This is a genomic window from Halomonas sp. LBP4, assembly GCF_003202205.1.
Lineage (GTDB): Bacteria > Pseudomonadota > Gammaproteobacteria > Pseudomonadales > Halomonadaceae > Halomonas > Halomonas flagellata.
The window spans coordinates 339,285-420,469 of sequence record NZ_PDOG01000003.1 but is presented as its reverse complement, the minus strand read 5'-3'; the positions used below and the strand labels follow the sequence as shown (position 1 = coordinate 420,469).

The window sequence follows — 81,185 nt, the reverse complement described above, 5'->3', positions numbered from 1 at the left end:
CCTCGGCGAAACGGGCCAGCTCGCCGACACGGGCCTCGCCGAGCGCGCGGGGAGTCTCACCGTCCAGGCTGAGGGTGTAGCGACCGCCCTCCCCGGCCACGACGCGCAGCGGGATGCCCCGCAGGTGATCGGCGACCTCCAGGCGGCCCAGCTCTAGCCACTCGCCGCCCCAGACAACCGAACGGCCGCGCAGAAAGCCCGGGAGGCTAAGGCCGCTCTTGAAGTCATCTGGCAAGGAGATGCTGCCGGTCATGGCATCAGGCAGGAAGCTGTCGCGCTGCATGAACCGGGGTAGCTTGATGCTGCTCGGCAGGAAATCAGCGATGTCGATACTGGCCGTGGCGAATGCTGGCCGTGGTATCTGGTGTCGTTGCACATAGCTACCCACAATCGGCAGGCTCTTGGGGACGACTACGGTATCCAGACCCACGCGATCAACGACTTGCCCAAGCACCATGCGCGACTGCAGGATCTGCACCTCCGCCGCGGTGCTGCTCTCACGATCCTCTCCCCTCATGCCGGCAGCAATGTCCTCGAGGGGATTGACCGTGGCACGACGCTCCACCTGGACCAGGGCATCGCCACGATAGATCGGGGTGGCGAGTACCGCGTAGACAGTCCCGACGACAGCAAACACAACCGTGATGAACAGGATCAACCACTTGCTGTCGACCAGAAGGCCGATGAGACGACCGAGATCGACCTCTTCGTAGCCAGGGCTCGTTATTCTGTTCATGATATGCACCGTTCATCTGAGTCTCGGGTCGCCCATGCCACTGACGCTCCCGCAGGGAGGTTCATTCCGTAACGTGACCTGCATCGGACAAGCCAAATCAGTCGCCGGCTACCGATCAACCGTTCATTTGGAAAGGACAACTGCCAATGGCCCCCTGGCAGTTCCGCCCAATGAGGTGAAGCAGATAAGCCGTTTGTTGTGGCTGTTGCTGGCCTGGTCGGTCAGTGTCTCGATCGTGCAAAGCAGTACCATGCCGACGCTCAACGACTCACGGAGGAATCAAAGGTAGAATAATGTGCGAGGGATATTCACTACTGTGATAGATCGTCTGCTCGGCGTTCATCAGCTCGTCGCTCATATCCTGCCCATTAAGCGTATTTTGATTGCCGTCCCAGAGGGGGAAGTTGCTGCTTGAAGCGAACGCGGATCTGGCACCCACATCGAAAGACATTGCTCATCGGTCGAAGACTCACCGTTATGCCTACCTCTTTGAATTATATGCCACCCTGATTATTATATTAATACGCACCAACCTTAAACGGCTGAGATAATATTGCTGGCCATAATCATAACATACCAAGCTTCATTATTTTTATTTTTCATCAAGACAAGACCCCTTATTGTATACTCCCATCACTGTCATCCCATGCCACCCTACGCATATCCTGCTTCAGATTTTCATTATTCATCACAACGGCCGCCTGCAAACATACCCAAGATCATGTTAATTTAAATTCCCCCCTTGGCAACCCTCGAGAGTAAACAAGGGTTTTCGATGTCTGATTGCATTAAAACACTACATGCGCTTGAGAATCAACGACTTGAACCCACAGACCCCCACCTTATAACCAAAAAATTCTTGTCCCACAAGAAGTCTGCTTGCCAATCTCACAAGTACACTTGGAAAATCCGCACCCGCCAGGTGCGAAAAGGGATACCCTCCACCAAACCGTGCGTTGAATTCGATCACCGTGGGTATCTGGGTCGATGACTCCACCATGATATCGATATCCAGATTACCTCGATGCCTGAGTATCGAGCCGAGCGACTCGGCCACTTGCTTCACCTCGGCATTATCCTCAGTAATGGCCATGTCGGTTTCACCGGATCGCATCGCCAGCTTTCTTTTCACCACTGATGTCAAAAAGTCTCCTGAGAGGTCATTCAGGACATCGACTCCGTACTCTTTCCCCTCGACCATCTGTTGAATGATGACAGAATTTTCGATATCAGTATTCGCCAGGATATTCAGATAGCTGCTGGTGATATTCTTTCGAGTGTAATGATAGAAGAACTCCAGTTCGGTCAAGTCATCGGCGATATGGATACCCATCGAGCCCATCCCCCAGCGGGGTTTGACGATAAGTGGAAAGACAAGTTCACCAGCCCGGAGTGCCTGCCTGACCGAATCGATGCCCAGGCAAGTCTTGGGTGTGCTGAGGCCATGCTCCAACAGAAAGCCGTGCGTCAGCCACTTGTCATTGGCTACATCGATCACCCAAGGGTCGCTGACCGCTACGGCCACACCCAGCGACTCGAACTGGCCACGATGTTTTGCCAGTACAGGTAGATCGATATCGAAGAGCGACAACATCAGGCCGATCTCTTCTTGACTGCAGATCTCCAGCAGGCGTGGTATATAGGCATCGCTATCGACCCGGGGTACGGTATATCGACGGTCCGCAGCCGCCATGCCCGATGTCTGTGGCTCACTATTGATGCCCACGACACGCCCTTGTCCCGCCAAGGCCTGCTTGAAGTACTCCACCAGATAACAGCGGCGCCCCACACTGGTCAGCAAGATATTCATCTAGCGCGCTCCAAGGCCAGCCACCCTACATAGGAACCCAAAGATGTCCTGACACTGTTCGCCGACTTCAGCACCTTGCCTTCCCTATCGACGATGGCGGGCGCGGGATGGATGAAGTCCGGTGTATAGTTGATCGAATAGGCGCCGCGGTTCTCGAACACAATGAAATCACCGACCTGCAAGTCGGCATCGAATCGCGATTCGATGACATCATGCTCCATGCACGTATTGCCCACCAGAGTATGTGCTAGGCTCCGTGAGCTGGCCTCACCTCTCCCCGATACCACACGCAGCGGAGCCTTCAGGGAGGAACGGGGCGGATTAACGCTATTGATGCTGGTATCGATAAGTGCCTGGCGACAACCGTTTCGCTCACGGACATCCACCACCCTCACCGCCAGGCACATGGTATTCGCGACCACCGAAACACCCGGTTCGATGATCAGCGTGACCTGCCGCTCGGGGTGTATGGCGGAAAAGGCCTTGCCGATGGTTTCGGTATAGGTGTCGATACTGGGTATCGGACAGGCAAACTGCTGCTGCAGGGTCTCGGGAAGCTCGCCGAAGAAACCGCCACCGATGTTGATCGAGCGCAGTCGATGGCGCCTATTCAGTCGCTTGGCAATTGCCCAGAGATACTCCAGGCGGCCGACAAAATCCTGGGGCGACTTGTCACGCGTCGCCAGGTGGCAATGCAGGGAGGCAACGTTGACCTTGCCCAGGGAGTCGATCAGCGCCAGCGCCCGATCCAGTTCTCCCTCTTCCACACTCAGGCCGAATCGACTCTGCTGGCCATCCGGCTTGATGGCAGTGACCCTCAACCCGATATCGATGGGACCGTCGTTCCATGGCAGATTAACCAACCGCCCCACTTCGCAGAGTGAGTCCAGATTCACCTGACTACCCGAACGCAAGGCGTGAATCATGTCTTCGTCACGCTTCACGGGACCATTGAAGATCAGCCGCTCCGCCGGTAGATAGCCACTGGCAACCTCGTACTCGAACCCAGAGACCACCTCTCCCATGCCATCGAGCCGCGCCAGTACTTCGCCAATGGCGGGCATATAGTTGGCCTTGAAGGCGTAGGCCACGTCTGCATTGGGGTAGTGTCGACGCAGCCCATCGCGGAATGCCAGATAGTTGTCCTTGAAACGACTCGCATCGAAGATGTAGAAAGAGCCACCCTGGGTCCGGGCCACATTACAAAGAAACTCATGAGTCAATGTCATTGCTATCAGCCCTGATTCGAATGATACAGACGCTTTTCGATGGGCCGATACCATTCATCGAGATTGACGGGAACCCTCGAGTTGTAACCAAGCACCTGTCGTGTCAGGGGAGAAAGTGTCTTTCCATACTCCTCACCCAGCATTCTCGCGTAATCCATGTGCGGCTTGATGTAGGCCCGTCCGTAGCCGACCGTCAGGGCCACACGATTACGAGGCCCCTTGATATGGGCACCCTTGTGCCACAGCGTCGAGTGGAACAGCACCACGGATCCCGCCGGTGCTACCAGGCGCTCATGGTGTCGTTCGAACTCCTCATCACTGGGCCGTTCGTGACGATAGTGAGAACCGCTGAGCATCATGGTGCCATTCTCGGCCGTGAAGTCATCGCACATGACCAGCATGTTGAGCTTCAGCGGATACCCCGGAATCAAGGTCCGCACGTCACGGTGAAGTTTATGGACATAGATATCGGCACCGGGAAAGCCGCCAATGGGGGTCAGCGAGTTGCAGATGTAGGGCTCATTGCCGAAGTAACTGCCGATATAGTCATGGAAGAGATGCATATCGATGAAACGATCGATGCTGTCTCCAGATCCCAGGCAGTGATGAGCCGTACCATCACCGGATTCATTGATACCGTTGCGGATCTGGTACTCGCTGCAGATCTCGATCCACTTCAGACAGTCTCTTCGCAAGCGAGCGATAAACTCATCATCCAGTACCTTCTCGAAGAGGAACCAGCCCTTGTCCTCTATTGTACGATCGAACTGCTCGACACTAACTGAAGCCAACATGGCGAACCCCCTATTTTCGATTCGATGAATTACGATTTCATGTGCCGTCCGGGGAGGTTTCGTTGCATCAGCAACTTGGGCCCCTCTTCACCGATGCGAAAGAATCCATGCTTGTTGTAGAGTGATACGGCGGCATGGTTGCTGGCCTGGACTTCCAGTTGTACTCGAGCAAAGCCTCGACGCGCTGACAGCCGGATGAAGGCTTCCACCAGCATGTCCCCGATTCCCTGGCCCCGGGTCTCTTCCGCCACGATCAGCAGGCTCACATAGGCCAGGCCGCTATCCGGTGCGTTGCAGTAACCGAACAGAGCACCAACCAGCCGCTCGCCTTGCAGGTGCACCAAGGTCTCCCCTAGAGCCAGTACCTTGTCCAGATAGGCATCCACGGTAACACCGTGAATCAATTCCCCCCGGGTTCGACGACTCTCGCGCCGGATCAGCTCGCTCAAGGCGTCACGCATGACGGTCGGTTTCCCCGCTGGCATTGGCTCACTCGCTAACCGCCTCGGTGACGCTGCACTTCACCACATCGGCAATCCGTTCGACGGTGGTCAGGGACAGACCGGGGTAGATCGGCAGGCAAAGAATCCGGCTCGACAGGCTGCGCGAGCGACTCGCTTCACCAGAGGCACCATAGAACCCACATTCATCGAGGGAGGGGTGGAAATAATGCCTGGGCATGATGCCCGCAGCCTCCAGGGCGATACGGCAGGCATGCTGCGACCGACTGTCGCGGAAGGCGACGGGGAAATAAGCGTAGTTGTTGCTGGCCTGGGGATGACGCTGCTGAAGGTCCACACAGCCATCCAGATGAAGGACGTAGTGACACCAGATAGCCTCTCGGCTCTCCATGATGTTCGCGATATCATCCAGCACGCACAATGCCATGGCCGCATGCAGTTCGCTGAGCTTGGCGTTGATTCCCAGCCCTCGGAGCTCACCGGTGGGACCGATACCGAAGTTGATCAGCTCGCGCGCCAGCTGCAGATCCTCCCGGTCCCGGAAGATCACGGCGCCGCCCTCCACGCTATGGAACAGCTTGGTGGCGTGCAGACTCAGCGTGGTGGCATCTCCATGCTGCAACAGGCTGGTCCCCTGATAATCGACGCCGAAGGCGTGGGCACCATCGTAGACCACCTTGGCCTGCCATCGCTCGGCCAGGCTCTGAATGCCTTCGATGTCACAGGCATTGCCGAATACATGAACGGGTACCACGCCATGGATATCGCGTCCATCGATCTCTGTCAGGCAAGCGAGATCCAGGCACCAGCTATCGGCGTCTATATCGCAGAAGTGTGGCGAGACACCTTCCCACTTCAGGGAACTGGCCGTTGCGGCGAAGCTGAAGGGTGTCGTGACGGCTCGTCTGACGGACGAGGCCTGCGGCGTCACGAGCCCGATCGCATGATAGGCGATCTGCAGCGCCAGGGTACCATTGGTCACTAACAACAGATTCCGCACACCAAGATATTCCTCGAGGCGCTCCGTCAGCAGCTGGACCAGCGGTCCGTTGTTGGTTAGCCAGCCTCGCGAATAGATACCGTCCAGATAGGCACCCAGCTTCCGGCGATCGGGAAGATAAGGACGCGTTACCGGTATCATAGTTCCCCCACAAGATCTAGCAGGTATTGTCCATAGCCATTCTTGGACAGGTCACTGCCGGCCCGTGAAAGGTCGTTCACCGTCAGCCAGCCATTATTGAAAGCAATCTCCTCCAGACATGCGACCTTGAACCCCTGACGTTTCTCTATTGTTTCGACAAACTGGGATGCTTCCAGAAGGCTTTCGTGGGTGCCAGTATCCAGCCATGCGAACCCACGACCAAGCACCTCGACTTTTAGTCGTCCCTGCGCTAGATAGGCCTGGTTGATGCTTGTGATTTCCAGTTCCCCCCGGCCCGATGGTTCAACTTTCTTGGCCATCTCTATTACGTCATTGTCATAAAAGTAAAGACCGGTGACGGCAAAGCGTGATCTCGGTTTTTCCGGCTTTTCCTCAATGGATATGGCTCTCTTATGCTCATCAAATTCCACGACTCCGAAGCGCTCGGGGTCCCTTACCAGATAACCAAACACAGTAGCACCCTCTTCACGTCCAGCAGCTTGCTTGAGCACCGGGGAGAACCCCTGCCCGTAGAAGATATTATCACCCAGTACTAGACAGACGCTGTCGTTACCGATGAAAGTTTCTCCGATAATGAATGCCTGGGCGAGCCCATCCGGGCTTGGTTGAACGGCATACATCAGGTTCAAACCGAACTGGCTTCCATCCCCCAGCAGGCGTTGGAAACAGTACTGCTCATCCGGCGTAGTGATGATCAGAATGTCCCGAATGCCGGCCAGCATCAGCACCGAGAGCGGATAGTAGATCATCGGCTTGTCATAGACTGGCAACAGCTGCTTGGATATCCCCATGGTAATCGGATAGAGGCGCGTCCCGGAGCCCCCTGCCAGAACTATGCCCTTCATGCTCATGCGACCTCCCTACCATTGGTTCCCAGGCGTTGACGTTGGTAAGAGCCATCTTGTACTCGACTGCACCAGGTGCGGTTGGCTAGGTACCATTCAACCGTCTTGCGGATGCCACTTTCAAAGCTCTCTCGAGGAGCCCAGTCCAACTCACTGTGGATCTTTCTTGCATCGATGGCATAGCGCTGATCGTGTCCTGGGCGGTCGTCCACATGGGTGATCAGATCACGGTAGTGACTGCCTGCTATCGGGGCCAACTCCTCCAGCAGATCGCACAGCGTCTGTACCACTTCGATGTTCTGCTTCTCGTTATAACCCCCAATGTTATAGGTTTCACCGGGACGACCTTGCCTCACCACGGCACACAACGCACGGGCATGATCTTCCACGTAGAGCCAGTCGCGAACCTGCAGGCCTTGCCCATAGACCGGTAGTGGTTTTCCCTCCAGGGCATTGAGAATCATCAGTGGAATCATTTTCTCAGGAAAATGGTAGGGGCCGTAATTGTTTGAACAATTCGTTATCAGCGTAGGGAGCCCATAGGTGCGTCGCCACGCACGCACCAGGTGGTCGGCACTGGCCTTGCTGGCGGCATAGGGTGAACTGGGAGCATAGCTCGTGTTCTCGGTGAACCTTTCTCCCGCGCCCTCCAGGTCACCGTAAACTTCGTCGGTAGAGACATGCAGGAATCGAAATGCGGTTCGGCGTGCCTCTGGCAGTCCTTTCCAGTAGCGGCGGGCCACTTCCAGCAAGGTATAGCTACCGACGATATTGGTTGTGATGAAGGCCTCAGGCCCGTCGATAGAGCGATCCACATGACTTTCGGCCGCCAGGTGCATCACCACATCGGGCTGATGCATTGAAAAGACCCGTTCCAGCTTAGCCATGTCACAGATATCGACCTGCTCGAACGCATAGCGCGGACTGTCCGCGACCTCCACAAGCGATTCCAGATTACCCGCGTAGGTCAATTTATCGAGGTTGATCACCTGATCATCGCTATTTTTTATGATAAAGCGGACTACAGCAGAGCCGATGAAACCCGCTCCGCCAGTAATAAGATATTTCATGATCGGGGAAGCACCAGTTATATGAACTAAACTGCGTTGGCGAGTCGGTTGACCACGCTACCGCCCTGGAGTGTTGCCATGGCATTCTCCAAAGCCGCACACTTCATCTTGGATGGCCAAGCCTTAACGCTCCAATCAGTCGGTCGACCCTGACTGATAGCTACAAAAGTAAAGGTTCCGCATACACAAGATTACATAGTGGGCCGATTTCTGCGCACCCTATTTTTCTCATGTTCTTTTTGGGAGGAAATCATGTGAGAGCTGGAGCCGGGAGCATCATCGATGCTCGGCATAGTCGGATGAAGACTGCACCGCCGGGTCTTGAGCTCGTGAATGAAAGCAGCGCCATCCATCTCAGGCGGTTACGCATAAAAAACGCCGGTCGAGGTCGACCGGCGCGGTTGAAGAACGTAATACTCGGTTGCCTAGAACACCCGATTGAGCCCGTTCTGGGCGGCCACCCGATAGGCCTCGGCCATGGTGGGATAGTTGAAGGTGGTGTTGACGAAGTACTTGAGGGAGTTGGCCTCGCCCGGCTGCTGCATGATCGCCTGGCCGATGTGAACGATCTCCGAGGCCTGGTCGCCGAAGCAGTGGATGCCGTAGATCGCCAGGCTGTCCTGATCGAAGAGGATCTTCAGCATGCCCACGGTATCGCCGGTGATCTGGGCCCGCGCGGTATCCTTGAAGAAAGCCTGGGCCACCTCGTAGGGCACCTTCGCCTCGGTGAGCTCGCGCTCGGTGCGACCGAAGGAGCTGATCTCGGGGATGGTGTAGATGCCGGTCGGAACCTCGCTGACGAAGCGGTAGTCACGCTCGAGCAGTTCGTCGCAAGCGTTGAGCCCCTGGTCGTAGGCGGCACTGGCCAGGCTCGGCCAGCCAATCACGTCACCGGCGGCATAGATGTGCGGGATGGCGGTACGGTAGTGGTCGTCGACCTGAAGCTGGCCGCGACCGTTGGCCCCCAGGCCGATGTTCTCCAGGCCCAGCTGGTCGGTGTTGCCGGTACGGCCGTTGGCCCACAGGAAGGCGTCGGCACGCAGCCGCTTGCCCGACTTGAGGTGTACGGTGACGCCGGACTCGTCACCCTCGACCCGCTCGTACTCCTCGTTGTGGCGGATCAGCACCCCGTGCTTGCGCAGGTGATAGGAGAGCGCATCGGAGATCTCGTCGTCGAGGAAGGAGAGCAGGCTGTCGCGGTTGTTGATCAGGTCGACCTTGACGCCGAGCCCCGAGAAGATCGAGGCGTACTCGCAGCCGATCACCCCGGCACCGAAGATGATCAGGGTGCGCGGCGTATGATTCAGGCTGAGAATGGTGTCTGAGCAGTAGATGCGCGGATGGCGGAAGTCGATATCCCCCGGCCGATAGGGGCGTGAGCCGGTGGCGATGATGACCTTCCGGGCGACCAGTTCCTCCATGCCCTCGTCATTGCCGCGCACTAGCAGGGTATGCTCGTCCTTGAAGCGGGCGACGCCGTTGAACAGGTCGATACGGTTGCGCGCATAGAAGTTGGTGCGCATCGCCACCTGCTGGTCGATGGTGGCACGGGATCGCTCCATCACGTGGGGAAAGGAGAACCAGCGCGGCTCGCCGATGTCGCGGAACATGCGGTTGGTGTTGAACTGCATGATCTGCTTGACCTGGTGGCGCAACGCCTTGGACGGGATGGTGCCCCAGTGGGTGCAGTTGCCCCCTACCGTCGGCTGCTTCTCGACCACCGCCACCCGCCTGCCGTGCTTGGCGGCATTGATCGCGGCACTCTCGCCCGCGGGGCCGGTCCCGATCACCACCACGTCATAGTTATGGACTGCCATGGACTCTCGCGTCTCCTTGTTCCCTTGAACGCCGTAAGCCGTAAGCCGTAAGCCGTAAGCCGTAAGCCGTAAGCCGTAAGCCGCGATGCTGCCACCGAACCAGCCAGCGGCAATGGTTTTGCTTATCGCTTACAGCTTCAAGCTTACAGCTCCGGGCGAAGCCCGGTCACCGCTTGGTGGCGTCATAGCCGAGATCGGCGCCGCGGCTCTCGTCGCTACGGCGGCGGGCACTGCCCTGGCGCTTGCGGTTCTCTTCCTCGCAGACCTCGTCCTTGCCGCCGCAGACCTCGCAGCCCTCCTTGAGGCCAAGCTGGTTGAGCCCGCCGCAGGAGCCGGCGATCGGCTTGCGGCCGAGGATCACCCCGACCGCCATGGCGGCCATGATCAGCAGCATGAAGCCCAGAACGATAAGCCAGATGGTCATGTGTGCTCTCCCTTCGGTGACTCCTCGAGGTACGCCTCGAGTGCCGTACCATGATGAATTTCAATACCTTGTGATGTTAGGACAACGATGCGCACCGCACGCTCCGCGGCCTGCGCAACCGCCTCGGGGCCGGCCGTCATCAGCTCGCGGGCCTGACGGTCGGCCTCGAGGGCCGTGGGTGCCACCACGCTGACCGCAAGAAGTCGGCTGACCGAGAGGAGCCCTCCCGGCTCACCCCCCTCGATGATCCACTGGCCCGCACCATCCCGGGCATCGAGGTGGACCAGGGCGGCGTCGCCGAGCCTGAGCCACGACGCCTCCTGCTCCGGAAGACCGGGCCGGTCGAGGGCCAGTCGCCAGGGGCGCCCGCCCGTCTGACCCCGGGTACGCACCACCCCGCCCAGCTCCAGCATGGCATGCTCGATGCCGCGGTTCTCGAGCAGCGCATCGAGCCGGTCGACCGCCAGTGCCCGGCTCATCTGCAGCAGCGAATCCGCCAGCGGGTCGTCATCGTTCGCCGCCCCGGAAAGCAGTGCTCGACGGGCCTGACGCAACGGCACCAGCAGCCGCGCCAGGTCCTGTTCGAGGTTGACCAGTTCACCTTGGATGCCGGCCACCAGACGCTCGCGAGCTCCCTCGTCCAGGTCGGCATGCAGGGTGATGTGGTAGCCGGTACCGAGGGCCGTGCCCTCGAACTGGTGAAGCGGTGACTGGCTGCGACATCCGACCAGCAGCGTCACCGGCAGCAACAGGGCCAACAGAAAGAGGGCCGGCCCGCAGGCCGGCCCCTTGTTTCGCCTCGCGGCGAGGAAGCTCATCCGCCGAAGTCGTCCAGCAGGATGTTCTCGGGCTCGACGCCCAGGTCGAGCAGCATCTTGATCACCGAGGCGTTCATCATGGGTGGCCCGCACATGTAGTACTCGCAGTCCTCGGGGGCCGGATGGTCCTTGAGGTAGTTCTCGTAGAGAACATTGTGGATGAAGCCGGTCGGGCCCTCCCAGTTATCCTCGGGCTGCGGGTCGGAGAGCGCCAAGTGCCACTCGAAGTTGTCGTACTCCTCGGCCAGCTGGTCGTACTCGTCGTTGTAGAAGGTCTCACGCCAGGAGCGCGCACCGTACCAGAACGAGATCTTGCGCTTCGTCTTGAGCCGCTTGAGCTGGTCGAAGATGTGGCTGCGCATCGGCGCCATGCCGGCACCGCCGCCGACGAAGACCATCTCGGCGTCGGTGTCCTTGGCAAAGAACTCGCCGAAGGGCCCCATCACGGTGACCTTGTCGCCCGGCTTCAGGCTGAAGACGTAGGTCGACATCAGGCCCGGCGGGTGATTGGTGTTGGGCGGCGGGGTGGCGATGCGGATGTTGAACTTGAGGATGCCCTTCTCTTCCGGGTAGTTCGCCATGGAGTAGGCGCGGATGACTTCCTCGTTGTTCTTGTGGGAGAGCTTGAACAGATCGAACTTCTCCCAGTCGCCCCGGTACTCCTCCTCGATGTCGAAGTCGGAGAACTTGATGTCGTAGGGAGGGGCCACCAGCTGCACGTAGCCGCCGGCACGGAAGGCCACTTCCTCGCCCTCGGGCAGCTTGAGGTTGAGCTCCTTGATGAAGGTGGCCACGTTGGGGTTGGCGATGACCTCGCATTCCCATTGCTTGACGCCGAAGACCTCCTCGGGCACCTCGATCTTCATGTCCTGCTTCACCGGCACCTGGCAGGAGAGCCGCCAGCCCTCCTTCTTCTCGCGCAGGGTGAAGTGGGACTCCTCGGTGGGCAGGATGGCGCCACCGCCCTCCTCCACGCGGCACTTGCACTGGGCACAGGAGCCGCCGCCGCCGCAGGCGGAGGAGAGGAAGATGCCGTTGGCGGCCAGCGTATTGAGCAGCTTGCCGCCGGCCTGGGTGGTCAGGGTATGTTCGGGATCACCGTTGACCTCGATGGTCACGTCCCCGGTACTGACGAGCTTGCTGCGGGCAGCCAGGATCACCAGAACCAGGCCGATGACGACCAGGGTGAACATGACCACACCGAGCAAGATGACTGTTGTATCAACCATGTCGGTTTCCTATTGCTTGACGTTGTCTGGTTCCCGGCGGCAAGGGTCACCGCCGGGACAGCACGACCGGCTTCAGAGCTGGATGCCCGAGAAGGACATGAAGCCCAGCGACATCAGGCCCACGGTGATGAAGGTGATGCCCAGCCCCTGCAGGGAGCCGGGAACGTCGCTGTACTTGAGCTTCTCGCGGATACCCGCCAGGGCGGTGATGGCCAGTGCCCAGCCGACCCCGGAACCGAAGCCGTAGACCACGGACTCGCCGAAGTTGTAATTGCGCTCGACCATGAACAGCACCCCCCCGAGGATGGCGCAATTCACGGTGATCAGCGGCAGGAACACGCCCAGCGCGTTGTAGAGCACCGGCACATACTTGTCGAGGAACATCTCGAGGATCTGCACCAGGGCGGCGATCACGCCAATGTAGCTGAGCAGGCCCAGAAACGAGAGGTCGATGTTCTCGGCACCGCTGATGCCAGTCCAGGTCAGGGCCCCTTCCTTCAGCAGGAAAGTCAACACCAGGTTGTTGACCGGTACGGCGATGGTCAGCACCACGATGACGGCAATGCCGAGGCCGAAGGCCGCGGAGACCTTCTTGGACACCGCCAGGAAGGTGCACATGCCCAGGAAGAACGCCAGGGCCAGGTTCTCGACGAAGACCGAGGCGACGAACAGGCTGATATAGTGTTCCATGTTACACGGCCTCCTTCGGTTCGGTGTTGTGCTTCATCTTGAACTCGCTCTCCTCGATCTGCTCCGGGTTCAGCGTGCGCAGCACCCAGATGATCAGACCGATGATGAAGAACGCCGAGGGCGGCAGCAGCAACAGGCCGTTGGGCACGTACCAGCCACCATCCTGCACGGTCTGCAGCACGGTGAAGCCGAACACGCTGCCGGAACCAAACAGTTCACGGAAGAAGCCGACGGTCATCAGGATGAAACCGTAGCCGAGACCGTTGCCGATGCCGTCCAGGAAGGACATGCCCGGGGTATTGGTCATGGCGAAGCCTTCGGCACGCCCCATGACGATACAATTGGTGATGATCAGGCCGACGAACACCGAGAGCTGCTTGGACATCTCGTAGGCATACGCCTTGAGGATCTGATCCACCACGATCACCAGCGAGGCGATGATGGTCATCTGCACGATGATGCGGATCGACGACGGGATATGGTGCCGGATCAGCGACACGAACAGGTTCGAGAAGGCCGTGACGAAGATCACCGCACAGGCCATGACCAGCGACACGCTCATGCTGGTGGTCACCGCCAGCGCGGAGCAGATGCCGAGCACCTGCAGCGCGATGGGGTTGTTCTTGAAGACTGGCGTCGTCAGGACGCCCTTGGGAGTAGCGGCTGACATGATCAGGCTCCTTCAGCTTCGAGTTCGACATCGGCGTCCCGAGCGTCTTCCTGCTCGATGCCACTGCGGAATTTCGCCAGGTACTCGCCGAAACCTTCCGGGCTCAGCCAGAACTGCAGCATGTTGGTGACGCCGTTGCTGGTCAGGGTGGCACCGGAGAGGCCATCGACCTCATGCTCGCTGCTGCCGCTGCCCTTGGCGACCCGGATGGCCGGGACCGGGTCACCCTCAGCCTCGAAGATCTGCTTGCCTTCCCACTGGGCCTGCCAGCGCGGGTTGTTGACCTCGGCTCCCAGTCCGGGCGTCTCGCTGTGCTCGTAGTAGGTGATGCCGACGATGGTGTTGCCGTCACCCTCTACGGACAGGAAGCCACGCATCAGCCCCCACAGGCCCTGGCCACGGATCGGCAGGATGATCTGCTCGGGATCCTCCTCGTCACCCACCAGATAGACGGTGGTGTAGTTCTCCACGCGGGTCAGGCCGGCGGGATCGCGCTCCCCGGACAGGGTACGCGAGGCGGCCGGGTCACGGCGTGCCTCGAAGCCGTCGTAGGTGGCCGCGTCGAACTCGTCGGTGTACTCGCCGGTGCGCATGTCCACCACCCGCGGGATGACGGCCGACTCGAACACCGCATTCACGTCCATGCCCGGCTCGTAGAGGTTGGCCACGCTGAGGATGTTGGTCTTGCGGTCGAGCTCCTGGTTGAGCTGCTGCAGGGGGCGCAGCGCCACCGCCGCGGTGGAGACGATGACCGAACACACGATGCAGAGTGCGAACGCCACCCCCAGGATCTTCTTGATGGAGTTATTGCTCTGTGCCATCAGGCAGTCTCCTCGGCCGGCACACCGGTGCGCTGCATGCGGCGCTTGATGTTGGCCTGTACAAAGAAGTGGTCGATGAGCGGGGCGAACAGGTTGGCGAACAGGATCGCCAGCATGATGCCTTCGGGGAATGCCGGGTTGACCACACGGATCAGCACGGTCATCACGCCGATCACCACACCGAAGATCAGGCGGCCCGGGTTGGTCATCGAGGCGGACACCGGGTCGGTGGCCATGAACACCATGCCGAAGGCGAAGCCGCCGATTACCAGGTGCCAGTACCAGGGCATGGCGAACATCGGATTGCTGTCGGAGCCGACCAGGTTGAACAGCGCACTGGTCGCCACCATGCCGAGGAAGGTCCCCAACATGATTCGCCAGGAGGCGATCTTGGTCCACAGCAGCACCGCCGCACCGATCAGGATGGCGAGCGTCGACACCTCGCCCATCGAGCCGGGAATGAAGCCGATGAAGGCGTCCCACCAGCTGTACTGGCTGGTCAGGGCGGCCATGTTCTCCTGGAAGGCGATGGAGAGCGGCGTCGCGCCGGTGAAGCCGTCGGCCGCCACCCACACTGCGTCACCGGAGATCTGGGCCGGGTAGGCGAAGTAGAGGAAGGCACGACCGGTCAGCGCCGGGTTGAGGAAGTTCTTGCCGGTGCCGCCGAAGATCTCCTTGCCGATCACCACACCGAAGGTGATACCGAGCGCCACCTGCCACAGCGGGATGGTGGCCGGCAGGATCAGGGCATAGAGCACGGAGGTGACGAAGAAGCCCTCGTTGACCTCATGGCCGCGCTTGACGGCGAACAGCACCTCCCAGAAACCACCCACCACGAAGGTCACCAGGTAGATGGGCAGGAAGTAGGTCGCGCCGAGCACGAAGTTGGCCCACAGGCTGTCGGGGTCGTGGCCGCTGGCGAGGATCATCATGATCGCCTCGCGCCAGCCGTCCATGGAGGCGTAGCCGTCGGCGATGGCCATGTTGGACTGCCAGCCGGCGGCCCACATGCCGAACAGCATGGCCGGGAAGGTGCACAGCCACACGGTGATCATGATGCGCTTGAGGTCGATGCCATCACGCACGTGGGCGGTGGTCTTGGCCACGTTGGGCGGCGAGTAGAAGATGGTGTCTACCGCCTCGAAGAGCGGGTAGAACTTCTCGTACTTGCCGCCCTTGTGGAAGTGCGGCTCGAGATTGTCGAGTGTCTGTCGGATCGCCATCATCAGGCCTCTTTCTCGATCATGGTGAGATTGTCGCGCAGGATGGGACCGTATTCGTACTTGCCGGGGCACACATAGGTGCACAGGGCCAGGTCCTCTTCATCCAGTTCCAGACACCCGAGTTGCATGGCCGTCTCGATGTCACCGACGATCAGCGAGCGCAGCAGCTGGGTGGGCAGGATGTCCAGCGGCATCACCTCCTCGTAGGTCCCCACCGGCACCATGGCCCGCTCGGAACCGTTGGTCGAGGTGGTCGGCGCATAGTGCTTGAGGCCGGTGAACTTCGACAGGTAGATCCCCAGGACCGAGTGGCGGTGGGCGCCAAGCGACATCCAGCCCATGAAGACGCGCTTGTTGCCCTCTTCCAGCAGGCTGAACTGGCTGTGGAAGCGCCCCAGGTAGCGCAGGCTGCCCTCGCAGGTAAAGCCCGAGAAGACCGAGCCGGAGATGACGCGGGTGCCATCGGGGTCGATCACCTCACCGGCCAGCAGTTCTTCGGTGCTGGCGCCGATGCGGGTACGCAGCAGGCGTGGCTTTTCGGCGCGCGGCCCCCCCACGGCGACGACCCGGTTCATGTCCAGCTTGCCTTCGGCGAAGAGCTTGCCGAAGGCGATCACGTCCTGATAGCCGATATGCCAGACACGCTTGTGCAGCGCGACCGGCGAGAGGTAGTGGATATGGGTGCCCACCAGACCGGCCGGATGCACACCGCCGAAGGTCTCGACCTGGACCCCCTTGACGTCGCCGCCCGGAATGCGGGCACCGGGAGCGGTGCACAGATAGACCTTGCCCTCGGTCAAGCGGGCCAGGACCTTGAGGCCGTCCTCGAAGGCCTGCGGCTGCTCGTTGATGATCTCGGCCGGGTCGGCGCACAGTGGATGGGTGTCGACGGCGGTGACGAAGATGTCCGCCGGCACGCCGTCGAGGGCCGGGGTGCGCGAGTACGGACGGGTGCGCAGCGCGGTCCACAGGCCGGACTCAACCAGCTGGTCGACCACGGCCTGGCGCTCCAGGCCCTCGAGCTTGTCACGGCCATGGGCGGCGAACTCGACCGCCTCCTCGTTCTCGTCGACCTTGATCACCACCGACAGCAGCTTGCGCTTCTCGCCACGGTTGATTGCCACGATCTCGCCAGCGGCAGGCGCGGTGAAGCGCACGCCTTCGATCTTCTTGTCGGTGAAGAGCAGCTGGCCCAGCTTGACTCTATCCCCCTCCCGGACCTCCATGGTCGGCTTCATGCCGACGTAGTCGGTACCCAGGATCGCCACGTGACGTACCGGGCGCGCATCCTCGATGCGCTGCTCGGGCGCCCCCGTGATGGGGAGATCCAGGCCTTTCTTGACTTCGATCATAGTCTCGCCCAGTTGATGGATCGGATATACGAAGGAAAGGGGTTCGAATGGAATCGAATTCTTGTGGTGTCAGTACGTTACCAGTCAGGCCCGAGGCAAGCTCGGACCACCCCGAAAAATCCTCGGTATTATAAAGACAAGGCTGGGTGATGACCACCTGCCTGAAGGTCGCAGACGATGCCCGGAGGCAAGTGAAAAATTGTCGCAGACTGTGGAATTTTCGTTGAAATCGACGACGAACAGGCGGTTCGGCGGGAGGCAGGAGCGCCCGAGACAGCACGCCGCCCCTTCGCTCGAGGGGGCGGCGCGGTCAGGACTTACGACCGGGAGCGGGGCAGCTTGAGGAATTTCACGTTGGAGACGTGCTGCAGGATGCGCACGACCTGGCAGCTGTAGCCGAACTCGTTGTCGTACCAGACGTAGAGCACGGCATGCTTGCCGTTGGCGATGGTAGCCTTGGCATCGACGATGCCGGCATGGCGGTTGCCGACGAAGTCCGAGGAGACCACCTCGGGCGAGTCGACGTAGTCGATCTGCTTCTGGTAGGCCGAATCGATCGACATGCGACGCAGGTAGTCGTTGAGCGCCTCGGCGTCGGTCTCCTTCTCCAGGGTCAGGTTGAGGATCGCCATGGAGACGTTGGGCGTCGGCACGCGAATGGCGTTGCCGGTCAACTTGCCGGAGAGCTCCGGCAACGCCTTGGCTACGGCCTTGGCGGCGCCGGTCTCGGTGAGCACCATGTTGAGCGGCGCGCTGCGGCCGCGGCGATCGCCCTTGTGATAGTTGTCGATCAAGTTCTGGTCGTTGGTGTAGGCGTGCACCGTCTCCACATGGCCGTTGGCGATGCCGTACTCGTCGTTGAGCGCCTTGAGCACTGGCACGATGGCGTTGGTGGTACAGGACGCCGCCGACAGGATGCGATCGTCCTGGCTGATGTCGCCATCGTTGATGCCGAAGACGATGTTCTTGACATCGCCCTTGCCCGGGGCGGTCAGCAGCGCCTTGGCGACGCCCTTGCACTGCAGGTGCTGGCCCAGGCCCGCCTCGTCGCGCCAGATACCGGTGTTGTCCACCACCACGGCGTTGTCGATACCATAGGCGGTGTAGTCCACGTCGGTCGGCGAATCGGCGTAGATCACCTGGATGACGTTGCCGTTGGCGGTGATGGTGCGCGCCTCGGGGTCGACCTGGATGGTGCCGTCGAAGGGGCCGTGCACGGAGTCGCGGCGCAGCAGGCTCGCCCGCTTCTCGAGGTCCTTGGCGATGTCGCCGCGGCCCCGCACGACGATGGCCCTCAGGCGCAGCAGGTTGCCGCCACCGGCCTTCTCGACCAGCACCCGGGCCAGGATGCGCCCGATGCGGCCGAAGCCGTAGAGCACCACGTCCTTGGGCTCGCCGTTGCTGCCGTTGGGGTCGTGGGCATCGACGATCTCGGCGAGTTCCTCGCGCAGGAAGGCCAGGGCGTCACCGCCGCCGCGCTTCTTGAAGGCCACGCCCAGCTTGCCCACGTCGACGTGGGCCGGGCCCAGGTTGAGCTGGGTCATCGCCTGGACCAGCGGGAAGGTGTCCTGCACGGAGAGTTCGGTCCCCTCGATCTTCCGCACATAGCGATGGTCCTTCAGGATGCGGATCACCGAGCGGTTGAACAACGAGCGCCCGTAGAGGGTCGTGACTACGTTGTTGCGACGGTAGAGGCTGCCGATCAGCGGGATCATCTGCTCGGCGGTCGCCTGGTTGTCATGCCATGCCTGGAAGACGGTATCGAGGGGTTGCTGACTCACGGGAAGCCTCTCTGATGGTGTAAGGGGGTCGCCATCATTATCGGGGGGCCGTCCGCCCGGGGCAATCGCAGTATGGTCGCAGCCGCTGTAGGGGGATTACAGGAAACGGCGTTTGACTACAAGCGCGCGTCATGGGGCTGGTATGATGGTCCCGGAATCCAGCTGAAACCACTGCGGGAGGGGTTCGTGCCTCACCGCCACCCAGCCGAAGAGACCATGCCGACCTTCTCGCCGCTCGACCCCCCGAGGCCACAGGGCCTGCGCGACACCCTCTACTGGCAGACGCCCCCCGGCAGCGCCAGCGCCCTCGCCCTGGCCCGACTGGCCAGCGATGCGCCGCTGCTGGTGATCACCGCCGACACCGCCCAGGCCCAGCGCCTGGAGAACGACCTGCGCTTCTACGCCCGGCTGCCGGTACTGCCCTTTCCCGACTGGGAGACCCTGCCCTACGACAGCTTCTCGCCCCACCAGGACATCGTCTCGGCCCGGTTGCGGACCCTGCGCCTGCTGCAGGACGGCGAGCACGGCATCGTGCTGGTGCCGATCAACACCCTGATGCAGCGGCTGCCGCCGGTGGAGTACATCGCCGGGCGGGTGCTGACCCTGGAGGTGGGCATGCACCTCGACCGGGAAGGCTTTCGCGAGAGCCTGTCCCGGGCCGGCTACCGCGCCGTGGAGACCGTCTTCGAACCCGGCGAATACGCCCTGCGTGGCGCCCTGATCGATCTCTTCCCCATGGGCAGCGAGACCCCGCTGCGCATCGACCTGTTCGACGACGAGGTCGACACCCTGCGTCGCTTCGACCCGGACAGCCAGCGCAGCCAGGACAAGGTCGAGCGCGTCGAGCTGCTGCCGGCCCACGAGTACTCGCTGTCGCGCTCGGCCATCGCCTGCTTCCGCGAGGGCTTCGAGACCCTGTTCGACGTCGACCCGCGCCAGTGCCCGCTCTACGTGGACGCCCTCAAGGGCATCCCCTCCCCCGGCCTGGAGCAGTACCTGCCGCTGTTCTTCGAACGGACGGCGACCCTGTTCGAGCACCTGGCCGAGGGCACCCGGGTGGCCCTGCTGCCCGGCGTTCGCGAGGCCGCCGAACACCACTGGGCGTCCATCGAGAGCCGTTTCGAGAACCTCGGCGTCGACCCCACCCGACCGCTACTGCCCCCCCATCGCGCCTTCGTCCCGGTGGCCGAGGTGTTCGGCGCCATCAAGCGCCACCCGCGGGTGGCGCTGACCGACGACGCCGACCATCGCCATGCCCACCTGCCCCGGGCGAAGGCGGCGCCCACTGTGGCGGTCGACGCCCGGGCCAGGCAGCCGCTCGCCGCCCTCGAGACCTTCCTCGCCGAGCATGGCGACAGCCGGGTGCTGTTCGTCGCCGAGTCACGCGGGCGACGCGAGGCGATGGAGGAGACCCTGGCCCCGCTGCACCTGGCCCTGCCCCATGTAGAGGGCTTCGACGCCTTCCTCGCGGGCGAGACGCGCCTGGCGATCACCGAGGGCGAGATCGACGCCGGCCTGTGGCTGACCGCGCCGGATCTTGCCGTGATCAGCGAGACCGAGCTGTTCGGCGAGGTGGTGCGCCAGAGCCGCCGGCGCGAGAAGGCCACCGACGACAACGAACTGGCGATCCGCCACCTCTCCGAGCTGCGCCCGGGCGCCCCGGTGGTGCACCAGGCCCACGGGGTGGGGCGCTACCAGGGACTCGAGACCCTCCAGGCCGGCGGCCAGGCCGCCGAGTTCGTCTCCCTGGAGTATGCCGACGGCGCCCGCCTCTACGTGCCCGTCGACAGCCTGCACCTGATCTCCCGCTACGCCGGGGTCGACGACGAGCTGGCCCCGCTGCACCGGCTCGGCTCCGACCAGTGGGACAAGGCGCGGCGCCGCGCCGCCGAGAAGATCCGCGACACCGCCGCCGAGCTGCTCGATATCTACGCCCGCCGCGAGGCCCGCGAGGGCTTCGCCTGTGCGCCGCCGGATATCGAGTACGCCCGCTTCGCGGCCAATTTCCCCTTCGAGGAGACGCCGGACCAGCGCGCCGCCATCACCGCCGTGCTCGGGGACATGACCGCGCCGCGGCCCATGGACCGGGTGGTGTGCGGCGATGTGGGCTTCGGCAAGACCGAGGTCGCCATGCGCGCCGCCTTCCTCGCCGTGCACTCGGGTCGCCAGGTGGTGGTGCTGGTACCCACCACCCTGCTCGCCCGTCAACACTTCGAGAACTTCCGCGACCGTTTCGCCGACACCGCGGTGAACATCGAGCTGATCTCCCGCTTCACCGAGGGCAAGGGGCAGGCCGCCTCCCTCAAGCGCATCGAGGGCGGCCAGGCGGACATCGTCATCGGCACCCACAAGCTGCTGTCGAAGTCGATGAAGCTGCCCAACATGGGCCTGCTGGTCATCGACGAGGAGCACCGCTTCGGGGTGGCCCAGAAGGAGCGCCTCAAGAGCCTGCGGGCGGAGGTGGACATCCTGACCATGACCGCCACGCCGATCCCGCGGACCCTGAACATGGCCATGAGCGGCATCCGGGACCTCTCGATCATCGCCACGCCGCCCGCCCGGCGCCTGTCGGTGAAGACCTTCGTCCAGCAGCGCGACGAGGCGGTGATCAAGGAGGCCCTGCTGCGCGAGATCCTGCGCGGCGGCCAGGTCTACTTCCTGCACAACGAGGTCAAGACCATCGAGACCGCCGCCGACAAGGTACGCGAACTGGTGCCCGAGGCGCGGGTCGGGGTCGCCCACGGTCAGCTGCCCGAGCGGGCACTGGAGCGGGTGATGTCGGACTTCTACCACAAGCGCTTCAACGTGCTGGTCTGCTCCACCATCATCGAGACCGGCATCGACGTGCCCAGCGCCAACACCATCGTCATCGAGCGCGCCGACAAGTTCGGCCTGGCCCAGCTGCACCAGCTGCGTGGCCGGGTCGGGCGCAGCCACCACCAGGCCTACGCCTACCTGCTGGCGCCGCCGCCGCGGGCCATGACCCGGGATGCCGTCAAGCGCCTGGAGGCCATCGCCGGGGCCGAGGAGCTCGGCGCGGGCTTCACCCTGGCCAGCCACGACATGGAGATCCGCGGCGCGGGCGAACTGCTCGGCGAGGAGCAGAGCGGACAGATGGAGGCCATCGGCTACGGGCTCTACATGGAGATGCTCGACCGGGCGGTGAAGGCGATTCGCGCCGGCAAGACCCCCAACATCGAGGCGCCCCTCGACGAGGGCGTCGAGATCGGCCTGAACCTGCCGGCACTGATTCCCGATGACTACCTGCACGACGTGCAGCAGCGCCTGGTGATGTACAAGCGCATCGCGAGCGCCGCGAACGAGGCCGAACTCAAGGAGCTGCAGGTGGAGATGGTCGACCGCTTCGGCCTGTTGCCGGTCCCGGTGAAGACCCTGCTGCGCCAGACGCGACTGCGCCAGCGCGCCGAGAAACTCGGCATCGTGCGCCTCGAGGCGGGGCCGGAGAAGGGCCGGGTGATCTTCGGCGGCCAGACCCGGGTCGACCCCCTGACCCTGGTCGAGCTGATCCAGGGCTCGCCCGACCGCTACCGCCTCGATGGCGCCGACACCCTGCGCTTCGAGGCGAACATGGAGAAGGCAGAGGCGCGCTTCCAGGCGGTGGAGCAACTGCTCGAGGCCCTCAACCGCAAGGCCGAGGCGGCCTGAACGAGATTTTCCCGTGGCGAACCGCTGCGCCATAGGGCATTCTATATTGTTAGCCAAGCGGAACATCGCAGCCTGATCCCTGACACTGCCGGCAAGGACACCGGCGTGTCGTGACAACCGTCATGACCGGCAACGGACACTTGGCCGTCCGCCCGGACGACAGCACTACGAGATAATGACGTCGATGAAACCTTCAAGACTGGCCAGCCACTCGGCGATGGGCCTCCTGACCCTGGGCCTGACCGCCGCCCTGGTTGCCACCATGATCCCCAGCGCCGCCCTCGCCGAGGAGGCGGAGCCGGTGCGCGGCCACTATCCGCTGCCCGAGACCGGCAACGTGATCGGCGAGGCCTATACCGTCTCGGTCGAGGAAGGCGACACCCTGATCGACCTCGCCCGCGAGCACAACGTGGGGTACGAGGCGATCCGCATGGCCAACCCGGATGTCAGCCTCTGGGCGCCCTTCGCCGGTACCGAGGTGGTCATTCCGAACCGCCATATCCTGCCCGACGCCCCTCGCGAGGGCATCGTGATCAACCTCTCCGAGTTGCGGCTCTACTACTACTCGGGCGAGGACGTGGTCGAGACCTACCCGATCAGCGTGGGCCGTGACGGCTTCGCCACGCCGGTGGGCGTGACGAAGACCACCGTCAAGGTCGAGGACCCGGCCTGGTCGCCGCCGCGCTCCATGCGCGAGGAGGCGGCGGCCCGGGGGGAGCCGGTGCCCAGCGTGGTGCCCCCGGGCCCGGACAACCCCTTGGGCCGTCATGCCATCCTGCTCGGCCTGCCGAGCTACCTGATCCACGGTACCAACAAGCCCGACGGCGTCGGCATGCGCGCCAGCCGCGGCTGCATTCGCATGTTCCCCGAGGACATCGAGTCGCTCTACGAGCGGGTGCCGAGCGGTACCAAGGTGAACATCGTCGACCAGCCCTTCAAGGCCGGCTGGTCGGAGGATGGCGAGCTCTACGTCCAGTCCTTCCCGCAACTGGAGGAGAACGAGGGCAGTTTCGAGCCGTTTCTCAACGCCATCGAGGTGGTGACCCGCGCCTTCGGCGAGGAGCAGCCCCCGATCGACTACGCCATGCTGCGCGGCGTGGTGGAGAGCCCCGACGGCAGCGTCGTCTCCCTGCTGCGCGAGGCCGAGGAGGAGCCCACGCCCGCTGCCCCATCGCTCGAGGAGGCCGATGGGCTGTTCCAGGAACTGGAGATCACGGCCCTGGTCGACCAGCCGAACTGACCACGGCCGGGCAGGTTTCGCCCCGAGACCGACAGGACAGCAACAGAAAACCCCGCCGAGGCGGGGTTTTCTCGTACTACAGAACCGCCTCCATCCATGGATGGAGGCGGCACTCCGACAGAATTACTTCTGCATGGAGCGCTGGAACATGCGGTTCATTTCCTCACGGTTCTGCTCGGACATCTGCAGAGCCGCCCGGGCGTCACGCTGCGCCTGGTTGGCAGTGTTCTGGGCCTGGGTGGCAATGCTACGAGCTTCAGCGGCGTCGGCCTGGGCGGCCTCGGCAGTCTGACGCACTTCTTCCAGAGCGCTGTTGGAAGCACAGCCGGCCAGGATGGCCAGGGAGGCAGCAGCGGCGGTCAGCTTCAGGGTGGTCTTCAGAGTCATGGTGTTCTCCTTGAGTCTTCCTTGGGTAGTGCGTTGGTGATGCCTGAGATCAGGCTTCCTGCTCATGCAGGATTTTCTTGCAGCGACTTCTGCTGCGAAGCACAGGAGTCAAACGCTGTTTTATTATACACAACGGCGCTTGTCCATAGCTAGGAACGTCCCTTGCGCATGTAAAGCCTAGCGGATCACGACGCGAGTGCCAATGTCGATCAACTCCGCCAGCCGCTCGATCTGGGCATCGGTCACCGCCACACAGCCCTGAGTCCAGTGAAAACGGCTATGGATGTCGGGGTCACCCTTGCCGATTCCGTGGATGCCGATGAACCCCCCCAGGGCCGTCTGCTGCGGGGGATGGCCGCGACGGCGATAGTAGTCGAAATAGTCGTCGTAATCCTGCTGGGTGTAGATCCCCGACTCCAGCGCCATGCGCGCATGGGAGGGCGTCGGGTAATCGATGCCGATGAAGATGTGCCAGTCGCTCTCGCGGTTGAAACGGTTGACGCGGAATTCACCGAGCGGGGTCGCGTTATCGCCTCTCGTCCGCTGGGTCCTGGCCCCGCCACGACCCAGGGAGATCGGGGCGAAGCGCTCGAGTTGGGCATTGCCACGATAGACGGTCAGGGTGGCGTCGCGGTCGTCGACCAGCACCCAGAGTTCGTCGGGGTACTCCGGCAGATGGGCACGGGACAGCATGGTCTCGATCAGGTCGGCCCGGGCGATATCCGCCCCCAGCAGCGTGAACGGAGCGCTCAGCGCCATCAGGGTGAAGCGGCGGCGAGACAAGGGGGTCATCGGGTGGTTCTCGACAGCGTTGAAGGACAGGTCGGACGGCCAAGCGTGACCGAGCCGAACGAAACGGAAATTGATGCCGTTATAACGCACTCCGCCCTCCCCCTGCCAGGTGTTCTCCCTCAACGCAGCGCGGTGCCGGCCAATCACCATCGCCATGACGCCCGGCGGTTCCTCAGCCGTAGAGGCCCTGGCTTCTCAGGTAGTCGTCGTAGCTGCCGCTGAAGTCGGTGATGCCGGCATCGCTCATGTCGAGGATCCGGGTGGCCAGCGAGGAGACGAACTCGCGGTCGTGGCTGACGAAGATCAGGGTGCCGGGGTAGTGCTCGAGAGCCAGGTTGAGCGCCTCGATGGACTCCATGTCCAGGTGGTTGGTGGGCTCGTCCATCAGCAGCACGTTGGGGCGGGTCAGCGACAGCTTGCCGAACAGCATGCGGCCCTGCTCGCCGCCGGAGATCACCTTCACCGACTTGCCGATGTCGTCGCTGGAGAACAGCATCCGTCCCAGGGCGCCACGGATCACCTGCTCGCCGCCGTCGGTCCACTGGGCCATCCACTCGAACAGGGTGGCGTCGTTGGCGAAGTCGTCGGCGTGATCCTGGGCGAAGACGCCGAGCTCGGCACTGTCGGTCCAGCGCACCGCCCCGGCCAGGGGGTGCAGCTCGCCGGCCAGTGTCCTGAGCAGCGTGGTCTTGCCGATGCCATTGGGGCCGATGATGGCGATGCGTTCGCCGGCCTCCACGGTCATGCCGAGGCCCTCGAACAGCGGCGCCTCGCCGGGATACCCCTGACTCAAGGCCTCGACGTTGACCGCATTGCGGTGGATCTTCCTGCCCTGCTCGAAGCGGATGAAGGGGCTGACACGGCTCGAGGGCTTGATGTCCTCGAGCTTGATCTTGTCGATCTGCCGCGCCCGGGAGGTGGCCTGCTTGGCCTTGGAGGCGTTGGCCGAGAAGCGGCTGACGAAGGCCTGCAGCTCGGCGATCTGCGCCTTCTTCCGGGCGTTGTCTGCGTGCTGGCGCTCGCGGGCCGCGGTGGCCGCAGTCATGTAGTCGTCGTAGTTGCCGGGGAACAGCCGGATCTCGCCATAGTCCAGGTCCGCCATGTGGGTGCAGACGCTGTTGAGGAAGTGGCGGTCGTGGGAAATGATGATCATGGTGCTGTTGCGCGCGGTCAGCATCCCTTCCAGCCAGCGGATGGTGTTGATGTCCAGATGGTTGGTGGGCTCGTCGAGCAGCAGCACGTCGGGGTCGGCGAACAGCGCCTGGGCCAGCAGGACGCGCAGTTTCCAGCCCGGCGCTACCTCGCTCATGGGGCCGACGTGCTGCTCGATCGGGATACCCAGCCCCAGCAGCAGCTCGCCGGCACGGGCCTCGGCGGTGTAGCCGTCGAGCTCGGCGAAGCGGACCTCCAGGTCGGCCACGGCCATGCCGTCTTCCTCGCTCATCTCCGGCAGCGCGTAGATGCGCTCGCGCTCGGCCGCCACCTCCCACAGCTCGCGGTTGCCCATGATCACGGTGTCGATGACCCGCTCGGATTCAAAGGCGAACTGGTCCTGGCCCAGCTTGCCGAGGCGCGCGCCGGACTCGACCATCACCTGGCCGGACGACGGCTCCAGGTCACCGCCCAGGATCTTCATGAAGGTGGACTTGCCACAGCCGTTGGCGCCGATCAGGCCGTAGCGGTGGCCGTTGCCGAACTTGATGGAGACGTTCTCGAACAGGGGCCTGGCCCCGAACTGCATGGTGATGTTGGCGGTGGAGATCACGTGGGGGTCCAATCGAGGTGCAAAAGTTCGCGATTGTACCGGTTATGGGCGCGAGTCACACGCCGGGAAGGCCTGGCTCTGGCCGGGCGCCTGCGCCATCGGCATGTCCCCGCCCGACAGGAGACTTCCTGCCGGGACGCCGCGCCGGGCCATCCGGGGGATGGGAGGTCAGTCGCTCCGCTCGAGGGTGAACATGGAGAGCAGCTTGTCCCGCTTGCCATAGAGGTGAACCGTGGTCTCCTCGAAGGGAAAGCTATCGAGGTACTCACGGTTGAGGCGCGGCTTGTGGGCATGGATCATCGCCGCCACCAGGCGCTCGCGGTTGACGTAGCCGGACAACCCCACGGAATACCAGAGGACCTCTCCCTCCTTCAGGCACTCCTGCCACCTGGGACGGTCCTCGTGATGCTGCAGCCGAAAGCCCACATCGCGATGCTCGCCGATGTAGAGCAGCTCCTGCACCGCCATCTCGCCGCTCTGGGGGTCGGGACCGGCACGGAAGACACAGAAGATGCCGGACTCGTTGGGCACCTCGCGTAGCTGCTCGTCCGTCCAGTAACCGAGCATCTTGGGAGACAGGGTGATTTCCATCATGGGGTCCTCCTCAATAGTCCTCGAGCCGTTGCATGTCCCCGGCGAGGCGCCGCACCTCCGCCTCGAGGCCAGCGGAGCGCGCCTCGAAGCACGTCTTCTCGTCAGTGGCAGCACCGGTTGGCTCTCGTCTACATCCTAGCCAACGCCCGCGGGCCGCGCCTGGCGTGTATCAACGGGGGACGTTGAAAGACTAGAGCAGCAGCGACCCCTCGATGGGCACGAAGTCGCTGGCCGCACGGATCAGGGAATCGGCGGTGAGGCGCGCCACGCCGACCACGGTCACCCCGACACCGTGGCGCTCGCGCAGCCGCTGCACCAGCAGGTCGAAATCGCCGTCACCGGAGACCAGCACCACCCGGTCGACCTGGGGCGCGACCTCGATGGCGTCCAGGGTGATGCCCACGTCCCAGTCGCCCTTGGCGGAGCCGTCACGGCGCTGGATGAAGGGCTTGAGCTTCACACAGAAACCGATGCCGCGCAGGATGTTCTGGAACTGGCGCTGGCGCGCATCGCCGCGCTCCACCGCATAGGCGTTGGCCACCACCACCTCACGCCCGGTGGCGAAGCGCGCCCAGAAGGCGTTGTAGTCGAAGTGCCGGCCGAAGACCTGACGCGTGGTGTAGTAGACGTTCTGCACGTCAACGAGGATGGCGACGCGCTCCACGGTGGCCTCCGCCACGCGGCTCACCACTCCTGGCTGGTCTCGCGCAGCGCCGCGAGCTCCGCCTTGGCCTCGCGCAGACACCAGCGCAGCTCGTCGGCCAGCGCCGCCCCGCTGCCGGTAGCGATCAGGCCCTGGGCGGCGCCGCTGGTGCGCCGGGCCACGCCATCGCTGCCATGCAGGGCCTCGAGCCGGGCCAGCAGCCAGGCCAGCCAGCTGTCCTCCCGGGAGGCCAGCTCGCGCAGCCGCTGCAGTTCGGCCATGGCGCGCCCCTCGGGGCCGAGCAGCTCGCGCCAGTCGTGCCGCTCGAGCAGCGCATGCTCGGTGACTTCGCGCAGCAGCGACTGCAGCGCCAGCTCGGTCAGCGCCAGGGCCGCCTCCTCCACCGCCATGCGCCGTGCCTCGGCATGCTCGTCGTCGCCGGGGACGACGTCGAGCAGCAACTCGGCCTGGTAGAGCAGTTGATTGGTACGCGAACGCGGGGTCACTTGCGCTTGTCCTCCACCTGCCACTTGCCGTTGTCGAAGGTGGCCTTCCAGCCGGTGGCCTTGCCGTCCTCGTCGGTCATCACGAACTGCTCCCTGGCCTTGCGCGAGAAGCGGATCTGGGCCGGACGGCCGTCCGGGTCCTCGCTGGGGGCGTCGAGCAGGAAGCGGTACTTCTCGGGCAGCTCCTCGGCGTGGGCCTTGAGCTCGCGCACCAGCGGCGGTCGGGTCTCGCGGTTCTTGGGGAACTTGCTCGCCGCCAGGAACAAACCGCTGGCGCCGTCGCGCAGCACATAGTGATCGTCGACCTTCTGGCAGGCCAGCTCCGGCATGGGGATGGGGTCCATCTTGGGCGGGGCCACCTCACCACTGCGCAGCAGCTTGCGGGTGTTCTTGCACTCGCTGTTGGTGCAGCCGAAGTACTTGCCGAAGCGCCCACTCTTGAGCTGCATCTCGCTGCCGCACTTGTCGCACTCGATGGTCGGGCCGTCGTACCCCTTGATGCGGAACTTGCCCTGCTCGATCTCGTGGCCGTCACAGTCGGGGCTGTTGCCGCAGATATGCAGCTTGCGCGTCTCGTCGATCAGGTAGCTGTCCATGGCAGTGCCACACTTGGGGCAGCGGTGCTTGGCGCGCAGCGCCTCGGTCTCGGCTTCCTCGTCGGCGTCGGCGGCCACCGCCTCCTCGCCGGGCAGCAGGTCGATGGTGGTCTTGCAGCGCTCCTTGGGCGGCAGGTTATAACCCGAGCAACCCAGGAAAACCCCGGTGGAAGCGGTGCGGATCTGCATCTTGCGCCCGCAGCTCGGGCAGTCGATGTCGGTCGGCACCGGCTGGTTGGGGCGCATCCCCGCCTCGCTCTCGGCGGCCTCGAGCTCCTGGCGGAACTCGGCGTAGAAGGCATCGAGCAGTTCGCGCCAGTTGCGCTCGCCTTCGGCCACCTCGTCGAGGCCATCCTCCATGCGCGCCGTGAAGGAGTAGTCCATCAGGTCGGGGAAGGACTCCTTGAGCCGCTCGGTGACGATGTCGCCGAGTTTCTCGGCATAGAAGCGACGATTCTCCAGCTTGACGTAGCCGCGGTCCTGGATGGTGGAGATGATCGCGGCATAGGTGGAGGGCCGGCCGATGCCGCGCTTCTCCAGCTCCTTGACCAGGCTTGCCTCGGTGTAGCGCGCCGGCGGCTTGGTGAAGTGCTGCTGGGGGTCGAGCGCCGCGAGGGTCATCGGCGTGCCCTCGGCGAGATCCGGCAGGGCCTGGTCCTCGCTCTTGCCGGCCGGCTTCATTACCCGGGTGTAGCCGTCGAACTTGAGCACCCGGCCCTTGGCCCTGAGCTCGTAGCCGTCGGCCTCGACGGTCAGGGTACTCGAGAGGTACTCGGCCGGCGTCATCTGGCAGGCGACGAACTGGCGCCAGATCAGCTCGTAGAGGCGCTCGGCGTCGCGCTCCATGCCGGCGAGGTCGCCAGCCCGGCGGTCGACCTCGGAGGGGCGGATCGCCTCGTGGGCCTCCTGGGCGCCCTCCTTGCTGGAGTAGCGGTTGGGTGCCTCGGGCAGGTAGCGCGGCCCGAACTCGCTGCCGATGAAGTCGCGGACATGCGCCACCGCATCCTTGGAGAGATTGGTGGAGTCGGTACGCATGTAGGTGATGTAGCCCGCCTCGTAGAGGCGCTGGGCCAGGGTCATGGTCTTCTTCACCGAGAAGCCGAGACGGCCGCTGGCCGCCTGCTGCAGCGTCGAGGTGATAAAGGGGGCGTTGGGCTTGGAACGGGTCGGCTTGTCTTCTCTGGCGGTGATCGAGAGACGCGCCTGCTTCAGCGCCGCGATGCGCTCGAGGGTCTCGGCCTCGGAGGTGGGACGGAAGGCCTTGCCGTCCTGGCGCACCAGCTCGAAGCGCACCGGTTCGGCCTTCTCCCGGCCCGCCTTATCCCCCGGCACGAGGTCGGCGTGGACGTCCCAGAACTCCTCGGGGACGAAGGCACGGATCTCCCGTTCACGCTCGACGATCAGCCGCATGGCCACCGACTGCACCCGTCCGGCGGACAGACCGCGGGCGATCTTGGCCCACAGCAGCGGCGAGAGCATGAAGCCGACGACGCGGTCGAGGAAGCGCCGCGCCTGCTGCGCCTCGACCCGCGGGATGTTCAGGTTGCCGGGGTCCTGGAAGGCCTCCTGGATGGCATTCCTGGTGATCTCGTTGAACACCACCCGACGGTAGCGGCTCTCGTCGCCGCCGATGGTCTCGCGAAGGTGCCAGGCGATGGCTTCCCCCTCGCGATCGAGGTCGGTGGCGAGATAGACGGCATCGGCCTTCTCGGCGAGCTTCTGCAGCTCGGCCACCACCTTCTCCTTGCCCGGCAGGATCTCGTAGTTGGCCTTCCAGCCGTGCTCGGGGTCGATGCCCATGCGCCGAATCAACTGCTCGCGGGACTTGTGCTTCCTGTACTCGGCCTTCTCTTCCGCCGACATCTTGCGGGTCGCGGCGGCCTGGCGTGCACGCTCCTTGGGGTCGGAGGCCGCCTTGCCCGAGCCGCTGGTCGGCAGGTCACGGATGTGCCCCACGCTCGACTTCACAATGAACTCGTTGCCGAGGTACTTGTTGATCGTCTTGGCCTTGGCCGGCGACTCGACGATGACCAGTGACTTGCCCATAGTGCTCCACTATTGTGCATGGCGCGCTGGCATCGCAGCGCGCCTGACGGTTCCGTCCACCCGTCTCCCGGGCGGTGAAAAATCCGCTTACCCTACCCCAGCACCGCGCGTCACGCCAGTCGCAGGCGGTGCACATGGCGCAAGGCGGCTTTCTGACCCTAGACCGCCGAGGCAGGCCACGGCAAGGCGCCAGGCCCGGTGACACAATGACGAACGCCCCCGCCGGAAGTTCCAGCGGGGGCGTCGCGTCAGGGGCGTGGCGGCTCAGGCCTCGCCATCCCCCTCCGGGGAGCGAGAGGTGCCGGGAGCCGCTTTTTCCTTGCCCTTGGCGGCCTCGGCTTCGGGCTTCTGCGGCTCGGCGGCCTCGGCTTCGGGCTTCTGCGGCTCGGCGGCCTCGGCTTCGGGCTTCTGCGGCTCGGCGGCCTCGGGCTTGTCGGCAGCCTTGCGCGCCCGGGTCGCCTTGCCGGAGGCCCGCGTTCCGCTACCGCTCGCCGGCGTCCGAGCGGGTGTCGCCTTGGGCACGGTCTTCGCCGATGAGGCGGCCGGGCCATTGTCCAGCGTCAGGGCCGGCGATGGCCGGGCAGGCGCGGCCGGGCGTGCCCGGGCAAACAGCGCCTTGATGCGCTCGAAGCGATCCGCGACATGTTCGGAGAGCTCGCCGCTGGCGGCCAGCACATGCTCGATATGCGCCAGGTCCTCGTCGATCTGCTCGGCGCTCTGCCCCTCGAGCAGGGCCGGGATCGCCGCCAGTGCCGCCTCGCGATCGAGCTTGAGAATGAAGAACTGCTCGCGCATCAGGTGCTTGAAGTCGGCCAGCTGAATGCTCGGCTCCAGCTCGGCGCGGGAAGCGCGCAGGCGGTTGAAGTTGCGCTCGTCGGTGGCCGGTGCCCCGCCCAGCACGTAGATCACGGCGCGCATCACCGCCTCGTGGCTGCCGCCCTCGGCGATATGAGCCCGCAGCTCGGCCTGGCGGCGCTCGACGAAGCGGCGGTGCTCGGGCTCGGCCCCCGGGCGACGACGGTGGACATGGGCATCGCCGCCCAGGCCGACCAGTGCCTGCAGCAACGGCTGGCCGTAGAAGTCCAGGAACAGCCGCTCGATGCTGCTGTCGCGCAGGTCACGCCAGGCGTTCAGGCCGCGGGTGAACTGATCGGAGACGATGCTCTCGATTACCCGGAAGAGGTTGTCCTCCCCGAGCGGGTGGCGATCGGCGCGTACCCGCTCGGCCAGCACCGGGACCGGCACCATCAGGGGGTTGCGATCGGAGAGCAGCCGATAGCCCAGGCGGTTGGGGTGCATGCGGCGCAACCACTTCGCCGATTCCGGCGTGGCCAGGGCGCGAACCCAGGGCTGCAGGAACTGCCGGTACAGCCCCAGGTTGATCTCCGAGATCCGCGCCACGGTGGCGAAGCGGGTGTCGTCCTCGGGCCGGTGCTGGACCTCCTGGTCGAGCTCCTCGATGGTCCGCGGGGTGAACTCCAGCAGGTAGTCGCGCTCGATCAGCTCGGCGTCGCTGCGTTCGGCCGCCGAGGAGATCGTGGTCTCGTAGAGGCCCGGCGGCAGCACGTCGATGTAGTCCATGTTGGCAGTGAACTCGGCGTGCTCCTTGCGCGAGACGCTGCCCGAGACGAAGATTCCCAGGTGCCCGGTGGTGTCGTGGACGCAATAGACGATGGTCTGCTCGTTGGCGATGATGTCCTCGACCCCCTCGTAGAGGTCGCGCACCCAGCCAAGTGCCTGGGGCGGCGGGGTGATGTCGTCGCCCCGGGAGCAGAACACCACCACCGGCGAGCGCACGTTGCGCAGGTCGATGCGACGACCGTCGGAGGTCACCAGCTGGGCGGTGGAGAGCCGGTTGCCGACGAAGAGGTTGTCGACGATGTACTGGATCTCCTCGCCGCCCAGCACGACGTGCCCACCCCACCAGCGCTCGAACTCCAGGTAGCGACTCGCCTCGGTATCGACCCGGGAAAAGAGCTGGTACTGCTTGCGCCACCAGGTGTTCGCCGGGTTCAGGCGCTCGAAGTTCTGGACCAGAAAGGCACCGTCGAACAGCCCGGCCCCCAGGTCGCCGAGCAGCGAGGTCATCCAGCTGCCGCCGGTCAGGCCCCCGGTATAACGCATCGGCGCGCCGCCGCGCTCGCCGGCCCAGTAGGAGAGCGGGGCTCCGGCGATCAGGATGGGGCCGAACAGGTCGGGCTCGAGCGAGGCCGCCATCATGACCTGCCAACCGGCCTGGCAGTTGCCCACCACCATGGGTTTCTCGGACGTTTCCACATGGCGCTCGCCGACGTGGCGCAGGAAGGCGATCTCGGCCTCGACCACGTCCTCGACGGTCTGCCCCGGCACCGGATACGGCAAGAAGCCGATGAAGTAGCAGGGGTGACCGGCATTCAGCGCGATGCCGAGCTCGCTGTCGGGCTTGAAGCCACCGATGCCGGGACCATGACCGGCACGGGGATCGACCACCACGAAGGGACGCATCTGGGGATCGATGGTGACGCCCTCGGGCGGCATGACACGCAGCAGCTCGTAGTTCACGGGCCGCGGCAGCGTGTGACCGTCCATCAGCACCTCGGTCTCGAAGCCCAGCACGCTGGGCTTGGTCTGCTCGATATGCTCGAGGTACTGGTTGCCACGCAGGCGCATGACATCCATGTAGAGGACACTGCGCTCCAGGACGTCGCGCCAGTAGTCATAGGCCGCGCGTCCGAAGCCGAACGGGTCCAGGAAAGGCAGCGCAGCTGTCAGGGGGGGCGGCATCAGGGAATTCATCTCGGGCTCCAGGCTTGGCGTGGATGAAATGCTGCATTGCAATATAGCGCATTTTCTCCGACACGACGAGCGGAGGTTGAATGACAGTTTAATCCCTGTTTCGGAACAGGGCCTGGATCAGCGATGCGGCCCGCGACGCGCCCCGCCTGTCCAGGGTCGCGGCTCCTGTGGTACCTTTACGCTCCCTGCCAACGTATCATTCGGCGCAGCATGCAGCTTAGTGGCGGCCCCCGGTGCGGTCATTCCGCGGCGGCCTCACCACATCTTCAAGACGTCGACAGCCGACGAGTAGAGAGGCTCAACATCCCATGAGCGATACCACCTCCAAGCGAGTGCCCAGCGGTGAGAAATTCCGCAACGAGCGCGGCATGGCCGTGATCAAGGATGGCATCAAGCAACGCAAGCAGGTCGAGGACAGTACCGCGACCGAGCGCAAGCCTCACTGGTTGCGTGCCCAGATCCCCGGAGGGGGGCGCTTCGATGCGGTGAAGAAGAACGTCGCAACACACCGGCTCAGCACCGTCTGTGCCGAATCGCACTGTCCGAACATGGGCGAATGCTGGAGCAACGGTACCGCGACCATCATGCTGATGGGCTCGGTCTGCACGCGGGCCTGCCGTTTCTGTGCCGTGGACACCGGCAACCCACGGGGCTGGCTCGACGATGAGGAGCCGGAGAACACGGCGAAGTCGGTCGAGCTCATGGGGCTGCGCTATGTCGTGCTGACTTCCGTGGACCGCGACGACCTCCCCGACGGCGGTGCAGCACACTACGCGTCCTGCATCCGCGCCATCAAGACCCACACGCCGGAGGTGGTCGTCGAGGCCCTGACCCCGGACTTCGACGGTGAACCGGCGGCCATCGAGCGCGTCGTCGATTCGGGCCTGGAGGTGTTCGCCCAGAACGTCGAGACCGTCGAGCGCCTCACCGAGCGGGTGCGGGATCCCCGGGCCGGCTACCGCAAGACCCTGGACGTCCTGGCGCATGCCAAGCGGCACAACCCCAAGGTCATCACCAAGACCAGCCTGATGCTCGGCCTGGGCGAGACCGAGGAGGAGGTCCTGGCGACCTTCGACGACCTGCGCGCCATCGGCGTGGACATCGTGACCCTGGGGCAGTACCTGCGCCCGACGCGCAACCACCTGCCGGTCGAGCGCTGGGTCACGCCGGAGGAGTTCGACCGCTACCGCCGGCTGGGCCTCGAGAAGGGCTTCATGGAGGTCCCCTCCGGCCCGCTGGTACGCTCCAGCTACCGGGCCGACCGGGTGTTCGAGAAGAACAACCTGGGGCTCGCCGCCCCCGCCGAGGTACCGGGTCAGGCGGCGGACCCCAACCGCATCGACGCCATCAACGTCGGCTAGTGCCGAGCGCCCGACGACATGGAGCCGTCGGGCGCTGCAGCGAAGCGATATCTACCCGGGAACGCAAGCGTAGTGACCGACGGCCCCCGAGACCTGAGAACGCGGCTTTCCGGCGACAGGCTTTCGCGGAGGCGCTGTGAACCCCTCCCTGGGCGCTACTTTTTCCTTCCCTGGAAAAAGACCTCCGCTACTCCCTGTCCCCGGCGCCGCTCACCTCAGCAGTCACCCGCATCCGCGAGTATTCTGCCGGGCGCTCGGCGTCGACCAGCTCCCGCCCCAACTCCTTCGCCAGACACTCGGCCAGGCATTCGCCTACCGCCTCGACGCCGGGGCAATCGTCGACCAGGTCGGCCAGACGGGTCATGGCCATGCCGGCATGACCGCAGGGGTTGATGCGCTCGAAGGGCGAGAGGTCGCCATCGACGTTCAACGCCACGCCGTGGAAGCTCGCCCCGCGCCGGATACGCAGCCCCAGGGAGGCGATCTTGGCCTCCCCCACATAGACGCCAGGGGCGTCGGGCCGCGCCCGCGACGCCACGCCGTAACCGTCGAGCAGGGCGATCACCGCCTTCTCGAGCGCCGTCACCAGGTCGCGCACGCCGACCCGCGCGCGACGCACGTCGAGCAGCGGGTAGAGCACCACCTGCCCCGGGCCATGGTAGGTCACCTGGCCACCGCGGTCGGTGGCCACCACCGGGATGTCGCCGGGCATCAGCAGGTGCTCGGGCTTGCCGGCCTGCCCCTGGGTGAACACCGGATCATGCTCGACTAGCCAGAACTGGTCGACCGTGGCGGCATCGCGCGTATCGGTGAGTTCGCGCATGGCCTGCCAGACCGGCAGGTAGGGCTGCCGCCCGAGCCGGTGGACGGCGATGGGGAGTAGCGCTCCGGCTGCCGGCATCAGACCACCATATGCACTCGGCCGGTGGCCTTGAGGTCGACGAACAGCGCCTTGAGCTGCTCTTCGCCGGTGGCGCGGATGCTCAGGCGCACCGACTGGAAGCGGCCATTGCGGCTCGCCACCACCTCGAGCCGGCTGCCGTCGAACTCCGGGTCGTGGCGGCTGACCACCTGGCAAACGGTAGCGGCGAAGTCCTCGGCGGCATCGCCCACTACCTTGAGCGGGTAGCGGCAGGGGAAGGTGATCTTCGGCGGCCGACCGCCGGGCTTGGCGGTCGAGGGCCGGCGCAGGTCACGCAGGGTCTTGTCGTTCATCGTTCACCCCAGAAACACAATACCCGACCATTCTACTCAACCTAAGGCCGTCCACCAAGGTTCGCTCAGTCGAACCAGCCTGCGATCAAGTTACTGAAGAAGCGCCGCACCTGGTCGAAGAGGCGCTTGAAAAGACCACCCTCCTCGATGCTCTCCAGGGCGACCAGCGGCCGCTCGCCGACCACCTCGTCACCGAGGCGAACCTCCATCACCCCGACATTGTCTCCGGCCTGGATGGGGGCTTCGATATCGGCACGGATGTCCAGGCGTGCGGTGAGCTGATCGTTGCGTGCCCGCGGCACGGTCATCTGCACGTCGTCATCGACGCCCACCCGCAGCTCGTTCTTCTCGCCTCCCCAGATCCGCGGGGTGTTGAGTACCGCCCCCTGCTCGTAGAGCTTGAGGGTCTCGAAGTAGCGGAAGCCATAGCTGAGCAGCTTCTGGGTCTCCTGGGCACGAGACTCTTCCGACTCGGTGCCCATCACCGCCGAGATCAGTCGCATGCCATCGCGCTTGGCCGACGCCACCAGGCCGTAGCCCGCCTCGGTGGTCCAGCCCGTCTTGAGGCCATCGACGGCAGGATCGCGCCACAGCAGGCGGTTGCGGTTGGGCTGGCGGATATCGTTGTAGGTGAAGTACTTCTCCGCGTAGACGGCATAGTGCTCGGGATAGTCGTTGATGATGTGCTGGGCCAGCAGGCTCAGGTCCCGGGCCGAGGAGTACTGTTCGGGATGCGGCAGGCCGGTGGCGTTGGCGTAGTTGGTATTGTGCATCCCCAGGCGGGTGGCATGCTGGTTCATCAGGTCGGCGAACGGCGCCTCGCCGCCGGCGAGATGCTCGGCCACGGCGACACTGGCGTCGTTGCCCGAGGCGATGATGATGCCGTGGAGCAGCTCATGGATAGGGACCTGGGTGTCGACCTCGATGAACATCTTGGAACCACCGGTGCGCCAGGCATTCTCGCTGACCTGCACCAGGTCATCCATGGTGATGTTGCCGCGGTGCAGCTCCCGCTCGACCAGATAGGCGGTCATCAGCTTGGTCAGGCTCGCCGGCGGCAGGCGCTCATCGGCGTTGTGCTCCACCAGCACCCGACCGCTGTCGGCATCCATCAGGAACCACGACTTGGCCGCCAGTTGGGGAGGCGACGGGATCATGGTCTGGGGGGCGGGCACGGCCTGGGCCAGGGCCTGGGGAACGACCAGCATCAACAGGACCAGCAATACCGGGAACCAGCGACGGTGGAGCAGCGAGGGGGACACTCTCATGGGGGCGAATCTCATCAGGGACATCGGGGACATCATGATACGGGGGCGCCGACTCAATCGACACCGTTGACGACGAAAGCCTGGTCGAAACCGGCACGACGCAGCTCGTCACGCACCGGGGCGACCTGGCCGGCATGGGCGAGCGGCCCTACCTGCACGCGATGCAGGCCAGTGGCACTCGCCACCCGCACCGGATGGGACAGCTCGTCCTGCAGGCGGGCCTTGAGGGCCTGGGCGCTCTCCGCGGAACCGAGGGCGGCAACCTGCAGGTAGATGGGGCGGCCATCCGCAGCACGATGCTCCGTCGCACCGCTGTCGCTGGCGGCCGAGGGCCGTGTCTCGGCTCGCGCCACCGGGGCCGGGGCAACCACGGCGGCGGACTCGTGCGCCAGCTCGGCGACCCGCACCGACGCCGCCTGTCGATCGGCTCCGTTGCCCTGCGCCGCACCGCCCGACGGAGCGCCGGCCGAGCCGTTCTCGGCCAGCCAGCGCTCGACGTCGATGGCCTCCACCTTCACCCGCCCGGTGCCGCGATCGAGGATATCGAGGCGCGCGGCGGCGGCGTAGGAGAGGTCGATCTCGCGGTCGCTGTGGAAGGGACCGCGGTCGTTGACGCGCACGATCACCGAGTTGCCGTTGTCGAGGCTGGTCACCCGCACGAAGCTGGGCAGCGGCAGCGACCGATGTGCGGCACTCATCTTGTACATGTCGTAGATCTCGCCATTGGACGTGGCATAGCCATGGAACTTCTCGCCGTACCAGGAGGCGGTGCCCTGGCGGGCATAGCCGCGGGCATCGGGCAGCACCTGGTAGGTCTTGCCCCACACCTCGTAGCTGGGCCGGTTCCCCCCGCGGGAGGGGGGCTCGATACGCGGCACGGCATCGGGCACCTCCCGCACGTCCGGCGGCTCCTCGGGATAAGCGTCACCGGCCATGGCATAACGCTCGCCGCTGCCGGGGGTCGCGGCCGGCGCCGAGGCAGGACGCTCGCCGGAGGGCCGGGCGCCCCCGCCACCGGCACAGCCCGCCAGCTGCAACACGACAGCCAGGGCAATCCACCAGGCCCTCATGAACGCCCCTCCGCATCATCGTCGGGGGGCACCAGGGGACCCGCCTCGAGCGCCTGGGCCGCGCGGATCGCCTCGGCCAGCTCGGTCACCGCCATGGCGTAGAGGTGGCTGTGGTTGTAGCGGGTGATGACATAGAAGTTGCGGTGGCCGACGCGATAACGATACTCCTCGTCGGCGACATCGAGGGCCAGTGGTACCACCGACTGCTCGTCGTCGAGCTCACCGCGGGGCTGGATGCCCGCCCGGCGCAGCGTCCCGACCGGGGCATAGGGCGGCCGGGTGAGATTGAACTCGACACCCTCGGGCAAGGCCTCGGGGCCCACGGCCTCCTGGTAGATCGATGCGCCCCGACGCCAGCCGTGCTCGGCGAAATAGTGGCCCACGCTGCCGATGGCGTCCACCGGGTTGGTCCAGAGATCGCGAATGCCATCGCCGTCGAAGTCCACCGCATAGGCACGATAGCTGGTGGGAATGAACTGCGGATAGCCCATGGCCCCCGCGTAGGAGCCGGCGAGGCTGCCGGGGTCGACCCCCTGCTCGCGGGTAATCTCCAGGAAGGCCGCCAGTTCGCCGAGGAAGAAGGCGCCACGCCCCGGATGGTGGAAGGCGAGGGTGGAGAGCGAATCGAGCACCCGGTGGCGGCCGGTGAAGCGACCGTAGCTGGTCTCGACGCCGATGATGGCGGCGATCACCTCGGGGGGCACCCCATACTCGGCCTCGGCGCGCTCGAAGGCCTCGCGGTGCGCCTCGATGAAGGCCACCCCGCGGGTGATGCGCTCGGGCTGCAGGAATATCTCGCGGTACTCGTCCCAGCGCAGGCGCCGCTCCGCGGCTCCCTCCATGGCATCCAGCACGCCCTGCTGGAAGCTGGCATCGCGCATGGCCGCCTCCAGCCAGTCGCGCTCGAGCCCCTTGCCGGCCAGTTCGTCGACCAGCGCCCTCACCTCTTCACGCCGCTCGGGGTCGAAGTCCGGCGCGGCCTGGGTGGCAAACGCCAGCAGCGACAGCCCCGCACCGGCGATCACTGCCAAGGCCCTGGCTCCTTGAAAACGGGACACCACCATGCGCTTGCCCTCTCCCTGATTCGACCGCTACGCTTTGTCTGAAAACTGTCTGCGCTCGCCCATGCGGCGTTAAAAATCGGCTCAAAGTACTCATTTACACCGCGTAAACTCCGCTTTGGACTCGCGACATCCCTGTCGCTCGCTCTTCGAGCAGCGGAGCTGCCCAAATCGTCAGTCCTGACGATTTGTCGCCGATTTTTGCCTTGTCTGGCCATCGCTCGCCGACTTTTCAGACAAAGCTTAGCGCGGCAGCAGCCGGCGGTGAGCGTGAATGGCCATGAGAATACCGAAACCGGCCAGCAAGGTCACGCTGGAGGTGCCGCCATAGCTGACCAGGGGCAGCGGCACTCCGACCACCGGCAGGATGCCGCTGACCATCCCCACGTTGACGAACACGTAGATGAAGAAGGTGAGGATGATGCTGCCGGCCAGCAGCCTGCCGAAGGTGTCCTGGGCACCGGCGGCCAGCCACAGGCCACGGCTGATGATCAACAGGTAGAGCACCAGCACCGCCAGCATGCCGACCAGCCCGAACTCCTCGCCCAGGACCGCGACGATGAAGTCGGTGTGTCGCTCCGGCAGGAACTCCAGTTGCGACTGGGTGCCCTGCAGCCACCCCTTGCCGAACAGCCCACCGCTGCCGATGGCGGTGGTCGACTGGATGATGTTCCAGCCCGCCCCCAGCGGGTCGCTGTTGGGGTCGAGGAAGGTCAGCACCCGCTGGCGCTGGTAGTCGTGCAGGTTCAGCCACAACACCGGCAGCGCCGCCGCCGCCAGGCCGGCCAGCACGGCGATGAAACGCCAGGAGAGCCCGGCCAGCAGCACCACGAAGATCGCCGCCGCGGCCACCAGCAGCGAAGTACCCAGGTCGGGCTGCTTGGCGATCAGCACCACCGGCACACCGATGAGCAGGGCACAGACCGCCAGGTCCTTCAACCGCGGCGGCAACTCGCGGCGGCTGAGGTAGGCCGCGACCATCAGCGGCATCGCCAGCTTCATCAGTTCCGACGGCTGGAAACGGATCACCCCGGGGATCACCAGCCAGCGTTGGGCGCCCATGCCCATGTCGCCCACCAGTTCCACCGCCACCAGCATCAACAGGCCGGCGACATAGACGGGCAGCGCCCAGCGCAGCAGCGTGGTGGTCGAGACCTGGGCCAGCAGCAGCATCACCACCAGTGCCACCCCGAAGCGGATGCCCTGGGCGATGACCACCTCGAGCCGCTGGCCGCTGGCGCTGTAGAGCACCACCAGCCCGGCCAGCATCAATACCAGCAGCATGCCGAGAAGCCAGGGGTCCAGGTGCACGCGCTCCCAGACGCCGCGCTTGCGGGCGATGCCGCTGGCCGGAGGGCGCACCGGGTGGCCACGCAGGGGGCGGGGCAGGTCGATCAAGGCCATGGGTCAGTTCCCCGCCACGCGGGCATCGTCGTTCTCCATCTCTTCACGGATCTCCTCGACATCGAGCGCCTCGTCGTCCAGCAGCCAGGCGTCGGTCATGGCCCGCGCCAGGTGCGCGGCATGGGTACTGCCCCCCCCGGCGTTCTCGACGATCACCGACACGGCGATCTGCGGGTCCTCGAGGGGGGCGAAGGCCATGAACAGGGCGTGGTCGCGCAGCCGCTCGGCCAGCTCATCGGCGTCGTAGCGCTGGTCCTGGCCCAGCGAGAAGACCTGGGCGGTGCCCGACTTGCCCCCCATGCGGTACTCGAGCCCCACCCCGGTGCGCCGCGCCGTGCCCTCGCTGCCACTGAGCACCTTCTCCATGCCGGCGAAGACCTTGTCCCACCAGCCGTCGCTGGCCAGGGTGATATCCGCCGGGGTATCGGGCAGGTCCAGCGGCACCTCCTCCTCACCGATACGGCTGGCCATGCGCGGCTTGACCCACTGCCCCCGGTTGGCGAGCACCGCGGTGGCCGTGGCCAGCTGCAGCGGTGTCACCTGCCAGTAACCCTGGCCGATTCCCACCGACAGGGTCTCGCCGGGATACCAGGGCTGGTTGAAACGGCCGCGCTTCCACTCCCGCGAGGGCATCAGGGCGGAGCTCTCGCCGAAGGCGTCATGGGCGACCCGCTGGCCGAAGCCGAAGGCACTCATGTTGTCGTGGAGGCGGTCGATGCCCATGTCGTGGGCCAGCGAATAGTAGTAGGTGTTGTTGGAGACGGCGATCGAGCGCTCCATGTCGACCCGGCCATGCCCCCAGCGCAGCCAGTTGCGGTAACGCCGCGAATCGTTGGGCAACTGGTAGTACCCCGGGTCGACGATGGTCTTGTCAGGGGTGATCTCCCCCTCGACCAGGCCGGCCAGGGCCAGGAAGGGCTTGATGGTCGACCCCGGCGGATACTGGCCACGAATGGCGCGATTGAACAGCGGCAGGTCGATGTCCTCCTGCAGCGCCCGGTAGGAGGCCACGTCGATGCCGGTGACGAACTGGTTGCTGTCGAACCCCGGCACCGAGACCATGGCCAGGATCTCGCCCGTCCCGGGCACGATGGCGACGATGGAGCCACGCCGGCCGTCGAGGAGCTCATAGGCCAGCTGCTGCAGCTCCTTGTCGAGGGTCAGGGTCAGGTTCGCTCCCGGCACCGGGTCGGTGCGACCGAGTTCGCGCAGCACCCGGCCACGGGCATTGGTCTCGACCTTGCGCAGCCCCGACTGGCCATGCAGGGCCTCCTCGTAGAACCGCTCGACCCCGGTCTTGCCGATGAAGTGGGTACCGGCATAGCGACCCGCGTCCAGGGTCTCGAGCTCCTCGGCATTGATGCGCCCGACGTAGCCCAGGGCGTGGGCCATGATCTCGGCATCCGGGTAGTAGCGCAGCAACTGGGCCTCGACCTCGACCCCGGGCAGGCGGTGACGATTGACCGCCAGCCGGGCGATCTGGTCCTCGTCGAGGTCGCTCATCAACAGGGCCGGCTGGAAGGGGCGCTGGCGCTGGCGCGAACGCACCCGGAAGGCCTCGGCCTCCTCGTCGGGCAGCTCGAGAAGCTCCACCAGGAGTGCCAGGGTGGCATCCAGGTCGTCGACCCGCTCCCGTACCAGGGTGAGGCTGTAGGTGGGGCGGTTCTCGGCCAGCAGCACCCCGTTGCGGTCGTAGATCAGGCCGCGGGTCGGCGGCAGCGGCTCCACCCTGACCCGGTTCTTCTCCGAGCGGGTACTGTAGACCTCGTGCTGCACCACCTGCAGGTAGACCAGCCGCCCCATCAGCAGGCCGGTCATGGCGAAGACCAGCAGCACCGCCAGCAGCGAGCGCACGCGGAAGGTACGCAGCTCCTGCTCGGGATTCTTCAGGGTCTCGCGTCGCTCACGCATTCTCGGCAATGGCCTCGGCTGACGCCTCGCCCGAAGGCGGGGCTCACGTCGGTTACAGGGACACCTTCGAGGGTCGGAGACGGCTCAACGGTGATAGGGGTGACCCACCATCAGGGTCCAGGCACGGTAGAGCTGCTCGGCGAGCAGGATGCGCACCAGCGGGTGCGGCAGGGTCAGCGGCGACAACGACCAGCGCTGGTCGGCGGCGGCCGAGAGCGACGGCTCGAGGCCGTCCGGCCCGCCCACCAGCAGGGCCACGTCACGCCCCTCGAGTCGCCATGCCTCGGCCTCCCGGGCCAGCTGCTCGGTACTCCAGGCCTTGCCCCCCACCTCGAGAGCCACCACGCGCTCGTCCCCCCGGAGCCGGGCGCGGATGCGCTCGGCCTCGAGGGCGACCGCCCGGCCCAGGTCGGCATTCTTGCCGCGCTGTCCCGGGGTGATCTCCTCCACCTCCAGGGCGAAGTCCCGGGGCAGTCGCTTGCGGTACTCCTCGACGCCCTGGGTCACCCAGGCCGGCATGCGACTCCCCACCGCCAGCAGGCGCACCCTCATGCGCCGCCCGCCTCGCCTCCGCTGCGCGTTCCGCGCGCCTCTGCATCACTGGGCAGGTCGGCCCAGAGACGCTCGAGATCGTAGAGCTGGCGGGTTTCGGGCAGCATCACGTGGACCACCAGGTCGCCGAGGTCCACCAGCACCCAGTCGGCACCGTTCTCGCCCTCGACGCCCAGCGGCTGGATGCCCCCGGCCTTGGCCTTCTCCACCACGTTGTCGGCCAGCGCCGCCACATGGCGAGTGGAGGTGCCGCAGGCGATCACCATCAGGTCGGTCACGCTGGTCAGGCGGGAGACATCCATCAGGCTGATGTCCCTGGCCTTGAGCTCCTCCAGCGCGTCCACCGCCAGAGTCTTGAGTGCGTCGATTTGCATAGCCCTTCGTGTCAGCCCCTCGTTGAGCGAAATCGTGGTTACCGTCATTGTACCGGGTTGCGGCGGCTCTCAGGAACCGGAATAGAAGCCATGCGCCAGGATGCGCGCCTCCACCGCCTCGGGCAGCAGGTAGCGCACGCTGCGCCCCTGGGCCAGGCGCCGGCGCACCCCGGTGGCCGAGATCGCCATGCGCGAGGGCAGCGCCAGGCGCAGCAGCGACCCCGCCGGCCGGGCCATCAGCGTCTCCGGGGCGTCCACCTCGCGCCCGGCGAGCAGCGCCACCAGCGCCGCCGGCAGCGGCGCCTCGAAGTCGGGACGGTCGATCACCACCACATGGGCCAGCTCGAAGAGCCGCTCGGGCTCGTGCCAGTCGGCCAGGCGCCGGAAGGCGTCGTGACCCAGCGCCATCACCAGGCGGGCCTGCTCGCCGACCTCCTCGCGCAACGAGGCCAGGGTGTCGGCACTGAAGGAGGGGCCGTCCCTGCGCAGCTCACGGGGGTCGGCGACGAGTCCCGGGGTGTCGCCTATCCCCAGGCGCAGCAGTTCGAGGCGCTCGGCGGGCGCGACATGCGGCTCGCCCCGCAGCGGCGGCATGCTGGCGGGAATCATGTGCACCCGGTCCAGGGCAAGCGCCTCGCGGAGCTCCACGGCACTGCGCAGGTGCCCCAGGTGCACCGGGTCGAAGGTGCCGCCGAGCATGGCGAGGCGCGGTGGTGACGGCCTGTCCTCGCCCCGCGCCGGCAGACCGCGCTGCGGATCGGCAGTCACCGGCGAACCTGGCCATCACCGAGGACGATGTACTTGCGCGTGGTGAGCCCCTCGAGGCCCACCGGCCCCCGGGCATGGAGCTTGTCGGTGGAGATGCCGATCTCGGCACCCAGGCCGTACTCGAAGCCATCGGCGAAGCGGGTCGAGGCGTTGACCATCACCGAGCTGGAGTCCACCTCGGCCATGAAGCGACGCGCCAGCCCGTAGTGCTCGGTGACGATGGCGTCGGTATGGTGCGAGCCATAGCGCTCGATATGCGCGACCGCCGCGTCGATGCCGTCGACCACGCGAATCGCCAGCACCGGCGCCAGGTACTCGGCTTGCCAGTCCTCCTCGGTGGCGGGGGTCGCCTCGGGGAGAATCGTGCGGGTACGCTCGCAGCCGCGCAGCTGGACACCGTGCCCGGCATAGGCTTCGGCGAGCCTCGGCAACAGCGCCTCGGCCACGGGGGCATCGACGAGCAGGGTCTCCATGGTATTGCAGGTGCCGTAGCGATGGGTCTTGGCATTCACCGCGATGGCCAGGGCCTTCTCCGGGTCGGCGGTGGCATCGAGGTAGACGTGGCAGACGCCGTCCAGGTGCTTGATCACCGGCACCCGCGCCTCGCGGGAGATGCGCTCGATCAGTGACTTGCCGCCCCGCGGGATGATCACGTCGACATACTCGGGCATGGCGATCAGCCGGCCCACGGCGGCGCGGTCGGTGGTCGCCACCACCTGCACCGCGCCCTCGGGCAGGCCGGCATCGAGCAGGCCGGTGCGAATGCAGGCGGCGATGGCGGCGTTGGACTCGCGGGCCTCGGAACCGCCGCGCAGGATGCAGGCGTTGCCGGACTTGAGGCACAGGCTGGCGGCCTCCAGGGTGACGTTGGGCCGCGACTCGTAGATGATGCCGATCACCCCCAGGGGCACGCGCATCTGCCCCACCTGGATCCCGCTGGGGCGCGAGCGCAGGCCATCGATCTCCCCCACCGGATCCGGCAACGCCGCGACCTGGGCGAGCCCCTCGATCATGGCGTCGATGCGCCCGTCGTCCAGCGCCAGTCGCTCGAGCAGCGCAGCGTCCAGGCCGCTCTCCCGCCCCCGCGCGAGGTCGCGGGCATTGGCGGCGAGCAGTTCGGCGCGCGCGTCGGTGAGCCGCTCGGCCATGGCCAGCAACGCGGCGTTCTTGGGGCCGGTGGCGGTGCGGCGCATCGCGGTGGCCGCGGCGCGAGCCGCCTGGCCGAGGCGTTCCATGTAGGTATCGACATCGCCGACGTTCTCGGCACCGGCGGCCAGTGCGGCGGACGAATCGGAGTGGGAGGCGTGAGCAGTCATGCCGTAGAGTGTCTCCTGAGGCCGGGGTCGCCGAGTACAGGGGCGACGCCGACGTTATACTGTGCGGAAAACCGGGAAGGGATTCATAGTAAGCCACCATGCAGAGCAAGTACAAAATCGGCCTGCTGCGGGGCAACCTGCTGGCCGCGGCCCTGTTGCTGGCACTGCTGGCCCCCGCCGCGCCCACCCTCCCCGAGGCGCTACTCCTGTGGCTGGCGACGGGCTGGCTCGGCGTGACCGCCGCGCTGCTGGAGTTCAGCCATCGCCGCCCGGCCATGGTGCCGTGGCAACTGCTGCCCAGCCTGTTGCTGGCCGCCCTGCTGTGGGTGGCCCCCGAGCGTTACCTGATCTGGTTGTGGGCCTGGGCGGTGCTGATCATGCTGCCCCAACCCGCCTGGATGACGGGGCTCAACGTCCTGCTCGCCGGCCTGACCTGGTGGTCGCTGCAGGACAGGATGAGCCTGGAGCAGGCCGCCCTCTCGGGACTGGTACTGGCCGGCCTGTTGCTCCTCGGCCTGGTCCGCAGCCGTGAGCTGCAGCCGCTGCGCGGCCCGGCCCGTCGCCGCATGCGCCTGATCCCGGGGCTGCGTCTCTGGCCCCGGAGCCAGCTCTCTCACGACCTGGTGCGCGAGCGGGTCCGCGCCCGGCGCGAGGGCGTGCATGCCGAACTCTTGCTACTCCGGACCTCCCCCGGCCAGCTCTGGCCTCTGGCCCGCCGGCTCTGTCGGTTCACCCGCAGCTTCGAGAACTGCTACCGTCTCGACCGACGCACCCTGGCCACCCTGCTGCTCAGCCGCGACGCCGAGCAGGCCGAGCAGCGCCGCGACCGCCTGCTGAAGGCCCTCGACACGCCTGCCCGACTGCGCGTCGCCGCCCTGCCCCGGGTCGAATCGCTCGACGACGAGTGCCGCGCCCTGGAACGACAGCACAGCCCCATGACCGTAATCCGGGAGCTGGAGCATGATTGAACCCCGCGCCGCCCGACTGCACGCCCTGGTCTACGGCACCGGTGCCCTGCTGCTGTTGGGCCATGCCCTGTGGCTCTACCTGATGGGTGACTATCCGAGCATCCTGCTCCCCGTGCTGCTGACCCCGCTGATGCTGCTCGCGGCCCTGCTGCGCCTGGGCCAGGACGACCATGCCCGACTGTCGGCCTACCTGGTGCTGATCTGCGGCTACCTGTTGATCGCCGTGGAGCTGCCGCAGCAGGCCTCGCTGGCACCGCTGTGGCTGGGCCTGCCGGCGGTGCTCACCCTGCTGCTGCTGCCACTGGGGCCGGCCATGCTGCTCAACGTCATGCTGGTACCGGTCTGGCTGATCCTGGTCGGCGGGGAGCATCTCGATCGCGACCTGACGCTGAGCTACCTGGCGCTGATCGTGGTGGCCGGCCTGACGCCCTGGGAATTCCTGCGTCAGCAGGCGCTGTTGCGGGCCACCGACCCCCGTGACCCGGAATGCTCCGCCATCAACCGCGAGACCCTGCACGATCGGCTGCGCAGCGAGTGCGAACGCGCCGAACTGCTGGATCAGCGCCTGGTGGTGCTGCTGCTCCACCTGCCTCAGCTCGACATGGCCGGCGAGCAGTTCGGCCCCAGGGCGCGTCAGGCCCTGCTCGACGCCGTCTGCATCGAGGTCGACAAGCGCTGCCGCGACCACGACCTGCTGGGCCGGGAGAGACAGGCCGACTTCTGGCTGGTGCTGCCCGACACCAGCGAGAACGGCGCCATGCTGGTGTGCCAGCGCCTCGAACAGTCGCTGCAGCGGACGGTGCTGCTGGAGACCGGCCCGATCGAGACCCGCCTGGCCCTCTGTCTGCTGCAGCCGCGGGAGACACCGGAGCACTTCGAGCAGCGCCTGCAGGCCCGGACCCAGCGCCTGGCCGAGATCTGATCCCCTGCCGCCGACCACGGAGCGCCCTCTTGAGCCTCGCCGACACCCTCTACCAGTTGACCCCGCCCCCCACCCTGCTGCTGCTGATCATCACGGCCATCGCCCTGGTGGAGTCCCTGGCACTGGTCGGTCTGCTGGTGCCCGGCGTGGTGCTGATCACCGCCGCCGCCTCCCTGGCCGGCCACCAGGAGATCGCCCTGACGACGGTCATCGCGGCCGCCTGGGTCGGCGCCGTGGTGGGTGACGGCGCAAGCTTCCTGCTGGGCTACACCCAGCGCGAGAGGGTCACCCGCCTGTGGCCCCTCTCGCACCATCCGGAGTGGCTGGCCCGGGGCGCCCGCTTCTTCCAGCGCTATGGCAGCCTGTCGGTGTTCTTCGGCCGCTTCGTCGGCCCGGTACGCCCGATGGTACCGGTGATCGCCGGCATGCTGCACATGTCGCCTCGTGCCTTCCTCTGGGCCAATGTCGCCTCGGCGGTCCTGTGGGCCCCGGCCTATGTGCTGCCCGGCTATCTACTGGGGCGCACCTGGCAACAGCTGCTGGACCTGCCGGAGGGCATCGAGACCTGGTTGATCGCCCTGGCCGTGCTGCTGGTGGCGCTGGCGGTGGTGTTCTCCTGGCTACGCCAGCAGGTCACCCGCACCGGGCGCCTCTATCGCCTGGCGGCCAACGGCGCGCGGCGCCATCCGGTGATGCGGCGCTTCTGGCTGGCCCAGAGCTGGCGGGGACAGGGCGAGGTGCCGCTGGCCAGCTGGCTGCTGCTGATCCTCGCCCTGGGCACCCTCTCGGGCTGGACGCTGATGGTGATCCAGCAGCATGGCCCCCTGGAGATGGACCTGCGCGTCAACGCCCTCTTCACGGCCTTGGCCTCCCCCGCCCTGGCGGATGTCGGCCAGGCGCTCGCACGAGTCGGCGACACCTACGGGGTACTGGCCCTGGTGCTGCCCTGGGGCCTCTGGCTGCTGTGGAAGCGCCATCTGGCGGCCTTTCTGCACATCGCGGCCGGGCTCGGCGGCATCGCCCTGCTCAACACCCTGGGCAAGGCGCTGGTCGGTCGCGACCGCCCCGATGCACCGGACTACCTGACCGGCTCCCTGGCCTATCCCAGTGCCCATGCCTCCACCGCCGTGGTCGTGGCCGGCCTGGCCGCCGCCTTCATCGCCCGGGAACTGCCCCACCGACAGCGCCACTGGGTCTACTGGGGGGCGATTCTGCTCGTCGTTCCCATGGCGCTCTCGCGGCTGGTGATCGGCGTGCACTGGCTCAGCGACCTGGTCGGCGGCGCCCTGCTCGGCCTGGTGGTCTGCGCCCTGGTGCACCTGGCCTGGCAGCAGAAGCCCCATGCATCTCTCGCCCCCTGTCCCTGGTGGTGGCTCGGCGCCGCCTCGCTGATGCTGATCAGCGCCCGGGTGGCCTGGCTACCACCCGTCTGAGCTGGAAGCTGGAAGGCAGTATGTCGCCACCAGCGTCCAGATCAAGGGGTTTCTTCCAGCTTATAGCTTAAGGCTTACAGCCCCGGGCGAAGCCCGGCTCTTCAAGCTCCCGGCGAAGCCGGGTCACCCCAGCGCGGCATCAGGCGGTGTTCTATCCCCAGTTGGTTGAGGATGCGCGCGACGATGAAGTCGACCAGGTCGTCGATGCGCTTCGGCTGATGGTAGAACCCCGGCGCCGCCGGCAGGATCACCGCCCCCATGCGGGTCAGGCTCAGCATGTGCTCGAGATGGATCGCCGAGAAGGGCGTTTCCCGGGGCACCAGGATCAGCCGGCGACGCTCCTTGAGCGCCACGTCGGCGGCCCGCTCGATCAGGTTGTTGCTGGCGCCGGTGGCCACCGCCGAGAGGGTGCCGGTGGAGCAGGGACAGATCACCATCGCCGAGGGTGCCCCCGACCCCGACGCCACCGGCGCCATCCAGTCCTCGCGGCCGAAGCAGCGGATCTGGCCGGAAGCCGCGCCGGTGCGCTCGGCCAGCACCTCGGCCAGCCGCTGCGGGCGGGCCGGCAGGTCGATGTCGGTCTCGGTACTGATCACTAGATGAGCGGCCTTGGAGACCATCACCCACACGGCATGGTCGGCCGCCACCAGGGCCTCGATCAGGCGCAGGCCGTACTGGGCCCCGGAGGCTCCGGTGATGGCCACCGTCACCGGTTCGTGCAGGCGGTCAGCCATGAGCGGCCTCCAGGGCGGCCAGCAGCTTCTCGTGGATGCCGCCGAAATCGCCGTTGGACATCACCACGATGCGATCGAGCGGCCGCGCCTCGGTCACCAGGGCATCGACCAGGGCGTCGAGGTCCTCGTGCAGCTGGGCCGCCACGGGGCTCGCCGCGAGCAGCGGCGCCAGCGACCAGTCGAGCCCCGGCGGCTGGTACCAGAAGGCGGCGTCGGCGGCGCCGATGCTCGCGGCGAGGCGATCGCGCAGGGTGCCCAGGCGCATGGTGTTGGAGCGCGGCTCGATCACCGCCAGCAGCCGGCCGCGGGCGGTGGCGGCGCGCAGCCCCTCCAGGGTGGCGGCGATGGCCGTGGGGTGGTGGGCGAAGTCGTCGATCACCTGGATTCCGGCCACCTCGCCGCGCAGCTCCTGGCGCCGACGGGGGGACTCGAAGCGCGACAGCGCCGCACAGCCCCGCGCCAGGTCGACCCCGCAGGCGTGCGCTGCCGCCAGCGCGGCCAGGGCGTTGCGGGCGTTGTAGGCTCCGGTCAGCGGCCAATCGACCACGGCGTCCTCGTCGACGCTTTCCTCACCCTGGCCCTCCTGATGGATCACCCGGAAGCGCGAGGCGTCCTCGCGCTCGAGTTCCAGCCGCCAGGGACTGGCCGCCTCGCTGCCGAAGCGGACCACCGGCGTCCAGCAGCCCTGCTCGAGCACCCGGCCCAGCGCCGGCTCGCCGTCGGCCACCAGCAGCCGGCCGCGCCCGGGCACGGTGCGCACCAGGTGGTGGAACTGCCGCTCGATGGCGGCGAGGTCGGGAAAGATGTCCGCGTGGTCGAACTCGAGATTGCCGAGGATGGCGATCTCGGGACGGTAGTGGACGAACTTGGAACGCTTGTCGAAGAACGCCGTGTCGTACTCGTCGGCCTCGACCACGAAGGGTGCATCATGGGCCCCGAGGCGTGCCGAGACGCCGAAGTTGCGCGGCACCCCGCCGATCAGGAAGCCCGGCATCAGGCCGGCGGACTCCAGCAGCCAGGCCAGCAGGCTCGCCGTGGTGGTCTTGCCGTGGGTCCCGGCCACGGCGATCACCCGCCGCCCGGCCAGGACATGCTCGGCGAGCCACTGGGGCCCCGAGACATAGGGTAGCCCCCGGTCGAGCACCGCCTCCACCTCGGGGTTACCCCGGGAGAGGGCGTTGCCGACCACCACCAGGTCGGGGCGCGGCACAAGATTGGCGGCCGCATAGCCCTCGGCCAGACGGATGCCGGCCTCCTCGAGCTGGGTACTCATGGGCGGATAGACATGGGCATCCGAGCCGCTGACCGTGATGCCCAGTTCGCGGGCCAGTAGCGCCAGGCTGCCCATGAAGGTGCCGCAGATGCCGAGAATGTGAAGGTGCATGCTGTCTCCGACTGCATCGTGCCGCCGCGGGCCGCGGCGCGGTCACGGGAGACTAGCATGGCGCCCGCGGCACGCTCCAGCGGGCACCGTCGCGGGCGGGACACAAGCGCGTTTGGGCGCCACGCCGCGGCAGATGCAGCCCCTGCTACTTTCGGCTAGAATCAGACTCTTTCAAATTCAAACCCCCGAAGGAATCACTGAATAGAACGGCGTGCGGTCGCCCGACCCTCTATTCAGTGATTCCTGGACGCTACCCAGGAGCAGGAAAGCCCCCATGGCCCAGCACAACGCCTTCTACGCCCAGTCCGGCGGCGTCACCGCCGTGATCAATGCCAGCGCCTGCGGCGTGATCGAGGCCTGCCGCCGCCACCCGGAGCGCATCGGCAAGGTCTATGCCGGCCACAACGGCATCATCGGCGCCCTGACCGAGGATCTGATCGACGTGAGCCAGGAGTCCGACGAGACCATCGCCGCGCTGCGCCACACCCCGGGCGGCGCCTTCGGCTCCTGTCGCTACAAGCTCAAGGACATCGAGAGCCACCGCGCCCAGTACGAGCGCCTGATCGAGGTCTTCAAGGCCCACGACATCCGCTACTTCTTCTACAATGGCGGCGGCGACAGCGCCGACACCTGCCTCAAGGTCTCGCAGCTCTCCGAGCGGCTGGGCTATCCCCTCACCGCCATCCACGTGCCCAAGACCATCGACAACGACCTGCCGATCACCGACAACTGCCCGGGCTTCGGCAGCGTGGCCAAGTACATCGCCACCTCCACCCTGGAGGCCTCGCTGGACATCGAGTCGATGTGCGCCACCTCCACCAAGGTCTTCGTGCTCGAGGTGATGGGCCGCCATGCCGGCTGGATCGCCGCCGCCGGCGCCCTGGCCGGCAACGGCGAGGGCGAGCCCCCCCACCTGGTGATCTTCCCCGAGGTGCCCTTCGACCGCGCCGCGGTGATGGCCCGGGTCGAGGAGGCGGTGCAGAAGTACGGCTACTGCGTGATCGTGGTCTCCGAGGGCGCCCGCTACGAGGACGGCACCTTCCTCGCCGACTCCGGCAACACCGACGTCTTCGGCCACCGCCAGCTGGGCGGCGTGGCGCCGACGCTGGCCGGCATGGTCAAGCAGGACCTGGGCTACAAGTACCACTGGGCGGTGGCCGACTACCTGCAGCGCGCCGCCCGCCACCTGGCGGCCAAGACCGACGTGGAGCAGGCCTACGCCGTCGGCGAGAAGGCCGTGGAACTGGCCCTCGACGGCAAGAACGCCATGATGCCGACGATCCAGCGCATCGGTGACGCCCCCTACCAGTGGCGCATCGAGGCCGCCCCGCTGGCCGAGGTCGCCAATCGCGAGAAGTTCATGCCCCACGACTTCATCCGCGAGGACGGCTTCGGCATCACCGAGGCGTGTCGCCAGTACCTCTCGCCGCTGATCCAGGGCGAGGACTTCCCGCCGTTCGAGAACGGCCTGCCGAAGGTCGCCCGCCTCAAGCGCGCCAAGGTCGAGCGCAAGCTGCCCGAGTTCAAGCTCTAGGCAGCGAGCATCGGGCCTCGAGCTACGAGCTGGTCGTGGCTCGTGGCTCGTGCCCTAGGGGGTCAGACCCTGAGGACTCCCCGGAAATATTTCTGCATTATCAATGCGTTGGGTATGGGTGGGTGGCAGGTTGCCAGCGCTGCCGGTCCCTATGGGGTCAGACCCCGGCGGCGTCGAATCCGCTCGCAAGACGCACCATGACGGGCTTCGCGACTTGGCTGGGTCTGACCCCATAGGGGCAGCCTCGGAGCCTTCTTCGGCGAACAAGCTATCAACGTCGAGAAAAATGTGGGGATTCGGCAGGGTCTGACCCCATAGGGGCGGCTTCGGCGCCTGCATCAGTGCACGCGGGATCAGCGCAATAGCCAGGACAGCACCAGCAACAGCAGCAGGATACCGGCCACCCCCTGCCAGAAACGGGCCGGCTCGCGCAGCACCCGCGGGCTGGTGCGCGAGCCGTCGCGCTCGGCGCCCAGCGGCTGGCGCAGGGCATGCAGGAACTCCGACATGCGCCGGTAGCGCAGCGAGCGCTGCGGGTCCAGGGCCCGGCGCAGGGCGTCGTCAAGCACCGGCGTCACCTCGGGATTGAGGGTGCGGGCACTGCGATAGGCGAGCTGCTCCAGGTCGGTGTGGCCGCGCAACCGGTTGGGGGCCAGGGCGTAGGGCAGCTCGCCGGTCAACAGCCAGTAGACGGTGGAGGCAAAGGAGTACTGGTCGCTGCGCCGCCCCACCGAGTCGTCGAGGGCGTACTCCGGGGCGCTGTGCTCGGTGAGCCCCACCTGGCGCACCAGTTCCCGGGAACGCTTGTGACCGTCCACGTCGCGCAGGTGGCAGGCGCTGAAATCGGTCAGCACCACCTGGCCATGGGTGTCGATCAGCACGTTGCCGGGATGGATCTGCTGGTGCAGCAGGTCGCGGTGGTGCAGTGCCTGTACCGCCTTGCCGAGCTGGTTGGCGATATCCAGGCGCTGCACCAGGCTCGCCTGGGGATGCCGGCGCGCCCACTCGGTCAGGGTCTCGCCCTCCACGTAGGCCATCAGGTAGTAGAGATAGTGGCGCGGCCGCGAGGACTCCATGATGCGCACCACGAAGGGCGACTTGACCCGCTCCACCACCCACTGCTGGAGCAGGAAGTGCTCCAGGTAGGCGTTGCGGTTCGAGAGCTCGGGGCTCGGCGCCTTCATCACCATCTCCCGCTCGGTGTGCACGTCGCGCACGCGATAGACCCGCGACTGGGCGGTACGCGACAGCACCGCCTGCACCTCCAGGCCGTCCAGGCGCTCGCCGGGGGCGAGCTCCGGGGGAATCGGCAGGTCACCGTAGACCCGTCCCGGCGTGTCCTGCTCCTCGTCGGGCAGCTGATCGATGCGCACCAGCTGGAAGCAGAACTGCTCGGCACCATAGCCGCGCTCCTGGGCCCGCGCGACCGCCGCCTCGCCGAGGCGCTCGCAGGCGGCATCCAGGTCGCTGGCGTCCTGGCGTATCAGTTGCACGTACTCCGAGGGCATCAGGGTGCCCTGCGCCACCTGGGTGGTGAACAGGAAGAGGTCGCCCTGCTTGAGGGGCATGCGCAGGTAGTCGATGTCGATGCTGTTGTCCATGCCGAGCGCCCGGGAGGGGTAGCGATAGCCGCCCAGGTCGGTGACATGATCGCGGGAGAGCTGCTCGAACTCGGCGCCGCGCAGCCGGAACACCAGGGTGTCGCCCATATGGAAGAGGTGTGCCTCGCGGCCTCGGTAGACCACGGCCGAGAGCGAGGAGACATAGCTGCCCTCCTCGAGGTGCTGGCTCTGGCTGTAGCACCAGCCGTTGAGGGCGCGCAGCACCCGGGTGGCCGAGGTCTTGACGTCCCAGTGGTCGGGGGTCGAGATATAGTCCGCCAGGAAGCTACGAACGCTGAGGTCGCCCGCCTGCTTGGCGATGGCGTTGCGCGAGGTGGAGTCGCTGATCACCGCACAGGCCCCCTTGGCACGCAGGAGCGCCTGCTCGGGAACACGGACCGACATCGAGCTGCGATGCCGGCGCAGGTCCGGGGCCACGAAGGCCTGTCCATAACTCAGTGACAGCTGGGCGGATGCCAAGTTGCTCTCCTCAGGGTCGAACCTCGGGGTCGAAACGGCACGTCGTCACGGGCCAGGGGTTCATCGGGACACCATGATACACTCATGGCGGTGTCGCCGGGGTGTCAACCACCGCCGAAGACGGCCCTCCCACCCCGCAAGACCGCCACGGTTCGGCCTGCGGCCCCGTGTCACGACACCTATGTCGCATTGGTAATCCCCTCTCCGGCTCCGTATAATTCGCCGGATTTTTCGCCTATCCGGATTTTCGCCAACCGAAGGAAGCGACGATGAACTTCGACAACATCCCCGCCGGCAAGGAACTCCCCAACGACGTCTATGTGGCGATCGAGATCCCGGCCAACCACGCGCCGGTCAAGTACGAGATCGACAAGGACATGGGAGCGCTGCTGGTCGACCGCTTCATGGCCACCCCGATGTTCTATCCGGCCAACTACGGCTTCATCCCGCACACCCTGGCCGACGATGGCGACCCCCTGGATGCCCTGGTGGTAACGCCCTATCCGGTCCAGGCCGGAGCCGTGATCCGTGCCCGTCCGGTCGGCATCCTCAACATGACCGACGAGGCCGGCGAGGACGCCAAGCTGGTCTGCGTGCCGCACCCCAAGCTCTCCACTCTCTACGACGACGTCCAGGAGGTCACCGACCTGCCCGAGCTGCTGCGCCAGCAGATCGCCCACTTCTTCGAGAACTACAAGGATCTCGAGAAGGGCAAGTGGGTGAAGGTGGAATCGTGGGAAGGGGCCGAGGCCGCCCGCAAGGCGATCGAGAAGTCCGTGGCCGCGTACCAGAAGGCCTGAGCACGCCGCGCGCACATGCAAAGGGGCCGCCCGAGGGGCGGCCCCTTTGCATGTCGGGTGATCACTCCTCGTCGGGATCACCCTCTGCCGGCGAAGCCGGCGCCTCGTCCTGATCTGCCTCCGGGATCGTCGACTCGTCCTGATCCGCTTCCGGAACGGGCGCCTCGTCCGGCTCCGACAGCGGGGCCGGCTCTCCCGTCCGCTCGTCCTCCCGAGCCTCCTCGGGCGACGCCAGGGCCGGCGGCGGGCTCTCGCCCCCGGCATCCTCGCTGCGTTCCACCGCTTCCACCGGCGGCTCGACGGGCCCCTCGTCCTCGAGCGCCTCGGGGGCCGCCAGCCCGGCCGGCGGCGCCTCGAGTGCCGCGACCAGGTCCCGCGCCAGGTCCCGGGCGCGGATCACATGGTTGGCCATCACCAGCGAATGGTTGGCGAAGATGCCGAAGCCCGACCCGTTGAGCACCACCGGGCTCCACAGCCGGCGCTGGGTCCGCTCGAGCTCGGCGACGAGCATCTCCCACTCACCCGACACACCGGCCCGCTCGAGCACGTCCGCCTGGTCGCGCCGCACCGCCTCGAGCAGACGGGAAAGCGCCCAGCCGGTTCCCCGCGCCTCGAAGAAGATGTCGTCGACCCGGTACCAGGGGGTACGCGGGGGCAGATCGCCGGTAGCGATGTCCAGGTTGCGCAACTGCTCGCGGCTACCGACGCTGGCGGAGAGCCGCAGCCCCAGGTCGTCGAGTCGCCAGGCGACCTGCTCCAGCCAGGCCGCCAGGCCGGCGGCGGCGGCGAAGCCGGCACCGCCCGACTCGCCGAGCGCCACCAGATACTCGTCCAGGGCCACCAATGCCTGCTCGAGGCGCTGCTCGGTGGAGGGATAGAGCCAGTCGCGGCTGCTCCCGTCCAGCCGCTCGACGACCTCCTCGAGCACCGGATGGTCGCCCTCCTCCATGGCCGGCAGCGCACGGGAGAGGTCACGGGCCTGGTTCAGCACCCCCAGTTCCCACTGGGGCATGTTGTCGAGCCACAGGCCCGGCGGTGCGATGTCATTGCGCAGGTAGCCACCGGGCTTGTCGAGCAGGGTACTCACCACCGTCATCAGGCTGGTGGTGGTGACGGCGCCGCGGGCCGCCGGGCTGGAGGCCGCCTCGCCGCGCCGCTCGGCGGTGGCCTGCTCGACATCGAAGGCGGCCGGCGGCCGGCTCCACCAGATCCCCAGCGCTACGGTGACCAGCAGGTAGATCACCACCAGCGCCAGCAGCGGCTTCCATATCCAGCCGTAATCCGGGCGCTCGAGCGCCTCGACCTTCCTGCGGCGCCTGGCGGCGCCCTTTTCCGTCAAAGCCATGGTCCTGATTCCCTGATGGTGGCGAAGGCAGCGGCGCGACATTGGGGCGCAGCCGAAACCGGCATCATCTGATCCACAGTGCCGGCTCCCTGGGTTATCCTAGCAGCTGATCCTTCTCGCGGCGCCTGGTGCGGAACCCCGAGTGGCCGCCGGAGTCCTAGTCGCGATCACCTGGAAAAGGAAGACCGTTTTGATCTTCAGACGCCTGGCCTGCCTGATCGCCCTTGCGCTGCTACCGCTCGTCGGTCATGCCCAGTGGTTCTCCTCGAGCGGCTCCAGCGGTGACTTCCTGCCGGTGCTGGAGGCCTTCCAGCCCAGTGCCTGGCATGACGGCGAGACCCTCTTCGTGGGGGTCGAGAATGCCGACGGCTACTACCTCTACCGTCACCGGTTCGCCGTCGAGGCCAGGGACGAGACACTCGCACTGGGCGAACCCCGGCTGCCCCCGGGCGAGTTCAAGAGCGACGAGTTCCTCGGCGACGTTCATGTCTTCTACGACCGGGTGGTCCTCGAGGTTCCGCTGGAGAATGGCGCCCGGGGGCCACTGGACCTCACCCTGACCTTCCAGGGCTGCGCCGATGCCGGCCTCTGCTACCCCCCGGAACGGGTCGACCTGCAGGCCCCCGAGAGCTCGGCGCCGGCGGCCTTCGCCAGCTGGCAGGCCGAGGATGGCGACAGTGGCGGTAGCGATGCCGGCACCCCCGCCACGGCACCCCCCGCCCCCCAGAGCCCGGACGGCCGCTTCAGCGCCCTGATGAGCGATGCCAGCCTGCCGCTGGCCCTGGGCCTGTTCTTCCTCGCCGGGCTGGGGCTCACCTTCACCCCCTGCGTCCTGCCGATGGTGCCGATCCTGTCGTCGATCATCGTCGGCCAGCATCCGACCCGCCCGCGCGCCTTCGCCCTCTCGGCCAGCTACGTGGCCGGCATGGCCCTGACCTACGCGGCGGTCGGCGTGTTGATGGGACTGTTCGGCGCCGGGCTCAACCTCCAGGCGCGGCTGCAGTCCGCGCCGGTACTGATCGGCTTCGCGGTACTGTTCGTGCTCTTCGCCCTGGCCATGTTCGGCGCCTTCAACCTGCGCCTGGCCCCCGGGCTGGCCGGACGACTCGACGCCTGGCAGGCTCGCGCCCAGCGCAGCGGCCCCGGCGGCCTGGCGCTGGCCGGTGCGCTCTCGGTACTGGTGGTCTCGCCCTGTGTCTCGGCGCCCCTGGCCGGGGCCCTGGTGTTCATCTCCACCACCGGCGACGCCCTGCTGGGTGGCGCCGCCCTGCTCGCCCTGGGGCTCGGCATGGGCGTGCCGCTGCTGCTGGTCGGCACCTTCGGCACCACCCTGCTGCCGCGCACCGGCGCCTGGATGAACGGGGTCAAGGTCGCCTTCGGCATCCTGCTGCTGGGTGTGGCGATCTGGCTGGTCGAGCGCCTGCTGCCACCCGCCATGGCCCTGCTGCTGTGGGCCGCCCTGGCCATCGGCAGTGCCGTCACGCTGGGGGCGCTGACCGTCAACCAGGCCCAGGGCTGGCCCCGGGTGCGCCAGGCCGCCGGCATCCTGCTGCTGGCCTGGGGCGTCGCCCTGGTGCTCGGCGCCGCCCGCGGCGCCCACGACCCGCTTCGCCCCCTGGCCCCCACCACCACGATGTCCCCCACCGGGCAGGCGGTCGAGGTCACCACCGTGCATAGCCTCGACACCCTGGAAGCGGCCCTGCGGGCTGCCAGCGACGAGGGCCGCCCGGCCTTCGTCCACTTCACCGCCGACTGGTGCATCTCCTGCAAGCAGCTGGAGCGCCGGGTTTACCTCGACCCCCGGGTCGCCGCGCCGCTCTCCTCCTTCGCCCGCATCAATGTCGACGTCACCGAGACCGACGACACCTCCCGCGAGCTGCTCGACAGCTTCGGGTTGTTCGGCCCGCCGAGCCTGCTGTTCTTCGACGACGCCGAGGAGATCCGCGCGGCGCGCATCCAGGGCGAGGTGCGCGCCGCCGCCCTGGCCAGCCACCTGGACGGGGTGCTGGAGCGGCTGGAGGCCCGCCGGGGCTGAGCCTGCGCGGCCGGGCGGGGGCCGCGAAGCTCGCCGAACAGGTGCTCGAATCTCGTGATCGAACGCTGTTCTCCTGCTCGCTGGACATCCACGCCGATTTTCGGCACACTCCGGCGTCAATGCCTTATCACGGCCGATAGAGGCGGGAAGAGTCGCCATCTTGCCGCGATCTATTGCAAGTTGGCCCGGGTTGACAGCGTCGCCGGGGCTGCCGCCACCCACCGATACCAATCGATCGAGACAGAGTCATGGATATCCGCAAGGTCAAGAAGCTGATCGAACTGCTCGAAGAGTCCAACATCAGCGAAATCGAGATCCAGGAAGGCGAGGAATCGGTCCGCATCAGCCGACACCCCAACGGCACGAACTGGCAGCAGCCCATGCCCCAGGGCTATGCGCCCCCGGCACCGGCGGCCGCCCCCCCGGCCGTGGCGGCGCCCGCCGAGCCCGCCGGCGAAGCGGCGCCCGCCTACCAGGGCCACGCCGTGACCTCGCCCATGGTCGGCACCTTCTACCGCTCGCCGGCACCGGGCGCCAAGCCCTTCGTCGAGGTGGGCTCCAGCGTCAAGAAGGGTGACACCGTGTGCATCATCGAGGCCATGAAGATGATGAACCAGATCGAGGCCGATCGCGATGGCGTGATCGAGGCGTTCCTGGTCGAGGACGGCGAGCCGGTCGAGTTCGACCAGCCGATGCTCGTCATCTCCTGATCTTCCCACACACACTGGCGGACCCCATCATGCTGGACAAGGTTCTCATCGCCAATCGTGGCGAGATCGCCCTGCGCATCCTGCGTGCCTGCAAGGAGCTGGGCATCAAGACCGTTGCGGTCCACTCCAAGGCCGACCGCGAGTTGATGCACGTGCGCCTGGCCGACGAGGCCGTGTGCATCGGGCCGGCGCCCTCGGCCCAGTCCTACCTGAACATCCCGGCGCTGATCAGCGCCGCCGAAGTCACCGATTCCAGTGCCATCCATCCCGGCTACGGCTTCCTCTCCGAGAACGCCAACTTCGCCGAGCAGGTCGAGCGCTCCGGCTTCGTCTTCATCGGCCCGCGGGCCGAGACCATCCGCCTGATGGGCGACAAGGTCAGCGCCATCGAGTCGATGAAGAAGGCCGGCGTCCCCACGGTACCCGGCTCCGACGGCCCGCTGCCGGAGGACGACGAGGGCGAGATCATCGCCGTCGCCCGGCGCATCGGCTACCCGGTGATCATCAAGGCCGCCGCCGGTGGCGGCGGGCGCGGCATGCGCGTGGTGCACACCGAGGCCCACCTGCTCTCCGCGGTCACCGTCACCCGCACCGAGGCCCACTCGGCCTTCGGCGATGGCACCGTCTACATGGAGAAGTTCCTCGAGAACCCGCGCCATGTCGAGGTCCAGGTGCTGGCCGACGGCCAGGGCAACGCCATCCACCTCTATGATCGCGACTGTTCGCTGCAGCGCCGTCACCAGAAGGTGATCGAGGAGGCCCCGGCCCCGGGCATCGACCCCGATGCCCGCGCCGAGGTGCTCGAGGCGTGCCGGCAGGCCTGCCTCACCATCGACTACCGAGGCGCCGGCACCTTCGAGTTCCTTTACGAGGACGGCCAGTTCTTCTTCATCGAGATGAACACCCGGGTCCAGGTGGAGCATCCGGTCACCGAAATGGTCACCGGCGTGGATATCGTCCGCGAGCAGCTGCGCATCGCCTCGGGGCTGCCGCTGTCGGTTGGCCAGGAGGAGGTGCAGCTCAACGGCCACTCCTTCGAGTGCCGCATCAACGCCGAGGACTCCCGCACCTTCATGCCCTCCCCCGGCAAGGTGACCCTCTACCATCCGCCGGGTGGGCTGGGCGTGCGCATGGACTCCCACGTCTATACCGGCTACACGGTGCCGCCCCACTACGACTCGCTGATCGGCAAGCTGATCACCTGGAGCGCCGACCGCGAGACGGCGCTGATCCGCATGCGCAACGCCCTGGACGAGCTGCTGGTGGAAGGCATCAAGACCAACACCGACCTGCACAAGGACCTGGTGCGCGACGGCTACTTCCAGCAGGGAGGGGTGAATATCCACTACCTGGAGAAGAAGCTCGCGCAGTAACCGCCCAGCGCTTCGCGGGGTGGCCGACGCCACCCCGCTTTCGTTATCCGATGTCTGTCACCCCGGCGAGCCGATCGCCCCCCTGACGCCTCATGGAGCCCGCCATGCCCTGGCTGCAACTGAAGGCCCGTATCGCCTCCGAGCAGGCCGAGACCCTGGAAGAACTGCTGCTCGCCGAGGGCGCCACCGCCATCACCCTGCAGGACGCCCACGACGACCCGGTGTTCGAGCCCGAGCGAGGCACCACCCCGCTGTGGCACGAGACGGTGCTCACCGGGCTCCATGACGACCTGGAGGGCATCGAGGCGATGCTCGAGCGCCTGGCCGCCACCTGGGCCGAGACGATGCCCGGCGAGCCGTTCCCCGAGGTCGATGTCGAACTCCTTGCCGACCGCGACTGGGAACGCGAGTGGATGGACGACTTCGCGCCCCTGCGCATGGGCCAGCGGCTATGGATCGTGCCGAGCTGGCACGAGCCCCCCGAGCCCGGCGCGGTGAACCTGCATCTCGACCCGGGGCTCGCCTTCGGCACCGGCACCCACCCCACCACGGCGCTCTGCCTGGAGTGGCTCGATGGCCTGGCGGTGGCCGGCGAACTCGCGGGTCGCGAGGTGCTCGACGTCGGCTGCGGCTCCGGCATCCTGGCCATCGCCGCCCTGAAGCTGGGTGCCGCAAGCGCGGTGGGCACCGATATCGATCCCCAGGCGCTGCAGGCCAGTCGCGACAATGCCGAGCGCAATGCCATCGCCGAGGCCGACTTCCGGCTCTGCTACCCGGAACAGCTCGACGCCGGCGGCTATCCGGTCGTGCTCGCCAATATCCTCGCCGGCCCGCTGGTCGAGCTGGCAGCGACCATCGCCGGCCATGTCGCTCCCGGGGGCCGGCTGGCGCTCTCCGGCATCCTCGAGCCCCAGGCCGAGGAGGTCCTCGAGGCCTATCGGGCGGAGGGCCTGCTGATGGACGAGCCGGTCGTGCGCGAGGGCTGGGTGCGGCTGAGCGGGTACCGGGCGACGTGAACAGCGGACGTTGCTCGCCCGACCAAAGATCGCCTTCACCATCAACGACCGGGGGCGTATGATATGCCCCCTTCGAGCCAGCAGACGCCATCATGCCCGAGACCCGTTCCTCACTGCCCCGGATCGGCCGCTTCGAGTTGCCCAACAGGGTGATCCTGGCGCCCATGGCCGGGGTCACCGACCGCCCCTTCCGGCAGCTCTGCCGGCAGCTGGGGGCGGGCCTGGTGGTGGGCGAGATGGTCACCTCGGACCCGGGCCTGTGGCACACCCGCAAGTCGCGGCTGCGCCTGGACCACCGCGGCGAGCCCGGCCCCCGGGCGGTGCAGATCGCCGGCGGGGACGCCGCCATGCTCGCCGAGGCAGCACGGCTCAATGCCGAACAGGGCGCCGAGATCATCGACATCAACATGGGCTGCCCGGCGAAGAAGGTGTGCAACAAGGCCGCCGGCTCGGCGCTGCTGCGCGACGAGGCGCTGGTGGCCGAGATTCTCGAGGCGGTGGTGGCCGCGGTGGAGGTGCCGGTGACGTTGAAGATTCGCACCGGCTGGTGCGCCGAGAGCAACAACGGTGTGCGTGTGGCCCGGCTCGCCGAGGCCGCCGGCATCCAGGCCCTGGCGGTGCACGGCCGCCACCGCCAGCAGCGCTACTCGGGCGAGGCCGAGTACGACACCATCGCCGGGATCAAGGCCGCGGTGAAGATTCCGGTCTTCGCCAACGGTGATATCGATTCCGCCGAGAAGGCCGCCCGCGTCCTCGACTATACTGGTGCGGATGCAGTCATGATCGGCCGCGGCGCCCAGGGCAATCCCTGGGTCTTCCGCGAGATCGACCACTACCTGCGCCAGGGAGAGCATCTCGCTCCCCCGGCCGACGAGGAGCGCGCCAGTGTCCTGCGCGCCCATCTCGCGGCCCTGCATGATTTCTATGGTGAGCACCTGGGTGTGCGCATCGCACGCAAGCATGTCGGCTGGTACCTGGCCGGTGATGGCCGTCTCGACGAGGCGGACCGACGTGCCCTGCGGGCCACCTTCAATGGCCTGGAGTGCCCGACAGCCCAGTGCCGCTTCATTGACGAACTGTTTCGTCACGACCCTGCCGCGGCCCCGGGCCGCCTGGCCCGGGCCGTGGCATCGGATGGAATCTGTGCCGCATGACCAGCCAAGCCTTTCCCCAGAATCCCGAGCTGTCGGGGCCAGATGACGCCCGACCCTCCCGTGATCTCGCCGGCAGGGCCGCCGGGGACGCCTCCCCGACCGAGCCGGCGTCGCAGCAGCCGTTGCGCGAAGCCGTGGACGCCGCCATGCGACGCTACTTCGATCATCTGGACGGCGGTGATGTTACCGGGCTCTACGCCATGGTCATGGCCGAGGTCGAATCGCCGCTGCTGGCCTCCGTGCTCGAGCATACCCAGGGCAACCAGACCCGTGCCGCGGAGATGCTCGGCCTCAACCGCGGCACCCTGCGCAAGAAGCTCAAGCAGTATGGCCTGATCTGATGCATGCAGGGAGCCCCGCCGGGCTCCTTCCGCCCTGTCGCCGCCCGCTTCGTGGCCCGCTTTCCGTGACCCGACTTTCCACCCACCCACTGCCAGCCAGAGAGTGACCCCCATGGCCCAATCCTCCTCCGGCGCGGTTCGCCGCGCGCTGATCAGCGTTTCCGACAAGACCGGCATCGTCGACTTCGCCCGCGGTCTCACCGAGCACGACGTCGAACTGCTCTCCACCGGTGGCACTTTCCGCCTGCTCCAGGAGAACGGCATCAGTGTCACCGAAGTCTCCGAACACACCGGCTTCCCGGAGATCATGGACGGCCGGGTCAAGACCCTGCATCCGAAGATCCACGGCGGCATCCTCGGCCGTCGCGGCCAGGACGATGCGGTGATGGCCGAGCACGGCATCGACCCCATCGACATGGTGGTGGTCAACCTCTACCCCTTCGCCCAGACCGTGGCGAAGCCGGACTGCACCCTGGAAGACGCCATCGAGAACATCGACATCGGCGGCCCCACCATGGTGCGCGCCTGCGCCAAGAACCATGCCCACACCAGCATCGTGGTGGATGCCGACGACTATGCCCGGGTGCTGGACGAGATCGCCTCCGGGAACGGCGCGGTGAGTGACGCCACCCGCTTCGACCTGGCGGTCAAGGCCTTCGAGCACACCGCCGGCTACGACGCCGCCATCGCCGACTACCTGGGCCAACGGGTCCCCGGCGGCGAGGACGGTTTCCCGCGCACCTACAACCTGCAGTTCGTCAAGAAGCAGGCCATGCGCTACGGCGAGAACCCCCACCAGGGCGCGGCCTTCTACGTCGAGGCCGATGCCCGCGAGGCCAGCGTGGCTACCGCGACCCAGCGGCAGGGCAAGGCGCTGTCGTTCAACAACGTCGCCGACACCGATGCCGCCTTCGAGTGCGTCAAGGCCTTCACCGAGACCGCCTGCGTGATCGTCAAGCACGCCAACCCCTGTGGCGTGGCGGTGGGGATCACCCCCTGCGAGGCCTACGAAAAGGCCTTCGCCACCGACCCCACCAGCGCCTTCGGCGGTATCATCGCCTTCAACGAACCGCTGGATGCCGAGACGGCCCGGGCCATCATCGACCGCCAGTTCGTCGAGGTGATCATCGCCCCCGGGGTCGAGGACGACGCCCTGCCCATCGTCGCCGAGAAGCCCAATGTGCGCCTGCTCGATGTCGGTGAAGAGCGCTGGCCCGGAAAGCGCGAGCACGCCCACGACTTCAAGCGCATCACCGGCGGGCTGCTGGTGCAGGACCGCGACCTGGGCATGGTCGGCCGCGACGAGCTGACCGTGGTCACCGAGCGGGTGCCCAGCGAGCAGGAGATGCGCGACCTGGCGTTCGCCTGGAAGGTCGCCAAGTACGTCAAGTCCAACGCCATCGTCTACGCCAAGGCCGGCCAGACCATCGGCGTCGGCGCCGGTCAGATGAGCCGCGTCTACTCGGCGAAGATCGCCGGCATCAAGGCCGCCGACGAGAGCCTCTCGGTGCCCGGTTCGGTGATGGCCAGTGACGCCTTCTTCCCCTTCCGCGACGGCATCGACGCCGCCGCCGCCGCCGGCATCACCGCGGTGATCCAGCCCGGCGGCTCGATGCGCGACCAGGAGGTGATCGATGCCGCCAACGAGGCGGGGATTGCCATGGTGTTTACCGGCATGCGGCATTTCCGGCACTGACACCTGCTGGAAGCAGGGCTATCGCAGATGGCGGTAACGCTCGAGGCTGTTCCGGCGACAGGTCTGCGAGGGGGCGCTGTAAACCCCTCCCTGGGCGCTACCGATTCCATCCATGGAATCGGACCCCCTCTTCGACCTGTCCCCGGCGCCTCTCGCTTTGGGTAACGGCGATTGCCCTGCTGCTGGTAGCGGGCCACCCAGAGTTTCACCAGGGAGCGCTCCAGACGATGCTCTCGGACCAGTGCCCGTAAGCTGACGTTCCCACCTAGCACCTGCTGCACTATCCGCAGCTTGAACTACTCATCGAACTTACGCTTCATGAAAACACCCCGAAGGTTGGATTGGGTGTCCAACTTTCGGGGTGCAGTTCATAGCCCCGGCAGGGGTGTTTTTCTTCCAGCTTCCAGGCGCGAAGCGCCGCTCTTCGAGCTTCCAGCTCTTACCCCAGGTCGATGCAGAGGTACTTGGTCTCGAGGAACTCATCCAGCCCCTGGTGGCCGCCCTCGCGGCCCAGGCCCGAGGCCTTGACCCCGCCGAAGGGCGCGGCGGCGTTGGAGATCAGCCCGGTGTTGATGCCCACCATGCCGTACTCCAGGGCGTCGGCCACCCGCCAGACGCGGCCCAGGTCGCGGGAGTAGAAGTAGGACGCCAGGCCATACTCGGTGTCGTTGGCCATGGCGATGGCATCCTCCTCGTCCTCGAAGGGGAACACCGCCGCCAGCGGACCGAAGGTCTCCTCGTGGGCCACCTTCATGCTGCTGGTGGCGAAGCTGATCAGTGTCGGGGTGAAGAAGTTGCCGCCCAGCGGGTGCGGGTGCCCCCCCAGCAGCAGCTCGGCACCGTGGTCCACGGCATCGTGGACATGCTCGCTGACCTTGGCGACGGCGTTGTCGTCGATCAGCGGCCCGATATTGATGCCGGCCTTGGTGCCATCGCCCACCTTGAGCTCGCTGTTCATGGCCACGGCGAGCTTCTCGCAGAAGGCGTTGACCACGCTGGACTGCACCAGGAAGCGGTTGGTGCAGACACAGGTCTGGCCCGCGTTGCGGAACTTGGCCGCCATGGCCCCTTCCACCGCGGCGTCGAGGTCGGCGTCCTCGAAGACGATGAAGGGCGCGTTGCCGCCGAGTTCCAGCGAGATCTTCTGGATATGCTGCGAGGCCTGGGCCATCAGCTGACGCCCCACCTCGGTGGAGCCGGTGAAGGTGATCTTGCGCACCAGCGACGACTCGGTCATGGCGGCGGCGATCTCGCTGGCGCGCCCCGGCACCACGTTGAACACCCCGCGCGGCACGCCGGCGCGCTCGGCCAGCAATGCCAGGGCGGTGGCGGAGAACGGCGTCTGGCTGGCCGGTTTGGCCACCACGGTGCAGCCGGCGGCCAGGGCGGCACCGGCCTTGCGGGTGATCATCGCCGCCGGGAAGTTCCAGGGGGTAATGGCCCCCACCACGCCCACCGGCTGCTTGGTCACCACGATGCGCTGGTGGGGCTTGGCGGCGGGCACGGTCTCGCCGTAGACGCGCCGCGCCTCCTCGGCAAACCAGCGCAGGAAGCTCGCCGCGTAGGCGATCTCGCCGGCGGCCTCCTTGAGCGGCTTGCCCTGCTCATGGGTCATGATCATGGCCAGGTCGTCCTGGTGCTCGAGCATCAGGTCGTGCCACTTCATCAGGATGTCGGCACGCTCCTGGGCGGTGAGCGCCTTCCAGGCCGGCCAGGCCGCATCGGCCGCGGCGATGGCACGCTCGGTCTCGACCCGCCCCAGGCGCGGCACATTGCCCATGCTCTCGCCGGTGGCCGGGTTGAGCACGTCGATCTGCTCGCCGCTGTCGGCGGCGACCCAACTGCCATCGATATAGGCGAAGGGGCAATAGAGCTGCGTTTCCTTGAGGGCTTCCATGTTCGTCTCCTGCCGCAGTTGCGGCTCGTTGTCGGTTTGCCTTCATGCTAAGCGTAAAGGCCCCGGTGCACCAAGCACCGGGGCCACTCCATTTCGGCAGGGTAGCGCAGCGGGGTCAGCGCGGGCGTCGCGGCTCGCGGGACTCGGAGAGGGTGATGGAGACGGAGTCGGCGAAGCGCAGGGCATGGGGCTTGTCGATCTCGACCTGGGCGGTGAGGACCTGCTCGTGGGCCATGATCAGATCGAGCACCTCGCGGGTCATGCGCTCCAGCAGCAGGAAGCGGTTGTCCTCGACATGGGCGATCACCTGCTTGGTGATGGTGCGGTAGTTCAGCGCCTGCTCGATATGGTTGAAGGCCATCGCCTTGTCGGCGCGATAGCGGATCACCGCATTGATCACCACGTCCTGGCGATTGCGGATCTCGTCATCCTTGATGCCGATATGGGTACGCAGCCGCAGGTTCTTGAGGCGGATGGTCGCCAGGTCATGGTCGAAGTGCTGATCGTCGATGGCGTGCAGCGTCATGGCAGGACTCCTTGCGTAGCGGGCCTCAGCGGCTGTTGACCAGGGTCAGGAATTCCTGGCGCGTTGGCTGATTGTCGCGGAAGGACCCCAGCATCACCGAGGAGGTCATGCTCGAGTTCTGCTTCTCCACGCCACGCATCATCATGCACAGGTGGCGGGCCTCGATCACCACCGCCACACCGCGGGCCCCGGTGACCTGCTGGACCGCCTCGGCGATCTGGCGGGTCAGGTTCTCCTGGATCTGCATGCGTCGGGCGTACATGTCGACGATGCGGGCGAACTTCGACAGGCCCAGTACACGTCCCTTGGGCAGGTAGGCGATATGGCACTTGCCGATGAAGGGCAGCAGGTGGTGCTCGCACATGGAGTAGAGCTCGATGTCCTTGACCAGCACCATCTCGTCGGTCTCCGACTCGAAGACGGCACCGTTGACGATCTCCTCGAGCGACTGGTTGTAGCCATGATTGAGAAACTGCATGGCCTTGGCGGCCCGCTTCGGGGTGTCGCGCAGGCCCTCCCGCTCGGGATCCTCCCCCAGTTCGAGGATGATCTGGCGATAGTGGTTGGCGAGTTCTTCGGTCATCGTCGGGCCCCGTGGCATTGTCGGTTGTCGTGGTGCACGCCGTCAGTGGTGATGGTCACCGGCCCCGCTGGAGGCCGGTAGCGTCATGCCATGCAGCAAGCCATGTACAAACTCTACACATAGACAGTCGAGTGTACAATAACGGCACCCACGAACCCTGCATTCTAGCGCAAGGCACAGGCATGCGCAGGCCCCGGCGCCCCTCGGGGTGACAGTATGTCGCGCCGGGAGGGCGCGGCCCTGGCTGCTCGCCCCTGCCCGCTGTGGTAAAATATGCGTTTCTTCATGCTGTGCCCCAGTCATCCTCGAGAGCCGACATGATCAAGACCCCCACCCTGCTGCTGGCCACGGCCCTGCTGATTCCCTCCCTGGCGCTCGGCGCCACCCTGGAGCTCCCTGGCGACGCCCGGGTCGAATTCCAGGTCATCGACTCCCTGCACCTGAGCGAGGACGAGCCGCGTCACGACGACCTCGTGATGCGGCCGGTCGCCAACGGCAATGGCACCCACCAGTTGCCGGAGTACTGCGTGGCGATCGGCGATGCCCGCCTGGACGGTGAGCGCATCCGCGTCACCGCCAAGGCCCTGACCTGCATCGAGACCGACGGCAGCGACAGCGAGATCTACAGCGGCGAGATCTCGGCCGCCGCCTACGAGGATGACGGCAGCTACGGCGTGGCCGCCTGCGACGAGGGTCGCTGCGTGCTGGAGCCGTCCGAGGGCTTCCTGCTGCAGTTTGCCGAGGCGCTCGCCATCGAGCAGCAGGACAACCCCTCGGCGCAGATCAACGAGCAGCGCCGCCAGGCCGAAGGGGCCGGCGTGGCCAACCCGATTCCCGCCGAGTCGCCGGACCCCGACGACTGAGGCCGGCCCCCTCCGCGCCCCGCCACGACGCTCCCCTCGGGGAGCGTCGTGCGTACCGGTGCGGTGAGCGTCACGCCAGCCAGCGGGGCTTCTGCTCCAGCAATTGCCGCTGCTGCTCCAGCATGCGGATATGCCCGTCCCAGTAGCCGGCATCGGCTAGCCAGGGGAAGGCCGGCGGAAAGGCCGGATCATCCCAGCGCGCCACCAGCCAGGCGCTGTGGCGCAACAGGCGCAGGGTGCGCAGCGGTTCCACCAGCGCCAGCTCGCCACGGTCGAAGTCCAGGTGCTGCTCGTAACCCTCGATCACCTCGGAGAGCTGCATCTGGCGCTCCTCGTCGTGCTCGGCGGTGAACAGCATCCACAGGTCCTGTACCGCCGGCGCCATCAGGCAGTCATCGAAATCGACCAGGGCGAAGTGCTCGTCGCGCCCCAGGATGTTGCCGATATGGCAGTCGCCATGGACACGGATCGCCCGCTCGGGCGTCCAGGCATGGGGCGCGAGGCGCCGGTGGAGCGCCTCGGTGATCCGCTCGTAGGCCCGGCGCTGATGGCGATCCAGCCAGGCGCTGCCCAGCACCCGCTCGCGGGCCTCGACCACCATGGCGTCCAGGTCCAGGGTCCGGCGGTGGGCGAAGGTCGAACGCCGCCCCACTTCGTGGACGGCACCGATCAGCTCGCCCAGCACGAACAGGTGGGCGGGGTTCTCCAGTTCCGGGGCCTGCCCCGGCAACTGGGGGTAGAGCGCGAAGCGGAAGCCCTCGGCCCGGTGCAGGCTCTCGCCCGCCGCGTTGCGCCAGGGGGCGGCCACCGCCACCCCCGCCGCCTCGAGCTCGGCCAGGAAGTCATGCTCCTCCTGGATCTGGGCATCGCTCCAGCGCTCGGGGCGATAGAACTTCACCACCCAGCGGCGCCGCTCCTCGTCGTGTACCAGGAAGACGCGGTTCTCGTAGCTGTTCAGCGCGAAGGGCTCGCCGGGCAGCCACAGGCCGAGCGACTCCACCGCCGCCACGATCCGGGCGGGCTCCAGGCGGGCGAAGGGGTGTGGGGTGGTGGCCATGAGGACTCCCGAAAGATCAAGAACCTCATGCTATCAGGGAAGCGCTGATTTGTGTCGCGAGCGAGGAGAGGCTGGCCGTCGCCGGAGCGGAGTAACCGGAGTTGACTGGCTGCTCAATGAGGATTGCGAGCACCGCCGGCGACCAGGATGGCTAGGTTCGTTCCCGACGAACCAACGCACTTCCCACATCCATGTGGGTCGTCGAGCGCAGCCGCAAATCAGTGTTTCCCGAGAGGGGTGCGGGCCACCGCCCACGCTTCCACCCGCTCGGCGCCGGCCCGGCGGCAGGCCGCCGCCAGGGCATCCAGGGTCGCCCCGGTGGTCATGACGTCATCGACCAGCACCACCCGGGGCGGCAGCGCGGCCTCGACCCGGAAGGCGCCACGCAGGTTGGCCCGCCGCTCGCGGCGATCGAGCCCGCGCTGGCTGCGGGTATCGCGCCGCCGCTCGGCCTCGATCAGCGGCCGCCCCAGCCGCCGCGCCAGGCGACGGGCCAGCCAGCCCGCCTGGTCGAAGCCCCGCTCCCGGGCTCGACGGGGATGCAGCGGCACCGGTATCACCGCCGCGGGCCAGGCCACCGCCTCGGCCGGCAACCCGGCCGTCAGCAGGTCGAGCAGCACCGTGCCCGCGCGCGGCGAGGCGTGGAACTTGAAGCGCTGCACCAGGCCGGCGATCTCGCCTTCATAGCGCAGCGGGACCCGCGCCCGGTCGAAGGCAGGTGCCAGGCGCAGGCAGAGGCCGCAGCGGCGACCGGCCGGCTGCCCCGGCTGGGGCTCGGCGCAGCACGGGCAGGCCGGCAGGTTCCAGGGCAGGGACGCGAAGCAGGCCCCACACCAGGGGCGGTCACGGCTGTCCGGGGCCAGGCAGAAGGCGCAGCGGCCGGGCAGCGCCCGACGCAGGGCCTCGTCAACCAGGTCGACCCACGCGGTTGACAAGCCGCGTCGAGCCCGTAAGCTATCCGTCAACCTGGTGATTCCGACAAAGTTGACCATAAGCGAGCCCGCCATGTCTTCCGTGCCGCACGACTCTTTCGCCGACACTCGCGCCGACACCCTGACCCTAGCCGCCCGCCCGGCGGTTCGCCACGATGCACCGCCGCGTCACGACTGGTCCATCGACGAGATCGAGGCGCTCTTCGCCCTGCCCTTCAATGACCTGCTGTTCCAAGCCCAGCAGGTGCACCGCGCCCACTTCGACGCCAACGCCGTGCAGGTCTCCACCCTGCTCTCCATCAAGACCGGCGCCTGCCCCGAGGACTGCAAGTACTGCCCGCAGTCCGGCCACTACAACACCGGGCTCGGCAAGGAGAAGCTGCTGGAGATCGAGAAGGTGGTGGAGCAGGCCCGGGCGGCGAAGGACGCCGGCGCCAGCCGCTTCTGCATGGGCGCGGCCTGGAAGAGCCCGCGCGAGCGCGACCTCGAGGTGGTGCTGGAGATGGTCGGCCGGGTCAAGGCGCTGGGGCTCGAGACCTGCATGACGCTGGGCATGGTCGACACCGACCAGGCCAGGCGCCTGTCCGAGGCCGGGCTCGACTACTATAATCACAACCTCGACACCTCGCCGGAGTACTACGGCGAGATCATCACCACCCGCACCTACGGCGACCGCCTGGAGACCCTGACCAACGTGCGCGAGGCCGGCATGAAGGTCTGTTCCGGGGGCATCCTGGGCATGGGCGAGGCGCCCCGCGACCGTGCCGCCCTGCTCCAGCAACTGGTGAAGCTCGAGCCGCACCCCGAATCGGTGCCGATCAACATGCTGGTCAAGGTCCCCGGTACCCCGCTGGAGAATGCGGAGGATCTCGATCCCATCGACTTCATCCGCGCCATCGCCGTGGCCCGCATCCTGATGCCGAGGAGCCATGTGCGCCTCTCCGCCGGTCGCGAGCAGATGAACGAATCGACCCAGGCGCTGGCCTTCCTGGCCGGGGCCAACTCGATCTTCTACGGTGACCAGCTGCTGACCACGTCCAACCCCCAGGTGGAGCAGGACCGGGCGCTGTTCGCCAAGCTCGGCCTCCACCCGGAACGCCGCGAGACCTGTGCCGACGACGACCGCCAGCGGGAAACGCTGGAGGCCGCCATGGCGCGCCAGGCCGCCCAGGCCCGGGCCGCCGCCCTGGCCTACGACGCCACTGCCACTCCCGAGGCCTGAGGTCCACATGGTGGCACCACGCAGCGACTGGACGACGTGGCTCGCCGAGCGGGCAGGCGAACGCCGGGCCCGCGGGCTGTGGCGCACGCGCCGCTGTCATGCCCTCGAGGGCGTCCTCGACTTCGCCGGCAACGACTACCTGGGCCTGGCCCGGGACCCGCGACTGGCGGAGGCCCAGGCCGCCGGTGCCCGCCGCTTCGGCGCCGGTGCCCGGGCCTCGCACCTGGTCAGCGGCCATCTCGAGGTGCACGAGGCCCTGGAGGAGCGCCTGGCGGCACTGACCGGCCGGCCGGCGGCGCTGCTCTTCTCCACCGGCTACATGGCCAACCTCGGTACCCTCCAGGCACTCTGCGACGGCCGGACCCAGGTCTTCCAGGACCGCCTCAACCACGCCTCGCTGCTCGACGGTGCCACCCTCGCCGCTGCCCGCTCGCGGCGCTTCCACCACCGCGACCTCGAGGATCTCGAACGCCTGCTGGCCCGCGCCCCCGAAGAGGCGCTCCGGCTGGTGGTCAGCGACGGGGTGTTCAGCATGGATGGCGACGTGGCCGACATCGCCGGCCTGGCCGCAACCAGCGAGCGCCACGGCGCCTGGCTGATGATCGACGATGCCCACGGCCTCGGCGTGCTCGGCAGCCACGGCGACGGCTGCGTGGGCCGCGCCCACGGCATCGACCGGGTACCGGTGCTGATCGGCACCCTGGGCAAGGCGCTGGGCACCGGCGGCGCCTTCGTGGCCGGCAGCCGCGAGCTGGTCGCGCACCTGACCCAGTTCGCCCGGCCCTATGTGTACACCACCGCCCAGCCGCCCGGGGTCGCCGCGGCGACGCTCGAGGCGCTCGACATCCTCGCCGCCGAACCCGAGCGCCGCACCCGGCTCGTAGCCCTGGTCGAACGCTTCCGCCGCGAGGCCGGCCGGCTCGGCCTGCCGCTGGCCGACTCCGACACGCCGATCCAGCCGCTGGTGCTGGGCGACAGCGAGCGCGTCATGCGCTGGGCCGGGCGCTTGAGCGAGCGCGGACTGCTGGTCGGCGCCATCCGCGAGCCCACCGTCCCCCGCGGCCAGGCGCGGCTGCGCATCACTCTCAGCGCCGCCCACACGGATGCCGACCTCGACGCCCTGCTCGAGGCGCTGGCCGCGCTCCAGGCGAACGTTGACGGCGGCCGGGACGGGGTCGCCCCATGAGCCGCCTGGTGCTGCTCTCCGGCTGGGGCATCGACGCCCGCATCTGGCGCCCGCTCGAGGCCCACTGGCCGGCCGGCCTCGAGGTGACCACCCCCGACTGGCCCGGCTATGGCGCACGCCCGGGCCTCGATGATCCCGCCGACCTCGCCGCCCTGGCCGCGGCCATGGCCGGCGACCTGCCGGCGAATGCCGTCTGGGTCGGCTGGTCGCTGGGCGGCCTGCTCGCCGCCGCCCTCCTCGACCACCTGCCCGCTCCCCGGGCGCTGGTGCAGCTCGGCATGGGGCCGCGCTTCTGCGCCGAGGGCGGCATCCCGCCACGGGAGCTCGCCGCCTTCCGGCGCGCCTTCGCCCGCGACGGCGAGACCACCCGACAGCACTTCCTGGGCTGGCAGCTGCAGGGCGAGCCTGCCCCGCGAGCCGCCCATCGTCGCCTGCTCGACCTGATCGGTCGGGGGCCGGGGGGCGAGGCCGCCACCCTGGCCGCCGGCCTCGAGCAGCTCACCACCCTGGATGTCTCGGTCCGGCTGGACGCCCCGCCCTGCCCGGTACGACGCATCGCCGGCGAACGGGACCCGCTGCTCGCTCCCGCCCTGCGGCAGTCCGCCGATCATCGGCTAGCCGGCGCCGGCCACTGCCCGATGGTGTCTCGACCCGACGCCCTGGCGGCCTGTCTCGCCCGTATCGTCCGGCAGCCGGCCCCGACCGAGGAGTGCCCGTCATGACCGCCTCGACCGCCCGTACTGCGCCGCCCCCGCCCCCGGACTGGCAACGCCGGGTGGCGCACGCCTTCTCCCGCGCCGCCGACCGCTATGAGCGTCTCGCCCACGCCCAGCAGGCCATGGGCGAGGCGCTCTGGGCCCGGCTGCCGGCCCGGGCCGAGCGCGTGCTCGACCTGGGCTGCGGGCCGGGCCACTGGAGCGCCCGCCTGGCGGATCGCTATGGCCCCGACTGCCGGGTGACCGGGCTCGACCTGGCGCCCGGCATGCTCGAGGTGGCCAGGGCTCGCCACGCGGCGAGGGCCCGCTGGCTGTGTGCCGATGCCGCTGCCCTGCCGCTGCCCGCTGCCAGCCTGGACCTGGTGTTCTCCAACCTGGCGATCCAGTGGTGCCCGGACCTGGAAGCCGTGCTCGCTGAACTCCGCCGGGTGCTGCGCCCGGGCGGGCGGGCGCTGATCAACACCCTGGGGCCGGGCACCCTGGCCGAGGTGAACGAGGCCTGGTCGCGCCCCGGCCAGCCCGCCGCCCTGCTGGCGTTCCGCTCCCGGGAGCGCCACCTGGCGGCGGCCCGGCTGGCGGGCTTTGCCGGCGTCTCGGTGGAGGCCGCCACCCGGCGCTTCCACTACCCGGACCTGGCCGCGGTGATGGCCTCGATCAAGGGCGTCGGCGCCCAGGCCGCCCGCGGCGAGCGACTCGCCCGCGCCGATCTCGCCCGCGCCAGGCAACGCTTCGAGGCCCTGCGCGAGCCCGATGGCCTGCCCGTTTCCTACCGGCTGCTGACCCTGCTGCTGGAGCGCTGAGATGCCCGCGTATTTCGTCACCGGTACCGACACCGACGCCGGCAAGACCCTGGTCACCGCCGGGCTGCTCGCCCTGGCACGCCGCCGCGGCCTGACCACCCTGGGGCTCAAGCCCATCGCCTCGGGCTGCGAACGCACTGCGGCGGGGCTGCGCAACGCCGATGCCCTGGCGCTGCAGGCCCAGAGCGCGCCGACCCAGCCCTACGCGGCGATCAACCCCTTCGCTTTCGCGCCCGCCATCGCCCCGCACCTGGCCGCCCGGCGGGCGGGCGTGAGTCTCGGCCTCGACGACCTGATTACCCCTCTCCGGCCGATGCTCGCCCTCGAGCGCGGCCTGACGCTGGTCGAGGGCGCCGGCGGCTGGCGGGTCCCCCTCAACGACCATGAGGATCTCGCGGGCCTAGCCGGGCGTCTCGGGCTGCCGGTGATCCTGGTGGTGGGGCTCAAGCTCGGCTGCCTCAGCCACGCCCGCCTCACGGCCGAGGCGATCGTCGCCGACGGCCTGCCGCTCGCCGGCTGGGTGGGCAACCTGCTCGATCCGGCCTTCGCCGAGGACCCGCCCCTCTACGAGGCCAACCTGGCGACCCTGATGCACCGGCTGCCCGGCCCCTGCCTGGGCGTGATACCACGCCTCGCGGCGCAAGGCCCCGAGACGCTGGCCGAAGCCGCCGCCGACCACCTGGTGCTGCCCGATGGCGATTGACTTGCGAAGGCCCGTCCGTACAATGTGGACGCCTGCCCGACCGTGCGGATGTGGTGGAATTGGTAGACACGCCAGATTTAGGTTCTGGTGCCTTCGGGCGTGGGAGTTCAAGTCTCCCCATCCGCACCATTTCAGTTCCTCGATTTCAAGCACGAATTTCCGACTTCCCCCGCGGAAGCACGGCGCTTTCGTGTGCCCGTCGTTTCGCCCGGCTCACCCGCTCCGCCCCGTCACCATCCTTCCACGGAGGCCCTTATGACGTCCCCCGTCTGGCACCCCTATGCCCATCTCAAGACCCAGCCACCGGCGCCCAAGGTGGTCGGCGGCGAGGGGCCGCGCTTCACTCTGGAGGGCGGCGAGTCGCTGCTCGACGCCACCTGCTCCTGGTGGTGCATGATCCACGGTTACGCCCACCCGCGGCTGGTGGCGGCGATCCGCGAGCAGGCCGGCGAGCTGTGCCACGTGATGCTCGGCGGCCTGACCCACGAGCCCGCCGACCGCCTGGCCCGGGAACTGGTCAGGATCACCCCGGCGGGGCTGAACCACGTCTTCTACTCCGACAGCGGCTCGGTGGGCATGGAAGTGGCGATGAAGATGGCGGTGCAGTACCACCAGCTGCGCGGCAGGCCCGGCAAGCACCGCCTGCTCTCGCTGATGAAGGCCTACCACGGCGATACCGCCGGCTGCATGGCAGTGTGCGACCCCGAGGAGGGCATGCACTCGCTGTTTGCCGGCTACCTGCCGAGGCACCACTTCGCCCCGGCGCCCACCGCTCCGTTCGATGCCGAACCGGAAGCGGTCCGGGCCGACCTCGACGCCCTGCGCGCGGTGCTCGAGACTCACCACCACGAGATCGCCGCCCTGCTGATGGAGCCGCTGCTGCAGGCCGCCGGCGGGCTCAACATGACCTCGCCCCACTACCTCAGGGGCGCCCGCGAGCTGTGCGACGAGTTCGACGTGCTGCTGGTGTTCGACGAGGTGGCCACCGGCTTCGGCCGCACGGGGAAGGTGTTCGCCGCCGACCATGCCGACGTGACGCCGGACATCATGGTGCTCTCCAAGGGGCTCACCGGCGGCTATCTCGGCCATGCCGCGACCCTGGCCACGGACCGGGTGCATGACGCCTTCGTCGGTGACAGCCCCGAACACGCCTTTATGCATGGCCCGACCTTCATGGGCAATCCGCTGGCCTGTCGGGTGGCACTGGAGAGCCTCGCGGTTTTCGAGGAGGAAGGCTATCTCGGCCGGATCGCCGGGCTCAATCGCGTGCTGCGCGATGAGCTGCTCGAGGACGCGGCACTCGCCGCACACCCCGCGGTCGAGGACGTGCGGGTGCTCGGCGCCACCGCGGTGATCGAGACCCGCGACGCCGCGGACCTGGCCGGCGTGGGTGACTGGGCGCGGGGACAAGGCGTCTGGTTGCGCCCCATCGGCCGCTGGCTCTACACCATGCCGGCCTATATCACCGACGATACCGACATGCGGCGCATCACCGACGTCATGAAGGGCTGGTTCCTGACACGCTGACCGGTGACCCCGGTCGCTATACCAGCCGGCGCGGGATGGTGACATCCCAGCTGCGGCAGTAGATCCGTCGCTCGCCCTCGTAGGCATCGAGGGTGGCATGGAGCAGGAACTCCCGGGCGTTCGAGGTCAGCACGGTGCGCGTCACCGTGCTGACTTCCCAATCCCCCCGCTTCAGGGAGCGATCCCAGCGCGTCTCGCCACTGATGGACCCGAAGTCATCGGCCCAGGAGTGATAGCGCTCCACCGCCCGGGTCTGCACCTCGAGGCCGGAATCCTCCAGCCGCACCCGGCCATTGTCGTTGATCACCTCGAGGGTCGACAGATCCTCGGCCAGGTCACGATGCACATACCAGTTGTGATGCCCGGGCTCGAGACGCGTGGTGGCGATGGTCGGGGCCGCCTCCGGCTCAGCGAACGGGACCAGGCGGGCATCCTCGCCACGCGGCGGGCGCACCGGCAGGTGCAGGGCGCTGCCCTTGTCGAAGATCGTCAGCCGCACGCACTCGGGTGGCGGCCAGGCCAGTGGCCAGTAGGAGGTGGAGATCGACAGGCGCAGCCGATGACCACGGGGGAACACCTGGGCCACGTCGTTGAACGCCACCCTGACGCGGTAACGACGGCCGGGCTCCAGCGGTAACGGCTCCTCGTGCCCGTCGCGGTGGGTCAGGTTGAGCAGACCGTAGGTCACCCGGGTGGCCTTGTCGTCCGGCGCCACGTCGGAAAGCCGCACCGCCACCATGGCCACGGGACGATCGGTGGAACACTCCAGCTCCAGTTGTGGTGCCCCCATGATCTCCAGGGTGTCGTCCAGCGGTGGGCTGTCGAAGGTCAGGGCGCCACCGTCTTCCTGGCGCTGGTCGTGGGCCAGGTCGGGCCCCGCGGCATAGGAGCACCACTTGCCGGCGAAGAGGCCGCAGGTCAACGGCGACTGCAGGGTCAGCGCGGTTTCGTCGCCGCGGTCCTTGCCATCGAGCATCAACCGCCCCGGGGCCAGGGGCAGCCGCCAGGGAGTGACATTGGGTGACGGCCAGCATGGCTCCGCCACCCAGCGGCCGGGGCGGTGACCATAGCGGGTGGTCGGTGGCATGCTGTCCTGCATCCAGACGCGGATCGCCGGATCCCCGGCCACCCCCCGCTCCTCCCCCCTGAGCCACTGATCCCACCAGCGCAGACACTCCTGCAGGAAGCCGATGGCCGGGCCGGGCTCGCCCAGGTGCGGATACTTGTGGCTCCAGGGGCCGATCAACCCCTTGCAGAGGCCGGGCAGGTTCTCCACCAACCGCTTGACCGCGTTGGAGTAGCCATCCGCCCAGCCACTGGCGGCCAGCACGGGCACCTCCACCCGCGAGAACTCCTCGCAGATGGAGCCGTGCTGCCAGTAGGCATCGCGATGCTGATGTTCGAGCCAGGTCGCCAGCCACAGTCCGCTGCCCTCCAGCCGCTCTTGCCACATCTCGCGCCAGGCATCGCCGACCACCGCCGGATCAGGGGGCAGGGAGTTGTAGGCAAACATGGTGGACGCCCAGGAGAGGTTATCCCCCAGCAGGCAGCCGCCCATGTAGTGAACATCGTCGGCGTAGCGATCATCGGTGGAGCAGACGCTGACCACGGCCTTCAGCTCGGGGGGCCGCCGGGCGGCCAGTTGCAGGCCGTTGAAGCCTCCCCAGGAGATGCCGATCATGCCGATACGACCGTCGCACCAAGGCTGCGCGGCGAGCCAGCGCAGTATCGCCTCACCATCCGCCAGTTCCTGCTCCAGGTACTCGTCGGTCAGCACGCCGCCGGAATCGCCGCTGCCGCGCAGATCGACACGCACCGCCGCATAGCCGTACCCGGCGAAGTAGTGATGGTGCCTGGCGTCGCGCCGCGCGGAGCCATCCCGCAGCCGGTAGGGAATGTACTCGAGGATGGCCGGTACCGGATGGTCGCTGGCCCCCTCGGGCAACCAGACACGTGCATTGAGCCGAATACCATCCGGCATGGGGATCCAGACCGGATCGAGGCACTCGACGCGATGGGGAAAATCGGTCACGACTCTCATCAGGCCCCTCCATCAACCCGGGTGGCTGGCCGCCCCGACACCCCTCGCCGGCTCAGCTCACCTCCTCGTCGGAAAGCGGCGCGATGTCGAACGGCAGCATCTCCACGCACCGCGCGATCCGGGCAAGCAGTTCGTCATGGGTGTCGGCCCCGGTGAACAGCACCCCGAGCTCCCAGGAAAAGGAGTCCTGGTGGAGCAGTTCCGACAACCGCATCCCCTCGCGGACGTTGATCTCGACCGTCGTTCCCGGAAAGACCCGCTCGACACGCCGGATATCCTCCACCGATGGCACGCGGCATACGATGCCGTCCTCGAAGACACGCAGCATCTGCTTGGCAGCGACGGCGTAAGGCCCCTCCCGATGCGGCATTCGCGGGGCGACCCCCAGCGCCACGTCGACCATCACCTGGAATTGGGGAGCCCCGTCGACCAGCTGGAAGAGCGCCGCATGGGAGCGCGAAATCCGGGTATTGATCTCCAGCAGCCAGAGGCGGTCGCTCTGGGTATCATGATAGAACTCGATGTTGAACGGCGCATCGTCGTAGCCGATCTGCGCGATGATGCGCCGGGTAATGGCAAGCATGTCCTGCTGTACCGGGTCGGGCAGTCGCGAGGGATACTCGTAGCGCAGCAGGACCGAGCGATGCCACGCGTCGCGTATGCTGTCCACCACGCCGGTGAGATGGACCTCGCCGTGCTGGACATAGCCCTCCAGGGTGCACTGGCGGCCGGAAGAGATGATGGACTCGGCGATGCAGTAATGGCCGCTCACCGCGGCAATCTCGTCGGGCAGGTCGGCATGCGCCGAGACCTCATCGAAGGGGTTGCCGAAGCGGCCGATTCCCGCGCGGATCAGGGGCAATACCTCCTGCAGTTGCCGGGCATCCTCGACATGGAAGCCGAGGTGGGAAGAGTGGGCCTTCACCGGCTTGATCCAGAAGGGATAGTCGATATGGATCTTCTCGACGGCGTGCTCGTCGAAGGGGTCGACCGCCTGGAAGAGCGGAACGCACTCGGGGACCGACTTCTTCTGCTCGAGGCGGCTCCAGTACTTGTGCTCGCACTTCAGAACGGCCTCCAGGGAAGGACCTCGCAGCCCGAGCCGCTGCTGCAACACCGGCACCAGCGCGCTGGTGGGGAAGTCCCAGTAACCGACGATGGCATCCACCGAACCGGGAAACCGCCGGAGCTCCGCCAGGGCGTCTGCCACCAGGCGATCGAACCGGAACTCGTCGGCCTGCACGACCTCATCGAGCGACAGCAAGGCGTGGAACGCATAGTCCTCGGCGTGCTCCAGGTGCCGCAGCAGCCGCCTGCTCAGCTCATCGAACCCGATCACGAACACGTTCCAGGTCATCGCTATG

The 81,185-nt window shown here is 67.0% G+C and carries 70 protein-coding genes, 1 tRNA gene and 1 pseudogene; 23 read left to right on the top strand and 49 right to left on the bottom strand.

Translation table 11 applies throughout. The features are described from left to right. From CR157_RS12350 to CR157_RS12260, 18 genes are all read right to left on the bottom strand, one after another. On the bottom strand, positions 1-736 hold a 736-nt coding region (locus CR157_RS12350; RefSeq protein ID WP_258364170.1), incomplete at its 3' end, for a Wzz/FepE/Etk N-terminal domain-containing protein. 796 nt (positions 737-1,532) lie between these two features. After that, the gene (locus CR157_RS12340; RefSeq protein WP_110283826.1) at positions 1,533-2,546 is read right to left on the bottom strand and encodes an ATP-grasp domain-containing protein; all 1,014 of its coding nucleotides are present in this window, start codon (positions 2,544-2,546) and stop codon (positions 1,533-1,535) included. Beyond that, positions 2,543-3,775, bottom strand: a complete 1,233-nt coding sequence (locus CR157_RS12335; protein ID WP_181422049.1) for a hypothetical protein — start codon at positions 3,773-3,775, stop codon at positions 2,543-2,545. The genes CR157_RS12340 and CR157_RS12335 overlap by 4 nt, the downstream gene beginning before the upstream one ends. A gap of 5 nt (positions 3,776-3,780) precedes the next feature. After that, positions 3,781-4,569 carry a phytanoyl-CoA dioxygenase family protein gene (locus CR157_RS12330; RefSeq protein WP_110283824.1) on the bottom strand — a complete coding sequence of 263 codons (789 nt, stop codon included), beginning with the start codon at positions 4,567-4,569 and terminating at the stop codon, positions 3,781-3,783. 29 nt (positions 4,570-4,598) lie between these two features. After that, positions 4,599-5,030: a GNAT family N-acetyltransferase gene (locus CR157_RS12325; RefSeq protein ID WP_181422048.1), complete on the bottom strand. Its 432-nt coding sequence runs from the start codon at positions 5,028-5,030 to the stop codon at positions 4,599-4,601. 28 nt (positions 5,031-5,058) lie between these two features. Beyond that, positions 5,059-6,171 (bottom strand): DegT/DnrJ/EryC1/StrS family aminotransferase, encoded by a 1,113-nt coding sequence (locus tag CR157_RS12320; protein WP_110283822.1) that lies wholly within the window; start codon positions 6,169-6,171, stop codon positions 5,059-5,061. Next, positions 6,168-7,037, bottom strand: coding sequence for a glucose-1-phosphate thymidylyltransferase RfbA (gene rfbA, locus CR157_RS12315; RefSeq protein WP_181422064.1), 870 nt, complete (start codon positions 7,035-7,037; stop codon positions 6,168-6,170). The genes CR157_RS12320 and rfbA overlap by 4 nt, the downstream gene beginning before the upstream one ends. A 2-nt stretch (positions 7,038-7,039) precedes the next feature. Next, positions 7,040-8,107, bottom strand: a complete 1,068-nt coding sequence (gene rfbB / locus CR157_RS12310) for a dTDP-glucose 4,6-dehydratase (RefSeq protein ID WP_110283820.1) — start codon at positions 8,105-8,107, stop codon at positions 7,040-7,042. Positions 8,108-8,532: 425 nt separating this feature from the next. After that, on the bottom strand, positions 8,533-9,924 hold the full coding sequence (gene sthA, locus CR157_RS12305; RefSeq protein WP_110283819.1) for a Si-specific NAD(P)(+) transhydrogenase: 1,392 nt from the start codon (positions 9,922-9,924) through the stop codon (positions 8,533-8,535). Between the two features lie 166 nt (positions 9,925-10,090). Then, entirely contained in the window at positions 10,091-10,348 is a 258-nt protein-coding gene (gene nqrM / locus CR157_RS12300) for a (Na+)-NQR maturation NqrM (protein WP_102626092.1), read from the bottom strand. Then, complete coding sequence (locus CR157_RS12295; protein ID WP_110283818.1) at positions 10,345-11,166, bottom strand: FAD:protein FMN transferase; 822 nt, start codon at positions 11,164-11,166, stop codon at positions 10,345-10,347. The genes nqrM and CR157_RS12295 overlap by 4 nt, the downstream gene beginning before the upstream one ends. Further along, positions 11,163-12,395, bottom strand: a complete 1,233-nt coding sequence (nqrF, locus tag CR157_RS12290; RefSeq protein WP_110283817.1) for an NADH:ubiquinone reductase (Na(+)-transporting) subunit F — start codon at positions 12,393-12,395, stop codon at positions 11,163-11,165. The genes CR157_RS12295 and nqrF overlap by 4 nt, the downstream gene beginning before the upstream one ends. Positions 12,396-12,467: 72 nt before the next feature. Next, the gene (gene nqrE / locus CR157_RS12285; protein WP_110283816.1) at positions 12,468-13,085 is read right to left on the bottom strand and encodes an NADH:ubiquinone reductase (Na(+)-transporting) subunit E; all 618 of its coding nucleotides are present in this window, start codon (positions 13,083-13,085) and stop codon (positions 12,468-12,470) included. Position 13,086: 1 nt separating this feature from the next. Beyond that, positions 13,087-13,755 (bottom strand): NADH:ubiquinone reductase (Na(+)-transporting) subunit D, encoded by a 669-nt coding sequence (locus CR157_RS12280; RefSeq protein ID WP_110283815.1) that lies wholly within the window; start codon positions 13,753-13,755, stop codon positions 13,087-13,089. 2 nt (positions 13,756-13,757) lie between these two features. Further along, on the bottom strand, positions 13,758-14,576 hold the full coding sequence (locus CR157_RS12275) for a Na(+)-translocating NADH-quinone reductase subunit C (RefSeq protein ID WP_110283814.1): 819 nt from the start codon (positions 14,574-14,576) through the stop codon (positions 13,758-13,760). After that, positions 14,576-15,802 (bottom strand): NADH:ubiquinone reductase (Na(+)-transporting) subunit B, encoded by a 1,227-nt coding sequence (locus tag CR157_RS12270; protein ID WP_110283813.1) that lies wholly within the window; start codon positions 15,800-15,802, stop codon positions 14,576-14,578. Before CR157_RS12270 ends, CR157_RS12275 begins: the two co-directional genes overlap by 1 nt. Continuing rightward, on the bottom strand, positions 15,802-17,151 hold the full coding sequence (locus CR157_RS12265; RefSeq protein ID WP_110283812.1) for a Na(+)-translocating NADH-quinone reductase subunit A: 1,350 nt from the start codon (positions 17,149-17,151) through the stop codon (positions 15,802-15,804). Before CR157_RS12265 ends, CR157_RS12270 begins: the two co-directional genes overlap by 1 nt. A gap of 317 nt (positions 17,152-17,468) precedes the next feature. Next, positions 17,469-18,932: a glyceraldehyde-3-phosphate dehydrogenase gene (locus tag CR157_RS12260; RefSeq protein WP_110283811.1), complete on the bottom strand. Its 1,464-nt coding sequence runs from the start codon at positions 18,930-18,932 to the stop codon at positions 17,469-17,471. Between the two features lie 216 nt (positions 18,933-19,148). Between CR157_RS12260 and mfd the strand changes: the two genes are divergently transcribed. Both mfd and CR157_RS12250 read left to right on the top strand, forming a co-directional pair. Continuing rightward, positions 19,149-22,598, top strand: a complete 3,450-nt coding sequence (gene mfd / locus CR157_RS12255) for a transcription-repair coupling factor (RefSeq protein WP_110283810.1) — start codon at positions 19,149-19,151, stop codon at positions 22,596-22,598. 184 nt (positions 22,599-22,782) lie between these two features. Next, on the top strand, positions 22,783-23,838 hold the full coding sequence (locus CR157_RS12250; protein ID WP_181422047.1) for a L,D-transpeptidase family protein: 1,056 nt from the start codon (positions 22,783-22,785) through the stop codon (positions 23,836-23,838). A gap of 123 nt (positions 23,839-23,961) precedes the next feature. On the opposite strand, the gene CR157_RS12245 is transcribed toward CR157_RS12250, so the two are convergent. From CR157_RS12245 to CR157_RS12205, 8 genes are all read right to left on the bottom strand, one after another. Then, a complete protein-coding gene (locus CR157_RS12245; RefSeq protein WP_110283808.1) occupies positions 23,962-24,225 on the bottom strand; it encodes an Lpp/OprI family alanine-zipper lipoprotein in 264 nt (87 codons plus the stop codon). Positions 24,226-24,402: 177 nt separating this feature from the next. After that, positions 24,403-25,017 carry a L,D-transpeptidase family protein gene (locus tag CR157_RS12240; protein ID WP_110284026.1) on the bottom strand — a complete coding sequence of 205 codons (615 nt, stop codon included), beginning with the start codon at positions 25,015-25,017 and terminating at the stop codon, positions 24,403-24,405. 172 nt (positions 25,018-25,189) lie between these two features. Next, positions 25,190-26,782, bottom strand: coding sequence for an ABC-F family ATPase (locus tag CR157_RS12235; protein ID WP_110283807.1), 1,593 nt, complete (start codon positions 26,780-26,782; stop codon positions 25,190-25,192). A 168-nt stretch (positions 26,783-26,950) separates the two neighbouring features. Continuing rightward, positions 26,951-27,376 carry a hypothetical protein gene (locus CR157_RS12230; protein WP_110283806.1) on the bottom strand — a complete coding sequence of 142 codons (426 nt, stop codon included), beginning with the start codon at positions 27,374-27,376 and terminating at the stop codon, positions 26,951-26,953. A gap of 190 nt (positions 27,377-27,566) precedes the next feature. Further along, positions 27,567-28,040 (bottom strand): LabA-like NYN domain-containing protein, encoded by a 474-nt coding sequence (locus tag CR157_RS12220; RefSeq protein ID WP_110284025.1) that lies wholly within the window; start codon positions 28,038-28,040, stop codon positions 27,567-27,569. A gap of 20 nt (positions 28,041-28,060) precedes the next feature. Beyond that, positions 28,061-28,525: a DUF6586 family protein gene (locus CR157_RS12215; protein ID WP_110283805.1), complete on the bottom strand. Its 465-nt coding sequence runs from the start codon at positions 28,523-28,525 to the stop codon at positions 28,061-28,063. Then, positions 28,522-31,167, bottom strand: coding sequence for a type I DNA topoisomerase (topA, locus tag CR157_RS12210; RefSeq protein ID WP_110283804.1), 2,646 nt, complete (start codon positions 31,165-31,167; stop codon positions 28,522-28,524). Before topA ends, CR157_RS12215 begins: the two co-directional genes overlap by 4 nt. A 264-nt stretch (positions 31,168-31,431) precedes the next feature. Continuing rightward, positions 31,432-33,942: a DUF3141 domain-containing protein gene (locus CR157_RS12205; protein WP_110283803.1), complete on the bottom strand. Its 2,511-nt coding sequence runs from the start codon at positions 33,940-33,942 to the stop codon at positions 31,432-31,434. 308 nt (positions 33,943-34,250) lie between these two features. Here CR157_RS12205 and lipA point away from each other — a divergent pair, with 308 nt between their 5' ends. Continuing rightward, on the top strand, positions 34,251-35,303 hold the full coding sequence (lipA, locus tag CR157_RS12200) for a lipoyl synthase (protein WP_110283802.1): 1,053 nt from the start codon (positions 34,251-34,253) through the stop codon (positions 35,301-35,303). A gap of 187 nt (positions 35,304-35,490) precedes the next feature. Here lipA and lipB read toward each other — a convergent pair whose 3' ends face one another. The 11 genes from lipB to CR157_RS12145 all read right to left on the bottom strand — a co-directional run bounded on the left by lipB (position 35,491) and on the right by CR157_RS12145 (position 46,161). After that, positions 35,491-36,204: a lipoyl(octanoyl) transferase LipB gene (gene lipB / locus CR157_RS12195; RefSeq protein ID WP_110283801.1), complete on the bottom strand. Its 714-nt coding sequence runs from the start codon at positions 36,202-36,204 to the stop codon at positions 35,491-35,493. Further along, positions 36,204-36,518, bottom strand: a complete 315-nt coding sequence (locus CR157_RS12190; protein ID WP_110283800.1) for an HP0495 family protein — start codon at positions 36,516-36,518, stop codon at positions 36,204-36,206. Before CR157_RS12190 ends, lipB begins: the two co-directional genes overlap by 1 nt. A 65-nt stretch (positions 36,519-36,583) precedes the next feature. Further along, complete coding sequence (locus CR157_RS12185) at positions 36,584-37,786, bottom strand: D-alanyl-D-alanine carboxypeptidase family protein (RefSeq protein WP_110284024.1); 1,203 nt, start codon at positions 37,784-37,786, stop codon at positions 36,584-36,586. A gap of 53 nt (positions 37,787-37,839) precedes the next feature. Further along, complete coding sequence (locus CR157_RS12180; protein WP_110283799.1) at positions 37,840-38,856, bottom strand: septal ring lytic transglycosylase RlpA family protein; 1,017 nt, start codon at positions 38,854-38,856, stop codon at positions 37,840-37,842. Then, positions 38,853-39,920, bottom strand: coding sequence for a lytic murein transglycosylase B (gene mltB, locus CR157_RS12175; RefSeq protein WP_110283798.1), 1,068 nt, complete (start codon positions 39,918-39,920; stop codon positions 38,853-38,855). Before mltB ends, CR157_RS12180 begins: the two co-directional genes overlap by 4 nt. A 240-nt stretch (positions 39,921-40,160) precedes the next feature. Further along, positions 40,161-41,321 (bottom strand): rod shape-determining protein RodA, encoded by a 1,161-nt coding sequence (rodA, locus tag CR157_RS12170; RefSeq protein ID WP_110283797.1) that lies wholly within the window; start codon positions 41,319-41,321, stop codon positions 40,161-40,163. 3 nt (positions 41,322-41,324) lie between these two features. Next, positions 41,325-43,232, bottom strand: a complete 1,908-nt coding sequence (gene mrdA / locus CR157_RS12165) for a penicillin-binding protein 2 (protein WP_110283796.1) — start codon at positions 43,230-43,232, stop codon at positions 41,325-41,327. Between the two features lie 84 nt (positions 43,233-43,316). Then, positions 43,317-43,784: a 23S rRNA (pseudouridine(1915)-N(3))-methyltransferase RlmH gene (gene rlmH / locus CR157_RS12160; RefSeq protein ID WP_110283795.1), complete on the bottom strand. Its 468-nt coding sequence runs from the start codon at positions 43,782-43,784 to the stop codon at positions 43,317-43,319. Next, a complete protein-coding gene (gene rsfS / locus CR157_RS12155) occupies positions 43,781-44,158 on the bottom strand; it encodes a ribosome silencing factor (RefSeq protein WP_110283794.1) in 378 nt (125 codons plus the stop codon). Before rsfS ends, rlmH begins: the two co-directional genes overlap by 4 nt. Positions 44,159-44,227: 69 nt before the next feature. After that, positions 44,228-44,857, bottom strand: coding sequence for a nicotinate-nucleotide adenylyltransferase (gene nadD / locus CR157_RS12150; protein WP_110283793.1), 630 nt, complete (start codon positions 44,855-44,857; stop codon positions 44,228-44,230). A 65-nt stretch (positions 44,858-44,922) separates the two neighbouring features. After that, positions 44,923-46,161, bottom strand: coding sequence for a glutamate-5-semialdehyde dehydrogenase (locus CR157_RS12145; protein ID WP_258364167.1), 1,239 nt, complete (start codon positions 46,159-46,161; stop codon positions 44,923-44,925). Positions 46,162-46,340: 179 nt separating this feature from the next. Here CR157_RS12145 and CR157_RS12140 point away from each other — a divergent pair, with 179 nt between their 5' ends. The 3 genes from CR157_RS12140 to CR157_RS12130 are packed head-to-tail and all read left to right on the top strand — an operon-like array spanning position 46,341 to position 49,565. Then, complete coding sequence (locus CR157_RS12140; RefSeq protein WP_110283791.1) at positions 46,341-47,210, top strand: hypothetical protein; 870 nt, start codon at positions 46,341-46,343, stop codon at positions 47,208-47,210. Further along, entirely contained in the window at positions 47,203-48,132 is a 930-nt protein-coding gene (locus CR157_RS12135) for a GGDEF domain-containing protein (RefSeq protein WP_110283790.1), read from the top strand. Before CR157_RS12140 ends, CR157_RS12135 begins: the two co-directional genes overlap by 8 nt. A gap of 29 nt (positions 48,133-48,161) precedes the next feature. After that, on the top strand, positions 48,162-49,565 hold the full coding sequence (locus CR157_RS12130) for a bifunctional DedA family/phosphatase PAP2 family protein (RefSeq protein ID WP_110283789.1): 1,404 nt from the start codon (positions 48,162-48,164) through the stop codon (positions 49,563-49,565). 101 nt (positions 49,566-49,666) lie between these two features. Here CR157_RS12130 and CR157_RS12125 read toward each other — a convergent pair whose 3' ends face one another. Next, positions 49,667-50,299, bottom strand: coding sequence for a flavin prenyltransferase UbiX (locus CR157_RS12125; RefSeq protein ID WP_110283788.1), 633 nt, complete (start codon positions 50,297-50,299; stop codon positions 49,667-49,669). Further along, positions 50,292-51,683, bottom strand: coding sequence for a UDP-N-acetylmuramate:L-alanyl-gamma-D-glutamyl-meso-diaminopimelate ligase (gene mpl / locus CR157_RS12120; protein WP_110283787.1), 1,392 nt, complete (start codon positions 51,681-51,683; stop codon positions 50,292-50,294). Before mpl ends, CR157_RS12125 begins: the two co-directional genes overlap by 8 nt. A gap of 274 nt (positions 51,684-51,957) precedes the next feature. Here mpl and CR157_RS12115 point away from each other — a divergent pair, with 274 nt between their 5' ends. Further along, positions 51,958-53,217 (top strand): 6-phosphofructokinase, encoded by a 1,260-nt coding sequence (locus tag CR157_RS12115; RefSeq protein ID WP_110283786.1) that lies wholly within the window; start codon positions 51,958-51,960, stop codon positions 53,215-53,217. 353 nt (positions 53,218-53,570) lie between these two features. On the opposite strand, the gene CR157_RS12110 is transcribed toward CR157_RS12115, so the two are convergent. Continuing rightward, positions 53,571-55,298, bottom strand: coding sequence for a bifunctional protein-serine/threonine kinase/phosphatase (locus CR157_RS12110; protein ID WP_110283785.1), 1,728 nt, complete (start codon positions 55,296-55,298; stop codon positions 53,571-53,573). Positions 55,299-55,567: 269 nt separating this feature from the next. Here CR157_RS12110 and ppa point away from each other — a divergent pair, with 269 nt between their 5' ends. After that, on the top strand, positions 55,568-56,098 hold the full coding sequence (gene ppa, locus CR157_RS12105; RefSeq protein ID WP_110283784.1) for an inorganic diphosphatase: 531 nt from the start codon (positions 55,568-55,570) through the stop codon (positions 56,096-56,098). 61 nt (positions 56,099-56,159) lie between these two features. Here the strand turns inward: ppa and CR157_RS12100 are convergent, their stop codons facing one another. Continuing rightward, the gene (locus CR157_RS12100; protein ID WP_110283783.1) at positions 56,160-57,443 is read right to left on the bottom strand and encodes a DUF2333 family protein; all 1,284 of its coding nucleotides are present in this window, start codon (positions 57,441-57,443) and stop codon (positions 56,160-56,162) included. Between the two features lie 190 nt (positions 57,444-57,633). Here CR157_RS12100 and dsbD point away from each other — a divergent pair, with 190 nt between their 5' ends. The 7 genes from dsbD (at position 57,634) to purH (ending at position 65,768) form a co-directional block, all read left to right on the top strand. Beyond that, positions 57,634-59,478: a protein-disulfide reductase DsbD gene (gene dsbD, locus CR157_RS12095; RefSeq protein WP_110283782.1), complete on the top strand. Its 1,845-nt coding sequence runs from the start codon at positions 57,634-57,636 to the stop codon at positions 59,476-59,478. A 248-nt stretch (positions 59,479-59,726) separates the two neighbouring features. Beyond that, positions 59,727-60,188 carry an acetyl-CoA carboxylase biotin carboxyl carrier protein gene (accB, locus tag CR157_RS12090; protein ID WP_110283781.1) on the top strand — a complete coding sequence of 154 codons (462 nt, stop codon included), beginning with the start codon at positions 59,727-59,729 and terminating at the stop codon, positions 60,186-60,188. A gap of 29 nt (positions 60,189-60,217) precedes the next feature. After that, positions 60,218-61,561, top strand: a complete 1,344-nt coding sequence (accC, locus tag CR157_RS12085; protein ID WP_110283780.1) for an acetyl-CoA carboxylase biotin carboxylase subunit — start codon at positions 60,218-60,220, stop codon at positions 61,559-61,561. 104 nt (positions 61,562-61,665) lie between these two features. After that, entirely contained in the window at positions 61,666-62,577 is a 912-nt protein-coding gene (gene prmA, locus CR157_RS12080) for a 50S ribosomal protein L11 methyltransferase (protein ID WP_110283779.1), read from the top strand. Between the two features lie 92 nt (positions 62,578-62,669). Next, complete coding sequence (gene dusB / locus CR157_RS12075) at positions 62,670-63,731, top strand: tRNA dihydrouridine synthase DusB (RefSeq protein WP_110283778.1); 1,062 nt, start codon at positions 62,670-62,672, stop codon at positions 63,729-63,731. Further along, entirely contained in the window at positions 63,728-64,072 is a 345-nt protein-coding gene (gene fis / locus CR157_RS12070; RefSeq protein WP_110283777.1) for a DNA-binding transcriptional regulator Fis, read from the top strand. Before dusB ends, fis begins: the two co-directional genes overlap by 4 nt. A 112-nt stretch (positions 64,073-64,184) precedes the next feature. Then, positions 64,185-65,768, top strand: coding sequence for a bifunctional phosphoribosylaminoimidazolecarboxamide formyltransferase/IMP cyclohydrolase (gene purH / locus CR157_RS12065; protein WP_110283776.1), 1,584 nt, complete (start codon positions 64,185-64,187; stop codon positions 65,766-65,768). 182 nt (positions 65,769-65,950) lie between these two features. Here purH and CR157_RS23335 read toward each other — a convergent pair. The 4 genes and pseudogenes from CR157_RS23335 to folE all read right to left on the bottom strand — a co-directional run. After that, positions 65,951-66,052 (bottom strand): annotated as a pseudogene (locus CR157_RS23335) (hypothetical protein); the annotation flags it as partial. Positions 66,053-66,207: 155 nt separating this feature from the next. Beyond that, positions 66,208-67,665, bottom strand: a complete 1,458-nt coding sequence (locus tag CR157_RS12055; protein ID WP_110283774.1) for an NAD-dependent succinate-semialdehyde dehydrogenase — start codon at positions 67,663-67,665, stop codon at positions 66,208-66,210. Between the two features lie 115 nt (positions 67,666-67,780). Then, the gene (gene folX / locus CR157_RS12050; protein ID WP_110283773.1) at positions 67,781-68,191 is read right to left on the bottom strand and encodes a dihydroneopterin triphosphate 2'-epimerase; all 411 of its coding nucleotides are present in this window, start codon (positions 68,189-68,191) and stop codon (positions 67,781-67,783) included. A gap of 25 nt (positions 68,192-68,216) precedes the next feature. After that, a complete protein-coding gene (folE, locus tag CR157_RS12045) occupies positions 68,217-68,774 on the bottom strand; it encodes a GTP cyclohydrolase I FolE (protein ID WP_110283772.1) in 558 nt (185 codons plus the stop codon). Between the two features lie 317 nt (positions 68,775-69,091). On the opposite strand from folE, the gene CR157_RS12040 reads away from it, so the two are divergent. Further along, positions 69,092-69,637: a hypothetical protein gene (locus CR157_RS12040; protein WP_110283771.1), complete on the top strand. Its 546-nt coding sequence runs from the start codon at positions 69,092-69,094 to the stop codon at positions 69,635-69,637. 70 nt (positions 69,638-69,707) lie between these two features. On the opposite strand, the gene CR157_RS12035 is transcribed toward CR157_RS12040, so the two are convergent. Together CR157_RS12035 and CR157_RS12030 are read right to left on the bottom strand one after the other, a co-directional pair. Beyond that, positions 69,708-70,694 (bottom strand): serine/threonine protein kinase, encoded by a 987-nt coding sequence (locus tag CR157_RS12035; protein ID WP_110283770.1) that lies wholly within the window; start codon positions 70,692-70,694, stop codon positions 69,708-69,710. 218 nt (positions 70,695-70,912) lie between these two features. Beyond that, positions 70,913-71,629: a ComF family protein gene (locus CR157_RS12030; protein ID WP_258364146.1), complete on the bottom strand. Its 717-nt coding sequence runs from the start codon at positions 71,627-71,629 to the stop codon at positions 70,913-70,915. A 70-nt stretch (positions 71,630-71,699) separates the two neighbouring features. Here CR157_RS12030 and bioB point away from each other — a divergent pair, with 70 nt between their 5' ends. The 7 genes from bioB (at position 71,700) to bioA (ending at position 77,780) form a co-directional block, all read left to right on the top strand. Continuing rightward, positions 71,700-72,848: a biotin synthase BioB gene (gene bioB, locus CR157_RS12025; protein WP_258364145.1), complete on the top strand. Its 1,149-nt coding sequence runs from the start codon at positions 71,700-71,702 to the stop codon at positions 72,846-72,848. A 7-nt stretch (positions 72,849-72,855) separates the two neighbouring features. Next, positions 72,856-74,034 carry an 8-amino-7-oxononanoate synthase gene (gene bioF, locus CR157_RS12020; RefSeq protein ID WP_110283768.1) on the top strand — a complete coding sequence of 393 codons (1,179 nt, stop codon included), beginning with the start codon at positions 72,856-72,858 and terminating at the stop codon, positions 74,032-74,034. Beyond that, positions 74,031-74,756 (top strand): alpha/beta fold hydrolase, encoded by a 726-nt coding sequence (locus CR157_RS12015; protein WP_110283767.1) that lies wholly within the window; start codon positions 74,031-74,033, stop codon positions 74,754-74,756. The genes bioF and CR157_RS12015 overlap by 4 nt, the downstream gene beginning before the upstream one ends. Beyond that, complete coding sequence (locus CR157_RS12010) at positions 74,753-75,550, top strand: methyltransferase domain-containing protein (RefSeq protein ID WP_110283766.1); 798 nt, start codon at positions 74,753-74,755, stop codon at positions 75,548-75,550. Before CR157_RS12015 ends, CR157_RS12010 begins: the two co-directional genes overlap by 4 nt. Before the next feature lies 1 nt (position 75,551). Next, complete coding sequence (bioD, locus tag CR157_RS12005; RefSeq protein ID WP_110283765.1) at positions 75,552-76,253, top strand: dethiobiotin synthase; 702 nt, start codon at positions 75,552-75,554, stop codon at positions 76,251-76,253. Between the two features lie 44 nt (positions 76,254-76,297). Next, positions 76,298-76,382 (top strand) — tRNA-Leu (locus CR157_RS12000). 126 nt (positions 76,383-76,508) lie between these two features. Beyond that, a complete protein-coding gene (gene bioA / locus CR157_RS11995) occupies positions 76,509-77,780 on the top strand; it encodes an adenosylmethionine--8-amino-7-oxononanoate transaminase (RefSeq protein WP_110283764.1) in 1,272 nt (423 codons plus the stop codon). 16 nt (positions 77,781-77,796) lie between these two features. Here bioA and CR157_RS11990 read toward each other — a convergent pair whose 3' ends face one another. Then, positions 77,797-79,821, bottom strand: coding sequence for a CocE/NonD family hydrolase (locus tag CR157_RS11990; protein ID WP_110283763.1), 2,025 nt, complete (start codon positions 79,819-79,821; stop codon positions 77,797-77,799). 52 nt (positions 79,822-79,873) lie between these two features. Further along, on the bottom strand, positions 79,874-81,185 hold a 1,312-nt coding region (locus CR157_RS11985), incomplete at its 5' end, for an ATP-grasp domain-containing protein (protein ID WP_219999941.1).

Bases quoted from the DNA above. Each gene is read 5' to 3' on its own strand.
- topA (WP_110283804.1), bottom strand. From the start codon at position 31,167: ATGGGCAAGTCACTGGTCATCGTCGAGTCGCCGGCCAAGGCCAAGACG.
- CR157_RS12185 (WP_110284024.1), bottom strand. From the start codon at position 37,786: ATGAGAGTGTCCCCCTCGCTGCTCCACCGTCGCTGGTTCCCGGTATTG.
- mfd (WP_110283810.1), top strand. From the start codon at position 19,149: ATGCCGACCTTCTCGCCGCTCGACCCCCCGAGGCCACAGGGCCTGCGC.
- purH (WP_110283776.1), top strand. From the start codon at position 64,185: ATGGCCCAATCCTCCTCCGGCGCGGTTCGCCGCGCGCTGATCAGCGTT.
- CR157_RS12035 (WP_110283770.1), bottom strand. From the start codon at position 70,694: ATGGCCACCACCCCACACCCCTTCGCCCGCCTGGAGCCCGCCCGGATC.
- CR157_RS12145 (WP_258364167.1), bottom strand. From the start codon at position 46,161: ATGGAACGCCTCGGCCAGGCGGCTCGCGCCGCGGCCACCGCGATGCGC.
- nadD (WP_110283793.1), bottom strand. From the start codon at position 44,857: ATGCTCGGCGGCACCTTCGACCCGGTGCACCTGGGGCACCTGCGCAGT.
- bioA (WP_110283764.1), top strand. From the start codon at position 76,509: ATGACGTCCCCCGTCTGGCACCCCTATGCCCATCTCAAGACCCAGCCA.
- CR157_RS12295 (WP_110283818.1), bottom strand. From the start codon at position 11,166: ATGAGCTTCCTCGCCGCGAGGCGAAACAAGGGGCCGGCCTGCGGGCCG.
- CR157_RS12040 (WP_110283771.1), top strand. From the start codon at position 69,092: ATGATCAAGACCCCCACCCTGCTGCTGGCCACGGCCCTGCTGATTCCC.
- rsfS (WP_110283794.1), bottom strand. From the start codon at position 44,158: ATGCAAATCGACGCACTCAAGACTCTGGCGGTGGACGCGCTGGAGGAG.
- rfbB (WP_110283820.1), bottom strand. From the start codon at position 8,107: ATGAAATATCTTATTACTGGCGGAGCGGGTTTCATCGGCTCTGCTGTA.
- CR157_RS12320 (WP_110283822.1), bottom strand. From the start codon at position 6,171: ATGATACCGGTAACGCGTCCTTATCTTCCCGATCGCCGGAAGCTGGGT.
- lipA (WP_110283802.1), top strand. From the start codon at position 34,251: ATGAGCGATACCACCTCCAAGCGAGTGCCCAGCGGTGAGAAATTCCGC.
- CR157_RS12180 (WP_110283799.1), bottom strand. From the start codon at position 38,856: ATGAGGGCCTGGTGGATTGCCCTGGCTGTCGTGTTGCAGCTGGCGGGC.
- CR157_RS12190 (WP_110283800.1), bottom strand. From the start codon at position 36,518: ATGAACGACAAGACCCTGCGTGACCTGCGCCGGCCCTCGACCGCCAAG.
- nqrE (WP_110283816.1), bottom strand. From the start codon at position 13,085: ATGGAACACTATATCAGCCTGTTCGTCGCCTCGGTCTTCGTCGAGAAC.
- ppa (WP_110283784.1), top strand. From the start codon at position 55,568: ATGAACTTCGACAACATCCCCGCCGGCAAGGAACTCCCCAACGACGTC.
- CR157_RS12250 (WP_181422047.1), top strand. From the start codon at position 22,783: ATGAAACCTTCAAGACTGGCCAGCCACTCGGCGATGGGCCTCCTGACC.
- CR157_RS12010 (WP_110283766.1), top strand. From the start codon at position 74,753: ATGACCGCCTCGACCGCCCGTACTGCGCCGCCCCCGCCCCCGGACTGG.
- accC (WP_110283780.1), top strand. From the start codon at position 60,218: ATGCTGGACAAGGTTCTCATCGCCAATCGTGGCGAGATCGCCCTGCGC.
- CR157_RS11990 (WP_110283763.1), bottom strand. From the start codon at position 79,821: ATGAGAGTCGTGACCGATTTTCCCCATCGCGTCGAGTGCCTCGATCCG.
- CR157_RS12125 (WP_110283788.1), bottom strand. From the start codon at position 50,299: ATGGCTGACCGCCTGCACGAACCGGTGACGGTGGCCATCACCGGAGCC.
- CR157_RS12245 (WP_110283808.1), bottom strand. From the start codon at position 24,225: ATGACTCTGAAGACCACCCTGAAGCTGACCGCCGCTGCTGCCTCCCTG.
- bioB (WP_258364145.1), top strand. From the start codon at position 71,700: ATGTCTTCCGTGCCGCACGACTCTTTCGCCGACACTCGCGCCGACACC.
- rfbA (WP_181422064.1), bottom strand. From the start codon at position 7,037: ATGAAGGGCATAGTTCTGGCAGGGGGCTCCGGGACGCGCCTCTATCCG.
- CR157_RS12205 (WP_110283803.1), bottom strand. From the start codon at position 33,942: ATGAATTCCCTGATGCCGCCCCCCCTGACAGCTGCGCTGCCTTTCCTG.
- CR157_RS12230 (WP_110283806.1), bottom strand. From the start codon at position 27,376: ATGATGGAAATCACCCTGTCTCCCAAGATGCTCGGTTACTGGACGGAC.
- CR157_RS12265 (WP_110283812.1), bottom strand. From the start codon at position 17,151: ATGATCGAAGTCAAGAAAGGCCTGGATCTCCCCATCACGGGGGCGCCC.
- CR157_RS12325 (WP_181422048.1), bottom strand. From the start codon at position 5,030: ATGCGTGACGCCTTGAGCGAGCTGATCCGGCGCGAGAGTCGTCGAACC.
- folX (WP_110283773.1), bottom strand. From the start codon at position 68,191: ATGACGCTGCACGCCATCGACGATCAGCACTTCGACCATGACCTGGCG.
- CR157_RS12335 (WP_181422049.1), bottom strand. From the start codon at position 3,775: ATGACATTGACTCATGAGTTTCTTTGTAATGTGGCCCGGACCCAGGGT.
- fis (WP_110283777.1), top strand. From the start codon at position 63,728: ATGACCAGCCAAGCCTTTCCCCAGAATCCCGAGCTGTCGGGGCCAGAT.
- CR157_RS12100 (WP_110283783.1), bottom strand. From the start codon at position 57,443: ATGGCTTTGACGGAAAAGGGCGCCGCCAGGCGCCGCAGGAAGGTCGAG.
- CR157_RS12055 (WP_110283774.1), bottom strand. From the start codon at position 67,665: ATGGAAGCCCTCAAGGAAACGCAGCTCTATTGCCCCTTCGCCTATATC.
- CR157_RS12135 (WP_110283790.1), top strand. From the start codon at position 47,203: ATGATTGAACCCCGCGCCGCCCGACTGCACGCCCTGGTCTACGGCACC.
- CR157_RS12015 (WP_110283767.1), top strand. From the start codon at position 74,031: ATGAGCCGCCTGGTGCTGCTCTCCGGCTGGGGCATCGACGCCCGCATC.
- mrdA (WP_110283796.1), bottom strand. From the start codon at position 43,232: ATGCGTGAGCGACGCGAGACCCTGAAGAATCCCGAGCAGGAGCTGCGT.
- lipB (WP_110283801.1), bottom strand. From the start codon at position 36,204: ATGCCGGCAGCCGGAGCGCTACTCCCCATCGCCGTCCACCGGCTCGGG.
- folE (WP_110283772.1), bottom strand. From the start codon at position 68,774: ATGACCGAAGAACTCGCCAACCACTATCGCCAGATCATCCTCGAACTG.
- CR157_RS12275 (WP_110283814.1), bottom strand. From the start codon at position 14,576: ATGGCACAGAGCAATAACTCCATCAAGAAGATCCTGGGGGTGGCGTTC.
- bioD (WP_110283765.1), top strand. From the start codon at position 75,552: ATGCCCGCGTATTTCGTCACCGGTACCGACACCGACGCCGGCAAGACC.
- nqrM (WP_102626092.1), bottom strand. From the start codon at position 10,348: ATGACCATCTGGCTTATCGTTCTGGGCTTCATGCTGCTGATCATGGCC.
- prmA (WP_110283779.1), top strand. From the start codon at position 61,666: ATGCCCTGGCTGCAACTGAAGGCCCGTATCGCCTCCGAGCAGGCCGAG.
- sthA (WP_110283819.1), bottom strand. From the start codon at position 9,924: ATGGCAGTCCATAACTATGACGTGGTGGTGATCGGGACCGGCCCCGCG.
- dusB (WP_110283778.1), top strand. From the start codon at position 62,670: ATGCCCGAGACCCGTTCCTCACTGCCCCGGATCGGCCGCTTCGAGTTG.
- CR157_RS12115 (WP_110283786.1), top strand. From the start codon at position 51,958: ATGGCCCAGCACAACGCCTTCTACGCCCAGTCCGGCGGCGTCACCGCC.
- CR157_RS12140 (WP_110283791.1), top strand. From the start codon at position 46,341: ATGCAGAGCAAGTACAAAATCGGCCTGCTGCGGGGCAACCTGCTGGCC.
- mltB (WP_110283798.1), bottom strand. From the start codon at position 39,920: ATGGTGGTGTCCCGTTTTCAAGGAGCCAGGGCCTTGGCAGTGATCGCC.
- CR157_RS12340 (WP_110283826.1), bottom strand. From the start codon at position 2,546: ATGAATATCTTGCTGACCAGTGTGGGGCGCCGCTGTTATCTGGTGGAG.
- rlmH (WP_110283795.1), bottom strand. From the start codon at position 43,784: ATGAGGGTGCGCCTGCTGGCGGTGGGGAGTCGCATGCCGGCCTGGGTG.
- CR157_RS12240 (WP_110284026.1), bottom strand. From the start codon at position 25,017: ATGACCCCCTTGTCTCGCCGCCGCTTCACCCTGATGGCGCTGAGCGCT.
- rodA (WP_110283797.1), bottom strand. From the start codon at position 41,321: ATGGCCTTGATCGACCTGCCCCGCCCCCTGCGTGGCCACCCGGTGCGC.
- CR157_RS12330 (WP_110283824.1), bottom strand. From the start codon at position 4,569: ATGTTGGCTTCAGTTAGTGTCGAGCAGTTCGATCGTACAATAGAGGAC.
- accB (WP_110283781.1), top strand. From the start codon at position 59,727: ATGGATATCCGCAAGGTCAAGAAGCTGATCGAACTGCTCGAAGAGTCC.
- mpl (WP_110283787.1), bottom strand. From the start codon at position 51,683: ATGCACCTTCACATTCTCGGCATCTGCGGCACCTTCATGGGCAGCCTG.
- bioF (WP_110283768.1), top strand. From the start codon at position 72,856: ATGGTGGCACCACGCAGCGACTGGACGACGTGGCTCGCCGAGCGGGCA.
- CR157_RS12270 (WP_110283813.1), bottom strand. From the start codon at position 15,802: ATGATGGCGATCCGACAGACACTCGACAATCTCGAGCCGCACTTCCAC.
- nqrF (WP_110283817.1), bottom strand. From the start codon at position 12,395: ATGGTTGATACAACAGTCATCTTGCTCGGTGTGGTCATGTTCACCCTG.
- CR157_RS12280 (WP_110283815.1), bottom strand. From the start codon at position 13,755: ATGTCAGCCGCTACTCCCAAGGGCGTCCTGACGACGCCAGTCTTCAAG.